Source organism: Gluconobacter sp. P1C6_b, assembly GCF_018811945.1.
GTDB lineage: Bacteria > Pseudomonadota > Alphaproteobacteria > Acetobacterales > Acetobacteraceae > Gluconobacter.
On the sequence record NZ_JACRVU010000002.1, the window covers coordinates 1 to 114,762 of the forward strand.

A 114,762-nucleotide genomic window follows, 5' to 3' on the forward strand; every position below is an offset into this window, starting at 1 on the left:
AGATGTGTATAAGAGACAGCAGGAAAGCCTGCTGGCATGGCATCTCGAAGCTTCTCAAAACACCGTAGAAGGCGGCGAACGTATAAATGGCGCCGGTTGTCAGCAGATGAAACGCGGCCCCAAAGGCCAGGGTCGCAGTGGCCAGGATTTCGCAGACCTGACAGATCAGGACGATGCTGCGCCGGTTGAAGCGGTCCGCGACATGACCGGCGACAAAGGTCAGCGGGACCATGGGCAAGAACTGGGCCAGACCCAGATAGCCCAGAGACGCGACGTCATGTGTCAGCGCATAGATCTGCCACCCGATGGCGATCGTCATGGTAGTCGCTGAAAGCTGTGAGAAAATTCTTCCGACAATCAGGGACGGAAGGCCGGGGAGGGAGCGCAGGGCCGGATCGATCATTGCGGCACTTTAGGCATTTCCGTCGCTCAAGTTTATTGCAAAATTGCGAGACGGAAGGCAGAGGAAGACCATGACAGCCAATCAGACCCCCCAAACCGTTCATTATGCGACCGTCACCTGGGATCAACTCCATCGTGACGCGCGTCTTCTGGCCGCAACTCTCATGCAGAAACATGGTCCTTTCCGTGGAATCGTCGCCATTACCCGTGGTGGCCTGATCCCCGCTGCCATTCTCGGGCGCGAAATGGGCTGCCGCCTGATCGAGAGCGTCTCGGTCATCAGCTATGCCGGAGAAGAAGGCACGCAGCACGAGCCGAAGGTCGTCAAGCCACCTGTTGCCGCAGGTGACGGGGAAGGCTTCCTGATCGTGGACGATCTCGTGGATTCGGGTGTAACGGCCCGTATCGTGCGTGAACTGCTGCCCAAGGCGCTGTTCGCCTGCCTCTACGCCAAGCCCGAAGGCAAGCCCTTCACCGATCATTACGTGACGGAAGTCGCTCAGGACACCTGGGTTCTGTTCCCGTGGGATACGGCGCCGCTTTTCGTGCCTCCGCTCGTAAGAAGTGAAGGCGAATAAAAAACCCCCTTGCCTCGACCGGTCAGACATCCTAGGTTCCGGCCGGTTCGGGGCGTGGCGCAGCCTGGTAGCGCGCTTGTTTTGGGTACAAGAGGCCCCCGGTTCGAGTCCGGGCGCCCCGACCAGTTAATGGCTTCATTGATGCGCCCTTAGCTCAGCTGGATAGAGCAACAGCCTTCTAAGCTGTGGGTCACTGGTTCGAATCCAGTAGGGCGCGCCAGCCATTCCCCAGGCTCAACTGGCACCTGATTTCCTTTAATTTCAGTCTGATGGATTATTATCCTGATAGGCTTTGAGAAGTACCTTCTGTATGGCTGCGTCCGGTGCGCCCAGAAAGTTCTGCTTGAGCGATCTCTCGTCCTTGAGGCTCAGAAGGCCCCAGGCTGCTGAATGATCCTTCGCGAATACGACTTCCAGCTGTTCCGCGGCACAGTCATGGGGACGGCACATATGGCCCAGAATGTAGGGCTTGCCCCCAATACTGAGAGTAATGACGGGTACGGACGTCGCCTGTGCTGTCGTCACCCATGACGGAAGGGTCAGCATGGCCTGATAGGCCTGCCTGAATCCATTTTCGCCCGCCAGTTCAGCCGTTGTTGGCGGTGTCGCCGCCGACACCGTCCGGAGTGTCGCAAGTGCGAGAATGACAGGAAGCAATCTGGTGATCCGCATTGTTCCGACCTTCAGAAAGTGTTCAGGTTTTTGAGTAGAACACCCTGTTTTTCAAGTTTTTTCAGTGCGTCGCCGGGCTCGGGTGCCATGCTCCGGCAGGCTTCTGGCACCACCTCTGTGCGATAGCCGCACTGCACGGCATCCAGCGCAGTGGCCGTCACGCAGTAATCAAGTGCGAGGCCGCAGATCACGATGTGCTCTACGTCCAGCCCCTTCAATAACCCATCCAGCCCGGTCGAGGTTGCACGGTCATTATCGAGAAACCCCGAATAGCTGTCCCGTTCCTGTAACACGCCCTTGCGGATGATATGCGTCACAGGCCCCGGCAGGAGCGTTTGCGGAAAATCAGCACCATGAGTGCCGGCAACGCAGTGAACGGGCCAGGGACCGCCCTGCGTGCTGAAGGAACAGTGCTGGGATGGATGCCAGTCCTGCGTCGCGATGACCGCCCTGAACGGATGTCTGGCAATCGCATTGACGGCTTCAAGGATACTGTCTCCGTCCGGAACGGCCAGAGCGCCGCCGGGCAGGAAATCGTTCTGGATATCGACAAGAATGAGAGCGGAGCGGCTGAGATCGATCATTTCATGATCTAAGCAGGCTCCGTTAGTCGACGGAAGTCAGTTCAGGCGTGTGACCAGCAACTGGTTGATTCGGAAGCCTTCCACATCAACGACTTCGAAGCGAAAGCCTGAAGACTGTACGCTATCTGCCTTGCGGGCCATACGGCGCAGACGGTTCATGACGAAGCCGCCAACCGTGTCGAAATTCTGGGCATCGTCGAACATGGGGATGTCCAGTTCGCGGATGACGTCTCCGATGGGGGCGGCGCCGTCGATCAGCCAGGATTTATCGTCACGCCGGACGATGGCCTGCTCTTCGAACGGGCTGACCAGACCGTCCATCAGCGCACCCATGATGTCCTTGTAGGTGATGAGACCGACAACCAGACCATATTCATTGACGATCAGGGCGAAGCCGGCGGAGTGGGCTTCGAACTGGGCCAGGGTTTCCCACAGGTTCAGCGTGTCGGGCAGGGACAGGACATCCCGTCGCATCTTGAAGATCTGACTGGCTACAGGGGCCAGACCGGTGCTTTTGGGCTGCGGTTCGTCCACGACAGCGACGAGCACGTCTTCGGCACGGATGGAGCCGATGACCTTGTCCAGGCCACCATCGCAGAGCGGATAGCGCGAATAGGGACGTACCCGCACCTTGTCGCGCTGGCTTTCCGGGCTTTCCTGAACGTCGAGGAACACGATTTCATCGCGCGGGGTCATGGCGGACGTCACGGCGCGGTCCTGAAGGCCCAGCACATTCTGGATCATCTGGTGCTCTTCTTCCAGAAGCACGCCGGAGGCTGTTCCTGCCGCCAGAATGGCCCGCAGGTCTTCAGGCGTTACGGGCTCTACGGTGGCCGCGGCCGGGATCTTGAGGAGCTTGAGAAGCCAGTCGGAAATCTTCGAGAAGACCAGAACCGCCGGATAGAGAACCTTGAGGGCGACGGCGGGGAACCAGCCAACCTTGAGCGCAATCCGGTCCGGCGCGTTCATCGCGATCCGCTTGGGGAGCAGATCCGCGAACAGGACGAACAGGCCGGTAATAAGGATGAAGGAACAGGCCGAACCCAGGTTTCTGGCCAGAGAAGACGCCATTCCCAGAGCGCGGAAGCCTTCGGCAATCGGGTCGCTCAGCATGGATTCGCTGATGATGCCGCCCAGGACCCCGACGGCATTGAGGCAGATCTGAAGGACCGTGATGACCTGACCGCTGTTGCGGCGCAGCTTCAGGAACGCAACGGCTCGTGGGTCGCCCGCTTCCGCCCTTGAGCGCAGCCGTACGTCGCGTGCGGCTGCAAAGGAGATTTCGGACAGCGAGATCAGCACGGAGACGCCAATCAGCGCGACCGTGGCGACAAGGCCCAGCAGGAGAAGGACAATCTGGTGCTGGGAGGAAGGGGAGACTGACATGCGGGAGGCGTTATACCCTGAAAAAGTGAGATGTTACCAACTTTCTCACGGTTCCGGTTTTGCAGTTCTGTTACAGCCCAGCCAGCACGCGCCAGCCGCTTTCATCGACGGTCTCGATCCCGAGTTCCGCGGCTTTTTTTGCCTTGGAACCGGCTTTTTCACCCAGCACGACCAGAGAGGTCTTTTTCGATACGCTGTCCGTCACCTGTGCGCCCAGACGCTCGGCAATGGCCTTGGCTTCGGGGCGGCTCATGGTGGTCAGGCTGCCGGTGAAGACAATGACTTTTCCAGAAAGATGCCCTTCCGAGGGTGCTTCTTCGGCAATAATGTCCTTCAGTTCCGCGGCCAGATCATCGAGGGTCTCGATATTATGGCTTTCGGAGAAAAAGGCGGAGAGTTCATCAGCGATCGCATCGCCCACGCCCATGATCGCACCCAGAGCTGCCCGTTCTTCGGAGTCCGGTCGGGCGGCCAGCATGGCAGTGCGCCAGTTTTCGAAGGTCTGGTAATGCCGCGCCAGAAGCTGGGCATTGCGCTCTCCAATCCGCCGGATACCAAGCCCGAAAATCAGCCGGGACAGAGGAATGGTGCGGCGGTCGTCGATGGCGCGGAAGAGGTTGTCCACCGACAGCCGTCCCCAGCCGTCACGCTGGAGCAGGGCTTCTTCGTGCTGGCGCAGGCGGAAAATGTCGCCGGGCCTGCGGATGTAGCCGGCGTCGTAGAACTCACGGATGCTGCGTTCGCCCAGTCCGTCGATGTCGAATGCGTTGCGTGACACCATGTGGATCAGGCGCTCCACGATCTGCGCTTCGCAGGTCAGGCCACCTGTGCAGCGGCGGACGGCTTCACCATGCACACGCTCCGCGAGCGATCCGCAGACGGGGCAGTGGTCGGGATAGACGAAAGGCTCCGAACGGGGCTCCTCGCTGGGGACGGGGCCGAGGATCTGCGGGATCACGTCTCCGGCGCGCTGCAGGCGCACCAGATCACCGACGCGCACGTCCTTGCGGGCGATTTCGTCCTCGTTGTGCAGAGTGGCACGCGAGACGATGACGCCGCCGACATTCACGGGTTCCAGATGCGCGACCGGGGTCAGGGCGCCCGTGCGGCCGACCTGGATCTCGATCTCCCGCAGGCGCGTGATGGCCTGTTCGGCCGGAAACTTCCACGCGATGGCCCAGCGGGGCGCACGGCCGGCAAAGCCGAGACGATCCTGAAGGCTCAGATCGTCCAGTTTGAAGACGATGCCGTCGATGTCATAGTCCAGTTCCGAGCGCTCGCGGGCCAGCCTGTCCACATAGGCCGGGATGTCGCGGGCATGGGCAATCATCTGGGAGAGCGGATTGACCGTGAACCCCCAGCTCCGCAGTTTTTCCAGATAATCCCAGTGTGTCGTCGCAACGGGTGAGGACGTGGCCCCCTGGGCATAGGCGAAGAGGGACAGCGGGCGGCTGCGAGTAATTTCCGCATCCAGCTGACGCAGGGACCCCGCTGCGGCGTTGCGGGGATTGGCGAAAGGCTTTGCTCCGCGTGCGATCTGCTGTTCGTTGAGGGTCAGGAAGCTGCTTTTTGAAAGGAAGACTTCGCCACGGATTTCAATCCGTTCGGGTGCTCCGCCGGGCAGTTCACGCGGAATATCCTTCAGGGTCAGCAGGTTGGCCGTGACGTCTTCGCCTTCGATGCCGTCTCCGCGCGTAGTCCCGCGCACGAAGTGTCCGTGCTCGTAGGTCAGGCTGATGGAGAGCCCGTCGATCTTGGGCTCGGCCACGAACTGGAGTGCCTGAAGACCGTCCTCATCCAGGCCGAGAAAGCGGCCCACACGCGAGACAAAGCCATTGAAGCCTTCCGGATCGAAGACATTGTCGAGCGACAGCATGGGGACGAGATGGCGATATTTGCCGAAAGCGGAATCGGGTGTGGCGCCCACGCGCTCGCTGGCTCCCTCCTGGGAGCGGAGATCCGGATACGTTTCTTCCAGCGCCAGAAGCTCACGACGCGCAGCATCATAGACGGCATCGGAAACTTCCGGCTCGTCGCGTCCGTGATAGGCCTCGTCCCACCGCGCGAGGTCCGCTTCGAGTGCAGCGTGACGCTCGGTGGCAGAAACAGGGGCGGTTGTCATGAAATCTGATGTCCCAGAAGGCTGTCGGCAGCCCCTCGGGCTGCGTCTGTAATGATGTCGCCCGCAAGCATCCGGGCGATTTCCTCGCGTCGGGCGTCGTGGGGCAGGGGTTCGGCCAGAGTCTCCGTCCGGTCATTGCGGATGCGCTTGGCGATCCGCAGGTGGTGGTCGCCGCGGGCCGCGACCTGCGGGCTGTGGGTGACGACCAGAACCTGCACGTCCTGCGCGACCTTGTGCAGGCGGTCCCCGATCGAAGAGGCCGTGGCACCGCCGACGCCGGAATCGACTTCATCGAACACCAACGTCCCGACATCGGAGCGTTCCGCCAGCACCACTTTCAGCGCGAGCATGAGGCGTGACAGCTCACCGCCGGAGGCCACCTTGGCGAGGGGGCCGGGAGACTGGCCTGGGTTGGCGGCGATCAGGAAGGACGCCTGTTCCATGCCCTGACTGTTCCAGTGATCGGGCTCAAGCGGCAGGAGCGAGACGATGAAGCGGGCCCGTTCCAGCTTGACGGGGCGCAGCTCTGCACTGACGGCCTTCTCCAGCTTCTCGGCGGCTTTTTTCCGGGTAGTGGAGAGGGTGCGGGCCGCATCTTCATAGGCAAGGCGCGCTTCGGTCAGGGCCGTTTGCAGACGGGCCAGTTCAGCGTTGCCGGAATCGAGGGCCGCAAGCCGTCTTTTCAGCTCGGCAAGAAAACCGGGAAGTTCTGCAACGGAGACGTTGTGTTTGCGGGCCTCGGCACGGAGGGCGAAAAGCCGCTCTTCCGTTTCCTCCAGCAGGCGGGGATCCCCTTCGGTGTCGGCTGCCAGGCGACTGAGCAGCATTTCGGCTTCGGCCAGGGCTTCTTCAGCTTTTCCGAGCGCGTCGAGTGCGTCCTGGGCCTGTGTCTGGTGGCTGCCGGAAAGCGTTTCCGTCTCCGTGGGGGCGGGCAGAAGTCTGGCAAGGGCGCGGCTGGCCGAGCGCAGGGCAGCGGCGGGCGCGGAAGATCGGCGGTCACGCGGAGTCAGTTCCGAGAGCGCAGCGGCAACGGCTTCGCCGCGACGCTCATCGCGCTGGAGACTGACGCGCGTCGCCGCGAGAGCATCCTCTTCGCCTTCCTGAGGGGCCAGACGCTCCAGATCATCCACTGTCTGACGCAGCCATTCTTCCTCGCGGGCCGCGGCTTCCATGTCGTTACGCGCCGCTTTCAGGGCGCTACGGGCCGCCGCCCACTGCCGGAAGGTCCGGGCCGTTTTTTCCCGCAGGGATGGGGCAATCCCGAACGCGTCCAGCAGATCGAGATGGGTGCTCTGATCGGCGAGGCCCATCTGTTCGTGCTGGCCCTGGATTTCCACGAGATGGGCACCCACACGGCGCAGCAGGCCCACACCGACCGGCTGATCGCAGATATAGGCGCGGGAGCGGGCATCCGGAGTGACAATACGGCGCAGGACCACCGGGTCCGTCGGGTCTTCGCGCACGATGCCGTGCTCGTCGAGCAGGGCAAATACGGGATGGTCGCTGGCGATTTCGAAAATGGCCGAAACACTGGCCTGGGTCGCTCCCGAGCGGACGAGGCCCCCGCTGGCACGCTCTCCGAGGGCCAGTCCCAGACTGTCGAGCAGGATGGACTTGCCCGCTCCGGTCTCGCCGGTCAGGACCGTCAGGCCGGGGGCGAGACCAAGATCGAGCTTTTCGATCAGAACGACGTCACGGATCGAGAGATGTGTCAGCATGACAGCAATGTTGGGAGCATGTCGTCCCGTTTCAAAGGGACGATGTCAGAAGACGCTGTGCCACATGCGGGAGAAGAAACCGCGATGGTCCTGCTGTCCGGGATGGATGACCGGCTTTTTGAGATCGCTCTTGAGCAGGTGGGTTTCCCGAAGATCATTATAGGCATAACGATACCACTGGCTGTCGGGATAGTTATAGCCCAGAACAGCGGCGGTCTGATGCGCCTGATCTTTCAGGCCGAGGGCCAGATAGACCTCCACGAGACGCTCGAGCGCTTCGGCGACATGGTTGGTCGTCTGGTAGTCCTGCACGACGCGCTGGTAGCGGGTCATGGCGGCTTCATAGTTGCGCTGCTGCTGGTACCAGCGGCCGACCAGCATTTCCTTGCCGGCCAGATGGTCGCGGCACAGATCGATTTTCAGCTGGGCGTCGCGGGCGTAGGAGGTCTGCGGAAAGCGGGTGATGACTTCTTCCAGCGCATCCAGAGCTTCAACGGTGCCCTGCTGGTCACGTTCGACGTTTGCGATCTGCTCGTAATAGCAAAGCGCGCGCAGATAGAAGGCGTAAGCCGCGTCCGGGCTGGTCGGGTGCAGCTGCAGATAGCGTTCGAGCTGCTGGACCGAAAGCGCATATTCGCCCTGAAGGTAGTAGGCATACCCTTCCATCAGCTCGGCGTTACCCGTGAAGCCGGAATAGGGGTAGTTCTGCTGCAGCAGTTCGAATTCACCGCCGGCCAGTTCGTAATGGCCCGTGTGAAGGGCATCGATGCCGTAGTTGTACAGGGTCTCGGCATCGGCGGTTTTGGGAATCGCGGGCTTTTCGTGCTGATGCGAGAACATCGAGCAGCCGGAGAGCAGTAGAAATCCGCTGACAGCCGCAGCTCTCAGAATGAAACCACCATTCATGACCGATGCTTCAAAATGACGCTGAGTGCTGCTTGTCATACCTGCTCTTCCCGTGGAAGCCCGTCTTATATCACGGGAATGCGCTGACGAAAGACCTGCCATGCGTCTCAGGCAGCAACGCGCGCGCGCAGGGCCTTGGTGACGGCTCGCGACGAGCTTGTGGGGACGAAACGCCAGTTGGCGGCATCGGAAAAAACCGCCCGCAGAAGCCTGTTGTTGAGCGTATGTCCGGATTTGTGACCAATAAATCCGGCCTGCATCCGGTGTCCGGCGCAATAGAGATCGCCAATCGCATCAAGTAGTTTGTGGCGGGCGAACTCGCGCTCGATTTTCAGGCCTGCGGGATTGAGGATATTTTCTCCATCCACGACGACAGCCGTGTCCAGAGAGCCGCCACGCGCCAGTCCGATACTCTGCAGATACTCGATATCTTTGCGGTTGACGAAGGTACGGCAGAACGCGAGTTCTTCCATGAAGCGACGTTCATCAAGCTGGATGGCGTAACGCTGGTTTCCGATGGCCTGAGCCGGGAAGCTCAGTGAAATGGCCAGGGAGAGTCCGCGCTGGGCGGGGCGTAGTTCGGCGAAGGCGCCGTTCTCGCCTTCGACCCGGACGTTGCGCAGGATCTCGATGACCTGACGGGGGGTGTCCAGCGTTTTACGACCGGCGCAGCGGATCAGGAAGGCAAAGGCATCTGAAGCGCCATCGAGAACGGGCAGTTCGGGGCCACTGACCGCCACGAGGATATTGTCGATCTCGCAGGCGTTGAGGGCCGCCATGAGATGCTCGATCGTGGCAACACGCAGCGAGGGATCCGTGGAGCAGCCGACAACCGTTGAAAGGCGGGTGTCCACGATATGGTCGTAGAGGGCGGGAAAGGAAGGGGAGCCCTCGATGTCCGAACGCTGGAACCTGACGCCGGTATCCGCGGGGGCAGGGGAGAGAACCAGATCGACAGTTACGCCACTGTGCAGGGCGATACCCTGACAGTGAATGGGGCTGGCAAGGGTTGTCTGCAGGTTTTTCGAGTGGCCGCGTTCCAGACGGGAAGGCGTTCCATCGAGGGCGGAGACCGTTTCCGGCTGTCCTGCCTCAACGCCTTTCGCCGTGCTGCCGCCCTGCGTTGGCGTAACCTGCATAAAGCCTCCGAAAAATCTGATTCCGGGGACTAGAAAACAGATACCGGGCGTCAGTTCCAGTCAACGATTGTTGCCGGATATTTCCCCCTCATGGTGTGCATGAGGGGGAAAGAAGATCAGCGGCGCAGGTAGGTCGGAATATCCAGGTTGGAATCGTCAGCATTGCCGGAAGGCTGTTCCTGCTGCTGCGGTGCCTGCTGGGGGTATCCGTCGCGGGTGCTGGGCTCCGTCCGCTGGGTGGGCTGCTGGGGCTGCTGCGCCTGGGGCGGACGGCTGCGGAAGGCTCCTGTGACCATGCCGAACAGGCTGCGCGGTGCTTCGGGCTGCGGCGGCGGGGCATGGCGGGACGGATCGGAGAACAGGCCAGCCCGGGGAGAAGGCTGATGGGTGTTTTCCTGACGGGGCGTCTGGGTTTCAGTGGCCGTAGGCTGGGCCGCCGGGGCTTCCTGCTGCGGCTGCGGGGCTGTGTTCTGCGCCGGCTGCTGGGGATCAATCGCGAAATTCGGGCGCGGCGGGCCACCTGCATAGGTCGAACCAGGCTGGAACGAGGATGCTGCCGCGCGGGCCCCGGCGCTGTCGCGCGGAGCCGTCGTTCCGGCGTTCGTCTGCGGCGCAGCGGCTTGACGGGTTTCCGCGCTCGGAGCCGAAGGATCCTGGCGCGGCTGTGTGTCGATGCCGGTTGCAACGACGGACACGCGGACACGACCGTTCAGCTTTTCGTCGATCAGCGCGCCGAAGATGATGTTGGCATCATCGGCCACTTCCTCACGGATGCGGTCCGCAGCAGCGTTGACTTCGTACAGCGTCAGGTCTTCGCCGCCGGTGATGTTGATGAGAAGGCCACGCGCACCTGCCATGGAGGCGTCTTCCAGCAGCGGGTTGGAAATCGCGCGTTCGGCTGCGAGCACGGCACGGTCTTCCGCATCTTCCTCGCTCGAGGCTTCGCCTGTTCCCATCATGGCCTTGCCCATCTCTTCCATCACGGCCTTGACGTCCGCGAAATCGAGATTGATGAGGCCCGGGGAGACCATGAGGTCCGTAATGCCCCGAACGCCCATGTTCAGGACATTGTCGGCCATCCGGAAGGCTTCGCGGAACGTCGTGTTCTGCGTTGCAGAATTGAACAGGTTCTGGTTCGGGATGACGATCAGCGTATCGACGTGCTTCTGCAGCTCGGCAATACCGTTCTCTGCAGCAGTCGTGCGACGGCGGCCTTCAAAATTGAAGGGCTTGGAAACAACGCCGACCGTCAGGACGCCGCGTTCACGCGCCATGCGCGCGATGACCGGAGCTGCGCCCGTACCCGTGCCGCCGCCCATGCCAGCCGTGATGAAGACCAGATTCGCGCCTTCGAGCTGACGGTCGATTTCCTGGGCCGCTTCTTCAGCGGCTTCGCGACCGATTTCCGGCTTTGCACCTGCACCCAGACCGCGCGTCAGATGCGGGCCAAGCTGGACGCGGCGTTCGGCCTTGGAGTGGGCAAGCTGCTGGGCGTCGGTATTGGCAACGACGAATTCCACGCCCTTGAGTTCAGACGCGATCATGTTGTCGACGGCATTCGTGCCGCCGCCACCAACGCCGATCACGGTAATCCGTGGCGCCAGCTCAACGTGGGAATTGGGAGTAGGAGTAAGGTTCAGCGTCATGATCTGGTCCGGAACTTCATGAAAGCGACAGGTGTGGGCGTTGTGATCTGTAGTAGACTACACATTGTTGCGTATGAAGCCTACGAGACGTTTAACAAGTCCGCGAGGTTTGGGTTCAGGAACAGAAATATCTCCGAAATCCCGATCCGCACCCGCTGCCCAGGCCAGAAGCCCCGCAGCGGTTGAAAATCCTGCCGAAGCCGCGGCTGTCTCGGGCAGGCCGTAAATGTTCTGGGGTTTTCCCATCCGGACAGGCCGGCCAAGAATACGCGTTGCGACGGGCACGATTCCCTCAAGAAGCGATGCGCCACCTGTCAGCACGACCCGACCATTGGCCAGGCGTCCCAGTCCCGCATTGTCGAGCGACTGCCGAACGAGTTCGAGCGTTTCCTCGATCCGGGGCTGGATGACGGAAATGACCTTGGAGCGCTGAAGGCGGACCAACCGGTCGCTGTTCTCGCCGATCAGCGGTACCGAGAGGATTTCCCGCTGGTCGTCCGAGCCCATCTGGGCGGCGCCATACATTGTCTTGAGACGTTCAGCCGTCTCCAGAGACGTTGAGAGCACGCCGGCAATGTCGCGCGTGACATGCAGGCCGCCGACGCGGATTTGGGCAGTGTGGAGCAGTTTGCCTTCGCAGAAAACGGCCAGTGACGTCGTGCCGCCACCCATTTCCACCACGGTCACGCCCAGTTCGCGCTCTTCTGCGGCCAGGACTGAAACGCCGGAGGCAAAGGGACTCGCGACCAGCCCGTCCAGCTTCAGTTCGGCATGCTGCAGGACGGCATCCAGAGTGCGTAATGCGCTGGAATTCATGTCCACGACATGCATCCGGGTGGCCAGTTCTTCGCACTGATGCCCGATCGGATCCGCGATTCCCGGAATGGAATCCACGACATATCCGATGGGGAGCGTATGGATGACTTCGCGGCCTTCCATCCAGGCGCGGGCCTGTCCTTCGGCAATCAGGCGCTGCACGTCACCGGCGGTAACTTCGCGGCCGCCGATGGGGATCTGCGCGTCGACCAGACGGCTCAGCGGCCGGCCGCACGACAGATTGACGACCAGCGAGTCCATACGTCGCTCGGCAGCTTCCTCGGCCTGTCCGACAGTAGCCCGGATCGCGGCTTCGGCCTCGCGGATATCAACGATGGAGCCCGAGCGGATGCCGTGGGAACGGCGCCATCCATGGCCCAGAACCTGAATGGATCCATCCGGTTCGCCTTTGCCGATGAGGCAGGTCATTTTCGTCGTGCCGATGTCCAGCGCACCGAAAATTCCTGGACGCCAACTGACGTTCCGCTGGGTATCCTCGGGAGGAAGCTGCAGGATATCACGCGGGACGCGGTTGACGCTGACGTCACGTTCGCCGCCGACGGGAATGAGGGACCGGCCCCTCAGACCGCCCCGGCGCCGGAATGCCGGAAGATCTGACATGGAGTTGTGGTCGTTCATGGCTGCTTCGTGCTGTCTGCTGGTGGTGTCGGTGAGGAGGGGTCAGGCTTTGCGCCATCCGGGGGCGGCGCTGCCTGAGGCGGCTGATGGACGACCATCCGGTCCGGAAGGCGCAGATCAATCGACTGAACCGGCCGTTCCAGCAGGCGCATGCTCTGCTGATAGCGGGCCAGACGGTTGAATGCCGCGGCTTCCTCGCCTTCAGGCAGCATGACGGTCGTCCCGTCCCTGAGTGTAGCGTTCCAGCGCCGGTTGCCCACGCGGATCAGGGCTGTGACCTGGCTTTTGACCAGCGGTTCCTTGTTCAGTGCATCGATGACACTGGCGGCGGCCGTATTCGCACCTTCTCCCACAACCAGAGGGAGTTGCAGGAACGCCTGGGCATTTTTCCCGGTCATGCCCTGATCGGACACTTCTTCTCCCGCCCGGTTGATGAGCATGAAATGACCCCGGTCCTGCCAGACGGCGATCGGGGTCCGCTCGACGAGCGTGATGATGATCGTGTCGGGCATGTGCCGCTCGACCGTGGCATGGTCAATGAATGGCAGTTCATCCAGTCTCTGACGGGCGGCTTCGACGGAAAATCCAAAGATCGGGTGACCGATGGACGTGCCCAGAGCCTCCTCGATCGAGGCCTCACTTGTCATGCCACGACCGTTGACGATGATGTGGCGGATGGGCAGCGGTTCCATTTCCACCAGACGGGCCCGAAATGGGGCGAAACGCTCTTCGGAGGCGGCGTCATAAAGAAGACGCATGCCCGCCCCGGCAATTCCCATCACAACCAGAAACACGATCGCAGGCCGGACCAGCCGCCGCTGCCGGCGCCAGAACAGCTTTGCCCGCGAGGGGCGGTCTTCCTGGGGCGGTAAAGCCCCGGAATAACGCTCCCGGACAAAATCGTCTCTCTGAAAGGACGGATCCTCCCGCATCAGCGCGTCAGTGCCTCCCGGACCATCCAGTCACACAGTTCCGGATAGGAAATCCCGCGATAGGCGGCCTGTTCCGGAAGCAGGGAGGTCGGCGTCATCCCCGGTTGTGTGTTGACCTCGAGGATGACCAGTGTGTCGGTGTCTTCGTCGTAACGGAAGTCCGTTCGGCTGGCACCTTCACAACCCAGCGTCTGATGGGCGCGCAGGGCGTAATCGAGCGCACGGTCCGTCACCGCCTGCGGCAGCTCCGCAGGGACCACGTGACGCGACCCGCCAGCCTTGTACTTGGCCTCGAAATCATAAAACGCGGCCGTTTCGCTGGGTAGGATGTCCGTGACGGCCAGAGCCCGGTCTCCCATGACGCCTGCGGTCAGTTCGCGTCCTGGAATGAAGCTCTCGACGAGGGCCTCTTTTCCGAAGCGCCAGCTCCGAGCGATTTCGGCGCGACGGTTGTCTCCCGTCCGCACGATCTCGACACCGACTGAGGAACCTTCCGCGACGGGCTTGATGACGTAAGGCGTGGGGAGTGGATCGGTTTCGGCCAGTTCATCGACCGTCACGACACGCCCCTGTGCTACGGGCAGTCCAGCGGCGGCCAGCAGAATACGTGTGGCCCCCTTGTCCATCGCTACGGCCGAGGCGCGGATGCCGGAATGGGTGTAGGGCAGGTCAAGCCATTCCAGAACGCCCTGAATGGCGCCGTCCTCGCCGCGCGGGCCGTGCAGGGCGTTGAAAACGACGTCCGGTTTGGCGGCTTTCAGGCTGGCGATGGTCGTTGCGATATCCGGTCCGACATCGATCGGGGTGACGTCATGTCCCTTTTCGCGCAGCGCCTCGACTGCGGCTTCGCCACTGACGAGACTGACAGGCCGCTCACTGGATATTCCCCCCAACAGGACTGCGACCTTCATACCGTCTGTTCTCCTTCGGATCTGCGTCCGATACGTTTGATTTCCCAATGCAGGTCCACACCGCTCTGTGCCAGCACTTTTTCGCGCACGGTTTCGCCCAGCGTTTCCAGATCCGCACTGCTGGCCTGTCCCAGATTGAGCAGGAAGTTGCAGTGTTTCTCGCTGACCTGCGCATCGCCGATCTGAAGACCACGGCAACCGGCTTCGTCAATGAGTTGCCAGGCCTTGTGACCTTCGGGGTTGCGGAAGGTGGAGCCGCCGGTGCGTGCCCGCACGGGCTGCGAGGCTTCGCGCGAGGCCCGGATGTCCGCAATACGAGTGCGGATGGCGTCTGCGTGGTCCGGTGTGCCGCGCAGGCTGGCGCGGATGACCACGCTGCCTTCGGGAAGCTCAGAATGACGATAGGCAAAGCCGAGGTCATTGTGGGACAGGCGACGGGGCTCGCCTTCAGCCGTCAGGATGTCCGCCCATTCGAGAACGGCGTTGATATCTGATCCGTAAGCGCCCGCATTCATGCGAACGGCGCCACCGATCGATCCCGGAATGCCCGCAAGAAACTCCAGCCCTGCCAGACCGGCAGCGGCGGCATGTTCGGCTACGGTGATGTCGAGCGCGGCCGCGCCCACGATCAGGCTGTGGTCCTGAACGGTGATGTCCGCAAAGCCGCGTGCCAGACGGATGACCGTACCGGCAATGCCGCCATCGCGGATGATGACGTTCGAGCACGCGCCCAGAACCGTAACCGGCATGGTGGTCGGCTTTTCGCGCAGGAAAAGGGCCAGATCGTCCTGGTCTTCGGGGATGAACAGCCAGTCCGCCGGGCCGCCGACCCGGAACCACGCACGCGGACCGAGCGGTGCGTTTGGGGTCAGTCTGCCGCGCAGGCCTTTGACGGGAAAATCGCTGCTGACCGTCATGCCGCGCCTTCGGTTGCGGGCTGGCGGTTCAAGGCTTCGAGCTGGGCGGGAAGGGCCTGGGCCCACTGGGTGATGGTGCCGGCGCCGAGGCAGACGACGTAATCGCCCGGTTTGGCGATGGCGTTGATCATTTCCGGCAGGAGCGCGGGGTCGGGGAGAGGTACGACGGAGCGGTGGCCACGGTCCCGCAGGCCTTCGACGAGCGCATCACGGCCCGCATCTTCGATCGGCGTTTCGCCTGCGGCATAGACGTCGGCCACGATGACCGTATCGGCGTCGTTCATGCAGGTGCAGAACTCGTTGAACAGGACCTTCAGGCGCGAATAGCGGTGCGGCTGCATGACGGCGATGACGTTGCGCGCACCGGCCTGACGGGCAGCCTTGAGAACGGCAGCGATTTCAACGGGGTGATGGCCATAATCGTCGATGATGGAGATGCCGTTATATTCGCCTGTGCGCGTGAAGCGCCGCTTGACGCCCTTGAAGGTCGTCAGGGCGGACGCGATGACGGAATCGCTGATTTCCATTTCAAGCGCGACGGCGATGGCGGCGAGCGAGTTCAGGACGTTGTGGTGTCCGAGCATCGGCAGGCGGAACGGCCCGGCGCGGCGCGAGCGGTTGCGCTGGCGGTTGGTAATCACGACCTCGAATGTCGCGCCGCGCTTGTCCATCACGACCTTTTCGGCGCGCACATCGGCCTGCGGACTGAAACCGTAGGTGATGACGCGATGGTCGGACAGGCGCGGGATCATCTGCTGGACCTGCGGGTGATCCACACACAGGACCGCAAAGCCGTAGAACGGAATGTTCGAGACGAACTGGTCGTAGCCGGCCTGCATGGCCTCTTCCGTGCCCCAGTGATCCAGATGTTCCGGATCCATGTTCGTCACGACAGCGATTACGGCGGGCAGGCGCAGAAAGGAGCCGTCGCTTTCATCGGCCTCGACGACCATCCAGTCGCCCGACCCCATACGCGTGTTGGTACCGTAAGCCTCAATGATGCCGCCATTGATGACGGTCGGGTCCAGACGCGCATGTTCGAGCACGCAGGCCACGAGGCTGGTCGTGGTCGTCTTGCCGTGCGTACCGCCGATGGCGACGGACCAGCGCAGGCGCATCAGCTCGGCCAGCATTTCCGCACGCCGGACGACCGGAATGAGCTTGGCGCGGGCGGCTACGACTTCCGGATTGTCCTTTTTCACGGCCGTCGAGGTCACGACAACCTGCGCGTCGCCCAGATTGGCGGCGTCATGGCCGATATGCACGACAATTCCCGACTGGCGCAGGCGCTGCACATTGGCGCCTTCAGCGATATCGGAACCCTGTACCTTGTAGCCCAGCATGTGCAGGACTTCGGCGATACCGGACATGCCGATGCCGCCGATACCGACGAAGTGAATGGTTCCGATGTTCAGGGGCAGGGCGCGCATGGGGCAGGTACTCTTGGGCAGGAACGAAAAAAAACAGGGATCAGGACCGCAGGGCGGATTCAATCAGATCAGCGACTTTTGCGGCAGCATGAGGGCGCGCGCACAGATGAGCGGCTTTTGCTGCGTTTTCGAGCTTTTCTGGATGGGAAAACAGATCTGTCAGCAGAGCCGTCAGGGCTGCGGGCGTGAAATCGGGCTGTCGGATCATCCAGGCCGCACCGGCATCGACGAGCGCCTGACCATTCGCACCCTGTTCATCGGATGCTGCGATGGGCAGTGGTACCAGAATGGATGGCAGACCGGCCATGGCCAGTTCTGCCACTGAAGAGCCGCCTGCGCGTCCGATCACGAGATGGGCGTTTTTCAGGCAGGCCGGAACATCCGTGAAGAAGGGAGCGGCTTCGACTTCGATCCCCGCATTTTCGTAGAGGGCGCGGACGCGCTCCAGATCATCGGCCTTGATCTGCTGTGTAACTTTCAGGCGTTTGCGGAATTCTTCAGGAAGGGCGACCAGCGCCTGTGGCACGATGTCGGAAAACACGCGCGCGCCCAGGGAGCCACCCCAGACCAGAAGGTTGATCCTGTCTTCGGGCGGGGCATAGACATGACCGAACAGCGCCTCGATGCCTGCGCGGACAGGCATGCCAGTCAGGGTGGTCTGGGCATCTTTCGGAAGACGGGCGACCTTTGCGTAAGATGTTGCGATCAGTGGAGAAAAGCGGGACAGGAAGGCGTTGGCCTGCCCGAGCACGGCATTGCCTTCATGAATGACCATCTGCGGGCGTTTTGCAAAAGGCAGAAGGCGTGACGCGGTCAGAGGCGGGATGGACGGATAGCCGCCGAAGCCAACAACCGCCGCTGCATCCAGTGAACCGAGGACGCGACGTGCTTCCATCATGCCGCGCAGCAGGGCCAGCACGCCACGGACTTTCCCGCTAACGCCTTTGCCAGCCACGCCTGCGCCGTCCAGCACATATTGCGGACGGTCTTTGAACAGACCGGTGTCGCGACGTCCATGCCTGGCGTCCGTCATCAGGACAAGGTCGTGCCCCCGTTCCGAGAGCACGGTTGCGACGGCTTCGGCCGGGAAGAAATGTCCGCCCGTGCCACCGGCGGCGATAACGATGGGGCGGCTCACGGCGCGTTCCTCTCAAACAGTGGTCCCTGGCCGTAAGGCGCAGAAGTTCTCTGACCGATCCTGCTCTGGCCGACGTGATGGCGTGTCAGGGCCAGAACCATACCCATGGTCAGGGCCACCGACATTGCCGAACTGCCGCCATAGGAGATGAAGGGCAGCGTCATGCCCTTTGTCGGGATCAGATGCAATGTCGAACCCATGTTGACGAAAGCCTGGAGACCAAAACCCGTCACCAGACCGGCTGCGGAGACGATGACGAACGGATCGTCCTCATGCATCAGCTTGAGAAGGGTGCGCAGAACGATGATCCCGAACAGCAGGATGATCCCGATGCACAGAATCAGACCGTATTCCTCACCGGCGACCGCAAAGACGAAGTCGGCATGGGCGTCAGGGAGCAGATCTTTTACACGGCCTTCACCGGGACCGCGTCCTAGCAGACCGCCATTTCCAAAAGCGCGGAGAGCGGTATCGATCTGGTAGTGGTCACCGACATCAGGATGCAGGAAGCGCTGCACGCGGGACTGCACATGCGGAAAGACGATGTAGGCGATTGCAAAGGCGCCCGCCATGCCAGCCACGCACAGTCCGACCCAGTAGAGTTTGAGACCGTCCACGAAAAGCTGGGTCATGAAGACCATCGTAATGACCGACAGCATTCCGATATCCGGCTGGGATTTCAGCAGGACCAGAATGAACCCGAAGCACAGGAAGGCAACCAGCATGCCCGGAAACGCGATGTTGCCCCACATCACGACGGAACGGCGCGCGGAGAGCAGCCAGCCGGTTACGACCGCAAAGCAGGGCTTGAGGAACTCGGAAGGCTGAACCGACATCATCGGCAGCGCAATCCAGCGGCGCGCGCCCTTGATTTCCATGCCGTGCACCAGCGTCATGGCCGTGGCGCCGAGCGCTATGATGCCGCCGATGATCGCGAGTTTCTTGATGGCCTGTCGGGACAGATAGGACGTTCCAAGCACGATCGCTCCGGCAAGCGCCAGAAAGATGACCTGCTTGAGAATGAACATGTTGCGCGAGGCACCGATGCGGGATGCCACGGCAGGACTGGCCGCCAGCATCAGGACATACCCCAGGCCGATCAGCAGGCCGACGCAGGCCAGCGTCACACGGTCCAGGTTCCGCCACCAGCGGGCAACTGCAGAAGTATCGACACGGGACAGTCCCGACATGGCGTCAATCCTCCTGTTTCTGCGTGGGGTTGGTGCCCGAATGACCTGATTTCACAATATTATCGCAAATCTGAAGGAAGTGTGAACCTCGATCCTCGAAACTGCGAAATTGATCGAAACTTGCACAGGCGGGTGACAGCAGGACGACGGGAATATTTTCGTTGCGAGCGGCTTCGAACGCTGCCGGAACAGCCTTTTCCAGCGTTCCACACTGCTGGAAGGGTACGCCATGCGTTTCCAGCGTCGCGGCCAGAACGTCCGCATTCTGTCCGATCAGGAAAGCCTGTGCGATGTGACCGAAAAAGGGCGCAAGACTTTCGATGCCACCCGCTTTTGCAACGCCGCCCGCAATCCACATGACTTTGTCATAGGCGGCGAGCGCCTTGGAGACGGCCTCGGCGTTCGTGGCCTTGCTGTCGTTGATGAAAGAGACACCATCGCATTCCGCGACTTTCTGCAGCCGATGCTCCAGACCGGGGAAGGATTTCAGGGCCGTCCGGATTGCTGCGTCATCAAGGCCGAGATGGCGTGCAATGGCCAGGGCCGCGCCGACATTCTGGGCATTGTGCCGTCCGGGCAGGGCCGGGCCGTCGTAAGGTGGCAGGGCGTCCGCGTCCAGTTCCGCAACCTGCACGCCGCGCGAGGCGACCTGTGACGCGATGGAGCGGCACCAGTCATCATCCGTGCCGATCACGGCCAGATCGTCCGGGCCCATATTGTCGAAGACATGCGCCTTGGCGGCGGCATAGCCTGCCATGTCGCCATGCCGGTCCAGATGGTCGGGGGTCAGGTTCAGCAGGCAGGCGGCGTTCGCGTGGAAACGGTCCAGCCGTTCGAGCATGTAGGACGACATTTCGATGACGTAGACGCCGTTATCGGGCAGGAGCGGCAATGCCAGTGATGCCGTACCGAGATTGCCACCCGCTGCGCAGGGGCGTCCGGCCGTTGTAAAAAGATGGGCAATCAGAGCCGTCGTCGTCGATTTTCCGTTCGTTCCTGTGATGGCGACGAACGCGGCCTTTGAGCCGGATTTCCGGACGACGCGATACAGGATCTCGGCGTCGGACAGGATCTGCACGTTCTGCGCACGTGCGAGGTCGGCGACGGGATGCGCCTTGGGCAGGAGATGTGGAATACCGGGGGAGAGGATCAGCGCCGTCATGCCGGACAGGTCGGTTAGTGGGGCGACTGTCAGGTTTGGTTGCGCGGGAAGATCGGCATTGCGGTCATCCCAGGCATGAACTTCTGCACCCATTCCGAGCAGCGCCTGCACAACGGCCGTGCCATTGCGGCCCAGACCGTAGACGGCATAACGCTCGCCTGCGAGGATGTTGGACGGAAAGCCGTTCATCGCAGTTTCAGCGTTGCCAGACCGCACAGGCCCAGCACGATGGAGACGATCCAGAAGCGGATCACGATTTTCGGCTCCTGCCAGCCCTTTTTCTCGAAATGGTGATGCAGCGGCGCCATCAGGAACACGCGCCGGCCCGTCCGTTTGAACCAGAAAATCTGGATCACGACGGACAGGGTTTCGGCCACGAAAACGCCGCCCACGATGCACAGCACGAGTTCATGCTTGGTGGCGACGGCCACGGCTCCAAGAGCGCCGCCGAGAGACAGTGAGCCGGTATCGCCCATGAAGACGGCGGCCGGTGGGGCGTTGAACCACAGGAACCCGAGGCCCGCCCCAATCAGGGCTGCGCAGAAGACTGCGAGTTCGCCAGTGCCGGGGACCGGGTGGAGTTGCAGGTAGTCGGCGAAGACGTGGTTGCCGACCAGATAGGAGATCAGGGCGAAGACCAGTGCGGCGATCACGACAGGGACGATGGCCAGCCCGTCCAGACCGTCCGTGAAGTTCACGGCATTGCCGAAGCCGGTGATGGTGATCATCGCAAAGATAGGGAAGGCATAGCCCAGCGGAAGCAACACATCCTTGACGAACGGAAAGGCCACCATGTTGCGAAGTTCCGGCGGTGTCAGGGACTGGAGCCAGATGCCGGCGATCAGCGACGCCAGAAACTCGCAGCCCAGTCGGGTGCGCTTGGAGACGCCGGTCGTGTTGCGCTTGGAGAGCTTCAGGTAATCGTCCGCAAAGCCCACCGCCCCGAAGGCCGCCGTTGTCAGCATGACGGCCCAGACAAAGCCGTTTGTCAGATCGGCCCAGAGCAGCGTGGCGGAGAACAGCGCAATCAGGATCAGCATGCCGCCCATCGTGGGCGTTCCGGCTTTTTCGAGAATATGCCGCTCGGGGCCGACGGTGCGGATCGGCTGGCCTTCGCGCTGGATGCGCTTGAGTTGCGCGATGAAGGGGTTGCCCAGTGCCAGCGAGATGACGAGCGCCGTCAGGCAAGCGCAGCCCGAACGGAACGTCAGGTAATGGAACAGGTTGAAAAACCCGCCATGGGACGTGTCATGAGCGGCGATGAGATTGAAAAGCATCAGGCAGAAACCGGGCTGGAAGCGTTGTCGAGGACTGAGATCACGTCACGCATCCGGCTGCCGAAGCTGCCTTTCACGAGCAGGAGATCACCGGGGCGAAGGGCTTTGAGCAGAAGAGGCGCCAGAGAGGCGGCATCAGCGGCGTATCCGCCCTGAAGTTCGGAGGGAAGCGCGTCGTAGAGCGCGCGCATATGGGAGCCGCAGCAGAAGGCGATGGCCCTGGCGTTCTGAACGGCGTCTGCGAGCGAACGGTGTTCGGCATCGGCAAATGTGCCGAGTTCGCGGATGTCTCCGAGGGCTGCGATGTGCCGCTGGGCGGGGAGCAGCGCGAGGGTCGCCAGTGCCGCGCGGACGCTGGGCGTGGAGGCGTTATAGCTTTCGTCCAGAAGGCGCACGTCGTTCAGGATCATGCGCATCTGTCCGCGTCCGGCACCCGGCACGAAGTTCTGCAGCGCGCTGGCGGCAACGGTGACGTCTTCGCCAAGGGCTGCAACCGCGCCGAGGGCCAGAGCGGCATTACGGGCGAGATGTTCTCCCGGCGCCGTCAGCGTCACGTTCTGGATGCCGCAGGGCAGATGCAGCGAAAAATGGCTGCCTTCTGACGAGCAGCGCAGATTTTCGATCCGGAGTTGTGCCGTCTCGGAGAAGCCCGAACGCCAAAGGGCACGTCCTTCAGGAAGAGCGGTCAGGAAATGCTCCTGACCGGCTGCGTCGTCGGGGACGATGGCGGTTCCCTTGTCCGCAAGCGCGCCGAACAGGTCGGATTTTTCCCGCGCAATTGCCTCGATGCTGCCCATGTGGCCGAGATGTGCTGTACCGATCGTGGTGATGATGGCCACATCAGGCCGGACCTGAGCGGCGAGGGGAGCAATTTCCCCGACATGATTCATGCCGACCTCGCTGATGCAGAACCTCGCGTCCTGCGGCAGTCGGGCCAGCGTCAGGGGCACGCCCCAGTGATTGTTGTAGGAGGCGACGGCGGCGTGCGTCGGGCCTATGGCGGACAGTGCGACGTTCAGCATGTCCTTGGTCGTCGTCTTGCCGACACTTCCGGTGATGGCGACGACTTTTCCCCGAAAACGCGCGCGCGCATAGCGGCCCAGATCCATCAGTGCAGTCATGGTGTCAGGGACGATCAGAAGGCGCGGGTCGTCCAGTCCGGCTGTGTCATGCACAAGCGCGCAGGCTGCGCCCTTGTCCAGAGCCTGCTGCACGTGGGCGTGACCGTCGCTCGTCTCGCCACGCAGGGCTATGAACAGGTCACCCGCTGTCAGCGTTCGGGTGTCGATCGAGATGCCGGTGACCTGAACGCCAGCGTTCAGCGTTCCGCCTGTCGCGGCCCGAAGGTCCGCACTGTTCCACAGAACGCTCATGCCGCACCTGCCAGTTCACGAATGACGAGACGGTCATCGAAGGGCAGGACTTCCGTGCCGACGATCTGACCCTGCTCATGCCCCTTGCCGGCCACAACCAGGATATCGCCGGGCATCAGAGCCTCTAAACCTGCTGCGATGGCGCTGCGACGATCAGCGATTTCGAGCGCATCCGGGCAGGCCGTGAGGATTTCGGAACGGATGGAGGCAGGCTCTTCCGTGCGGGGATTATCATCGGTCACGATCGCCAGATCTGCCATCTGCGCGGCGACTGCCCCCATGAGGGGGCGCTTGCCGCGGTCACGGTCCCCGCCCGCGCCAAAGACCACGACCAGACGTCCTGCCGTATGGGGACGCAGGCTGGACAAAACGCAGTCGAGCGCATCGGGGGTGTGGGCATAATCGACATAGGCGGCAGCCCCATTGGGCAATGCAACAGCCCGCTCGCACCGTCCGTGAACGCCCGTCAGGCGCGGCAAAAGGGCCACAACCTGTCGGGCGTCGGCTTCATCTTTCCAACACATGGCAGCCGCAAGCATCACGTTGTCGGCCTGAAAGCGGCCGGGCAGAGAAAGGGAAATTTCGGGCAGTTCCTCGCCATACAGGGCGAGACGCAGGATCTGACCTGACGGCGTGGGACGGGCTTCGATCAGTCGCAGCGTGGTGCCATTGCGCCCGACGCTGCGGAGTTTCAGGCTCCGGCGGGCAGCAATGTTCTGAAGAGCGGCGAACGTCTCGCCGTCCATATCTGCATTGACCGCCGCGATGCCTCCCTTGGGAAGCACCTCGTCAAACAGGCGCAGTTTTGCCGCGCGATAGGCTTCCAGCGTCAGATGATAATCGAGATGGTCGCGCGTCAGATTGGAGAAGCCTGCTGCCGTCAGCGTCACACCATCCAGCCGGTGCTGCTCCAGTCCGTGCGATGAGGCTTCGAGGGCAACATGCTCCACGCCGTTGCGGGCCAGCGCAGCCAGGGTCTGGGACAGCGATACGGGGTCCGGCGTCGTCAGGCTGGGTGGAGCCGGGACATCCGTATCGGAAATGAGGCCCAGCGTCCCAAGGCTTGCCGCCCGATTTCCCTGAAGGGTCCAGAGCTGGCGCAGGAAATCGGCCGTGCTGCTTTTACCATTCGTGCCCGTGATCGCTGCGATACAGGCGGGTTGCGGACCGGCAAGCGCGGACGCCATGCAGGCGAGCAGATGCTTGGCATCGGGCCGTACAATCACGGGAACTGCGCTGTCGGGCGCCGCAGTTTCGTGATCCACGATCACGGCTGCGGCTTCCTGCGATACGGCCTGCGGAATGAAGGCGCTTCCGTCCTGCTTCGCGCCGCGCAGGGCGAAGAAGAGCGTCCCCGGGGCGGCCCGGCGGCTGTCGGCGGTCACGGCCAGAATGTCGGGGTCGTCTGTCAGGGACTGCGACGTGCCGCAAAGGGCGAAGAGCTGGGAGAGACGCATCAAATGGTTCAGTGCTGTGTCTTTGAGGGCTGGGTCTTGGCGGCGCGGGCCTGATTGCGCGGATCGCCCGGGTCGTTGCCGGGACCAAGGGCGCGGTATCCGGGAGGCACGGGCGGGTTCATCGGAATGGCCAGAGACGCGTCGATCGCGTCCTTGTTTGCCAGATCCGGGAACTGGTTCAGGATCGGGCCGACACGCGAGATGATCTTCTTGACGGTTGGTGCCGCGTTCCAGGCAGCCGTCGTCCAGCCATGCGTCGCGGCTGTGCCCTGCGGGCTGTCGAGCATCACATAGACGGCGTAATGCGGGTTGTTCATCGGGAACACGCTGGTGAAGGCCGAGACGTTGACGTGCTTCAGGTATCCGCCATGCGCGCCGATCTTTTCTGCCGTGCCGGTCTTGCCGCCGACATAATAGCCCGGCACTTCGGCGGACTTGCCGCTGCCCATCGTGACGTCGAGGCGCAGCAGTTTGCGCAGAAGCGCTGAGGTCTGCTCGGACAGGACGCGCGTGCCCACGGGCGTTTCGGCTCCGATCTCATCGCTGTCCGCACCCGGCCGGTAGGCTACGGGCCGGAGCTGTGCCGCATCGGCGTCGGGCCCCGGCTTGCTGTCGTCCTCGCTATCGCGTGCCACGAGGGTCGGCTTGAGCAGGATACCGCCGTTCACGGTTGCTGCTGTACCGCGCACGATGGCCAGCGGCGGTTCGGCAACACCGTGACCGAACCCGACCGTCATGACCGTGGAAATGCCCCAGTTGCGCGAGGCGGGAACGAGAGGCCGTCCGGCTTCGGGCAGTTCGACCGGAACACGATTGAAAAATCCCATGTTGCGCAGCCAGTCCTGCTGACGCGCCGCACCGACATCAAGCGCGATATGCGCCGCCGCCGGGTTGGACGAATAGGCCAGAACGCCGGGCAGGGAGAGCCAGGGGGCGAAATGGTCGGTCTTCATGTCGCGGATGGTGAAGCGGCCGACCTTGATGGGAATGGTCGAGAAACGGTCCCACAGATGGACGATCCCGAGTTGCAGGCCCATTGCCGCCGTCTGGAGCTTGAAGGTCGAACCCGGTTCGTACATGCCGGTAACGGCCCGGTTGAAACGGGCGTCGTTGGGTGCGTGGCCGAAATCGTTGGCGTCGTAATCAGGCAGGCTGACCATGGCCAGGATCTCACCCGTGCGGACATCCATGACGATCGCGCTGGCACCGATCGCCGAGAACTCGTCCTTCGCAGCCTGAAGCTCGTCATGCGCCACGGTCTGCACGCGTACGTCCAGCGACAGACGCAGCGGTGTGCGGTCGGAGTTCAGGCGCTTGTCGAAATACCGCTCCACACCTGCAATGCCGTGATCGTCGATATCGACGCTGCCCATGATCTGCGCGGCTGTGCGACCCAGCGGATAATGGCGGCGTTCGCCCGCTTCGAAATAGATGCCCGGAATACCCAGATTGTTGATGGCGATTTCCTGAACGGGCGAAATGTCGCGCGCCAGATAGACGAACTGCTTTTTCAGCGACAGCCGGCGGATCGTCTCGTCGCGGTCAAGCTGCGGCAGAACCTTGCGGAGCTTGTCGGCGGCATCCGCCGGATCAATCAGCTCCATCGGGTTGGCATAGACCTGCGCGACAGGCAGCGAGAGCGCCAGAGCCTGACCCGTGCGATCGGTAATGGTCGCGCGTTTGACGGTGGGCAGAACGAAATCGCCCGCCATTTCCCCGCGCGGATCGCTCTTGGGGATTTCCGGAACCTGAGGCGCGATCTGGCGCTTTTCAGGCTCCATCGGCATCAGGACGGTGGCGACGGTCGCCTTGAGTGCCACGGCGCCATAAATCGCGAGAAATCCCATGCCGACGCCGAGCAGGCGTCCGTGCATCTGGTCAAGATTCAGCCTGCGGAACCCCCGCGGCGTCCCGCCCCGCCGGAAACGCCCTGACGGCACATCCGGACGCTCGGGGCGCTGCGAACCGGAAGAAGGTGGCACGTCCTGGGGCATCGTGCGGGGGTGCGTCCTGTTGAAGGGCTCGCCCTAAGCTATCCGAAAATGCTGAACGAGCGGTTAACGATGAAAGAGCTTTCAGTTAGCCAACGGCACCGGCGCGGGCAATGCGTCATTCGCATTTCCCAGAGCGGAAAGTTGTGTGTGATGCGTGCGGGGCGGTTCTTCGGCCAGGCGGGTCGAGGCTGCGCTGTGGCTGACATGCACGGTCTGGGGGTGCCAGGCGGCAACCATCAGCGGGGCAGGATGGCTCTCACGATACTCACGATAGTTGACCAGTCGGACGCTGGGGGCGCTGTCGGCATGGGCGTGAACCGGCGCCGAAACCGTGCGCGGCGCAGCAGACGCGATCTGCATGTCCGTATTGTGGGCATGGGAGACATGCACCGGGATGGCGGCCGGCTTCGGTGTGGCGGCGGGATGCGATGCCATGGCTACAACCACCGGACGCGGAGCCGGGGTCGGCTGGGCGGAGGAAGGAGCATGCACGACAGCCTGCGGAGCGGGCAGGGGCAGGTGAGCGGCTTCGGCAGCGCGGTTCACGACCTCATGCAGTCCCTCGCGCGGATCGGCCGGCTGCGCCTTTGAGCCCGGAGCGGGAAGGCGTGCTTCGAGCGAGGCCATACGGATGAACTGGTCCGGCTCCATCGGATGCAGGGCGGGGACAAAACGGACCGCCAGTGTTTTCAGGCGGTCCGGCTGGTTCAGCAGGGCCCATTCCGTACGCAGCATGGCGGTCTGGCTGCGCACGCGCTGCGTCTCCTGCACGATCTTCGTGATCTTCTGGTCCAGAACCGTGGTCTCGTGCTTCTTGGTATAGAGAAACAGGCCAGATCCTGCGGCAAGGACAGCGCAGGCGACGGTGAAGGGCCGGATCATGAGGGCATTCCTGAGACGGGCATCTTGGAGACGGGATTGCGGACCAGGGCACGCAGACGGGCACTGCGCGCGCGCGGATTTTCCCGGGATTCCTCATCCGTGGCGGAGAGGGGACGGGAATAAAGAAGGGAAAAAGCCGGTGCTTCCTGACGGAGCGGCGCCGGTTCGTAACGGGAAGGATTTCCCGTCCGGCCTGCAAGGACGGCCAGGGCACGTTTCGCCAGACGATCTTCCAGGGAATGGAATGTTACGACGACGAAAATGCCGCTGGGAGCCAGAAGGCGCGGTGCAGCTTCCAGCGCCCGTTCCAGTTCGCCAAGCTCGTCGTTCACGGCAATCCGCAGGCCCTGAAAGCTGCGGGTGGCCGGATCGATATTGGCGCGGTCGCGGGGGACGCAGCAGCGGATGATATGAGCGAGCTGGCCGGTCGTGGTGATCGGGGCCTCGGCACGGGCGGCCACGATGGCGCGCGCGATGCGGCGGGAGAGCTTTTCCTCGCCGTAACGGTACAGGATGTCCGCGAGCTCGGCTTCCTTGCACGTATTGACCAGATCAGCCGCCGACGGGCCATCCGAGCCCATCCGCATGTCCAGAGGGCCGTCGTTACGGAAGGAGAACCCACGCTCGGCCTGATCGATCTGGAAGGACGAAACGCCCAGATCCAGAACGATGCCGTCGAACGGGCCTTCTGCTCCAACCAGAGCTTCCATGTCGCCGAACGTGCCCTGATGCATCCGCAGCCGCCCGTTGGCCTGAATGGCCATGGCGTTTCCGCGCTCGATGGCCGCCGGGTCGCGGTCGATGGCATCGAGCGTGCAGTCGGCTGCATTCAGGATGGCGCGGGCATAGCCGCCGCCCCCGAACGTGCCGTCCAGATAGCGTCCACCAGCTCGCGGGGAAAGTGCTTCGAGAACCTCGTGCAGCATGACCGGAACGTGGCCGGAATGGACCAGGGCGATCGCGTTCATTCCGCTGCTCCCGCTGTGGTGTCGGCGACAGGCGCGCTGGCGGGGCGACGGCTGGTTGCGAGGGTTCTGGCACGGCTGCGGGCGGCCTGACGCCGCTCTGCCGCAGCTTCGGGGTTCCAGATCTGGAATGTGCGGCCAAGCCCCATGAAGGAGACTTCGTCGGTCAGGGCTGCGTGAGTACGCAGGTTTTCGGGAAGAATGATGCGGCCTTCCTTGTCGCTGTCCAGCGGATAGGCGTCCGCATAGAGGCTGGCGGCCAGATCTTCATGATCTTCCGAAAAGGGGTCGTATTCGTCGAGCGGTGTCGCAAGGGATGCGAAAGCGCCGACCGTCCAGCCTTCGATGCAGGGATGGAGATGGGACGGACGCAGGATAACCAGTGGATCTCCCGGCTGGGCCTGTGATTTCAGGGCGGCGCGGAAAGATGCGGGAATGGAGACACGTCCCTTGGCATCGAAACGGTTCTGATGCGTGCCGAGGAACATGCTCATGGATGATGTGCCTCCTTCCTGCGTCAGAACCGGTCATGCGGTTTCTGGTTATTTGGCTTGGTCTTGACTGGGATATCATGGGATTTCATGGGACGTCAAACAGATATCGTCTGAAAACCGCAGAAAACTGCGACATTTTCAAAATCTGAAATGTGACGGAATTTTTTGCTTTTTGTTAGGGATTATCAGGGATAATCGCGCAGGCGGATCTATACCTGCCGTTATTTGTTCTGTTTTTGTTCTTCTTCGTGAAGGAGAACAATTACTGGGGAGAACAGATTTTTCCAAAGGGTGCCAGACGGCCTGTAAGCCGGGTTCTGTCCGCCCGAAGGCGGGACGATCATTCCTCTGGGACCTGCATTGCTGCAGGCCTCACGCAACCAACCCGAACGACGGGGCGAGAAACCCCCGGTCTCCTTGCGGAAACCTGCCGTTCCTATTCGGTCTTGCTCCCGGTAGGGTTTACCATGACCATCGCCGTTGCCGGAGATGCGGTGCGCTCTTGCCACACCGTTTCGCCCTTACCCGCAACATGTTCCCCCGCGAATGAACGCATGGGGCACAGTCCGGCGGGCGGTCTGTTTTCTGTGGCACTGTCCCTGGGGTCGCCCCCGCCGGCAATTAACCGGTACCGTTTTCCCATGGAGCCCGGACTTTCCTCCCTGTATGCGATCCTCATCGCACACACAGCGATCGTCCAGCCGTCTGGCGGCGCAGACACTGCTCCGGGACGCCTGCGGGGTCAAGGGCAGACTTTTGGGCATGATCCCTGCATAATAGTGAAATGCGCCCGACCCTGACATTACGGATCTTCCTGTCCTGGCTGGCCTGGCAGAGCCGCAGACGTGGCGTTACGCCGCGTATGATCGCCCTGGACGAGATCCCACCCATTCCCGCCGCGCCACCCGCCGCGCCAGTCCTGAAGCAGATCCGGCGTGTGACGGGGCACCCGAGTTTTCCTGTGGCTTTGTCCTCACTGGGGATCCGCCGATGGCGTGAGATCCATGTCCCCGGAGCCGATGGCTTCCGCACCGCCCGCCTTTACCGGCCGCGCGGAAAGGTCCGGGGGGTCGTTCTCTTTCTGCATGGTGGCGGATTCGTTCATTGCGATCTGATCTCCCATCACGGGATCTGCTGCCGTCTTGCGGCCGCGTCCGGCGCGATGGTGGTTTCGCTGGATTACCGTCTCGCGCCCGAGCACCGCTTTCCGGCAGGGCTGGAGGACGCCAAAGCCGCGCTCGCCTGGATTTTGCGGAGCGTTGGCGAGGATGTGCCAGTTGCGGTTGCGGGAGATAGTGCAGGGGGCAATATGTCCGCGGCGCTCACGCAATGGGTGCGGGAGAAGGGGCTGCGCCCGCTCAGCGCGCAGCTCCTCTATTACCCGGCCCTGAGCGGGCCGTTTGTTCCGCCTTCGCGTCGGGCCTATGCCGAGGGCTACATGCTGAGTGCGGAACTTCTGTACTGGTATTGCGGCCAGACGCTGCGCAGCCCCGAACAGCTTTTCGATCCGGCATTTTCGCCCCTTCTGGCGGATAATTTCCAGAGCCTTCCGCCGGCGATGATCGTGACTGCGGGTTTTGATCCGCTCAGGGGAGAGGGCGAACTCTATGCCCGGTGTCTCGCTGAGGCGGGTGGGCCGGTTCGGCTGAAGAATTTTCCGCGCATGATTCATGGTTTCCTGAACGGCTATGCGCTGTTCAGGGACGGCCGTCAGGCATTGCGGGAAGGGGGAATGTTCCTGCGCGAAGTCTTTGCACAGAAAAACGGCGGACCCTGCTAGCGGCGTCCGCCTTCTGGGAATGTTTTAAAGAGGAAGGTTGTGGAATGCGCCTGGCGTTCCCGCATCTGTCTCCACGGTCCGCTCCGAGCGGTTGATCTTCAGGCTGAACAGCTTGTCCGCCGAAGGTGTCGTGCCGGGGCAGCCATTGCCGTGCCGCCCCAGGACATCCATCGTCGGCGTATTGTCCGCTGCGTTGCCGTTGACCACGAAAACGAGGCAGTTGCGCGGCAGGTCCGTCAGGTTGTCTCTCACGACCGCCAGGCGGAGATGCTCCACCAGGGCCGTGTTGTCGAACCAGCTCAGCTTGCTGAACGTGATCTTGTCATAGGACATGTCCAGCAGGCCGGTCCGGACCGCGATGAACATCAGCAGAAAGGCCGGGATGACGACCAGCAGTCGCCGCAAAAGGAGCTGTTTGAAGCTGCGGGGCTGCCGGCGCGTGCCCCGGCCCGGTGTGCGGCCCAGGCGGGGCGTTGCGCTTTTATCGTCACTCAAATGCGGTTACTCCGACGCTTCATGCCAGGTGTCGCCATGGCTGGCGAGCAGTTGTGTCGCCAGTTCCGGTCCATAGGAGCCCGCACTGTAGGTCTGCATGGGCGCTTTGTCATTCTTCCAGGCGTCGAGGATGGGCTCGGCCCAGCGCCATGCGGCCTCGACCTCATCGCGGCGGATGAACAGGACCGGATCGCCCCGCACGGCATCGAGAAGAAGCCGCTCATAGGAATCCGGGAAGGGCAGGCCGCCTTCCATGCGGATGGAAGTATCAAGATCCGCCGGCCGCAGGTTGAAGACATCCAGCGCAGGGTTCTTGACGTTCAGGCGCAGGTCCACGCCTTCGTTGGGCTGGATGCGCAGGACCAGCCTGTTGCTGGCCGGGGTGGCGCCAAACATGGTGGTCGCCGCCGGGCGGAAGGTGATGACGATCTCGCTGACCTTCTTGCCGGAACGCTTGGCCGTGCGGATGTAGAACGGCACGTTTTTCCAGCGCGGCGTATCTACCCAGGCGCGGATTGCGGCATAGGTTTCCGTCGTGCTGGGCTTGCCGAGCTCTTCAAGATAGCCCGGAACGTTCTCGCCATCCACTACGCCGGCCGTGTACTGCGCGCGCACAGTCTCGGTGGCGGCTGTGGCATCCGTGATGGGGCGCAGGGCGTTCAGGACGGCCAGCTTGGCGTTGCGGACGGCATCGGCCTCAAGGGAATCGGGGGCTTCCATCGCAACCAGACACAGCACCTGAAGCAGGTGGTTCTGGATCATGTCGCGAAGCGCGCCGGAGGTGTCGTAATAGGCCGCGCGGCTTTCGACGCCCACGGTCTCGACTGCCGTGATCTGCACGCTCTCGATATGCTCGCCCGACCAGGCGGCGTTCATGAGCGGGTTTGCAAAACGCAGGGCGAGAACGTTCTGGACCGTCTCTTTCCCGAGATAATGATCGATCCGGTAGATCTGCTTTTCCGGAAAATACTGGCCGACCCCGTCATTGATGGCGGTGGCGGTGGCCATGTTCGTGCCGATCGGCTTTTCGAGAACGACCCGCGAGGTGGGGGTGATCAGTCCATAGTGGTTCAGGTTCTCGCAGATGCTGCCGTAAAGCTGCGGTGCGGTTGCGAAATAATAGACGCGCACCCGGTCAGGCTGTGCCTTGGCCAGCAGGGACTTCAGGGCGTCCCATTGCGGGCCCTCGCGGCTGCTGTCCAGCGTCACGTAATCGAGACGGGCGAGGAAACGCTCGACCAGTCCGGGGCTCAGGATGTCTGAGGGAAGAAACCGCTCAAGGGCGTCTCGGGCCCGCGCGACATAGGCCTCCCGGTCAAGCTCGGTCCGGGCGGCTCCGATGATGCACGCATCATCCGGAATCTGGCCCATCCGAAGACGGTTGTAGAGCGCGGGCAGCAGCTTGCGCATCGTGAGATCGCCAGTGGCGCCGAAGATGACATAGTCGAAAGGCTCGACCTGCTGGAAATGTTCCATGGAAGACTCTCTGACCTCTCGAACCCGCAGACCGGGAAAAAAGGGTTAGGGTTCAGGCCTTTTCAGGCACCGTCTAGTTCCCTGTCAGAGCCCTTCCTGTCAAGGGATGGGCCCTGCACGACCTCGGGAGAAAATCTTCGTCATCTTCACGCGTTCATGAAACGTGCACATAATTCCGTTGACCGTCCTGCCCTCATCACGATAAGCCGCGCGGCGGATGCTGTGTTCGTGCAGCGCCGGAAAATACAGCCAAGACTTACGCCTCAGGAAGGAAACCGGACATGGATGCAGAAAGCAAAAGCGAAGGCGCTGCCACAGGCGGGATCGCTGCGGACCGTCTGCGCTCCATCATCGAGCGCGTCGAGCGTCTGGAAGAAGAGCGCAAGGCTCTGGCCGGGGACATCAAGGATATTTTTTCCGAAGCCAAGTCCGCCGGATTTGACGTAAAAGTCATCAAGCAGATCATCCGTCTGCGCAAGCAGGAGCCGGCCGAGATCGAGGAGCAGGAGACCCTGCTCGATATCTATCGCCGTGCCCTTGGTATGTAATTGCGGGGCATGTAATTCCGGTCTCCGGATACCCGAACGCGCTACCTTCAGACTGGACCAGGCCTCCTTATGATGTCTGATTTTTCATGGCTGCCGGGCTGGGCCTTCGGGTGCCTGGTCGTGGTGGCCGCCCTGTTTGCGCTGGCGCTGCTCTGCATGCCCTTCGCCGTCTTCGGCACCAAGCCGCGGTTGCAGGAACTGGAGTTCCAGATCGCGGAACTGCGGGCGGAACTCCGGGCGCTCAACATGCGGCTGGCCGTTTCGACACGGCCTGACAGTCTGCCTGCCGGACAGACTGCTGCGGCTGCTGAACCTCGTACGGTTCATTCAGGCCCGACTCTGCCGGCTGAGGATTATCTCATGCCGGCGCGAAGCCTGCGCTCCGATCTGCCGTCCTATGAGGATGGCCCGGGAGTAGGGGATCCTGAAACCCTGCCACGTCGTGGGCCGTCCTCCCAATCCGCTCTGCGGGAGGAGATGTCCGACGTCTCCGAACGTGCCTGGGTCCGGGCTCCATGGGAAAAGGATGTCTCGACGACGGGGCGCCAGCCTCTTGGTCGCAGCATGGACAGGACGCAGGGCAACAGACCGGTCGTCGAGGAAGACGCCTACCGGCCCCGCTCGGAGCCCAAGCTCCGCTGGCCGCCCAGAGACTAGCCAGCGGCGCGCAGACCACCCGTCAGGGAAGATCGAGCGCCAGATCATCCCGATGGATCAGGGCATCACGTCCGCGATATCCCAGAAGCTGTTCCATCTCGCCGGAACGGTGGCCGATCAGCTTCTGGCTCTCTTCGGAATCATAAGCGATCAGACCGCGCCCGATAACGCTTCCCTCAGCATCACGGATGAGCACGAGATCACCCCGCCCGAAACTGCCCTCAAGACCGGTCACTCCGGCAGGTAGGAGAGATGCGCCCTCCTCAAGTGCACGGCGGGCGCCGGCATCGATTGTGAGTGACCCCTTGGGCTGAAGACTTCCGCCGATCCAGCGCTTGCGGGCTGAGCCGGCATCGGTCTGCGCCATGAACCAGGTGCACAGGCCGCCATTCTGCAGTCTGCGGAGCGGATGATGCTCCTGTCCGGCCGCGATCACCATGTTCGCACCCGCACGTGTCGCAATCCGGGCCGCAAGGAGTTTCGTGCGCATTCCGCCAGACGAATAACCCGGTGGCGGCTCGCCCCCCATCGCCATGATCTCGTCCGTCATCTGTTCGACAACAGGAATATGCCGCGCGGACGGATCCTGTCGTGGGTCCGCCGTATAGAGTCCGTCGATGTCGGACAACAGGATCAGACAGTCGGCCCCGGTCATCTGGGCTACACGGGCGCCCAGTCGGTCATTGTCGCCGAAGCGGATCTCGCCAGTTGCAATGGCGTCGTTTTCGTTAATGACCGGAACGCAGCCCAGATCGAGCAGGGTCTGAAGCGTGGCGCGCGCATTGAGGTGCCGCTCACGGTTTTCCGTATCGTCCGGGGTCAGCAGAAGCTGGGCCGCGACCAGATCATGGCCTGCGAGGGCCGCGCTCCAGCCCTGTGCCAGTCCGATCTGGCCGACACTGGCCATGGCCTGTTTTTCGTCCAGCCGCAGGCGGCGGGATGTCAGGCCCAGGCGATGCCGGGCCAGGGAAATTGCGCCCGAGGATACGACGATGACTTCCGCTCCCCGGGAGCGCAGGTCGGCGATATCCGCACAGACGCTCTGCAGCCATTCAAGACGGAGGCTTGCATTTGCGGAGTCAACCAGAAGCGCACTTCCGATCTTGATGACGATCCGGCGGGCCTGCGCCAGACGAGGAGCAGAAGCCGGAGCCGTCATCCCTGCCGGTCCTTTTTGGCAGCGGTCACGCGATCCTGAAGCAGGCGAAGCAGTTCGGGCAGGCCCTCCTGTGTGGCGCCGGAGAGCATCATCACTTCCGCGCCAGAAGCCTTTGCCAGAGCCCGCTTCTTGGCGGAACGCTGGGTTGGCGTCAGGGAATCGCACTTGTTCAGAACGATGATTTCCGGCTTGGCGGCAAGCACGGGATCATAGGCTTCCAGTTCCTTGCGGATCAGACGCCAGTGCTTGACCACCTGGCTTTCAGTGCCGTCAATCAGGTGCAGCAGCGTCGCGCAACGTTCTACATGCCCAAGGAAGCGGTCACCAAGACCAGCACCTTCGCTGGCGCCTTCGATCAGGCCGGGAATATCGGCGATCACGAACTCTTCCGTATTGTTCAGCCGCACCACGCCGAGCTGCGGATGCAGGGTCGTGAACGGATAATCGGCAATCTTGGGGCGGGCCCGGGAGGCGACGGAGAGCAGTGTGGATTTGCCCGCATTGGGCAGCCCCACGAGGCCGATATCAGCAATCAGCTTCAGGCGCAGCCACACCCAGCGCTCTTCGCCCGGCCAGCCCTTGTCGGCCCGGCGTGGCGCACGGTTGGTGCTGCTCTTGAAATGGGTATTGCCAAGGCCGCCATCACCGCCACGGCACAGAAGGACTTCCTTGCCCTCGGCATCGAGATCGGCCAGCAGGGTTTCGCGGTCTTCGTCAAAGATCTGCGTGCCGACCGGGACATTGATGGTGACAGTGGCTGCAGCCGCACCGGTCCGGTTGGAGCCTGCGCCATTGCCGCCCTTGCGGGCCTTGAAATGCTGGGTGTACCGAAAGTCGATCAGGGTATTCAGACCGGGGACGGCACGGAAAAGAATATCACCGCCACGACCGCCATCACCGCCGTCCGGACCGCCGTATTCGATGTATTTCTCGCGCCGGAATGCGATCACGCCGTCACCGCCGTCACCGGAACGTACATAGATCTTGGCCTGGTCGAGAAACTTCATCGTATTGTCCGCAAGAAAAGGTGAGGGGCGCTTTATACGCAAAAAGGCCGGTCCCGAACAGGACCGGCCCCTTTCGCTCGCGCTGGAAAACGCGGGCTGCTTATTCAGCAGCTTCCGGCAGTGCCACGGAAACGTGGACGCGGCCTTCTGCGCGGCGCTGGAACTTCACATGACCGTCCACGAGAGCGAACAGCGTGTGGTCGCGGCCGATACCGACATTGGCGCCAGCCTTCATCTTCGTGCCGCGCTGACGGACGATGATGTTGCCTGCGATGACGCTTTCGCCACCGAATTTCTTCACGCCCAGACGACGACCTGCACTGTCGCGTCCGTTACGGCTCGAACCGCCTGCCTTTTTTTGTGCCATGGCTGTTTATCCTTACCTGGAGTGTCGGGCCGATCAGGCCGCGTTGATCGCGTTGATGCGCAGGACGGTCACCGGCTGACGGTGGCCGTTCTTGCGGCGGCTGTTCTGACGGCGACGCTTCTTGAAGATGATCACCTTCGGCAGACGATCCTGAGCAACCACAGTTGCCGTCACGGTTGCGCCAGCGACCAGCGGTGCGCCAACGGTCAGGGTGCCTTCGCCGCCAACCATCAGGACGTCGGTGAAGGTGATGGTGCTGCCGGCTTCAGCTTCGAGCTTCTCGACCTTGAGGATGCTCTCGGGAGCAACGCGATACTGCTTGCCGCCGGTGCGGATGACTGCGTACATTCTGGAAACTCTCTCTGTTCCGATCTCGTGGCCGCTTCTGCCGGGTTGACCCGATCTGGCGCGACCCAGTCGCTTTTTGTCGTTGGCTCCATGCTGCCCAATAAGAATTGGAACACGGAACAGCCGCGGTCGATACAGATATGAAGGCTTCCAGTCAATCAGAAACGGCGAAAAAACCCTTTCCGGAGCATCTTTCTCTCAGGAACATCCTCTGGCCCTCTTGCAATGTCCGGAAAACCCCGTCATAAGCCCCTCCGTCGATCAGGTTCAGCGCAAAAGCAGAGCCGTACGGAGAGGTGCCAGAGTGGTCGATTGGGGCGGTCTCGAAAACCGTTGTGCCTTCGCGGGTACCGTGGGTTCGAATCCCACCCTCTCCGCCAGATAAATCAAAAATTCCAAGATTTTCAGACGGTTATTTGATTTATCGAAATCCATCCCACCTTGGGTTCCATCTTAAAAAATACGTCATCGCGAAGCGCCCGGACGCGATATACGTCGTCCTATAAATTTCCCGATGCGATCCGCTGACTAAAATCCTGTCTTTCTCCAGAGGCCCAACGGAAGGCACTTATACAGATCCGGATTTTCCGCGGGTCAGTCGCTCATTGCTGGATATTGCCAAGTCCATCCAGCGCGATATGCCGCGTGATATCGGCGCAAAATGGTCCCGTGTTTATTTCGAAAGCCCAAATTTCCCGGACAGAAAAATAGATGAAATCATAGAGAGGCTGACACTACGACAGCCCTATTCAAAGATCGGAAACCCGGACTTTTGGGCACAGACAGATGCCGTCATGGAATTGCTGTTCGCCCGGGCATCCTGCTGGTCTGGCGCGTTGAAACTGGAGGACCTTCTGCCGCAGCTGACATCAGGCCGGATGATCCAGGTTCATGACGAATATCGACAGACAGGTCTGCCCCTCAACGTGATTGCAGAGCACGGTCCCTTTTATAAAAGACCGATCCGGTGAGCTGCGCCGTCTTGCTCGCGCTTTGAGGGATCTTGGCTGGACGCAGCATCGCACGGCGCAGGCCCGGCGCTGAATAGTGCCCCTGATTTTCCACCAAAAGCCCCAATGGCATCACAGGTGAAGCCATCTCGTAAAGCACAACGACTTCTCCGGTGTCTTTCTTTGCGCAGCCGTCCTCTTCTTGGCCATCTCCCTCAGTGCAACCATCGTGCTCTGGCCGCAAGTCCTGAGCCCGGGAGGCACACATGTTTACAGGCCATGGGGCATTTCGTAACAAAAAGCGTCACCACATAAGGTTCTAAAGCGGATGTCGTCGAAGCCAAGCCATCATTCGGTCCTTTCGTACTGGCATTCCGCTCTTCTTGATGACGCCCAGATGAAGATCTCCTTCAGCCGGGATAATCTGGTCGCCCTTGACGAAGATGGCTTTGAAAAAGGTCACCTGCCGCCTGAAAAAAACCAGGCGCTGAGAAAGATGCACCCTGCCTTCCGTGAGCTGACTCCGGACGATTCCATTATCGCGATGGCCGGTATTCGCATTCTTCTCGGACAGGTCAGTCATTCCACCGAGCATTCGAAGCAGCCTGCCCTTTTCTGTATGGCCATGCTCGTCAACGTCAGTCCGGAAGGGGCCATCCAGCCGCTCAAGGATGCCCCACCCTGGATAAACCGGGAGCTTCTCGAACCGTCCGATGGTGAAGTCCTGATTGGTGATTTGGCCACCATGGACAAGTGGCTTCAGCTCAATCCGTTTGAGGGAGGCAGTCTCGGCAAGACCCTGGAATGGGCGGAAAAGCTTTGGAACGCCGTGACCGGGGAAGACGGATTACCCGATGGCTATGAACTCTGGGAGCGCGTGGCTCTTCAGCCTGCAGAGTCCAGCATCGGGATGATTGCGACCCTCCATCAGCGGCGGTTTTACGATGCCGTTCTCGCTGACAGTGCTCTCGTAACACCCCTGCTTGAACGTTATGTCGACGGCGGCCCTGAACCGGCTGTTGTAGATGAGAAGCAGAGATGGGCAGCCGCTGGACAGGTCAGGGGAACGATGACCTCCGCCTATGGAATGTCACCCAGCCAGTCCGAAGCCATGGCGGCGTTCTGCTCGGTGAAGGATGGTGACATCCTTGCTGTCAACGGACCTCCAGGCACGGGCAAGACCACACTTCTGCAGGGTATCATCGCGACGGAGCTGGTGACGCGTGCCCTCGAGGGTGGCGACCCGGCTGTGATCGTCGGGACCTCGACCAATAACCAGGCTGTCACCAACATCATTGATGCCATGAAAAAAGCCATGGCTTCCAAGGATAGCCGGCCATGGGCGAGAAGATGGATTGAAGGTGCCGATGCGCTGGGTCTGTATTTCCCTTCCGGAGAGAAAGGAAAGGAGGCTCTGAAAGCCGGCTACCTTGTCGCGTCTCCAGGAAGAGGCCTGGGCACGATGGAGTGGAAGGGCTTCCCCGAACGGGAACGGGATACGGTCGATGCCTGGGCGTCCCGTGATGCTTGGATCAACGGTTACTACGGTTCTTTCTATCCGGGTGTCACTCCGCCAATCCGTAAGGAGCACCTCTCAGGCCACGGTCCCCAGGGGCCGCGTCATGATATCAGCCTTGTTGAAGATGGCATCGCGAAAATCCGTGCGCGGATGAAGGTCCTTGTCGAAGCAGGGCGGGTCTGTGTGGAAGAGGCCCGAAAGCTACATCAGCTATATGTGTCCTCGGGGTATGGGACATATCCTGAAATCACACAGACCATCGCCCAGCGGGAAGCCCTTCTTCAGGAACGCAGGCCCAGGGAAGAGGCTCTCAAATTCGACCTCAAGGAAAAAGAGGCTGCCGCAGCCGTCCTGCACGCCAGGGTCGATGACGAGAACCGGAAGACCCGGAATCTCCTGAAGCAGTGCGATGATGCCGTGCATACTGCCGAGCAGAAAGTCGAGCAGGTGGGAGCACATGCCGTCGCGCTCATCGCAGCATTGCCAGAGGGGGGTTTCTTTTCGAGCCTGATAAGTGGACGTAGCTGGGCGAATGTTGAGAAGCTTGTCGCCGAGGGGGGGCAGGGAAGTTTCTTTCGGTCGCTCATGCAGGCTCAGGTGAAATCCAAACCCGAATGGATGGATGCCATTAATGAGATGACGGCATCAGCCGAGAGCGCGCTTGCAGCAGCCAGAAAATCCCGGGAAGAGACGCATCAGGCTCGGAATGCCCTGGTCCAGAAGCTGGAACGTGAGGCGGCTGCCGCCGAAATGGTGAGTAAGACGGCCCGTGGCGAGTACGACCACTATGTTGGAGGCTCCTATATTCTGGCTGGTCGCGAACTTGAAAAACTCCTCATCCTCAAGCGCCAGATACTCTGGCAACTTCAGGATGGCTGCGCGGCCATTGAAAAGGTTCTGGCACCGTCCGACTGGGTCGGGATGTTCGACATGCCGGAAGAAAAGCTTCCCTGGCGCCAGAACAACTGGACAGGCAGACTGGATGTCATCGAGGATTTCCTGGACCGGACGATACGCTACGCCCTGTTCCAGTATGCTCTGCGCTACTGGGAGGGGCGGTGGGTTCTTGAAGTGCAGGCTTTGCAGGATGCGCTCGAGAAGAACGACAACAAGGCCTATCCGTTCAAGGTTGGCGGCAGAGCCATGGAGGCCATGTATCGTCGATGGGCGATGCTGACACCACTCTTCATCGTGACCGCAGCCAGCCTTCCGAAGTTCCCCAAATGCACGCTGAAGGAAAAGGGCAAGTTCGTCGAACGCTTCATGACAGGCTTCTTCGACCTGCTCATTGTTGACGAGGCCGGACAGATTGCCCCCTACCAGATGGTGCCGGCCATGGCCTTCTCGAAGAAAGCCGTTGTGGTCGGGGACGTCTTCCAGATTGAGCCGGTTGTCACCAGTTCCTATGCAACGGATACTGGAAACGCCCGAAAGGCCGGTGTCCAGGAATACTTCTGGGATGACGACGGACCGGTTGATCCCCGCGTCGTCACGGCCGCACCGGGAAACAATAACCTCATGGGCTCCGTGATGCGCGTGGTCCAGACAGGCACCAGCCACTCCTCACCGGACAGCCCAGTTCCCGGCATCTTCCTGACCGAGCACCGCCGGTGTCGACGGGACATCATCGAGATCTGCAACGAACTTGTCTATAATGGCCGTCTGAAACCCATGACTGCAGAACCGGACAAGGTGCCACCGCTGCCGCCTCTGGCCTGGGCCAATGTCAACGGGGTATCGGAGCGTCTGGGGCGCAGTCAGCGCAATCCCCGTGAGGCAGAGGCCATCGCGAGGTGGATTGTCAGTAAAGCGGATGAATGGAAGGGCTTCTACGACAAGCCGGTGAACGAGATTGTCGCGGTGATTACTCCCTATGGACCGCAGAGAGACGCCATCCGGCGGGCTCTGCGCAGGTTCAGCAAAGACAATCCTGACAAAAACATCTCGAAAATCAAGGTCGGCACGGTCAATGCCATGCAGGGCGCTGAACGGGATATCATCATCTTCTCGCCGACATGTGACCGCAAGGCGAGCACGGGTTTCCTGGATGGCAAGCGCAGTCTTCTCAACGTCGCCATCTCACGAGCCGTCCATTCGTTCGTCGTCATTGGTACGATGGAAATCTTCGAGCGCAACTCTGCGTCGGCCCTGGGAATTCTGGGAAGGGCTCTGTTCTCCAAGGGCTATGAACTTGGGGATGTGACAGGCAACTGGGCGGCGGACACGTCTCTCATTCTGCGAGGCGAGAGGCTCTCGTCCGTAAACGACCACCACGCGCAACTGGACAAAGCCCTTGCGGACCTGAAAGACGGCGAGGAAATTGTCATTGTCTCCCCCTTTCTGTCCCTGTCCGGCGTAAACGCACCTGAACTCCAGGACAGCATCCGCGAGGCCGTTGGCAGAGGGGCCGTGGTGAACATCGTGACGCGCGCTCCCAACGCTCCCGGTTACTCCAACGGAACATCACCTGCGTGCAGAAAGGCACTGCAGGAAGCGGGAGCAAGGCTGCACGATATCAAGCTTCTGCATTCGAAGACGCTGATGACGCAGAATTTTATTGCCGAGGGGTCATTCAACTGGCTGAGCGTCATGCGCGACAAGCCTGAGGGCGCCAACCTGGATACGTCATGGGTGCTGACCGGGGAGGATGCCCATATAGCTGCCCGAGAAGCCATTGATGAGCTGAACGTTCTTCTGAAAGAGAACAGACCCCCGTCCGAAGTGGGGCATGGAATAATGGCGGCCTTCGCCAGTCAGGGCAAAGGCTGACAGCTCTGCCCGGAGTAAGACCGGCAGTCATGATGCCGTTTTTCGATGATGAAGTTCGGCATCATTCAGGCTTGTGTTCGGCAGGCGCTCGTTCACGAATAAAGGTGGTCGTGGAAAAGAAACTCTGATCGTATCCACAGTTTTCTGCGGCACGTATTTGAAGTCACGTGAGACTGCCAACCATTTCTTGGTAGGGGGAAAACAGAATGTCCGCTATCCGTAATCGAACGTAAAATAACAGACGTTCCTACTCGTCTAAACTGTGTGTCGAACGATATTAATGCCTTCGTCTGGCATGACGGTAAAAGCGATCAATCGGCTTCACTGGTAACCTTTGCGAGTTCCGATATGCGTTGCGCTTTCCAGCGTTGAAGCAGTCGGGAGCGAGGCTCACCTATCTTCTCATCCAGAATTTCTACCGCGTGTATCCGGTCCGTACGGAAATGACGAAAGCCCTGCCTCAGCTCGCACCAGGCGATCAACATGCACGTGGTGTCCGAATAACCGAGAACGACCGGCCATACCGTGCGCTCGGTGAACTCACCCTGTTGATCGCGATAATGCAGGCGCAACTTCGTCCCTGTGCGGATTGCGGCTCGAAGATTCGCCGTATCAGCCATCCGTTGTGATGCATCCAGAGGCAGTTTCGCTGCTGTGCTCGGAGTGTTGATCAGCGGCTGTAAGCGCCCGGGTACGGTCACAGCGACTTTGGCGAGAACGTCCTGTGCTGCACGTGCCAGCATTTTATCACCATGAGCAGCCACCCACTGCGCACCCAGTACGATTGCCTCAAGCTCCACCGGGAGCAGTGCGAGCGGTGGCATGTCATATTCGGACCCCAGAACGTAGCCAACGCCGGCTTCGCCTGAAATGGGTACGCGCTGCCCCATCAGATGCGCGATGTCGCGGTATATCGTACGGACGGAGACCTCCAGTTCGTCGGCCAGCATCCTCGCCGTGACGGGGCGAGACGACCGGCGCAGAATCTGGATGATCTGAAAAAGGCGATCGGTGCTGCGCAAAGGTTTCGCAATCATGCTGACAGGATGCTGTCAGCATGATTGTGCCAGAAGGCGGGGAACACAACCTGCGCAGGAACTTACCGATGAAATTTACCTCCATCCGCCTGATTGCCGCCGACATCACTACGATGGTAGCCTTTTACGAACTGGTGACCGGTCAGTCTGCCGAATGGCTTGCACCCCAGTTTGCCGAAATCGTAACCCTTGGAGCGACACTTGCGATCGGTGGTGCTGAGACGGTAGCGCTGTTCATGGAAGGGAGTGCCGAACCAGGTGCAAATCGCACAGCCCTCCTGGAATTCAAGGTCGATGACGTGGATTCCGAGTTCACGCGTCTGAAAGGGAAGGTGGATGTTGTGATCGCACCCAGGCTGCTGCCCTGGGGTAACCGCACGGCCCAGTTCCGCGATCCCGAGGGCACGATCATCAGCCTGTTCACGCCGGTAACTGAAGCCGCCCGCGCCCGTTTCGGGAGCCGTTGACAAAGCACGGCCCGGCAGATGCGTAACTCTGTGTAGCAGTAAACCACCGGGTACTTGCTGGTGCCGGACTACGGATCGTGTTTGTATCAGGTAACTGACGTCTGCTTGCCGGAAGCCTCAGGGTGAAGAAAGATGTCTGACAAGAAGGCGACTGCCGCCTGTCTGCTCAATTCTTAAAGCTGACAGGTAGCTATGGGGGCTAGGCGGTTGGTTCTGAATGACAATTTTCCGTTCTGGGCAATCTTTTACCGAGCAGGGAGCGGGTCATATTGAAGCAGAAAACGCAACCAGAAGCATCCTATCAGGGAAGACAGGGCAGAGCCGGCGAAAGTGCCCATCTTGTCTGGGGTCATAAGGTAGAGTGTTCTAACAATCCCTTGTTTCTAGGTGTTTTTCTGTGATTCTATTCCTTGTGTCGTGATAAGGGGATGGTTGCATGAAACAGTCTGGTTTCTCTGCGTTCAAACGCGGGCACACCCAGAATGGGCAAGCGCTTGTCGACAACGATTGCCCATGCAGAAGAAACGCGTTGTGGCAGTTATTGCCGCTCTTACCTGTCTCGCTGGTTATGGGAAACTGACGGCCTCTACGCTGGAGAATAAACCCATGCCCCCTGGTGACCAGACGGTCTCCCCGGGCAGCAGTCAGCCCATGCTCGGTGCCGTCATGAATTCAGAAATCGATAAAGTCAGACGCCTTGCCGAACGATATCAGGGACTGGATGAACGTGATACAGGCGACAAGTCAACGCCGATGATAGCGGCTTCAGACACGGATCAATGGCCGGTCGTGGAGATCCTGATCGACCATGGCGCTGATATCTGGGCACATGACAAGTTTGACATTACGACTGCTCAACGTACGGCTCACCAGCCGTATCCTGCGTGGCTCTCCTGAGGATGCAGCCCGACTGCGGGTGATCGAAAAACTCAGGGCACGAGGGTACCCCTTTCCTCCGCCCTCCCGTGCCCAGATCCTGGCCCTCGACAAGGCGGGCAAATGGCCACCGCCAGGAGCGAAACGCTGAGGCAAACAATGCAGCCGTCCCTTACGACAGACGCCCGATTGTCTTCTTCTCAGCCATCTGTCTCGCCGCAACTGTCATGTCCTAGCTATGAGGCCTGACCCTGGCGGCGCGTGTCAGGCCGCAAACAGTACTTATGTCCGAGACGGTTATTGTCTCACTTTCATGCTTACCCTTGAGGCTACCACTGAAACCACTGTGTTATTTCAAATTCGTTGATATCCTTGCCAGGCAGCAATAAGTGGTTTTCCGTCTTCGCTCGGTGTGAGATGAATATGCAGACCCCCGAACTGTTCAAGCGGGACGCAGTCATCTACTTCCATAAAATTGTCACGATGCCGGTGCGTGCGGCCCCGCAACAGGATCTGTCTGGCTCGGGCTTTGGCGTCATCAGCTGAGGCCGCCACAAAAAACGTGAACTCATGCTCTTCTTTCAGGGCACCGGGTTCGTAACCGCCCATGTTGACGAAATACAGACGCAGATCCGATGAAGGCGGTTCCGGATGCAGGGAAATCCGATGGCCATCGGCCCATTCGACAATACCATAAGCATCGATGTGCAGTGACTCCCGAAGGCCGAACCAGCGCATGGCTAGTGCTTCGTAAACGTCTTCCGGATGCACCGCGACCGCAAACTGGACATCATGGACCTCGATATTCGCCCCCGGGGCGGAGCCACCAAGATAAAAAATGAAAAGCTGTTTTTGGTTCTGATCTGTCATCGTGTTTCCATCATATCTTCTCCATCCGCCTGCACCCGATTTTCAGCCTGCATTCCCAAAGTAAGGAACGACACGCCGATTATATTACCCGCTATGAGCAATCCGGACTGATGGGATCAGGTCCCGTCACAGTAACAAAAAATGCCTTTAGAGCTGCGGACGGGGGCCAGCCATAATCTCAGTCATCCATCAGATGACGGGCAACCCCGCTGAGGGTCTTCTGCCTTTCTGCCTGAGAGAACAGTGGTGTACCGATCAGCAGTTCATCAGGTCTGTGCTGCTCCACGAAAGCCGAGATGTTTTGTGCAACATCCTTTTCTGTCCCCACGAACGTGTAACGCAGCGTATTGTCAAGCAGACGTTGTTCCTGACTGTTCCATGACACTCGCCGGGGGGCCGGAAAAGTCGTTGGCCGCCCCTGACGCAGGGCAATGAAGTGCTGCTGCAGGGAGGTGGCGGCCTGCTGCGCTTCAGTATCCGTTTCCCCAATCACTGCGTTGATGCTTAGCATGACATACGGTTTTTGCAGCCGCCCGGAAGGTTCGAAGCGCTCCCGGTAAAGAGCCACGGCCTCTTCCATTAGGTCAGGGGCAAAATGACTGGCGAATGCGAACGGCAGTCCCATGATAGCAGCCAGATGGGCGGAGAACAGGGAAGACCCCAGCAGCCATACCGGCACAGTCAATCCAGCGCCCGGTACAGCAAAGACGATCTGTCCCGGTTGCGCCTTTTCGAAATAATGCAGCAACTCGACAACATCCTGCGGAAAACGCTCGGCGGAGGTTGGATCACGACGCAGTGCGCGCATGGTCGCCTGATCGGAGCCGGGGGCACGTCCAAGTCCGAGATCAATTCGGCCGGGATAGAGGGATTCCAGTGTTCCGAACGCCTCGGCGACAGCGAGCGGGGCATGGTTCGGCAGCATAATTCCCCCTGCGCCCACCCGAATGGTTTTCGTAGCCCCTGCGACATAGCCGATCACGACTGCAGTTGCGGCGGAGGCAATACCCGGCATCGCATGATGTTCGGCCAGCCAGAAACGCCGAAAACCCAGACTTTCTGCATGCCGCGCAAGATCGGCACTGCGATGAAGCGCCTCCGCTGCCGAGGTGCCCTCGGTGATGAATGCAAGATCGAGAACCGAAAGTGGGATCATATGGAAAGCCCTGTCACCAGTTTCTCATAGAGGTGGGGTGGATTGTGGACCGTGCCAGTCAGAAACAGGAAAACCTTCTGAAAGCACCTCTTTGCAAGCCTGACCTCCATAAAATGTGACTTCCAGAAGAGATCAAAGGGACAAAACTCACAATAAATAGTCCTTTCAAAACATTTTAAATGTGATATTTATCATAAAGATAACGGAAACTGATGCTGGAAAGTCGCCTCTCGTACAGGCGGTCCAGCCTTTTATCTTTAGCGGTCAACAAGTTCTTGCGAGGCAATCCGTGGCCAAATCCGACCCCATCGTCCAGCTCCCGGACGGCTTTTATCTCAACCGTACACCGCTGCTTGCTTTCGGCCTGTTGTGCTGTCTGTTCTCACTATGGGGCTGTGCCATGAGCCTCAATGACGTGCTGATCGGCCAGTTCCGCAAAGCCTTCATGCTGTCGGATTTTCAGTCCGCACTTGTGCAGTTCTCTTTTTACATCAGCTATTTCGTGCTGGGCATTCCGGCCGGCATGATCATCAAGCGCTTCAGCTATAAATGGTCGATCCAGCTGGGCCTGCTGCTGTATCTCATTGGCTGCTGCCTGTTTTTCCCTGCCGCCCATTTCGCCACATACCAGATCTTCTTCGTGGCTCTTTTTGTTGTTGCAGCCGGGCTGGTCTTTATTGAAACCGCTGCGGATACGTACTGCACCCTGCTCGGGCCGCCGGGACGTGGAACGCACCGTCTGAACTTTGCCAGCGCCTTTCAGCCAATCGGCGCCATTCTGGGGTCCAGCATGGGAGCCTACCTGATTTTCAGGGACGGCGATCTTTCACGCGAGCAGCTCTCTGGCATGCCAGCCGCGCAGGCCTGGCAGCATCAGCTCGGCATGATCCATGCCACTCTTGAGCCCTATGTCTACATCCTCGGCGTTCTGCTGGTCGTTATGGTCGCCATCGGCCTGACGCGTTATCCAGCCTGTAAAGGCCGCGATCAGCAGCGCAGTCACGAACTCGATACGACCGGCGCTCTCAAACGGCTTTTCGCCAACAGACGCTTCGTCCTCGGGATCCTGACGCAGTTCCTGTATGTCGGCGCACAGGTCGGCGTCTGGAGCTTCATCATCCGCCTGTCCATGCGACTGGGGCACATCAACGAGCGGCAGGCTTCCGTTTACCTGATTGCCTCATTCTGTGCGTTCTTTGTGGGCAAGCTCGTGGCCAATTTCTTCATGCGGCACGCACGCCCGGCGCGGGTTCTGTTCGTTTACAGCCTGCTCTGCATCGTCGCGCTGGGTTATGCCGTCATGGTCCACGATTTTACGGCTGTGTACGCCGCCATTTTCGTCAGTGGACTGCTCGGTCCCTGTTGGCCAACAATTTACGGACTGACCGTCGATGAGCTCGGCCATGACCGCGCTTACGGCGGGTCAATCCTGGTCATGAGTATCAGCGGCGGCGGAATTCTCCCCCTCCTGCAAGGCTATATCTCGGATGCGACCGGCGGAAACATGCAGCTTGCCTACATCGTACCGATGGCATGCTTTATCGTGATTGCCATGTTCGCGGCATACTGCATGAAAACCACGGATGAACCGGCAGAGCAGATCGTCTTTGACGCCACGCTCTAGGCTCAAAACCCATTGATTTGATTGCGGAAATCTGTTTCAGGCCTCTCTGAGGAGGCAGGAGATGAGCGCCCTGTTTTGGCTGACAGACGAGTAAATGGTGCGAGCTGAGGTGATTTCAGCTGCGAGCCGGACGTCCAGCCAGACGCCCGGTATTCTGCACTGGTCGCAGTGTTTTCTTCAGTTCGTCGAGAACCTTCATGGTAGGGCGCGACTGATTTCGGGATTTGAGCATCAGAATTCCGTATGAACTGATCGCGATGTTCACATCGGACGAGACGATCTGGATCTGCCTGTATTTCGCCTGCTGATTGGCCACTGCGGCTGAGAGAATTGTCAGCGCATCCGTTTTTTCCAGATAGGCGAGGGTCATCAGCAGGGAGTCGCTTCCGATGATATCTTTCGGAAGGGACAGCTTCCTGTCCTGAAAGATGCTTTCGAGTTTGCTGCGCGATTTTCCCCCCTTTCGTTGCAGAACCCATGGAAAAGGCGCCATATCCTCCAGTCGGACCGGGGCTGCCTTCCGGAAGAGAGGGTGCTCCTGACGCGCTGCGATGACCATGGGTTCCTCGCCGATCGGGATGTAATGGCACGCCATGCTCCGCGCATCTTCTGGCGCCCGACCGATCATGATGTCGATGTCGCCATTCATCAGGTCATGAAAAAGCCCCACACTCGATCCGGTACGGATTTCGAGCGATATATCCGGGTTATCACGCTGGATGTTGAGGACGGCCGTCGTCAGGAGATCGACCACGGGCCCGTCGATGGCACCGATTGATACTGTGCCCGCCCCACCCGAAAGAAGCGCATTGAACTCGTCTCGTGTGCGGTCAAGTTCATCGAGCAGATTGTTGGCATGCCGGGTCAGCACACTGCCATAGGCATTGATAACGAGACGGCGTCCTTCCCGCTGGAAGAGCGGGATACCAATCACATCTTCGAGATCCCCCAGCAGCCGCGACGCGGCGGGCTGCGCCAGACCGAGACTTTCAGCAGCGCTCTGGAGCGTGTTGTGGCGTGAAAGGGCCTGCAATAGCTGCAGATGCCTGAACTTCAGCCGGATATCGACGAACCATGAGGGAGGTAAAAGCCGCTTCTCTTGCATGGGCTCAGCATAACATCTGGAGCATGAAACATAACATTTTATGCATTAGACCTATCATAAAATATGTGAATTATTCCCCTCAATCACCTCTGCCCTGTGCAGCAGGTGCAGAAAGAACTTTAGCGCTTCAGGCGGGGAACGACGATGCAGGGTAAGGATCAGACAGGTCAGATCGGTGTGATCGGCCTCGGGGCGATGGGTCTTGGTGTTGCGAAATCGTTGTTGCGTGCAGGCTTTCCCGTCGGCGCCTGCGATTTGCGCGCAGAGGCTCTGACCGCGTTTGAAACTGAAGGCGGCAAGGCGTACACGTCGCCTGCTGCCCTCGCAGAGTCCTGTGACATCCTGATCATTCAGGTTGTGAATGCGGAGCAGACAGAGCAGGTTCTCTTCGGCGAAGAGGGGGCAGTGGACACGCTGAAGCCCGGTTCTCTGGTCATTTCCTGCGCGACTGTGGCGCCAGCCTTCATCGAAGGGCTTGAGACGCGTCTGAGGGAGCACGACATCTGGCTGCTTGATGCGCCGATGTCCGGAGGCGCCGCCAAGGCGGCTTCCGGCGAGATGACGCTGATGACCTCCGGCCCCGAAGAAGCCTATGCCCGTGCGGAAACGGTTCTGCCTGCCGTGGCTGGCAAGGTCTATCGGCTTGGAGCCAAAGTGGGTGTCGGCACCCGTGTAAAAATCGTCAACCAGCATCTGGCCGGCATTCATATCGCGGCAGCCGCCGAAGCCATGGCGCTGGGACTGCGGGAAGGTGCCGATCCTGCGACCCTGTTCGAAGTCATCACCAATAGCGCTGGCAATTCCTGGATGTTCGAAAACCGGGTGCCCCATATTCTTGCGGGGGATTACACGCCGCTGTCAGCGGTGGATATCTTCGTCAAGGACCTTGGCCTGGCGCTCGATACCGCCCGTCGGACGAAATTTCCCCTTCCTTTGGCGGCGACGGCCCATCAGATGTTTCTCAACGCCTCTGCCGCAGGCCATGGTCGGGAAGATGACTCGGCTGTCATCAAGATTTTCCCGGGGATTAAGCTTCCGTCTTCCGACAAGGGAGAGGGAGCATGACCAGAGCCGGTGCGCTCATCGGCTGTATCGCCGATGATTTCACGGGCGCGACCGACATTGCCAGCACGCTGGTCCGTGCAGGCATGAAAACGGTGCAGACCATTGGCATTCCAGATGCGGATGATCCGATGATCGCCGATGCCGAAGCCATTGTCGTCGCCCTCAAGTCGCGCACAATTGCCGCCGGGGACGCGGTGGCGCAGTCACTGGCCGCTCTGGATTTCCTGCGGTCTGCCGGCTGCCAACAGATCGTTTTCAAATACTGCTCCACCTTCGATTCCACCGAAAAGGGCAATATCGGTCCTGTTGCGGAGGCGCTGGCCAAGGCGCTCGGACAGGAGGTGACGATTGCCGCGCCCTCTTTTCCGGCCAACGGGCGCACAGTCTATAATGGCCATCTCTTCGTCGGGCATGCGCTGCTCAATGAAAGCGGGATGCAGAACCATCCGCTGACACCGATGAAGGATGCCAACCTCGTACGCGTGCTTCAGGCCCAGTCCACCGGAACTGTCGGGCTGATCGATCTTTCGACGGTCCTCAGGGGGGCGGAGCAGATCAGGGCAGGGATCGAGAAGGCGAAGGCCGGGGGAGCCACCCTTCTTGTTGTCGATGCAATTTCCGAATCTGATCTTACAGTGATCGGACAGGCCTGCCGTGATCATGTCTTGATCACGGGCGGTTCGGGAATTGCCTTGGGACTGCCGGACAATTTCAGGGCAGGCACCGAACTTTCCGGTGCAGACGCCGCCGTTCTGCCTGCTGTCGCTGGACAGGATGTCGTTCTCGCCGGCAGCGGTTCGCTAAGGACGAATCTTCAGGTGGCACGCTGGATTGAAGCGGAGCGGCCTGCTTACCGGATTGATGTCATGAAGCTGGCTGCCGGTGCACCGGTTGTGGAAGAGGCGGTTGCCTTCTTCGACGCTCATGCCGATCAGACCGTTCTCATCTACGCGACCAGCCCGGCCGATGAACTCAGGCAGGTGCAGGCTGCGATAGGAGCCCAGAAGGCGGGGGAAATGGTCGAGCATGCTCTGGGCCGTATCGCACAGTCTTTGAAAAACCGGGGTGTCAGGCGTTTTGTCGTTGCCGGCGGAGAAACCTCAGGCGCCGTTGTTCAGGCGCTGGGTGTCAAGGGGCTGCGTATTGGTGCGCCGATTGCGCCGGGCGTTCCTGCAACCGTCTCAACGGGCAGCGTGCCGCTCGCACTTGCCCTGAAATCAGGCAATTTCGGTGAGGCCGACTTCTTTGAAAAAGCGCTGCTGGCATTGTCGGGAGGTCAGTCATGACGGATGAAAGAGCATACCGTGAGGAAATCTGCGCGATCGGCCGGGATCTGTACGCGCGAGGGCATACGAGCGGAAGCGCGGGAAACATCAGCGCGCGTCTTTCTGACGGATGGCTGATCACGCCAACGGATGTCTGTCTGGGGCGTCTCACACCCGACGGGATCGCCAAGGCCGATTTTGAAGGAAACTGGGTTTCCGGTCCGCGTCCGTCCAAAACGGTGACCCTGCATCGCAGGATCTACGAGCAGAGACCGGATTGCAACGGCATCATCCATACGCATTCCACCCATCTCGTCGCGCTGACGCTGGCGGGGGTGGATACCGAAAATGCCATCCTGCCCCCGATCACACCGTATCAGGTCATGAAGATCGGGCGTGTTCCGCTGATCCCTTATGAACGTCCGGGATCGCCGAAAGCGGCAGCGCGCGTGGCGGAACTGGCTCCCTCGGTCAACGGAGTCATGCTGGATCGTCTCGGACCGGTCGTCTGGGGGAGCAGTGTGACGCGTGCAAGTGATGCGCTTGCCGAACTCGAAGAGACGGCCCGCCTATGGCTGATGACCACACCCCGTCCCGCACCGCTGGATGATGCCGCACTGGCAGAGATCGCGGCCGTGTTCGGGGTGACATGGGACTGATTTGGCCTTTTCGAAAGCAGGAGAAGTCCTGATGACCCCCATGGTTCTTCTGGGCAGCGCCATTGCCGGCATCGTGCTGATGCTGGTGCTGATCATCCGTTTCAAGCTTCATCCGATCCTGACGCTCCTTATCGTCAGCATGTTTGTCGCGCTTTTTGCCGGAATGCCTGCAGCCAGGATCGTTCCTGCGATCGAGGCAGGGATGGGCAAGACACTGGGCCATATCGCCATCATCATCGCCCTCGGGGCGATGATCGGAAAGATCGTGGAGATTTCAGGTGGCGCCCAGGTTCTCGCGCGCGATCTTATCGCACGTTTCGGAGACCGCCGCGTCCCGCTTGCCCTGACGCTTGCAGGCTTCCTGATCGGCATCCCGGTCTTTTTCGAGGTCGGCGTGATTATGGTCATGCCCTTGCTCTACGGCGTGTCGAACGTGACCCGGCGCTCCCTCATGATTTTCGCACTCCCGATGTGTGTGGCCATGCTGACGGTGCATTCGTTCCTGCCGCCGCATCCCGGTCCGGCCGCTGCCGCCGCACAGATCGGCGCAAATATGGGGCGCATTCTGGCATTCGGAGTGCCGATCACCCTTATGGTCTGTGGGGCAGGGGCTCTGATTGCACAGCGCATGACGCGCCGCGAGTTCATATATGCGCCCGACATCCAGGCAGCGGTCAGCGGATCTGAGGACGGAACGTTCAGTGCCCTGCCAGAAGCATCCGCCCATGCACTGCCTTCGGCTGAGCCGCCCGGATTCTGGCTGATTGTCGGGCTGATCCTGCTTCCGATCATCCTCATCATGTTTGGCACCATGCTGTCGATCTTTCTCCCGGCCTCCTCTTCCTACGCCGGAGCTGCCCACCTTGTCGGCTCACCAGTAACTGCGCTGCTGCTCGATACCCTCCTTGCCGGCTACACGCTGGGACTGCGACGGGGATGGAGCTTTGAACAGGTTTCGACGGTCATCGGGTCTGCGGTGCCCGGTGTTGCCCTGGTGATCCTGATCGCGGGTTGTGGAGGGGTGTTCGGGAACATTCTGGTGGAAAGCGGCATCGGCCACGTCATCTCCGACATACTCCGTACGACCGGGCTGCCTGCACTCGCCCTGGCTTTTATCCTGAGCATGATCCTGCGCGCGGTGCAGGGATCGACGACAGTAGCGCTTGTGACGACCGCAGGGATTCTCGGTCCCATGATCTCGGAGATGCATGCCTCCCCCAACCAGCTTGCCCTGCTCGCGCTTGCCATGGGGGGCGGGGGACTGTCGGTTTCCCACGTCAACGACGCAGGGTTCTGGATCTTCACGAAACTGTCCGGGATCGACGTTGCCGATGGCCTGCGCACCTGGACCGTTCTGACAACAACGCTCGGTGTTCTGGGGTTTCTGGCCACCTGCGTCCTGTGGCCTTTCGTCTCGTAATTCATTGCAAGGGAAGTTTCTCGCCATGCCTGCTTTTGCCGCAAACCTGACCATGAACTACCCCGAGATTAAATTCCCCGAGCGTTTCGACGCTGCCGCGCGTGACGGCTTCAGGGGAGTTGAATTCCTGTTCCCTTACGCTTTCGAGAAACAGGATCTGAGCGCGCGGGTGCGGGGAAACAATCTGCATGTCGCGCTGTTCAACGCTCCGCCAGGAGACTGGGATCGAGGGGAGCGTGGACTGGCGGCACTCCCCGGTCGGGAGGAGGAGTTCCGCCGCACGATCGGGACGGCACTGGAATATTCCCAGGCTCTCGGGAACAGCCGCCTGCATGTCATGGCCGGTTTGCGCGATGCCGAAATTCCGCATGAACGGCAGATGGAAACCTATCTGCGGAATATCGAATACGCGGCCTCTCAGGCGCAATCCATCGGACTGACCATTGTTCTGGAAGCCATCAACACGCGCAACATGCCCGGCTATTTCCTGAATTATCAGGAAGAGACGAAAACAGTCTGTGATCTGCTCAGGGCGGATAACGTCAGAATCCAGTTTGACCTTTATCACGCGCAGATCATGCAGGGTGACCTCGCGGTTCGACTGGAAACCCTTTTTGGATCAATCGCTCACATTCAGGCGGCCAGCGTTCCGGACCGGCACGAGCCGGATGAGGGAGAGGTCAATTACCCCTATCTATTCGCTCTGCTGGACCGTCTTGGCTATCGTGGCTGGATTGGATGCGAATACAACCCACGGGCTTCGACGTCCGAAGGCCTGGACTGGTTGCGTCCATGGCGGGGAGCTGCCGCAGTAACGCCCTAGGTCACTTCGGTAGAGCATCCGGTCCAGTGACTTGCGTGTCGCGGTACAGCGCAAGTCACTGAGATGTCCGAACATGATTTCGCTGTCTCAGCCCTGACCGGAATTGAGCAGGCGGCTGTTTCTTTCGCCCCGGAATGGCTTGCTGGCATCGAGGAAGTCCTCGTTCGTCCGCATCGTGTAGGCGATGACGACGAGATAGGTAATGGCGCGGGTCAGTTCGAGGCGCGTTACCAGATCCGTTTCCTGGGCATCGAGAACACGCAGGCGCCTGACCGCCGCTTCCGCAATACGGGCCGCCTTGTCATGCCGCTTCGTGGACTGTTCCACATAATGCAGAACCAGAAGGATCGGGCGTCGCGCGCTTTCGGGCAGGTATTCACGGTCCAGCAGCGTGCGCAGTCGGATGACGTTCAGGCCGAGTGTCAGCGTTGCCAGCGTGCCCAGAATACAGGCTTCGATCAGCGGGGCCGGGGTTGGTCCGGCATGGCGGATCAGCCGGGCGAAGCGATCCGTATTGCGGCCGATCCAGACGCTGATGCGTGGCGTGAAGCCCGGATGGGCCAGACGCTGCAATTCTCCGAGCATGATCCGGCGCAGACGGAAGCGCTCGGCATCGCTGCTGAACGGCAGGACACTTCGGAAAACGATGACACTGACAGCCACAGCCAGAACAGTCGCCATGTTACCATTGTAAAAGGCGATTTCATTCATGACGTGATGGTTCTCAAGCCCCAGCATGGCTGGAAGCAGAAGCCCGTAAGCCGCTGAGCCACCGGCCGTGGCTGGATTGCCCTTCGCCAGGCCACCCAGAAACATTGCTGGGCCCAGAAAAAGCGCCAGCGTCTCGAAGGTCGTGACTTTCGGCATGAGCACGAAAACCAGGATCCATGCCATGAAATAGGCAGCGACGGCACCTTTGAGGAACTCGGTTGTACCAAGAACAGGGTTTTCCTTGGTTGCGAACAGTCCACAGACCAGCGTCGTAATGGCGATGAAACCGAGCCCGTTTGGCCAGGCCGTCACTTCATAGATATAGGCCGTGATCAGAACAGCGCAGGCACCGCGCAGACCGTTATGGACCGCTTCACGGGTGTCGCGATGGGTTTCAAGCTGGAAATGGAAATGATCGCCTTTGATGCGATGCGTACTGGCCTCGTATTCCTTGATGGCCTGTTCCAGATCGCCCAGAAGCTCCCCGAGGGAGACGAACAGGATGCGTTCATCCAGCCTGTCTGCCCGCATTCCCTGACCTTCATCGGTCTGGTCAAAGGGTTCGAGGCCGGGAATGGGTTCAAGGTCGGGCCGGATGTCGCTTTCGCGATGCGGCGCGGCATAAAGACGGCAGATGTCGCGAAAGTGCTGAAGATCCGCGAGCAGGGCAGGGACGGCATTCTGATCCGGCAGGCGCTGCGGGAACTGCTTGAGGAAGGCAAGGATTTCGTCAGCGGTTTTGGTGAACGCCGGATGATTGTGGTTGAGCACCTGAAGGCGCATGGCCATGCCGAAGCCGCGTGACAGAAGGGCAGAAACCGCTGCGAGCGCCGCACGCGCATGATCGCCTTCATGGCCGTGCGGTCCCATTTCGACTTCTGCGAACTCGATCTGGTCATTGATCGTCAGAATCGTCCCGAACTGCCGCCGTGCGGCATTCAGTGCCCCGCGTTCCTCGCCCAGAAGACTGCATAATGTGGTGGTGACGAGGACCAGGGCGGATTCAAGCTTCTGCCGAAGCTGTGCCCGGGCATGTCTTTCCTGGCTCGTCGCGAAAATGAGTCCCATGAAGGCTTCGCACAGCACGCCAAGCACGATGTACGTGCCGCGTGACATCGCGACCATGAAAACATTGTCCGGATTGGACGCCGCGCCCATGCAGATAATCGAACAGGTATATCCTGCAAGAACAAGGGCATAGGAGCGGAAGTTACTGACGAATGTCGCAAATCCGCTGCACAGGCCAATCCACAGGGCGATCATGGGAAAGAACATCCATGGGGCCTGTGGAGCGGCTGCCATGATGGTGATGGCGGCGATAGCGCCACTGATGGTGCCTACGATACGCCATTTTGCTTTCGACTGGCTTTCGCCCCGGCTGGTCTGCGCGACGGCCCAGACGGTCATGGCAGCCCAGGCCGGATCGTCCAGTTCCATCCAGAACGCAATCCCGACTGCCAGACACGCCGCAATGGTGTTGCGCAGGGCAAAGGTGACGGAGGAGGGGCTGGGTGCGTACAGCCACGAGAGAAAGGGACGCGCGCGCGGCCGCAGAGGTGCAGGCCGTGTGGTCGTATTATCCGGAGTCGGTTGTCCCGAGGATATGGTGCTGCCACTCATTGCGTGAGTTTCTTAGCCCTAACAGCATTATCCTGCGAGAGCGGAAATTGCCATTCTGAGATCGGTTACAAATTTTGTATATTCGCGTGTCTTCGACTCCTCATCGGGGAGGCGCAGCAGATAAGACGGGTGTACGGTTACCAGTCCGATACTTCCGTCCGCGAGCGGAATAGGTCTTGAACGTTCACGCGACACTGTCACCTGACGCCCCAGAACAGCGCTCGCACCTGTAACGCCCAGCATCACGGTCACTTTGGGGGCCAGAACCTTGCGCTCTGCTGCCAGCCACGGAGAACAGGCGGTTATTTCTGTCGCGTCCGGTTTCTGGTGAATACGACGGTTTCCCCTTGGCACAAACTTGAAATGTTTGACGGCATTTGTGATCCACGCCTGTGCGCGGTTTCCCCCTGCTTCTTTCAGGGCACGGTCGAACAGTTGCCCCGCCGGTCCCACGAATGGCCGTCCTTGAAGGTCCTCCTGATCTCCCGGCTGTTCGCCGACAAAGATGATTCTGGCCTCCGGATTGCCTTCTCCCGAGACGGTCCGTGTTGCGGGCCCGCAGAGGTCGCACATCCGGCAGTCGATCGCTTTCCCCCGAAGGCTGGCCAGGGAAGGAGAGGAGACAATATCGGCGGCGTCAGGATGCAGGCGCACCGGAGCAATTCCATCCCACCACTCATTGTCGGCACCGGCTGTTGCAAGACTGCGTGCAGCCGCGATGACTTCGGCAGAATCCGCAATATCCCCTCCCAGTCCCGGGCCAAAACGGTATTCCTGACCATTCCAGCAAAGTGTCCGCTCCGGAGCCAGCACGATCCAGGGCGTGGGATGGAGGTCTGCAAGCGCGGTCGCCTGACTGTCGATGAGGGCGGAAGCATGGGAGGTACGGATTATCTGCCAGTCAGGATTGCGGGCGTCCTGCATCTGGCAACGCAGGTCAAGAACACGCTTCCGGCTCTCGACTGCGAGTCTCGTGAGCTGTTCTACAAGTTCATCCGGAACAGACTGGTCATCACGCAGGGTCTGAAGCGTAATATAAAGTAACTGGAACCGCTCGGGTGCCTCGGATACGAAAACAGCAGGGAATAGAGTCGCGAGAGACCGGGGAACGCTGGTTGTCGAAGGGGCGCTGGGAAGAACACGCGTGGCAGAAGGGGCGTAAAGGTCAGCCGGAGTCTTTATGATCCACCGTATAGACTCGGCTGGTACTCTCTCGTGAAGCAGTTTTCGTGACCAGGCGCGCCAGCCGGAAAAATCACTTGTCGTTGAGAGCACAACAGTTTCGCGGTTCATGTCATCATTCCAGTTGTAAGCTGCAAGGCTGAATACTCCGGAAAAGGTGCTTGCTTTTTTGTTTGCGGGTTATTTTGATATGATGATATTCCTGAATCGGCAAAGGCATGTGCCAAATATTTCCATGCCGCATTTACCTGACCCTTTACAGGCGTTATGGAACTGAAAAAAACATTAGAGCAAAGGGGTGAATTATCATGTCCGAAGACATTTCCAGTACAGGTCTCCTGGAACTTACTGCCAAGATCGTTGCTGCCCAGGCATCCCGTGGAACACTTGAAGCAGAAGCACTGCCCGCCCTGATCCGCCAGGTATACGACGCCCTTGCCAAGGCCGGAGTTCCCGAGGAAGAGCCCCAGTCCGAGCGGCCGCAGCCGGCAGTCCCCATCAAACGCTCTGTTTTTCCGGACTACATCATCTGTCTCGAAGACGGCAAGAAACTGAAAATGCTCAAGCGCCACCTTCAGAGCGCTTATGATATGACACCGGAACAGTATCGTGAGCGGTGGGGTCTCCCCTCGGACTACCCGCTGGTCGCCCCCAACTATGCACAGCGCCGCTCCGCCCTGGCGCGCGAGATCGGTCTTGGACGCAAGATCAGTGCCGCAACTGGCGAGGGCAAGAAAGAGAGTGCCCGCGGACGTCGTACCAAGAAGGAAGACTGAGTATCGTCAGGGCAGGCTGGTGGGACTCTTCCAGATGGGAGCGGTATCGCCAGTCGGCTCTCTTGAGACGACAGGGACAGGAGCGGTTTCATTAACGCTGAACTGAATGCCTTTCTGGCGGGGCAGGTCAAACACCGGCAACTGCTGGTCTGGCGGGTCGGGGCTCTTGTTGCGTTTTTCGGCGCCGTGGTCATTTCGATGGCCGGTCACGGCGGTACCGTCAGTGCGAATTCCATTCACCGGCCGCATATCGTCCGGCTGGCCATCAACGGCATCATCAGGAATGACGTCTCCCAGACCGTGCGTGCCCTGAAACAGGCCCGCGACGCGTCGGATGTGACCGGACTTCTGCTCGTGGTGGACAGCCCCGGCGGCGGTGTGACGGGTGGAGAGCGCCTGCACGAAGCCGTCAAGCGCTTTGCCGCCGTCAAGCCCGTCGCCGTTTCCATGGGGGATATGGGCGCCTCTGCCGCCTATATGCTGTCCGTGCCGGCGCAGCATATCGTGGCCTTGCCCTCTACGCTGACGGGTTCGATCGGCGTTCTTTTCCAGCGTCCCGATGTCTCGGCCGGGCTGGGGCGTCTGGGAATTGGCTTGGATGCCATCACGTCCGGCGCCATGAAGGATCAGACCGATCCTACCAGTGCCCTGACGCCCGAAGGCCGGCAGATGCTTCAGGGCCTTGTGAATGACCTGTTCGGCCAGTTTGTTGCGATGGTCGCCGAAGGGCGCCATCTGACTGAGGAAAAGGTTCGCTCCCTGGCGGATGGCCGGGCCTATACGGGTCGCCAGGCGATTGCCCTGGGGCTGGTGGACGAACTTGGCGACGAAGATGCGGCCCGGCTCTGGCTCCGCAGGCAGCTGAAGATCGGCAATGCGTCATATCCCGTGGTGCCGCTGATCCCCGAGCACTCACGGTACTGGTATCAATGGCCCGGTAAAAAGGCGCTTCTGAAGGGCCTGCTGGGTGGAACTTTCTCAAGTGTGATCGATCGCGAAGGCCTTGACGGAGCCGTTGCGATTTTGCAACTCTGATGGCCCGTTTCAGAAGGCGGAGTCAGGTGGAACAGCTGTCATGACCCGATCCGAACTTATCGCCGAACTGGCGGCCGCGTACCCGCATCTTCTTACCCGCGATATCGAACGTATCGTCCATGCGGTCTTTGACGAGATCGGGGCGGCGCTTGCGCGGGGAGACCGGGTCGAACTGCGGGGCTTCGGAGCGTTTCTTCCCCGCGAACGGGCGGCCAGAACCGGACGCAATCCCCGGACCGGCGATGTCGTGCCGGTAGAGGAAAAAAGCGTCCCCTTCTTCAAGGTGGGCAAGGAACTCAGGGAACGCGTCAACCAGCGCCTGTCTGCCCGCAAAAACGGTGACTGAACGGGCTGTGTCCGTGCTGCATCAGGCGTGTCCAAGGAACGCCCTGCGTAAAGCCCGGGGCTGGTTCGAAGGGCCGGTTCTGCAGTATTGTAAGACTATGAAACCTGTCCCGCATTTTCTGGTTGTGTCTGCCTGGGCTGTCAGCCTGTGCCTGACGGGAGGATCTCTTCTGGCTCCCTCAGTCGCTTCGGCTCACGGAGTATTGAAATCTCCAACCAAGACATCGCTGCATCACACGACCAGATCGCGCTCGGCGCAGGCGAGAATCTGTTACCGGATGGCATCCGGCGTCATTGTACTGGAACAGATGCCCAACAGCGCCCGGCATCTTGGACGTGGAAGCGGGTTTGCTCCGATCGGGGAAGCGGTCTTCCGCTCCAGCAACCGGCTTCATGCCTGTCCCGGCGCGCACGGACGCCGGGGATAGGGAGACGGGACCGTCTCCCGGGTCTACCCTACTCGTGTCCCTTGAGGTTGCTGATTTCTGAAAGAAGGAAATCCCGGAACACCGCGATCCGCTTGGATGTCCGCAGTTCTTCCGGATAGACGAAATAGGCTTCCACCAGAGGGACCTGCTGGTTCGGCAGGATCCTGACAAGCTCCGGATAGCCCGTTGCGGCATAAAGGGGCAGGGAGCCGATCCCCGTTCCGGCCGCAATGGCGTTTGCAACCGCAGAAATATTATTGATCGCCAGTCGTCGGCTTCCCTGACGGGCAACACCTTCCTGCCGCAGCAGGTCCAGTAGCCAGTTCACGTTGGGAAGCGGCAGATGCCAGCCCGCAAAGCTTATGATCTGATGATTGGCGAGGTCTTCCAGTGAATGCGGCGTGCCATTGCGCTCAAGATACTCGGCGCTGGCATAGATCGGCATGGGAAAATTCGCGAGATGACGCTGGACGAGATCCGGCTGTGTTGGCGGATGGAGCCTGATCGCAACATCGGCCTCCCGCATTCCCAGATCCAGATCCGCATCCTCGAGCAGAAGCGTGACTTCGATATCGGGATGCAGCTCCAGAAACCGGTTCAGACGCGGAGAAAGCCAGGACAGACCAAAGCCGGTCGTCGTGGTGATCTTGATCTTGCCGGCGGCCCGTTCCTTGCTTTCGCTCAGGAAAGCCTGGGTGAGGGCCAGTTTCGAGAAGACTTCCCGCACCGTACGGTTCAGCACATCGCCCTGCTCCGTCAGGATCAGTCCACGCGCATGCCGATGGAACAGCGGCACGCGCAGGACATCTTCAAGCGCGGAAATCTGGCGCGATACTGCCGACTGACTTAACCCCAGCCGGTCGCCGGCATGGGTGAAGGACCCGGCTTCCGCGACGGCGTGAAAAATCCGCAGCTTGTCCCAGTCCATCTGGTTTTCTCCCCGTTCGCCGATGCGACGGTCTTCGTCCTTCTTGCCCATACGTCCCGGCGTTATCCGTCAAGATATGTCGTTGAACGGACGAAACTGTCTGAACCGCAGGCGAGGGTCAAGTTTTTGTCATGGCAGGTATGCCAGAAAGATATCGTTCCGCTTCCAGCGCCGCCATGCAGCCCGTTCCGGCTGCCGTCACGGCCTGCCGGAAAATCCGGTCCTGAATGTCACCGGCTGCGAACACGCCTTTGACGGACGTGCCCGTGCCGTCGCTTTCCGTCAGGACATATCCGTCGCTGTCACAAGCCACTTCATGCCGGAACGGACCGGCATTGGGCGTATGACCGATGGCCACGAACACACCGTCCACGTCCAGCTTGGAGAGAACGCCCGTCTGCGTGTCCTTCAGAGCCACGCCGCAGACGACTTCCGGCTCACCCGTGCCCAGGATTTCCTCGACGGCCTGGTTCCAGTGAACTTCGACCTTCGGGTTGGAAAACAGGCGCTCCTGCAGGATGCGCTCGGCCCGCAGACTGTCGCGGCGATGGATCAGATGCACCTTGTCCGCGTGATGCGTCAGATACAGCGCTTCCTCGACCGCCGTATTGCCGCCGCCAATCACAGCGACCGTCTTGCCACGATAGAAGAAGCCGTCACAGGTCGCACAGGCCGAAACGCCACCGCGCTGAAGACGCTTTTCCGATTCGAGACCGAGCCATTTGGCCTGGGCCCCGGTGGCGATCACAACCGTGCGGGCCCGGAACTCGTCTCCCGAGTCTCCGACCAGCCGGAAATATCCGTCCGGCCCCGGACCATTCTTCAGATCGGCCTGTACGATCAGGTCATAAATCAGCTGCGTCCCGACGTGCTCGGCCTGCGCGCGCATCTGCTCCATCAGCCAGGGACCCTGCACAGGAGTCGCAAAGCCGGGATAGTTTTCAACATCCGTCGTGATGGTGAGCTGACCGCCGGGCTGCATCCCGGTGACGAGAATCGGCTTGAGGCTCGCGCGGGCCGCGTAGATCGCAGCGGTGTAGCCAGCGGGGCCGGCGCCAACGACCAGCAGATCCGTATGATGGATTTCAGGCATGATGGGTCCTCAATGGGTATCTGGTCCCCATATAAAGACTTCCGACGCATCTGCCATCTTTGCGGATCATGTCACCTGCCATATACGTCAGAGTGAAATGAACGTACCGCCACACCTCGCACCGATTGAACTGGACGCCATCGACCGGCAGATCATTGCCGAACTCCAGGCTGATGGACGCATGACCAACGTGGAACTTGCCCGTCGGACCGGCATTTCCGCGCCGCCCTGCCTGCGACGTGTCCGGCGGCTCGAAGAACTGGGGATCATCAAGGGCTACCACGCGGAAGTGGATGCGGCCCTGTTGGGCTGGTCCCTGAATTTCTATGCCCTGATCGGCCTCGAGAGCCAGAAAGGTAGCGTGCTGGAAGCCTTTGAGGCGCAGGTCGGCGCCTGGCCCGAAACGCGGGAATGCCACATGATCCGTGGCGGTGGCGATTTCCTCGTGCGCCTTGTCGCCCGCGACGCCGCCCACCAGAACGCCCTGACGCGCCTGCTGACCGATAGCCCGCATGTCGTCCGCGTCCAGACCCTTCAGACCATCCATACAAGCCGTGATCTCGCCGGCGTGCCGATCTGACGGCTGACCCCATGACCGCCTCGCGGCTGCTGCCGCTTCCGGCCGAACTGAGCGTCATCGTCCCGTGCTACAACGAGGTCGCCAATGTAGCGCCCATGGTCGCCGCACTGGACAGCGCGCTCGAAGGCCGGAAGTGGGAAGTCATCTTCGTCGATGACAGTTCTCCGGATGGCACGGCAGCCGAGGTCTCCCGGATTGCACGTCTGGACCCGCGGGTCCGGGTACTGTGCCGGGTCGGGCGCCGCGGCCTGTCGTCCGCCGTGATTGAAGGAATCCTTTCATCGAGCGCCCCCTGGATCGCGGTCATGGACGGCGATCTGCAGCACGATGAATCCGTCCTGCGCACCATGCTGGCCGAACTGCAGGCCGGCGCGGATATCGTCGTGGCGAGTCGACATGTCGAAGGCGGAGACAGTGCCGGACTGGCAGGCCACTGGCGGCACATGCTCTCGGATGCGGGCATCAGGGCCGCCCAGGCCATCATGCCGCACCCGCTCAGTGATCCGATGAGCGGCTTTTTCGCCATGCGCCGGAGTCTCTTTGACACATTGCTGCCCCGCCTGTCCGGAACCGGCTTCAAGATCCTGCTCGATCTGGTCATGTCGGCACCCCGGAATGTGCGCATTGTCGAGGTGCCCTTCGTCTTCCGTCCACGACTGGCCGGTGAGAGCAAGCTCGATATCGTGGTCCTGATTCAGTTTGCGACCATGCTGCTCGACAAGTTGACCCGAGGCTGGCTGCCGACGCGCTTCATGGCTTTTGCGCTGGTCGGGCTGATTGGGGTGGCTGTCAATGTGGCCGTCCTGAATCTGGCAGGCGCCTGCGGTCTGAGTTTTTCCTGGGCCCAGCTGGCCGGAACCGCCGTCGCCATCCTGACGAACTTCATGCTCAACAACCGTTTCACCTATCATGACCGTCGTCTGAAAGGGGTGAAGCTCTGGCGCGGGTTGGTCATTTTCATTGCTGTCTGCTCGCTGGGTGCGATCGCCAATATCGGTATTGCCCGCATGATGCTGGACAGCGCCGGTCATGGCCACTGGGACCGTTCCTCCGCTGCCGGAGCCGTCGTAGGCGTTGTCTGGAATTACGCGGTTTCTTCCACGCTCGTCTGGCGCTGACCCCTTGAGTGATATGACGCGCCACATCCGGCTTTTCTGGGCGCTTCTTGCCGTCCTGACCGTCATCCGACTGTATCTGGCGGCCAATGTCCCGCTGACGCCCGACGAGGCTTATTACTGGGTCTGGTCCCGCAATCTTCAGCCGGGCTATCTGGACCATCCCTTCATGGTTGCACTCTGGATCCGTGTCGGGACATGGATCGCGGGAGAAACGCCGCTGGGTGTCCGTCTGCTGGGGCCGCTCTCCGTTCTGCCGGGGAGCTGGGCGCTTTATCACGCTGCCCGTCGCCTGCTGCCGTCCTGCCCATGGCCGGCCTCGGGCCTTAAGGCAGCGTTGCTGCTCAATGCCACGCTCATGCTGGGGCTGGGCGCCGCCACCATGACGCCAGACACCCCGCTGCTGTTCTTCATCACACTGTTTCTCTACGCGCTGAGCCGCGCTATCGACCCGGAGCTGAAGCCGCGCGCAGCTCTTCCATGGTGGATCGGTTCGGCTGTTCTGCTGGGTCTGGCCTTCGACTCAAAATACACAGCCGTCCTGATCGGTGCCGGACTGGGAGGCGTCGTTCTCATGACGGGACGCCTGCGCCGTCAGTCTGGTCCCTGGCTGGCGATTCCGGCCCTGTTCGTGGCGATGTCGCCCGTCATCCTGTGGAATGCGCATCACCACTGGGCCAGCTTCCTCAGGCAGGGGGGCAGGGCAGGAGACTGGCATCCGGCCCGTGCCGTCCAGTTCATGGGCGAGCTGATCGGGGGGCAGATCGGCCTCGCCACGCCGCTCATTTTCGTTCTGTTCGCGGCCGGGCTCTGGGTCTGTCTCAAACGCAACCGCCTTCTGGCATGGCTGGCTCTTGTTCCGATGGCCGTGTTCATCACGCATGCCTTCGGGGACCGGGTCCAGCCAAACTGGCCAGCCGTGATCTATCCGGTTTTTGCCTTGGCTGCTCTTGAAACAGGCTGGCGTATCCGCTGGCCCGTCATCAGCGGGCTGGCCCTGACGCTCATTGTCTGCATTCAGGCCGTTTTTTCGCCGCTGCATCTTGTGCCGCATCGGGATCCTGTGCTGCGCCTGACCGGCGGCTGGGAAACATTTTCCCGCCAGCTTGCCCTGCAGGCCAAAGCGGAAGGGGCAACCGCTCTTGCCGCCGAGGATTACGCTCTCGCCTCAAGACTGGCATTCACGCAGAATATCCTGCCCGTGATCGGGACGGATCCACGCTGGCATCTTTTCCGCCTTCCTTCAGCGGTGAGCGCAAAAGCCGTCATGGTCGAGGAACAGCGGCACGGCGGGGTTCCCGAAAAATCCGCAACACTGTGCCGCGAAGTCCGCGCTCAACCCATCCGCTGCTACACCGTCAGCCCCCCAGGTTTCACGACCGGTACGCAGCTTCCCGAGCGTTCTTAAACCTCTCCTTAAGACCTTGCCCGCCATACTGGACACATTCAGGAGGCGGGATGTCCAACCAGAACGGCAAAGAAGCTCGAAAGATCATCATCAAGCGTTTTGATGTGGTCGAAGGCGGTCATCATGGCGGGGCGTGGAAGATTGCCTATGCCGATTTCGTAACGGCCATGATGGCGTTCTTCCTTGTCATGTGGCTCATCAACGCCACGACGGAAGAGCAGCGCAAGGGTATCGCCAATTTCTTCAATCCGATGGCGGTCTGGAAGGATATGCCGCCACCGGTGGATAATGTTCTGCCCGCGGCTCCGGAGCCGGTCTCTCTGGAGACGAAATCGGTTGCCCTGAAGCCGGGAAAAGACCAGTACGGCAAGGCGCCCCAGGGAGCGGCAGGCTCCCAGAAGGGGAAGGACCAGACCCCGCCGGGTGTGCATACGGCGCAGATCGTCGTTCTGCATGACAGCCAGATCCAGCCCGGCGAGCCCCCCGTTACGCCTTCTGCCCAGAAAGCCGAACAGGAGGCCAGGGATGCCGCGGCCCAGAAGATCCAGGCGCTCATCAGCAATACGCCCGAACTGGCGGATGTCCGTTCCCAGGTCTCGGTCACGGTCGGGGATGACGGGCTGCATGTCCAGATCGCGGATTCCGATCATCAGCCGATGTTTGCCATGGGGCAGTCCTCGCCCAATCCTCATGCCGTCCAGCTGATCAAGGCGATTGTGCCATATCTTGAGAAACTGCACGGCAAGCTCTCCATCGCCGGATACACCGATGCCGCTCCCTATCGCCCCGGCCAGCTGAGCAACTGGAGCCTGTCGAGTGCGCGTGCAGTCGCGGTGCGGGATCTCGTTGTCCAGAGCGGCTTTCCGGATCGGCGACTGAAATCCGTCAGCGGATATGCTGACCGCAATCTTTTTGACCCCACCCAGCCTCTTAACCCCCGGAACCGTCGCATCGTCCTGGTGCTGTCGCCCGATATTTCTCAATAAATTCAAGTCAGTCAGGAAATTTTCGGATGTTCATCATTATCGGTCTGGTCGTTGTTCTGGGCTGTGTTTTCGGATCGTTTGTAGCGTCTGGCGGTGCTATCGGTCCGCTCGTCTCGTCAATGCCATTCGAGCTTCTGACCATTCTGGGAGCCGCGGTTGGAACCTTCCTGATGGCCAACTCCCTTGGAGCCGTCAAACATCTTCCCGCCGGAATCAAGAAGGCCATGAAAGGCTCCCAGTATGGTCGGGCGGATTACGTCGATCTTCTGAGCCTGCTGTTTCACATCGCGAAGCTGGCATCCTCCAAGGGGTTCATGGCGCTGGAATCCCATATCGAGGATCCCCAGGGCAGTACGGTTTTCGGTGCCTTTCCGAAGATCCGGGACAACCCCCATGTCTGTTCGTTCATCTGTGACTATCTGCGCATGGCGGGCATGAATGCCACCGATCCGTACCAGATGGATGAAGTGATGGGGAACGAGCTCAAGAAGAACATGCGCGAGGAAATGCATCTTCCCCATGCGCTTCAGTCCGTCTCCGATGCGCTGCCGGCTCTGGGAATTGTGGCGGCGGTTCTGGGCGTCATCAAGACCATGGCTTCCATTAGCAAGCCGCCGATCGTGCTTGGCGAAATGATTGCGGGCGCGCTGGTGGGAACATTCCTGGGTATTCTTCTGGCGTATGGAATTGTGGCTCCGATCGCGAGCCGGCTGGGGGGCGTGGTTGAGGAAGAGTCGTCCTATCTCGACCTCGTTCGTTCCGTTATCGTTGCACATCTTCAGGGCAATGCGCCGCAGGTCAGCGTCGAGATCGGGCGCAAAAGCATCCCTTCAGACCTGATGCCGAGCTTTCAGGAAGTCGAGGAAGCCGTCAGCGCAGCTGCTGTGGCCTGATCGGCCGGATGTCTTTACGGTGTCGATATTGTCGGTATCGTAAAGGCTTTCCATGTTTCCTGTTCTTGCGAGAGCACTGTGCCTGTCTCTCTCCATCCTGCCTCTGGCAGCCTATGCCGGTTCGCCTTCTCTCCCGTCTCCTGCTGAACTGAGCCAGACGGACGGGGCGAAGGCGCTGGACTGGGTGAGGGCACAGAATGCCCATACAGAGGCGGTCCTCACATCAGACCCCCGCTACAAACCCCTGTATCAGAAAATCCTGACGGCTCAGCAGTCTCCGGTCCGTCTTGCCGTTCCCACGCAGCAGGGCGGGGAAATCTGGAACTTCTGGCAGGACGATGTTCATGTCCGTGGGATCTGGCGCAGTGCTTCGGTCCCGTCCTTCAATTCCGGTCATCCGGAATGGAAAACACGTTTCGATCTCGATGCTTTGGCCCGCACCGAACATGCCAACTGGGTCATGGAGGGTCTTGAGTGTCTTGCGCCGCAGGATCGCTTCTGTCTCATGTCCCTGTCCCAGGCAGGGGAAGATGCGCATGTGGTCCGGGAATACGACACGCAGACAGACAGTTTCGTAAAAGACGGTTTCGCTCTGCCGTCCGGAAAGCAGACTGTCACCTGGGTGGATGCCGATACGCTTCTGGTTTCGCGGGACTGGGGCACGGGCGATGCGGGGCTGACGCGGTCAGGATATCCCTATTCGGTCCGGCTGCTGCGGCGGGGTCAGTCACTGGCTCAGGCTGTTGAGGTCTATCGTGGGCAGATCACGGACATGGATGTCTCGCCGGAAAGGCTGCGTGATGAGAAAGGGCGGCAGCTTTTCCTTATCAGCCGTCACCGGGATTTCTTTCACACGGAAGTCAGCCTTTTCAATCCTGTCACGCATCAGCTGAGCCGGCTGCCGCTTCCGGAGAAATACGACAGCCTCTCCTATCTGGATGGTCAGCTGGTCCTGCATCTGCTTCAGGACTGGGTCTTGCCCGGACGGACATTCCGTGCGGACAGCATTGTGGCCCTGGATCCGGCAAAACCGTCTGAGCCTCGCCTCATCCTGTCGCCGACATCTCGTCAGACCATCGGGGATGGTATGGGGGACGCTGTGGCGGTGACCAGGGATGGTCTGGCGGTTGTGGTGTATGACAACGTCCAGCCTGTCCTGAAGCTTTTCCGCCATAAGGCGAGCGGGGCATGGACCGCGCGTTCCATTGCGCTTCCCAAGAACATGGCGGCGGAAATCGTCTCGTCAGATCCGAAGCTTGCGCAGGCCTATCTTCAGCTTGAAGGATTCATTCAGCCGCCGCAGCTGTGGAGCCTGAATACGACGTCACAGACCGCGCAGCCGCTGTATCGTCAGCCGGACCTGTTCGATACGTCCGGTCTGGTCGTGGAGCAGATGTCGGCGACCAGCACGGACGGCACGGCCATTCCCTATTTCATCGTTCATGCCCGAGACTGGCAGAAGGATGGTGCCCGCCCGACCCTGATGACAGCTTATGGCGGGTTCGGGCTTTCATATCTGCCCGTCTATCATCCGGATCTGGGGATCACGTGGTTTGACCGTGGCGGCGTTTACGTCATGGCCAATATCCGTGGTGGCGGAGAATTCGGCCCGGCGTGGCATGATGTTGCGCGGCGGGAAGGGCGGCAGAAAGCCTATGATGACTTTGCGGCTGTGGCCCGTGATCTCATCGCCAGGCATATCACGTCCCCGAAGCATCTGGGGCTTCGGGGACGCTCCAATGGTGGTCTTCTGGCGGGTGTGGAATTCACCCAGCATCCCGACCTGTGGAATGCGGCGATCATTGGCGTGCCGCTGCTGGACATGATGAATTACGAGCAGATGGCGGCTGGTGCCTCCTGGGCTGCGGAATATGGCAGCATCTCCGAGCCGGGGCCGCGCGCTTTCTGGGAAAGGATGTCGCCCCTGCAGAACCTGAAGGCCGGTGTGTCCTATCCTGAGCCGTTCATCTTCACGTCAACGCGGGATGACCGGGTTGGTCCGATCCATGCGCGCCGGTTTGCGGCCCGACTGGAAAGCCTGAAGCTGCCTTTTCTGTATTATGAAGATGTGGAAGGTGGTCATGCCGGTACGGTCAATGCCGCTGAAATCGCGCATGAGCGGGCTCTTGAGGCGGTCTATCTCAGTCACAAGCTGATGGACGCGCAATAACTCACGTCACGCCCCTGTCCGTTCAAAGGAACGGGCAGGGGGGAGGGCCGAATTTCAGGTACAAAAAAAGCCGCTGTCCCGAAGGACGCGGCTCTTTTTCCGTTCGGAGGACGTGAAGGCTTAGAAGCCTTCGCGCTCCAGACGCTTACGCTCCATCTTGCGGGCGCGACGAACAGCTTCGGCTGCTTCGCGGGCGCGCTTCTCGGAGGGCTTTTCGAAGTGGCGACGCAGCTTCATCTCACGAAACACGCCTTCGCGCTGCATCTTCTTCTTGAGCGCCTTAAGCGCCTGGTCAACATTGTTGTCACGAACGAGAACCTGCACGGTGCCGTCAACTCCTTATGGGCCCGCTCTTCAGCGCCACCCGTGATATGGCATTCCAACTAAGGATGGTGCCCTTAACACATCTTTCGCGGGGAACGCAATTCATTCAGGAACGCTTGAATGGATTATTCCCAACGCGCACTCTGGGGCACCCGGATGCCACTCCCGTTTGAAGGACAGACGTTTTCATGGCCCTGCTCAAGATTGCCCGCATGGGCAACCCCGTTCTGCATCAGGTAGCACAGGCCGTTTCCGACCCGAAAGCCCCGGAAATCCAGTCGCTCATCGCAGATATGCTGGAAACGATGGCCGATGCCCGGGGGGCCGGACTGGCTGCGCCGCAGGTTCATCAGCCCCTGCGGATTTTCGTCTATCACGTTCCCACGAACCGCGTGGCGAATCCCGAAGAGGCATTGCTGCCCCGCGTTCTCATCAATCCCGAAATCACGCCTGTCGGTGATGAAATGATGATCTGCAGCGAGGGCTGCCTGTCGATTCCGGGGCTGCGGGCCGATGTTCCGCGCCATGCGAAGGTCCGGTATTCCGGTCTGGATGAGAATGGTGAGCTGCTCGAAGGTGAGGCGACCGGTTTTCATGCCAATGTCCTGCAACACGAGAACGACCATCTGAACGGCATTCTCTATCCGCAGCGCGTTACCGATTTCGGGCGATTCGGATATGTGGAAGAAATTCTCCGGTGAGTTCCCGTCTTATGGACGTTTCGTCATCTGCCACGGCGCATCTCTATCTGCGCGAAGATCGTATCCGTCAGTCCTACGAAGCCATGATGCTGGCCTGGCGGACCCTGAATGCCGATTGCGAGGCGCTTTTGCGTGAAAAGGGGCTGGGGCCTGCGCATCATCGCATCCTGTTCCTGACGGCCGCCCATCCGGGGATCACGCCCGGCGTTCTGCTGAACAGTCTGGGCATTACCAAGCAGTCTCTGGGGCGTGCTCTGGGAGATCTGCGGGAGCGCAAACTGCTCATTCAGGAAGAAGACCGTCATGACCGCCGCAAACGGCCCCTGCGGTTGACGGCGAGTGGAGAAGCGCTGGAGCGCGAACTCTTTCTCATGATCCGCGAAGTCATGACCCGGGCGTATCGCGAAGCCGGCATGACGGCTGTCGAAGGGTTCAGGCGTGTTCTGGCGTCTCTTCAGGTTCCGGCGGAAAGTCGTGCACGATGAGCGATGAACATATCCTGGTGGTCGATGATGATCCGCGTCTGCTGCGTCTGCTTCAGCGTTACCTGTCGGAAAATGGCTATCGTGTCAGTACGGCGCTCGATGCGCAGACGGCACGGGACGTCCTGCAGCGGATTCAGCCGGATGCTCTTGTCCTCGATGTGACGATGCCGGGCGAGGACGGCCTGTCCCTGACGAACAGTCTGCGCAGGGACGGTCTGTCGCTGCCGATTCTGCTTCTTACGGCGCGTGGTGAACCGGCGGACCGGATTGGCGGGCTGGAAGCGGGGGCAGATGACTATCTGGGCAAGCCCTTCGAGCCGCGTGAACTTCTGCTCCGTCTGCGGGCGCATCTGCGCAGGATGGTTCCGTCCCTGCCGGCTGTGGATGAGGTTCCCGATGTCCTGCGTCTGGGGGAGCTGGAATTTGACGTCAAACGTGGCCTTCTCAGCGGACCGCAGGGAGCGGTCCATCTGACGGGTGGTGAGTCCGCGCTTCTTGGGGTGCTGACCCGTCAGCCCGGGACGGTGCTCTCCCGTGAAGCCATCGCCCGCGCTCTTGAAATGGACGAGATCGGTGAGCGGGCCGTCGATGTGCAGGTCACGCGCCTGCGTCGCCGGATCGAGGCCGATCCCAAGGAGCCGCGTTTCCTTCATACCGTCCGGGGAAAGGGCTATGTTCTCAAGCCGGGACGCTGATGTGAGGGAGCGGGACGATGCCTGGCAGAAGCTGGACCGCCCGCTGAGGCGTATCCTGCCGCGTTCCCTGATGGGACGATCCATGCTGATCGTTCTCATTCCGCTGCTGGTCACGCAGGCCATTGCGCTGGGCCTGTTTTATGGCACCTACCTGAATGTGGTCTCGCGGCGCCTGTCAGATGGTGTGACGGGTGAGGTCTCACTCGTCATTGCCATGATCGAGCACACCTCTTCAGAGGCCGAGCGGACGCTCGTTCTTCAGGACGCGTCGTCCCGGACCCAGCTCGGATTTTCATTTCAGCCTGGTGAAACGCTTTCCCGGTATGGCACCAATCACGTCCTCGGCCCGATGGATGATGATTTCGCGCGTTCCATCCGGCAGAATCTTGGGCGGCCCTATGATGTGGACTGGTCGGAATCTCCGCAGACCGTCCGGGCATCCATCCAGCTTCCGCAGGGTGTGATGGTGGTCATGGTGCCGGTGAAGCGTCTGAATATCGGGCCGATCTGGCTGTTTGTCGTCTGGGCCGTCAGCAGTTCCATCGTACTGTTCCTGATCGCAGGTCTGTTCATGCGCAATCAGGTGCGGGCCATTCGCAGGCTGGGTCATGCGGCCGAACTGTTCGGTATGGGGCGGGACCAGGGACCGATCCGCCCACAGGGCGCTCGGGAAGTCCGTCAGGCCGCTATTGCCTTCAACCGCATGCAGGCGCGCGTCAATCGTTTCGTGGCTCAGAGGACGGCGGTTCTCGCCGGAGTGTCGCATGATCTGCGGACGCCTCTGACCCGGCTGCGTTTAACCGTTGCCATGTTTCCGACCTTTGGTCCGATCCGCGCCGAGACCCTGAAGCCGGATATTGCGGATATGGTTGCGGATATTGAGGACATGGAGCGCCTGATCGGCAGCTATCTGTCATTTGCCCGGGGGGAAGGCGCGGAAGAGCCCGTTCTGACCGATCTGAGAGGCATGCTGGATGATGTCGCGGCAGCCACGGTGAGAGCCGGGGGGCAGGTTCTGGGCGTGGAGGGGCGTGAGGGCGTGGAAGCTACGGTGCGCCCCGATGCTCTGCGGCGTGTGCTGACAAATCTTGCGGAAAATGCCCGCCGTCACGGGGGGGCAATGCGCTTTTCCCTGCGTGAGGGAGAGCGGAACGTTGAAATCACGGTTGAGGATAACGGTCCGGGTCTGTCGGCCAGTCGGCGGGCGGCAATTTCGGAGCTTAATGGCACGACGGCCAGCCAGGACGGGAACAGCGGGCTGGGGCTGACGATCGTGCGGGACATCATTCATGCCCATGGCGGATCGATCCGTCTGGTGGAGAGCCCGCTGGGAGGTCTGGGCGTGGTGCTCAGCCTCCCGAAATAGTCAGGCTCAGGGCAGCGTATTGCCAGCGCCGCCATTCCCGGTGCCCTGACCGCCCATCGGGCCCGTGCTGCCACCGAACTGGCTGCTCATGCCGCTCATCGGGTTGTAGCGGCCGACATTGCCCAGCAGTTCCTGCAGGATGGACGAGCTGGTGCCCGGTGTCGGGGTCTTCGCGCCCACCATGCCGACATACATCGCGTTCTTCTTGTTCAGCGTGTCCATCTTGCGCAGGACGCCGCCGTTATCGAAGTTCAGGACGACGACCTGCTGCTTCTTCACGCTCGGGAAGGTTAGTGGCGTCGGGGACGTGATCATGGACACGTAGATCCATGTGTTGTCGTCGAAGGTCGCGTGGGCGGTCGGCGATCCCAGCAGATCCAGAACATCGGTGCGGGTGCTCGTTCCGGGAACGAGCTGCGCGTAGTCGGTCTTTTCGATCAGGGAGCCGCGCGGCTCGGGAATCGGGGAAAAGAACGAGCATCCGCCGAGCAGCAGCGGGACACATGCCACTCCGGCCTGTGCGAAACGGCGAAGGAGGCGTGTTCTGCTTTGGGGCGTCGGGGAAGATGCGTTATTCATGGATCCGGAAACTATCCTGTGCAAGAGAACCGCTCAAATGAGCGCGTGCCCGAACGGCGCCTGCATGTCAACGATTTCCCCCATATTCCGGGGGGTGGAGTGCCTGAATGTCCCATTCACCCGAATTTTCCCGACGCATCCCCTTCAATCGGCTGGGATCGGGACTGGACGAGACGATCGAGGCCTCGCCCGCCGAGCGCAAGGCTCTCGCCGCCCGGCTCGGAATCCCCGAGATCGAAACTTTGGTCTGCCGGTTCCGCCTGATACCTTCGGAGAACCGGAGCGTTCTGGCGGAAGGGCATCTTTCGGCGAAGGTTACGCAGATCTGTGTCATTACGTCCGAGCCTTTCGAGGACGTGCTGGCCGAGACCTTCTTCCTGAAGTTCATTCCTGCAGCCGACATGTCGGAAGACGAATTCGACATCGATTCCATCGATCTGGATGGACCGGACGAGGTTCCGCATGATGGAAAGGCCGTCGATATCGGTGAGGCGGCGGCCGAACAGCTGGCCCTGATGCTGGACCCGTATCCGCGCAAACCCGGCGCCGGTCTGGAAAATGCAGTTGACGTGGCGCCTGCAGAAGGGGAAGAAGGGGCACATCTGTCTGGCGAGGGGCCGGATGGTCCGCGCCGGCCCAATCCGTTTTCGGCGCTTTCCGTGCTGAAAAACGGGGACAGGAAAGAATAAAAATCCCACGTCTGACTTGCGGGTTGCCCCGGGCTCTGCTAGAGCCGCCCGCCTGAACTCGACGTAATTACGAGACGACGAACAACAGGGCACCGGATGCCGCGGGGAGCGGAGCAGGGGTGCCGACACTGAAGCAGAAAGAGGCATAAAAGCCATGGCCGTCCCTAAAAGAAAGACTACGCCGTCCCGTCGTGGCATGCGTCGCAGCCACCAAGCCCTGGGTGTCGAGGCTCATGCAGAGTGCTCGAACTGTGGCGAGATGAAGCGTCCGCACCACGTTTGCAGCCACTGTGGCCATTATGACGGCCGCGAAGTGGTCGCTGCTGGAAACAGCGGCAAGGGCCTGAAGACCGCCGTCCGCGCCTGATCCCTACCTGCGGGTCCGTGGCTTTCAGAGAGCGCGGCCCGCATCTGTGATGCTGTCCGGGAAACTGTCTCAATGACCAAAGCGCCTGTCACGCCCGAACGTGACATCGCGGCCTCCGGGCCTTACGCCCTCGCCGTCGATGCAATGGGTGGTGACAGGGCCCCGGATATCGTCCTTGCCGGACTCGATCTGGCCGCCGACCGGCACCCAAAGGCCCGTATTCTCCTGATCGGGGATGAGGCCCTTCTCAGACCGGCTCTGGCAAAATATCCAAAAGCTGCCCGTCTGTGTGATATCCGCCATGCTGCGGCAAGTATTTCCATGGACATGAAACCGACTGCCGCGCTCCGTGTGCGGGGTTCGTCCATGCGCATGGCCATGGAAGCCGTCGCCGCCGGAGAAGCCTGCGGTGTCGTGTCGGCTGGCAACAGCGGCGCCATGCTTGCGCTGGCCAAGATCATCGTCAAAGCCCTGCCAGGCATTTCCCGTCCGGCCATGATTGCTGTCGAGCCTTCTGCGCGCGGTGATATCGTGATGCTGGATCTCGGGGCGAACATCGCCTGCGATGCCCGTAACCTGGTCGAATTTGCGATCATGGGTGAAGCCTTTGCACAGGCGGCCCTTGGTCTTCCGTCTCCTACGATTGGTCTTCTCAATGTCGGCTCGGAAGAACTGAAGGGCGATGACCGTCTACGTCAGGCGTCTGAACGGTTGCGGGCCAGCCCGCTGGCTCCCCAGTTCCACGGCTTTGTGGAAGGTCATGACATCACGGCCGGGACGACCGATGTGGTGGTGACGGATGGTTTTACGGGGAATGTTGCCCTGAAAACCGGTGAAGGCGCGCTCAAGCTCGCCTTCAGTCTCCTGCGGCGCGTCTTCGAGACCAATCTTCTGACCCGTCTGGGGTATCTTCTGGTCAAGCCGGGTCTGGAGCGGATGCGGGAATGGATCGATCCGCGTCGCTATAACGGCGCCCTGTTTGTCGGCCTGAACGGTATTGTCGTGAAGTCGCATGGTGGTGCCGATGGTGAGAGCTTTGCCGCGGCCGTCGATGTTGCCATGGATGCTGTCACGCACCATCTGAACGACAAGATCCGTGCCCGCCTGGAGCAGCTGGGAATGGGGGCTCCTGAGCCTGTCGCTCCCGTCGCTGCCAAGGCCGCCCCTGAACCTGTGAGCTGAAAAACATGTCCGATCCCATTCGTGTCCGCCTGACGGGTGTCGGGGGCTATCTTCCGCGTGACGTCGTAACCAACGACGACCTTGCCCGGAAATTCGGTATCGAGACTTCGGACGAATGGATCAGAACCCGGACCGGCATCGGCCAGAGGCATATCGCCTCCGGTGAAGAGACGACGTCCAGCATGGCGGCCGAGGCGGCGCGTCAGGCGCTGGAATATGCTGGCGTGGATGCGTCGCAAGTCGATGCCGTTCTGGTCGCCACGGCAACGCCGGATCAGGTCTTTCCGGCCGTGGCCGTGCAGGTGCAGGCGCGTCTTGGCATGACTGCAGGGTTTGGCTTTGACATCAGTGCGGCCTGCTCGGGGTTTGTCTATGCCCTCGCGACGGCAACGGCCCTGATGCAGTCCGGACAGGCCAAAAAGGTCCTGGTGATCGGCAGCGAAGTCTTCTCGCGTCTGCTGGACTGGACTGACCGCGCCACCTGCGTCCTGTTTGGCGATGGTGCGGGTGCGGTTCTTCTGGAAACCGGGGCCGGGGAAGACGAGGGCGTTCTGTCCACGCATCTGCATTCGGACGGCCGCACCGGCGATATTCTGTATGTGGACGGTGCGGCGGGCTGTCCGTCCACATCGCAGCATCTGCGGATGCAGGGGCGCGAGGTTTTCCGTCATGCCGTCGTCAAGCTTTCGCAGGCTGTCGATGAGGCCCTCGAGGCCAACGGTCTGACCGGGCAGGATATCCAGTGGATGGTCCCCCATCAGGCGAATCTGCGCATCATTGACGGGATGGCCAAGAAGCTGGCGCTTCCGGCGGACCGGGTGGTCGTGACCGTGGATCGTCATGCCAACACGTCTGCGGCGTCGATTCCGCTTGCTCTTAACGAAGCCGTTCGGGACGGACGGGTCAGGAAGGGCGACCTGGTGCTGATGGAAGCGCTGGGTGGCGGTCTGACCTGGGGATCCGCCCTCATCCGGATGTAAGCCTGTGCCCTGACAACGGGCAGGTTAATGATTGATTCCTTTGACTGTTCTGAACGTCATGATACGCAAGTGACATGAGCACAGTCACGCGCGCGAATCTTGTCGAGCATCTCTATAGTCGTGTCGGTCTTTCCCGGCATGACTCCTCCATGATTCTTGAAAGCCTGCTGGGTGTGATCTCAGATCGCCTTGAAGCAGGCGAATCCGTGAAACTGAGCGGATTCGGAACATTCTCTGTCCGTCAGAAGGGCGAGCGTATCGGCCGCAATCCCAAGACGGGTGTGGAAGTTCCCATCCTGCCGCGGGCCGTGCTGGTGTTCAGACCTTCCCAACTGCTGAGGGACCGCATGAACGGTTCCGAGAATGGCGCAGCGGACGAGGCTTCCTCCCATGACAGATAATTCCACATCCCAGGCCGTCATGGTGTCGCCGAACGATGATTTTGCTTCCGCTCCAGAGAAGGTCAGGAAGGCGCCTGAGGCGTACCGCACCATCAGCGAAGTCGCCGAAGAGCTGCATATTCCCCAGCACCGTCTGCGGTCCTGGGAAACCATCTATCCGGGCGTAAAGCCTTTCCGCGGGGAAAGTGGTCGCCGCTATTACAGTCCCGAGCATATCGAGACGCTACGGCTGATTTCGGATCTGCTTTATGTGCAGGGCTACAAGGGGCAGGGGGTTCTGCGGGTTCTGAGAGAGCGCCGTGCCGAGAAGGCGCGTGCGGCCCAGAAGGCTGTTCCGGAGACTGCGCCTGAAACGGTTCCGGAGGTTTCGGCAGTATCTGCGGAAGCGGTTCATGTTCCGCTCGTCATGGTTGAGGCGACTGAAGAAAATCCTGCACCTGTTGTGGACGCAACGCCGGTGACCGAACCTGTTGAGAATGAAGACAGGCCGGTGACGCTGACAGAAGCGAGCGTCGATGACATCGTTTTTCCGGAAGTTCCCGCTGCGGCCCATGAGGTCGTTGTGACTGAAACGGTTGACAGCACGGCGGAAAATGAGAGCCCCGAAGCCGAAGCCGAAGCCGAAGCCGAAGCCGAAGCCGAAGCCGAAGCCGAAGCCGAAGCCGAAGCCGAAGCCGAAGCCGAAGCCGAAGCGCCCGATTCTGCTCTGCTCGTGACCCTGCGTGATGAAAACGAACTTCTTTTCAATACGCTGGAAAAGACCGAGGCTGAAAACAGCCTGCTGCGTTCGGAACTGCGCGAAATTCTCGAAGAGCTTCGCAATTTGCGAAATCTTCTGCCCGTCTAGTCATAATGCCCCATTGCGGTGACGGCGGGACACTGCTAAACCACCGCCACCGCAGGACGACGGGCAGTAGCGCAGCCTGGTAGCGCACCAGTCTGGGGGACTGGGGGTCGTGGGTTCGAATCCCGCCTGCCCGACCAGTCCTGCGGTAATTTCCCTTTCTTTAAGATCCTTTGTCTTCTGCATAGACGCCCTTGCGTGGATTGACTTCCGTCCAGAGCGTCCACAGCAGATGCAGCGCGGCCATGATGGCCGGTCCAAGGAACAGGCCCAGCAGACCCCAGGTCTCGGCCCCTCCCAGAATTCCCAGCAGGACCCACAGGAACGGCATTTTCGTGCTGCCCCCGATCAGGGCAGGGCGGATGAAGTGGTCTGCGATGAAGATCACGACCGACCCGATGGCCAAGACGACGATCGCACCGATCATGCTGCTCTTTGCCAGCAGCAGCAGGGCCACCAGTCCGACGGTCGGCCAGGCCAGGAACGGGATCATTGCGGCCACGGCCGTCACCATCGCAAACAGCAGGGGCTGGGGCGCACCCGTTGCCATGTAGACGATGCCCATGATCGCCCCTTCGCCCAGACCCACCAGAACAAGTCCTGCCAGCGTGCCGTGCACGGACGAGATCATCTGCTTGGCCAGGCTCTCACCCTGTTCGCCGAACAGGCGCTGCGATCCGAGCAGGCATTTACGGATGACACTGTCTCCATCCTTGAGCAGGAAGAACAGCGTCAGAAGCGAGAATGCGAACAGCGTGCCGCGGCGTGCAAGCTGTGATCCGACCTGTTTGGTCATCTGCATGCCATGCCCCACATCCACCGAATGAAGCAGATGGGACAGGCGCTGCGGACTCGTCATGTGGTTCTGCCACCAGTTGGTAGCCTGAGCGGACAGGAACGGCAGATGCGGGACCCATTCCGGCATCGGGATGCCGTTGTTCCGCACGTCATCAATCCATTCCAGCGCACTTCGCGCCTCATCCGCGACCTTCACGCCGACCAGCGAGACGGGCACCAGGAAGATCAGCGCCACCGCCAGCGTGAAGACCATCGGCAGCCAGTCGCTGCGGCCGAAGCGCAGTTCGGCCCTGCGGTAAAGGGGCCAGATCGAAATGGCGAACACGCAGCCCCACAGCAGCGCAGGCAGGAAGCCCTTGAGCGTGTACAGGCCGATTGCCACGAAGAAAAGCGCCAGAAAGCCCCGCGCGCGCCGCTGGATCGTTCCGGTCGAGGCGGAGGCTTCGACCGTGATGGTGTCGGGAGAAGGAGGCGGAGAAAAATCGGTCATGAGAATTCCGGAATGAAAATATGTCTGAACTGTCGTCCTGTGCAGAGAGACCTGCTCTGACGAGAGAAGTCCGGATGACGAAAGATGCAGGAACCTGAGTAACACTGTTCCGCATCATGGAACTATTCCACGGGCACGTTTTCGAATGAAGAGCAGCCGGACTGGATGGCCAGTCCAACGGCCTGCTGACTGAAACGTTTCTGATACGCCTGACGAATGGCTTTCAGGTAAGGCTGCAGGTTGCGATCCGAAGACGGAGCCACGATCCAGACGATTCGCGATGCTTCGCGGATGATCCGGTGGCCTGCTGCATCATACCACTGTCCCTGCGCGTCAATCACGGTGAAACCTGCGGGAAAGCGCGGCGTGATTTCGCTGTCCACGAAATTCTGCCAGTCATCGCCATCGATGATGCTGCCATCGGGGCGTGTCAGGCCAAACATCAGCCTGATCTGCACGCCGTCGCGGGTCTGGATTTCGCGGCACAGATTGGGGGTGACGCTGACGGGCACGATACATCCGCCGAGCAGCGGGGCTGTCAGGGTCAGCAGAAGCAGCGTTTTCTTCACGCAGTCCGACCCGTCAGGGCATTTCGCAGGATCGCGGCTTCAGCGGGAGCGAACAGGTCGCGGCGAATGAACAGGTCGATCAGGACAAGATTGACGTTGAACTTGAACGCATCGGTGTCCCGCACCAGCGCGACGACTTCCTGAATTGGCAGAAGGTGAAAGCTCTCCACCTCGCCATCCTCCGCTATTGGCGTGAAATCCTGCGGAAGGAGCAGGTCATAGCAGTGCAGCACGTCGCGTCGCAGCCCTTCGGGGCGCTCAAGTGCGTATTCGATCCGGCTGACGGCGCGGGCGGTTGCCGCCAGTTCCGCCGGGATTCCCGCTTCTTCCTGCGCTTCCTTGATGACCGTTGTCTGCGGATCGAGGCCTGCGCTCATGCCGCCTGCGACCAGATGGTCCAGCTTTCCCGGATCCAGACGCTTGCTCATGCTGCGGCGGGCCACCCACAGGAAAAGTCCGTCCTCACGTTCGACCAGTCCGTTCAGATGTACGCCCTCGGCGGCCAGGCCCAGAACCGGTATGGCGCCGCGATCCACCTGGCCCAGAACGACGCCGCTGTCGTTGCGGACATCGAAGGCTTCCTCATGGGACGTGTAGAGCCCCATGTCGCACAGGGTCCGGGAGAGCGGCAGAAGCTCCGTGCCGGCGTTTACTCCGAAACCCTGGTCCTTCTGAAGGCGGAGTGTTTGAAGCGTCTGTGCGGTTGTGGGGCTGGCCCAGCCGATCTGTTCTGTTCCGCAGAAAAATGGAAGGCGGCCACCTGGCAGGACTGCGCTGTTGCAGGCTGCAATATGCCGAAGAAAGGCTTCGAGGGCAGGGGGGAAGGATTTGTCAGACACAGCCCGATATGTCGCATGCAGACAGGCATTTGCAAAGCGTCGCCTGCACTTCCCATAGTCTGCCGATGCTCAAGAAAACCGATTCGACATCTGAAGCACTCTCTCTGCGGGTGCTGTGGCCCATGATCCGGCCCGAAAAACTCTGGCCCGACGCAACCCGCATCGGTTTTGCACTCATCATTCTTCTGGTGGAAAGCGGCACGGCTGTCGCCACACCCTGGCTCTTCAGCCGCATGGTCAGCAGTCTGTCACGTCCCGAGACCCTGCTGGCTGTTCCGGTCTGGCTGATTGCCCAGTATGCGGTCATCCGGATCATTTCGGGGCTGGCGACCCCGCTGCGGGAGCTTCTGGTCAAGCCTGTCGAAACGGACCTGCAGCGCCGGGTGGCTGTTCTTGGTCTGCGCCACCTGCATGATCTGAGTGTGCGTTTCCATCTGGACCGCCAGACCGGTTCCCTGACGCGTACGCTTGATCGGGGGGCGGATGCGGTCGGAACGCTGCTGTCTCTGGCGCTGTTCAATGTGTTGCCTAACGTCATCGAACTCATCATGACGCTGACCGTCATTCTGAAGATCTTCGACTGGCGTTACGTCGGGCTGCTTCTGCTGGCGCTCGGGCTGTATTCTTCTGTGTCTTATGTCTTTACCCGCCTGCGAATGACGGCGAGACGGGCCCGAAACCGTGCCAGCAACGAGGCCCAGCACCAGCTTGTGGACAGTATCCTGAACTTCGAGACGGTTCGGAGTTTCGCCAACGAACCGCATGAAATTGCCCGTTACGATGCGGCTCGAAAGGACCTCCGGCAGGCTGAAATCAGCCTGCAGCGTTATGTCAGTCTTTCCCAGATCAGCCGCGGCATTCTGATCGCGGTCACGACGACGACCCTGCTGGCCATGGCGGCTCATGATATCGTGGCGCACCGGCTGGCGGTTGCGCAGTTCGTGTTGATCGGCAGTTATCTGAGCGGGTTGTATTCGTCGGTGGGCGCCCTGAACTATGTGAGCGCAGGCTGGCGCAACGCGCGGGTTGATCTGGAGAACTATCTCGAACTGCTTGCCGTGCGTTCCGAGATCACCCATGCCGTCCAGCCGGTCCGTCTGCCGGGAAAGCTGTCGGAAGCGGGGGCGGCGTCAGTCGCGTTCCGGCATGTTTCCTTTGGCTATAGTCCTGCGCGACAGATCCTGCATGACGTTTCCATCAATATTCCCGCAGGGACGTCTCTGGCGATTGTCGGGCATACCGGGTCAGGCAAATCCACCCTGGGGCGTCTGCTGACCCGGGCCTATGACCCGACTGAAGGTTCGGTCTGCATTGACGGTCATGATCTGCGCGATATTGCGCCGACTGACATCCAGAACATCATCGGTACGGTTCCGCAGGATACGGTGCTTTTCAATTCCAGCATCGGCGAAAACATTGCTTATGGGGATCTGTCAGCGTCTCGTGAGGAGATCGAGAAGGCGGCCCGGAGTGCGCAGATCGATACTTTCATCCGTGAACTTCCCGATGGGTATGACACTGTTGTCGGGGAGCGTGGGCTCAAGCTTTCCGGTGGGGAGAAGCAGCGTGTGGCCATTGCGCGCGTCATCCTCAAAGACCCGCGCATCCTCCTGCTGGACGAGGCTACGAGTGCGCTTGATACCCGCACCGAAGTCGCCATCCAGAAGGAGCTGGCCGTCCTGTCGCAGGCGCGCACGACGGTCATTGTGGCGCATCGTCTTTCCACGGTTCAGGACGCCGATCGCATCGTGGTGCTTGACGCGGGGCGCGTGGTGGAGCAGGGAAGCCACACGGAACTGCTGTCCGCAGGTGGCCATTATGCCGCAATGTGGGCCGCACAGGCCGGTGAAAACGTCGCTGGACAGCTCTCGGGGGTTGACGAAGCCCCCAAGCATACGTCATAAGCCGCGCCTGATTTACGGAACACGCCGGACCTCGCTGTCCTGCGTCATCCAGCATCGAGGAAAGTACCACCATGTCTCGCCGTTGCCAGATCACGGGCAAGGGCGTGCTGACGGGCAACAACGTCAGCCACGCCAATAACAAGTCCCGCCGTCGTTTTCTCCCGAACCTGCAGGAGACCACGCTGATCTCCGATATTCTCGGTGCTTCGGTGCGCATGCGCCTGTCCACCAATGGTATCCGCACGGTCGAGCACAACGGTGGGCTGGATTCGTTCCTGCTGGGTACGCCGAACCGCAAGCTTCCGACGGAAGCCCAGGTCATCAAGCGCCGTATCCTGCGCGTTCAGGAACGCAAGGCTGCCCAGACCGCCTGAGAAATCTTTGCCGGACTTTGTTTGGTAACAAGATTGCTCTTGAAAACCATGGCGGTCTGCGTCATTCAGCCGCCACTGGGATAAATCAGGTTCGGTCCTTTTACAGGGCCGCAGCGGAGGTGTTTCGGTTCAGGCTGAAACACCTTTCATTGTATTTTGGAGGTTCTCCGTGTCCGAAAGCGTTCAGGAAGCCAAGTCGGCTCTCTCGAAGATTCGCAACATCGGTATTACCGCGCATATCGATGCCGGTAAGACCACGACGACCGAGCGTATCCTGTATTACACGGGTGTCTCTCACAAGATCGGTGAGGTCCACGAAGGCAACACCACCACCGACTACATGGCGCAGGAGCGTGAGCGTGGCATCACGATCACCTCAGCAGCCGTGACGTGTGAGTGGAACGACCACCGTATCAACATCATCGACACCCCGGGCCACATCGACTTCAACATCGAAGTCAACCGTTCGCTCCGCGTGCTCGATGGCGCGATCTTCGTGATCGAAGGCGTGGCTGGTGTGCAGCCGCAGTCCGAAACGAACTGGCGCCTCGCTGACCGTTACAACGTTCCGCGCATCATCTTCATCAACAAGCTCGACCGTACCGGTGCGGACTTCTACTATGCCTTCAGCACGCTGAAGGAGAAGCTCGACATCGTCGCAGTGCCGCTGCAGCTCCCGATCGGCGCCGAAGAAAACTTCGTCGGTGTGGTCGATCTGGTCGAGATGCGCGCCATCGTGTGGGAAGGCGGCGAACTCGGCGCCAAGTTCCACTACGAAGAGATCCCCGATGATCTGAAGGAAAAGGCTGCCGAAGCCCGCCAGACGCTGCTCGACACGGCTCTCGCCATGGACGACGCTGCCATGGAAGAGTACTTCGAGAAGGGTGACGTGGACGTCGCAACCCTGAAGAAGTGCATCAAGAAGGGTGCGATCTCCGGCGAATTCCGTCCTGTCATGTGCGGTACGGCCTTCAAGAACAAGGGCGTGCAGCCCCTGCTCGACGCTGTCATCGACTACCTGCCGGCTCCTGACGAAGTCGAAGGCATCCGCATCGCTCCGCCGGAAGGCGAAGAGGTTGACGAGGACTTCCTGCCGATCGTTCCGGTCGATCCGGACGGCAAGTTCGCTGGCCTCGCGTTCAAAATCATCTCCGACAAGTACGGCACGCTGACCTTCGTCCGCGTCTATCGTGGCGTCCTGAACTCCGGTGACACCATCCTGAACACGACGAAGGGTCACAAGGAACGCGTTGGCCGCATGTTCCAGATGCACGCCGACAAGCGTCAGGAAGTGAAGTCCGTCGGTGCCGGTGACATCGCCGCATTCGTGGGCCTCAAGGACACCGTCACGGGTGACACGCTTGCCGATGCTGCCGATCCGGTGGTTCTGGAGCGCATGCAGTTCCCGATCCCGGTCATCGACATCTCCGTCGAGCCGAAGACCAAGGACGCTGTCGAGAAGATGACGCTGGCCCTGCAGAAGCTGACGGCTGAAGATCCGTCCCTGCACCTCAAAACCGATCAGGAAACGGGTCAGACCATCCTGTCCGGCATGGGCGAGCTTCACCTGGACATCATCGTTGACCGTCTGCGTCGTGAATACGGCGTTGATGCCAACATCGGTGCACCGCAGGTGGCCTATCGTGAGACGATCACGAAGCCGCATGTCGAGACCTATACCCACAAGAAGCAGTCTGGTGGTTCGGGTCAGTTCGCTGAAGTCAAGATCGAGTTCGCTCCTTCCGAGAAGCCGGACGAGATCATCTTCGAGAACAAGGTCGTCGGTGGTACGGTTCCCAAGGAATACATCCCGGCTGTCGAAAAGGGTATCCGCATGCAGAGCACCACGGGTGTTCTCGCCGGCTTCCCGACCGTGGACTTCAAGTTCACGCTGCTCGACGGTAAGTATCATGACGTTGACTCGTCGGCTCTGGCCTTCGAAATCGCCGCCAAGGCCTGCTTCCGTGAAGGCATGAAGAACGCCGGTCCGGTGATCCTCGAGCCGATCATGGACGTGGAAATCACCACGCCGAACGATCATGTCGGTGACGTCGTGGGCGATCTCAACCGTCGCCGCGGCATCATTCAGAATCAGGAAACCGCTGGTTCGACCGTCATGATCCGTGCACAGGTGCCGCTGAAGGAAATGTTCGGCTACATCTCGCACCTGCGTTCTGCAACGAAGGGTCGTGCATCCTTCACGATGCAGTTCCATCATTACGATCCGGTGCCGCGTAACGTGGCTGAAGAAATCATCGCGAAGTCCGCCTGATTTCTTCACTCCGGTGATGCATCAGACCCCGCCAGAGCAATCTGGCGGGGTTTTTTGTGTTCTTCTTTCAAGGAAAGAGCCGATGTCCCAGCCTGAACCCCGGAGATCCTTCATTGCCATTCTGCCGGTGAACGATCTCGCGCAGGCAGAGCAGTTTTTCGCGCTCCTCGGCTTCTCGTCTCGTGACGGGAGCTTGGCCGAATACAGGCTTTTGGAAACGGCGGAAGGCGAGGAACTCCATCTGACGCAGGCTGTTCCCGGCTGGCCTGCCCGTAAAAGCTGAGCACAAAAAAGGCGGCGAAAGGTTGCCCCTTCGCCGCCTTGTCCGGTCCCGTCAGAGATCAGTGCAGATTGTCTGTCCGACGGATGAAGGCTGCGACGTTGTCATGAAGCTGCTGCAGGGTCGCCGGGTCCACATAGACCATGTGGCCTGACGTGTACTGCGCATATTCGATGTTCTTTTGCAGGCTGTTCGGCATCGGCAGATGCTTCATCTCGTACACGCCTTCAAAGTAAGGCGTTGCGAGATCGTAGTAGCCGGCATTGAGCATGACATGCAGGTTCGGATTGGTCTTCATCGCCATGGCCAGATCCGTCATGACGTTCGGCTCGCCCTTGGGCTGGTAGCCGTGGCCGGGCTGGCGGTGGTGGCTGTCCCAGTGGCCCTGGCTGTTATAGAGGCGATAATCCTCGTCCGTGCCGTATTTGAGCGTGTTGCGGACGTAGTCGTTGAAGACCGTGACATAGGCCGAGCTGATGGCGCTGGACTGCGGATCGTAATCTACTTCCTGGCTCATCGGATCGATCGTCGGGCTTGAATAGCGGGTATCCAGACGGCCCGTCGCCATGCCGGTCTTCGCCTGAAGCTGTTGATCGAATTCGCCGCCATTGACGCGCAGATCCGCCCGCAGGATGTAGTCGACCGGCAGGCCGGTGTAGTCATGCAGCTTCGCGGCAATCGCCTGACGCTGGTCTTCTGGCAGATCCGCACCCTGACGCAGGGCCAGCGTGTAGTCGGTCATCGCGAAATGCTCGACCTCATGCAGGAAGGCCTTCAGGTCCGGATGTTCGGCTGGCAGGCAGTGATGATACCAGGCCGTGGCGGCATAGGTGGGCAGGGCCAGCACATACGGATCGTCCATGCCGGCATTGAACTGCGGGCTGTCATCGCTGTTGTCGTAGTTCAGGATCTGCGACAGCAGAATCACGCCGTTGAAGTCGATGTTCTCGTCCTGCTCAAGGTCGTTGATGACCACGGCCGAGCGCATCGTGCCATAGCTCTCGCCGAACAGGTATTTGGGCGAGTTGTAGCGGTGATACTTGGCCAGGAACTTCGAGATGAAGTGGGTGAAGGCTTCACCGTCCCCATCGACGCCAAGGAACTCCTTGTCAGCGTCCTTGCCGGCAATCCGCGAGAAACCCGTGCCTGGCGCGTCGATGAAGACGACGTCCGAGACGTCCAGCAGGGACTGCGGGTTGTTGATGAGCGCATACGGAGCGGCCGGCAGATGGGTGTCACCGGGCGTGTTCACGCGGCGCGGGCCGAAGGTGCCCATGTGTACCCAGACAGAGGCCGAACCCGGGCCGCCGTTATAGAGAAAGGTGATCGGGCGCTTTTCGGCGGGAACACCTTCCTTGAAATAGGCGGTGTAGAACATGGAGGCGACGGGCGCGTTCTTGCTGTCGTCATCCTTGCCGCCATCAAGCTTGGTGCCACGCTTGGCCAGGATATCGCCGGAATCGTTGTAGTCGGCGCCATGAACCAGAATGGTGCCTGCAACTGCCCGGTAGGGGATGGTCGCGCCATTGACCGTTACGGTTCCGTTCGTCACGCTGTCAGCATTGGGCGCCGGTGTGGCAGGACCTGCCGCCAGAGCAGGCACAGCCATCATGGCTGCACCCAGAAGAAGGGCCTTGCGAAGCATGCAGAGGAACTTTCCGTTGGATGTTATGACGCGAGCTTTCTAACCGCAGGCGGCCGCCCTGGACAAGAGTTGCGGCCGCGGATCATTCCTCAGCCGAAAGCCCGGTTGGCGTGCATGATCGCCACGCCGATCTCACGCAGCAGCGCAAAGCAGCGTGACAGCGGCGCGAAGATTTCCTCATGCTCCCGCGCGAAACCGGCGGCTTCAGCGGCGTCACCCGGCTCCCCGAAGTCGAGATTGGCAACGCTGGGAGCGGTGACCGGGAACAGATCTTCCAGCAGATGCAGCGCGCGCGGCACATCCAGGCAAAGGATCAGGTTCGTGATCGCTTCGCGTGTCAGGCTGTTGCGCGGCCCGAAATAGGGGATACGGGTTGAAAGCGCCCACAGCCGGTCGATGAGGGCGAAACGGATGGCATGAAGCAGCTTTTCGCGGGCGTCCATGCGGGGCGCATCCGGCCAGGCTGCACGCAGGGCGATGTGATCCGCCTGGATGCGCCGGAACATGGCCGGGCCACTGGCCCAGAAGCGCAGCAGTTCCAGACCGTGCGAAATGCACAGCAGGCTCTGACGTTCTTCATCACTCCGGGCTTTCGCTGCACGGTCCAGCCAGGTTCCGGGATCGAGCTGGTGGATCGTCGTGCGCAGCACGTCCAGATCCGAGTGGGCCAGGGCCTGACGGGCGAAATCCATGGCTTCGCGGAAGCGCGAGGATTCCGTGGCGAACTGCTCGAACGTTTCGGGATGGCGCTGCGCCGCATTGCCAAGGCCATGCAGCACATTCGCCCACCAGCCCAACTGCTGGAGAATGGCGTTGTTGGGAATGGCGCGGAGCTGTCCCGGATGCGTGATGCGTGTGACTGTCGCCGCGTCTGACTGACGCGCGGAAGGGCGGGACCCCGTCTTGTCGATCAGGGCCGGACCGAATGCGCTCAGCAGTGCCGCATAGCCCGGATCGTCGACCAGTGCGCCCATGTCAAGCGCGATGGTGGAGAAGAAATCCGATGCGAAGTCAGGCCGCGTATAAACCGGATCTTTCGTGTCCAGCGGGATATCGGCCACATGTTCTGCCAGCGTGGCGATGGTGGAGGCCGCAAGGGCCTTCGTGCCGAACAGCGTGTAGCCGTCTCCGCCCTGGAATGCGGTTTCGACCCGGCAGCCGATCCCGGCCTCACGCATGGCAAGGCGTGTGCGGGCAGGGGAAAAATAATCCAGACGCTGGCGCAGGCTGAACGGATGCGCGCCCCGTCCGATGCTTTCGCCATGCGTGTCGAACAGCGTCAGGGACACGTCCTCAAGGTCGTGCTCTGCCAGCAGGGAAAGGGTTCGCATCCGCAGGCGTTCGACCAGATTGGTGGCGGCGAGCTGTCCGACATAACGACCCGAATCGGAATATCCGAACTGAAGCGACAGGCGGCCGTTCGCCCGCAGGTAATCGCGCCAGTGGCTGGAGCGGAAAGCCTCTTCCAGAATGGTCTCGCCGTTTTCAAGCGCGCTTTCCGTCTCGAACAGCGGCGAGATTTCGATCTGGTGGTCCTTGATCCCGAACAGGCGTGCCAGCCAGAGCGTTGCGAGCAGCGTATAGCCGCTTTCGGTCTCGGCAATGAGAAAGCGGATGGGCGAGCCGGAATCGATGTGCTTGAGGATCTGCGCCATCGTCATCATCAGCCGGGCGGCTGATGCGGGCTCTACCAGCAGGGCTCCGAAATCCACGGCGCGGGGTTTCAGGTCCGAAAGGGCCTCATCGATCCTGGCCAGCAGAACGCGCCGACGCGAGGGCAGGGCGGGATCATCGGTCAGGCCAAGGCGGGTGCGGGCCACGTTGTAGATCTGTGCGGCATTCAGCCTGGTATGGATCCGGGCGATCCCGAGACCGTGGTTCATGAAACCGGCACGGATGGTCCGCAGGTGCAGTCTGGCTTCATCATCCAGCCCGACCGCCGCGTCCTGGAACAGTGGCAGAAGCTCGGAGGCGTCGAGGAGTGCCTTGTCCCGGCAGGCAATCAGCGTTTGGGCAAAATCCTTGATGATTTCCGGAGCCGCGTCCTTGCCGGTCGGGCAGGCGGCGTGCTGCGTCTTTACGGCCTCGATCGCCCGGCGGGCGCGCATGGCCAGCGCACTGTCCTGCAGGCCCAGCCGCTCCAGACCGTCCGTGAGGCGATGAAGCTGGGAAGATTTCAGCTCAAGCCGGATCCGCAGCGTGTCCCACCAGCCGATGTCGTTGCGTCCATCGGTATCGAACCCGACCCAGCTTGCAAGGATGACGGGCGAGGGATCGACCTGACCGGCCTCGCCGGACCAGCGCTGGGACATTTCCTGCAGCAGTGCTTCGGTCAGATCGTCGAGCGCATCGCGTCCCCGCAGGATGGCTGCCAGAGCCAGCGCCTGTTCCTGCGCCAGTGTCGGAGGGGCCGGACGGCGATGCGTCTTCAGGCACGGGACCGGCAGCTCCGGGTTTTCGGCACGCTGCGTCAGGATGTCATAGACGTCGTCCGCCAGTGCGAAGGTCGGATGGGCGGTAAAGACGGCGGCAATCTGCGGCACCGTCAGGGAGACGGCATCCGGGGCCTGATCGACAAGGCGCTTCGCCACGGCTTCGAGGCGGTCCTGTGGAACGGCGGTGTCGAGCCCGACATAGGATCGCAGATGCGCGGCCCGTTCCACGAAATGCTCGTCACGCAGGGCGCGGACGACATTCTCGATCTCGTCCAGCTGCGTCCTGCTCTCGCTCCGGTCGTCGTCCGACAGGCCCTGTCCAATGGATGCAATCAGGTCTGCAAGGCCATCGCGCTCATGGAGAAGCCGTAACGTCATTGCGTCAATACGGTCATGGAGGGACGGATCGAGCCGGGAGGCGCAGTCAGACATCGGGAGCAGTCTCGCTTCTGCGGAAAAATGGGACGAAGGCGGGGCGCAATACTTTTCATGCCCTGTCATCAAGCGCAACCTTGCTCTGGACGCGACAGCACGGCAGGATGATGCTATCGGTGCGCTCATGCACGCGGACACGACCTCACCCGTTTCCCGGAAATCCAGCCCCACAGGTTTCTCGCCCAGGTTCATGGCCGGCGGCCTGCTCGTCGGCATGGGTATTCTCGCTGCGGGAACGACACTTGCGGCCGCCCGTCATATCGGGGACGGTAGTCTTGCCTTCAGCCTGCTGCGCGCAGGCTCGCGGGCAGGCGTGGTTGGTGGTCTTGCCGACTGGTTCGCGGTTACGGCCCTGTTCCGCCATCCGCTGGGGCTGCCTATTCCCCACACGGCCATTCTGCCGCGGCAGAAAGAACGTCTCGGGCAGGCGCTGGGACGCTTCATTTCCGGTCAGTTCTTCACTGAGGATGATGTCCGCCGCGCCCTGTCGAAAATCGACCTCTCCGGCCTGATTGCCGACATGCTGAACGATCCGGCGAACCGCCAGACGCTCGTTACCAGCATGCGTTCTGCCATTCCGCTGATGTTTGATCGGATGGAAGACGGACGCGCCAAGACCGCCATTTCGCGCGCGCTTCCGGTTCTGCTGAATGGTGAGGAAATGGCTCCCCTCGTTTCGCGTGGCATGCGGGCCATGGTGGATAGCGAGATGCATCAGGAGGTCCTGTCCTTTCTGCTGGAGCGCATCAAGACGACCGTGACCTCACGTGAGTCCGATCTGCGTCATTTCGTGGAAGAGCGCGTGCGCGAGCAGGGGGGGCGTTTTCTGGGCTGGGCCATTGGGGGATCCGTCGCCAGCCGCGTCCTTATGGCTCTGCACGCCGAATTTGAGCGGGTCGATCCGATGGACTCGGAACTGCGGCACGGGTTCACCACCTGGGTCCGGGGCGAGATCGACCGCATCGAAAACGATCCTGCCCGTCGCAAGGACATGGCGGATACGATTACGTCCGTCCTGACCCATACCAGTCTCAAGGGATGGAGTTCGGAGCTGTGGGACCGTCTGCGGCGCATGGTCGAGGAAGACAGCGGGCGCGAGGACGGCTGGAGCGCCACTGTCATCGATGCGGCTATTGTTCAGCTTGCAAGTGCCCTGCGTTCCAATGAATCCCTGCGGCTGAAGGTCAATCAGGCTGTCGAAAGTACCGTCCAGCGGATCCTGCCCGGCCTGCGTGAAAAGCTTTCGGGGTTTATCGCGGCCGTCATGGCCGGCTGGGATGGAAACGATCTGGCGGCCCGGCTGGAGTCGCGGGTAGGCCGCGATCTGGCCTATATCCGCATAAATGGCACTGTTGTCGGTTTTCTTGCCGGAGCGGCGCTCGACGGCGTTTCCCGACTGTTTTTTGGTGTGTAACATTCCATGTCCGGAGACCGGGGGGATACAGAAGTCTTGACCTTTGCGCGGGATTGGGTCATTTGGAACAAATCAGGACTTAGCAAGTCTTGAATTAGAACAAGATGTGAGTGTGCAAGCGATGCTGAGGCTGTCCAAACTGGCCGATTACGCCACTGTCCTTCTGGTCCATCTCGGTCGTCACGAAGGACTGGCAACAGCAGCAGCCCTTGCGGTGGAAACCGGCGTCCCCGAACCGACCGTCGCCAAGCTTCTCAAGGGGCTGGCCTCCAGTGGCTTGGTCCTGTCCCATCGTGGCGCCCGAGGCGGATACCGTCTTTCCAGCGCACTTGAAACCGTGACAGTCGCAACCGTTATTGCTGCTGTGGATGGTCCGATCGCCATCACGGCCTGCTGTGACGGACGCGAGTGCGAGCACAGTTCGCTGTGCGGCCTGTCCGGACAGTGGGATGTCGTGAATGACGCCATTCTCAGAACGCTCAACAGCATCACACTGGCAGATATGGGCCGTCACGCGGAGCGCCTGCCAAGGCGCAGCCCCGCGTCTGCACCTGTCGCCCCCGCCGGAGCGGAGACTTCTTCCGTGACCGACGCGGTCAGTTAAGGACAACACACCATGCCAGCCGTGACGGAAACCCGCGAGACAGTCGAAAAGCTCGCGAAATCCAGCTACGAATGGGGTTTCGAGACCGATATCGAGATGGATATCGCGCCCAAGGGCCTCAATGAGGAGACGGTGCGCCTGATCTCCGAGCGCAAGGGTGAGCCGCAGTGGATGCTGGACTGGCGCCTGAAGGCCTTTCGCGCGTGGCTGGAAATGGAAGAGCCGACCTGGGCCCATATCCATCATCCGCCGATCGACTATCAGGACGCGCATTATTTCGCGCAGCCCAAGAAGAAGCCTGGCCCCAAGAGCCTCGACGAAGTCGATCCCGAGTTGCTCAAGACGTACGCCAAGCTGGGTATTCCCCTGCATGAGCAGGCTTTGCTTGCTGGGGTCGAAGGTGCGGAGGAGCGTCTGCCTGTTGCTGTGGATGCCGTTTTTGACAGCGTGTCCGTTGCGACGACCTTCCGCAAGACGCTTGCCGAAGCCGGGGTGATCTTCTGCCCGATCTCCGACGCGATCCGTGAGCACCCCGAACTGGTCCAGAAATATCTGGGCACGGTGGTTCCGGTAGCAGACAATTTCTTTGCGGCCCTGAACTCCGCCGTCTTCACGGACGGCTCGTTCGTCTACATTCCCGAGGGTGTCCGTTGCCCGATGGAGCTGTCCACCTATTTCCGCATCAATGCGCGCAATACGGGACAGTTCGAGCGTACGCTCATCATCGCGGAAGACCGTGCCACCGTCTCCTATCTGGAAGGCTGCACGGCGCCGCAGCGTGACGAAAACCAGCTTCATGCGGCCGTGGTCGAGCTTGTCGCGATGGAAGATGCCTCGATCAAGTATTCCACCGTCCAGAACTGGTATCCGGGTGATGATGAAGGCCGTGGCGGCATCTATAATTTCGTCACCAAGCGTGGCATCTGCCGTGGCGCGCGCTCCAAGATTTCATGGACGCAGGTCGAGACCGGGTCTGCCATTACCTGGAAGTATCCGTCCTGTGTGCTCGCCGGTGAGGGATCGGTTGGCGAGTTCTATTCGGTTGCAGTGACCAATAATCACCAGCAGGCCGATACGGGCACGAAGATGATCCATCTGGCGCCGAACACGCGCTCGACGATCATTGCCAAGACCATTTCCGCCGGGCATTCCGACAGCACCTATCGCGGTCTGGTCCGCATGCAGCCTAAGGCGCGTAACGCACGCAATTTCACGCAGTGCGACAGCCTTCTGATCGGCGATCAGTGCGGCGCGCATACGGTGCCCTATATCGAAAGCCGCAACATGACGGCGCGCGTGGAGCATGAAGCGACCACGTCAAAAATCTCCGAAGACCAGCTTTTCTACTGCCGTTCGCGCGGCCTGTCGGAAGAAGATGCAGTCGGTCTGATCGTCAATGGTTTCTGCCGCGAGGTGCTCAAGGAGCTCCCGATGGAATTCGCGGTCGAGGCGCAGAAGCTTCTGCAGATCAGCCTCGAAGGAAGTGTGGGTTAATATGAGCGATTTTCTGAAAATTCAGGGGCTTCAGGCCCGCATCGACGCCGACGGCACGCCCAAGGATATCCTCAAGGGCCTCGATCTCGAAGTGCCCAAGGGCGAAATCCATGCCATCATGGGGCCGAACGGTTCGGGTAAATCCACGCTGTCCTACGTGCTGGCCGGTCGTGACGACTACGAAGTTACGGGTGGGTCCGCCACTTTCAAGGGGCAGGACCTGCTGGCGCTCGAACCTGAAGAACGCGCCGCGCTTGGCCTGTTCCTGGCGTTCCAGTCGCCGGTCGAACTGCCGGGTGTGAACAACGCGAACTTCCTGCGCACGGCCGTGAATGCCGTTCGCCGAGCGCGTGGTGAAGCCGAACTGGATGCCGTGGCTTTCCTCAAGGCTGTCCGTGCCGAGACCAAGCACCTGTCCATGTCCGACGACATGCTCAAGCGTGCGGTCAATGTCGGTTTCTCGGGCGGCGAGAAGAAACGCAACGAAGTACTCCAGATGCGTCTGCTCCAGCCATCCTTCGCCATCCTTGACGAGACGGATAGTGGTCTGGACATCGACGCCCTGCGCATCGTGGCCGAAGGCGTGAATTCCCTGCGCAGCCCGGATTTCTCCGCGCTGGTCATCACCCATCACCAGCGCCTGCTCGATTACATCGTGCCGGACCGTGTGCATGTCATGGCGCATGGTCGCATCATCCACAGCGGCGGTCCCGATATCGCCAAGACGCTTGAGAAGCAGGGTTATACCCAGTTCCTCGAGGCGGCAGCGTGAGCGGAGCGCCAACCGTGACGCAGAACGCCGCTCCGGCTCTGGAGGCGTTCGTTGCGCGTGCCGCCGGGCACGGCGCGGCTCTGGCCGAAACGGGGTTGCCGACGCGCCGCGTCGAAGCCTGGCGTTATACGCCGCTGCGTTCGATCGCGGATACGGCGTGGCAGAAGCCTGCACCCCTGACGGCCGAAACCACCACTGCGCTGCTGGACCGTCTGGTTCTGCCAGAAACGGGTGCCCGCGTGGTCTATGGCAATGGCCAGTTTATGGACGCATTGTCGGCTCTTCCGGAAGTAGTGCGGCAGGCTTCGGAAAATGTCTCCCCACTTAAGGGACTGTTTTCCGCGACGCTGAATACGGCGCTTGGCGAAAGAGGCCTCGACGTCCGTGTTCCCGCGGGAACGGATGCCGGTCTGCTGACGCTCGTCAGCCTGTCCGACGGGCAGGACGTTTCGACGCATCTCCAGCACCGCATCGTACTGGAAGACGGTGCCTCCCTGACACTGTACGATATCAGCACAGGTGAAGGGCGTTATATCGCCAATCCGCGCTTTGACATCGTTGTGGGCAAGGGAGCAACCCTGCGTCACGTCAAGGTACAGCGTGAAAGCCTGACCGGCACGCATCTCGCCATTGTCTCGGCCGATGTGGCGGAGAAGGGCGAATATGACAGCTTCACCCTGAACCAGGGCAGCGGTCTCGCGCGTCATGAAGCTGTTGTGACACTGGGCGCACCTCACGCCATGGCGCATGTGAATGGCGTGCAGATCGTCGATGGCCAGCGTCTGAACGACCTGACCTCCATGATCCATCATGCCGCCCCTGATGGCAGCTCGCGCCAGACTGTCAAGACGGTGCTGTCCGACGCTGGACAGGGTGTTTTCCAGGGCAAGATCCTTGTTGATCGCGTGGCCCAGAAAACTGACGGCTATCAGATGAATCAGGCGCTGCTGCTGTCCGAAAAGGCGCAGATCAACAGCAAGCCCGAGCTGGAAATCTATGCCGACGACGTCAAGTGCAGCCACGGCGCCACTGTTGGCGCGCTTGATGACGAGCAGCTCTTCTATCTGCGCTCCCGCGGGATTGCGGAAGCAGATGCGCGGGACATGCTCGTGCGCGCTTTCCTGATTGATGCGCTGGATCTGGTTTCCGATGAAGGTCTGCGTGATCTGCTGCTGCGGAGCATGACGTCATGACCCTCGCTGACAGCCGTACCGGGCTGGATATGCCGGAAATCCGCGCTCATTTCCCGATCCTGAACGAAACCGTTCATGGTCGGCCTCTGGTCTTTCTCGACAGCGCGGCCTCGTCCCAGAAGCCGGATGTTGTGATCGAGGCCATGCGGGATGCGGCGTATCACCAGTATGCCAATATCCATCGTGGTCTGCACTGGATGAGCGAGCGCACGACGGAAGCCTATGAGCGCGCCCGTCATGACGTGGCCCGTCTTCTGAATGCGCCTGATTATCGGGAAATTGTCTTCACCCGTAACAGCACCGAGGCCATCAACCTCGTGGCGCACAGTTTCGGCAGCATGCTGAAGCCGGGGCAGGCAGTCCTGATTTCAGAGCTTGAGCACCACGCCAATATTGTTCCATGGCTTATGCTGCGGGACCGTACCGGCATTGAACTACGTGTCGCTCCCATCAATGATGCCGGCGATATCGATCTGGACGCTTACGAAGCGCTTCTTTCGGATGGCAAAGTGGCGCTTGTTGCCGTCACGCACATGTCCAATGTGCTGGGAACGATCACGCCGGCCCGGAAGCTGACGGAAATCGCCCACGCTTACGGCGCGCGCATTCTGCTGGACGGGTCTCAGTCCGTTGTGCATCGCAAAATCGATGTTCAGGATCTTGGGGCGGATTTCTTCACATTCACCGGTCACAAGCTCTATGGCCCCACGGGGATCGGTGCGCTCTGGGGGAAGATGGAACTGCTGGACATCATGCCGCCATTCATGGGTGGCGGTGACATGATCCAGAACGTTTCGTTCGAGCGTGCCACCTGGGCGCATGTTCCGCACAAGTTCGAGGCCGGTACGCCCGCCATTCTGGAGACGATCGGTCTGGGGGCGGCTGTCCGCTTTGTGGAAGAGATCGGCTATGACGCCATTTCACGTCATGAAGCCGAGCTGACCGCTTATGCGCTGGAAAAGATGCGCGGGATCAACAGTCTGCGCATTCTGGGCGAGCCGGAAGAGCGCGGGGGGGTAATCTCCTTCGTCATGGACGGTGCGCATCCGCATGATCTGGCAACGCTGCTCGATCAGCTTGGAATCGCCATCCGTGCAGGGCAGCATTGTGCCGAACCTCTGGTGCGTCGTCTTGGCGTTCATGCCACTGCACGCGCCAGCTTTGGCATCTACACCACGACTGAAGAGATCGATGCGCTGATCCAAGGCCTTGAACGGGCCCGGATGATGCTCACATGAGTGAAGCCATGACCGATATCACCCCCAGTGAAGACACAGCCACCGCTCCTGCGCCGGGAACAGCGCCCGATCAGGAAGCGGTGATTGCGGCGATTGCGACGGTGTATGACCCGGAGATCCCGGTCAACATCTATGAACTCGGCCTGATCTACGCGATCGATCTGCATGATGATGGCCGCGTGCATATCGAGATGACGCTGACGGCGCCCAATTGTCCCAGTGCGCAGGAACTGCCGGAGATGGTGCGCGATGCTGTTTCCCATGTTCCGGGTGTTACCCAGGCTACGGTGGAAATCGTCTGGGATCCGCCGTGGGATATGAGCCGCATGAGCGACGATGCCCGTCTTGCCCTTAACATGTTCTGATCCGGAAAGAACCATCATGTCCGACGTCGCAACGCGCCGCCCGCTGCCTGCCCTGATGACCCTGTCCGATCAGGCGGCCAAGCGCCTGAAAGCTCTTTACGTAGGTTCCCATCAGGGCCAGCTCCTGCGTATCAGCGTAGGAACGCGTGGGTGCTCGGGACTGTCTTACGAAATGAACTTCGTGACGGCCCCGGAGCCAACTGATGAGCGGGTCGAGGATCAGGGCGTGACCCTGCTGGTGGATCGCAAGGCGACCCTGTTCCTGACCGGCACTGTCATGGATTACGAGGTCAAGGACCTCGAATCCGGGTTCACGTTCAGGAATCCGAACGAGAAAGGTCGCTGCGGCTGCGGCGAGAGTTTTCACGTCTGATCCGCTTCACGTCACGGGACAGCACGACTACAGCCTCGACTTCCGTGGACCACAGGAACTGGTCCACGATCGTCAGGCCGATGACCGAAAAACCTGCGTTCCACAGAGCCTTGCCGTCTTTTTCAAGCGCGGCCGGATTGCAGCTTACATAAACGAGGTCCGGAACGGCTGATTTGGCCAGAGGCATGGTCTGCGCCCCTGCGCCAGCATAAGGCGGATCGAGAACCACGGCCCGAGTCGATTTCAGATCGTGCGGCAGAAGCGGCTGGCGCCCTAGGTCCCGATGAAATCCATCCACGCGGCGTCCGCCGGAGGCAGCCTTCAGGCAGTTCGCGGCCGCCAGATTGCCTTCATAGGCCATGACCCGGCCCTTTTCGGACATCGGAAAGGTCAGGGTGCCACATCCGGCAAACAGTTCAACTGTCACGTCCTTTTTGTTGAGTGACGGCAACCCGTCTACGACAGCGATGACAATGGCCTTCTCGGCGTCAGTGGTCGCCTGAAGAAAGGCAGAAGGGGGCGGGGAGACGATCACACCACCAAAATCTTCCCGGACCGGGCCGGACTGGGCCACAGTCTCGATGCCCAGATCTTTCGGATCCTGCCAGGAGATCCGCGACAGATCATGGTCGCGGGCAAAGGCTGCAAGCTTGATGCGATCGGCACTCGTCAGGGGAGCGGGGGTCTGAAGCGTCAGGTCCGGTCCGCTATCGAGCAGGTTGACCATCAGGCTCCCGCGGCCCGTCAGCGCACCCAGACTTCCAAGAACCTCACGCAGAGGGGCGAGAAGTCCGAAAATCGCAGGATGCAGGACGTGACATTCCGTCATGTCCACGGGATCGCCATTGCGACGATGTAGTCCGATGATCACGCCGCCCGGGACGCGCTGGACAGCAAAATCCATGCGGCGCCGGGTTTTCGGCGTTGTCTGGAACATCCGCGCAGGCGGCAGATCCGTAAAACCTGCTGCCGTGAGGGCCTGTGTGACGCGCTGCGCTTTCCAGTCCAGCAGGGCTGGCAGGGAGAGGTGCTGCAATGCACAGCCGCCGCATTCGCCAAACAGGTCGCAGGGCGGAGTTACGCGGTCGGGTGATGCGTGAACGATGTCAATCAGTTCGGGATGAGCGGGAGCAAGGCGGACCCGGACGTCTTCCCCGGGCAGAGTGCCCGGGATGAAAACGGTCTGGTCATCAAGATGCGCAACGCCGTCGCCTGCCGCACCCAGTCCTTCAATCCGGAGTTCTGCAACTCCGGTCAAGGTATCATTCATTACCGTAATGGCGTCCATCATGCTGAACAGGAGCAGCAGGATCGGTGCTACCGGAAACCGTGACTTTCCTGCGGCGCGGAACCAGCATGAAAGCGGGTGTATCACCACCAAAGCCAGTCTTTGGCCCATCGTTTTCGAAAGCGGGGGCCAGTTCAACCGAACGGTGGCTGACTGGGGCCTCGATTACTGCGACAGAAGCGACGGCAGTAGGAGCAACCTGCTGAACGGTCTCGTTCTCGTCACGATCGCCACGATTGCGCTTACGACCGCCACGACGGCGCTTGCGGAGCCGCTGTTCTCCTTCTTCCGCCACGTCCTGAGGTGCAGGAGTCTCGGCCTCGGCCGGACGGCGTTCACCGTCTTCGGGCGCCCAGTCAACGGTCGTGATGCCTTCAAGAACCGGACGGGCAATTACCTTGCCTGTCAGTGTCTCGATGGCTTCCAGCAATCTGCGATCGCGCGGGGTCGCCAGGCTGAATGCATGGCCTTCGTTACCCGCACGACCGGTCCGTCCGATGCGATGCACATAATCTTCCGCGTTGAACGGCAGATCATAGTTGAAGACATGCGACAGGCCGCCGATATCGATGCCGCGTGCTGCCACATCCGAGCACACCAGGAACTTCAGGTCGCCAGAGCGGAAACGCTCCAGCGTTGAGAAGCGCAGGGACTGGGCCAGATCTCCGTGAAGATGGCCGGCTTCGATACCATGCTTGGTCAGATACTGCTGGATCATGTCCACATCGCGCTTGCGATTGCAGAACACGATGGCGCTCTGGACGTTCTCACGGCGCAGCAGTTTCTTGAGCGTGCGACGCTTCTCGTCCTCCGGCACGATAACCAGGGCTTCCTCGATCGTCGTGGCTACGGAAGACTGACGCGACACCGTGATTTCCACCGGATGTCGGAGGAAAGCATCGGCCAGACGTCGGATTTCCGGTGCCATCGTGGCGGAGAAAAACAGGGTCTGGCGATGGGCGGGCAGCAGTGCCACGATTTTTTCGATATCGGGGATGAAGCCCATGTCCAGCATGCGGTCGGCTTCGTCGATGACGAGTGTGCTGGTCTGCGTAAGCAGCAGGCCGCCACGTCCGAACAGATCAAGCAGACGGCCCGGAGTCGCGATCAGCACATCCACGCCGCGGTTCAGCACATCGCGCTGTTCGGCCATGCTCTCGCCGCCGATCAGCAGCGCGTGGGTCAGACGTAGATACTTGCCGTAGAGCTTGAAGTTCTCGGCAACCTGCAGTGCCAGCTCACGCGTGGGCTCCAGGATCAGCGAGCGCGGCATCCGGGCCCGGGCGCGTGAGCCAGCCAGCTTCTGGAGCATCGGCAGGGTGAAGGATGCCGTCTTTCCGGTTCCGGTCTGGGCGACACCCAGAACGTCATGGCCCTTCAGGACTTCGGGAATGGCTTGGGCCTGAATGGGAGTGGGGTGTTCATAACCCAGCTCCTCAATGGCTCGCATGATCGGCTCGCCCAGCCCTAGATCGGCAAAGCGCGGCCTGTCGGAAACGTCTTCGGCAACCACGACGGTCTCAACGACTGCAGGTGCCTCAATAGTTTCCTCAACGACAGCCGATGTTGCAGCCGCCGCTTTGGTGCGGCGACGACGCGCAGGCTTTTCGCCCTTCGTGGACTCGGCCTGAACGGCAGGGGTTTCTTCAGCAGCGGGTTCAGGAGCTTCCACGACGGGGGTGGAGGCCTTGCGACGGGGCTGACGCGCCTTTTTTTCGACGGGCGCTTCTACCGGGGTCTCTGCGACGGCGACATCCACCTTGCGGGGACGGCCACGACGACGCGGCGCGGCAGGAGCTTCCACGGTTTCTTCCGTTACGACTTCGGCGGCGGCCTGTTCCACAACCGGCGTCTTGCGCGGACGACCTCGGCGTTTGGGGGCTGCTTCAGCCTCTTCCGTCACGGCCTCTGGTGCTTTTGTGGAGCGACGACGACGCGTGGCAGGTGCGGCTGCAGCCGCCTTAGCAAGTTCGGTCACGGCTTCCGGCTCTGTAACAGCCTTCTTTCGGCGTCCTGTCGTTTTCGGAGCAGGAGCTGCGCTTTTAGTCGCGGACTCGGCAGCAGGCGTGGCCGCCTTGCGGGTCCGGCGTGCTGGTGTCTTCACGTCCGCCGTCTTTTCCGTCGCCGTCGCCGCAGTCTTCGTGCGGCGCGTACGGGGTGCCTTGGCAGCAGGAGTTTCCGTTACCGGAGACGTTTCGCCTTCATCGGCAACAGTCGGGGAAGTTGCGGCTGCGGCAGTACGCGAAGCAGAGGGGCGTCCGCGTCTGGGCGTTGCAGTCGTACGGGGCTTGGAAGGACCGGAGGTCGTTTTCGCGCTCAAATGACTCTCGAGACTCTCTTTGACGGCGCACACCCGAATGGATGAGGGCCGGAGTTGAGGGCGGGGCAATTGCCCGCAGCTATAACTGGTGCGTTATCGATAAATGGCAGGAATGGCAAGCGATACGGCCCTTCAGGCGCCGTATCGCGTACGATTTCAGATGCCGCGTGCCATTGCTGCGACAAGAATGGTCAGGACACCCAGTCCCGCCATCATCGCGGTGCGGCTGCGCAGGGTGTCGAACAGCCCGGGCTGGGGACGCATGGCGCGTCGGGCCCGGCGGAAGGGGCCCTGGACAGTCAGGATGAAAATAACCGCCATGGCGAGGCCCAGAAGCTGCATTGCATTGACCGGCCAGGGCACGGCTGCAAATCCGCCTTCATGGAAAATCAGGGCCCAGCCGCTCAGTAGCGAGAACGGGATGACCTGATAGAGGCCGCGGAAGAAACGCGTGTATCCCTGAAGCAGGACGGAGTTACGCGGTCCCGGATCCAGCAGTCCGACCGTGGAGCGGACGACGAGCGTCGAATAGATCGAGCCGCCGACCCAGTAGGTCATGCACAGCAGATGGATTGCGAGCACGAGGCTCCAGATGATCGACCCTGTCATTGATCCTCGTCATGGTTGAAAATGGAAAAAAGGGGGAAGAACATTCCCGAAGCATTTCCCTGAATACCCGACGCAAGCCCCTCAGCGCCAGAGGGAAGCGGAATTGAGGGACCCCGGAAGAGGCAACGCAATAGCCGGTCATGCTTTGCTGTCATGAGTCCAGCAGGAGAACGCCCCGAAATGCCCAGCCCTGAAATATCCAGCCCCGTGTCGCGCCATCCTTTCGCATTGCTGTTGCCCGAGGAGAGCGACCGCATGGATCGTGCGGCTGCTGCCATCCTTCCATCCACGCGTCTGATGGAAAATGCCGGATGGGCCGTGGCGCGCGTCATCCGTAACCGTTTTTCGCCGTGCCGTGTCACGGTTGCCTGTGGGCCGGGAAACAACGGCGGCGACGGCTATGTCGTGGCCTGCAATCTCGCGCGCTGGGGATGGTCGGTGCGCGTTGCCGCGCTCGCCGCTCCCAAACCCGGGACGCCCGCTGCTGAAATGGCGGCCTGCTGGACCGGTCCCATCGTGCCGTTCACGGCTGAGGAACTGGCCGGAGCCGATCTGGTTGTGGATGCCGTTTTCGGTTCGGGCCTGAAGCGTCCTGTTGCGGATGATGTGGCGGCTGTTCTTGCGGCCGCCCGGGAGGTCGTTGCCATCGACATGCCGAGCGGTGTGGCCGGAGCGTCGGGTGAAATCCTTGGCAAGGCCCGAGCCTGTGCGCTTACGGTCACCTTTGTTCGTCCGCGTCCCGGGCATGTCCTGCAACCCGGTTCTGATCTGTGTGGCGAAGTGATCTGCGCCGATATCGACATGCCTGACGGGGCATGGGACGGCATTACACCGGTTGTGCAGCATAACGAGCCTGGCCTGTGGAGCCTGCCGGTTTCGGGGGACGGGGACTATAAATATCGCCGTGGTGTCGTCAGTCTGTGCGCTGGGGCTGAAATGCCTGGTGCGACCCGGCTCTCGGCTCGCGGGGCACGCCGCAGCGGGGCCGGTCTTGTGCGGATCTCGGCGGGCGAGGGGGCTCCGGCCTACCGACTCGGTGATCCCGGTCTGATCGTGGACGATGCGCCGCTTTCCGAATTGCTGGACGATGCGCGTCGCAAGGTCTGGATCTGCGGTCCCGGCCTCACTGAAGACGAAGTTGCTGCGACCCTTCCGCAGCTTCTCAAGGCTGACCGCATTGTGCTGGCGGATGCTGGTGCACTGACATGGGGGGCGCAGGATCTGTCCCGTCTGAAAGGGGTCGCGGCTGTCACGCCCCATATCGGAGAGTTCCGCAAACTCTTCGGGCCGGTCGAGGGTAGTCGGCTCGATGCCGCGCGGGCTGCGGCAAAGCGTATTGAGGCCGTTGTCGTCATGAAGGGCCCCGATACCATCATTGCTGCCCCGGATGGTCGGGTCGCCATTAATACGCATGCGTCTTCCGCTCTGGCTACGGCGGGTTCGGGGGATACCCTCACGGGTGTGATCGCAGCCCTGCTTGCTGCTGGAATGGACGTCTGGGAAGGCTGCTGCGCAGGTGTCTGGCTGCATGGGGAAGCCGGAATCGAGGCCGGGAAAGCCCATGGCGGCTGGCCCCTGGCCGAGGATCTGGATCTGCCTCTGGGGCCGGCACGGGCGACCGCCACGCGTCTGGCGCGGGAGGCGAGAGACAAAAAGGCGACCGGCTCCCTGTTGTGAAGTCGCGTTTCATGCGCTAAAGGCCGCGCTTCCGAGGTTCGGTAACACGAGCCTGGAGGCCGAGCGCTGCGGGCGTGGTGAAATTGGTAGACACGCCAGATTTAGGTTCTGGTGGCGCAAGTCGTGGGGGTTCAAGTCCCTCCGCCCGCACCAAGCCCGGCTTCCCGAGAAAGAGATTTGACCAACCTACCGACCGAGAGGATCGCCTGGCTCATGCAGGTTACGCCCACGCTCAACGAAGGACTTAAGCGCGCCTTCACCGTCGTTGTCCCGTCTGCCGACCTGCAGGCCCGCCGCGATGCACGACTCGCCGAAGTCGCCAAGACGATCAAGCTTCCGGGCTTCCGTCCGGGCAAGGTGCCGGCCTCCCTCGTCAAGCAGCGCTATGGCGAGTCCGTGAATGCCGAACTTCTTGAGGAAGCCGTCAACGACGCGACCGCCAAGCTGTTCGAAGAGCAGAAGATCCGTCCGGCCATGCAGCCGAAGGTCGAGGTGGTTTCCGCGATCGAAGACGGCAAGGATCTTGAATTCAAGGTTGAGACCGAAGTTCTCCCGGAAATCGAGGTTCCCGATCTGTCCGGCCTGAAGCTGACGCGCCTTGGTGCCAAGGTCAGCGAAGAGACTGTCGACAAGGCCCTGAACGATGTGGCCCGTCGCAGCCGCAAGTTCGAGACGATCGAAGAAGACCGTCCGGCCGCCAAGGGGGATGTCCTGTGCGTCGATTTCGTGGGCAAGCTGGACGGCACGCCGTTCGACGGTGGCACGGCTGACGATGTGAACGTCGAGATCGGCGGCGAAGGCTTCATTCCCGGCTTCGCCGAGCAGATGGAAGGCATGAAGGCTGGCGAAGAGCGCGTCATCAACGTGACGTTCCCGGCCGACTACCAGGCTGAAGAGCTGGCCGGCAAGGCCGTGACCTTCGACGTCAAGGCGAAGTCCCTGAAGAAGGCCGTCGATCCGGCCATCGACGACGAGCTTGCCAAGACGATCGGTTTCGAGAACCTCGAGCAGATCCGCAAGATCATCACCGAGCAGGCTGAGGGCGAGTACCAGCAGCTTTCGCGTCTGCGCATCAAGCGCGACCTTCTGGACGCTCTGTCCGAGAAGACGGACTTCGAAGCTCCCTCCAGCATGGTTGACGCCGAGTTCAACCAGATCTGGGCCCGTGTCGAGGAAGACCGCAAGGCTGGTCGTCTTGACGAGGAAGATGCCGGCAAGGACGAAGAGACCCTCAAGGCTGACTACCGTCGCATTGCAGAGCGTCGCGTGAAGCTGGGTCTGCTGCTGGCTGAAATCGGCCGCAAGCAGGAAATCCAGGTTTCCCGCGAGGAACTCCTCGGTGCGATGCAGCAGGAAGCCCAGCGTTATCCGGGTCAGGAACAGATGGTCTTCGAGTTCTTCTCCAAGAACCCGCAGGCTGTCGAAGGGCTCCGTGGCCCGATCCTGGAAAACAAGGTCGTCGATTACCTGATCGAACTGGCCGACGTCACCGACAAGGAAGTGACGCCGGAAGAACTGGCCGAAATCCCGCCCGCCGAACTCTGATCTTTCGGCGCGGGAACCAGCGGGCACTCTTCGGGGTGCCCGTTTTTTCCTGCCTGCTCCCTTTGACGGAACGACATGTCGGGTCCATGTTAGGAAGCAGAAGAAAGCCCATCGGGCATTGAGGAACAGACAGCATGACCATTCGGGATCGTGATCCCCTCGAGGTGTTCAGCAACTCTCTGGTGCCGATGGTGGTCGAGCAGACTGCCCGCGGAGAGCGCTCTTTCGACATCTTTTCGCGTCTCCTTCAGGAGCGCATCATCTTCCTGACCGGACCCGTCTACGATCAGGTTTCGTCCCTGATCTGCGCGCAGCTCCTTTATCTGGAGAGCGTGAATCCCACCAAGGAAATCTCGTTCTACATCAATAGCCCGGGCGGCGTCGTATCCGCCGGTCTCGCGATCTATGACACCATGCAGTATATCCGCTGCCCCGTCAGCACCGTCTGCATCGGTCAGGCTGCGTCCATGGGATCCCTGCTTCTGGCAGGTGGCGAGAAGGGGCACCGTTACGCCCTTCCGAATGCCCGCGTGATGGTTCACCAGCCTTCCGGCGGTGCGCAGGGTCAGGCTTCGGACATTGAGATCCAGGCTCGTGAAATCCTTATCATCCGTCAGCGGCTGAACGAGATCTATCGCGAACATACCGGCCAGACTCTGGAGCAGATCGAGCAGAAGCTCGAGCGTGACAGCTACCTCTCGGCCAATGAGGCCCGCGAATTCGGCCTGATCGACAAGGTCGTCGAACGCAATCCGCATGAGACCACGCCCGACCCGAGTTGAGACATTTCCGGACCTGAGGAGCCTGATGCTCCTTCCGGAACAGAAAAGCGGCATTCCGATATGCCGCTTTTCGTGTCTTGGGGCATTTGGGCTCCGGGGTTGCCGAAGGCTCTGACCTCGGCCTAAAGTTAAAGTTCTTTCGCATGTCTGCTGCGTGAATGTGGTCAGGTCGTGCGCAAGGGAAAGGGAACAGCAATGAGCAACAAATCCGGCGATTCCAAGAACACCCTGTATTGCTCGTTCTGTGGGAAATCCCAGCACGAAGTCCGCAAACTGATTGCTGGTCCCACGGTCTTCATCTGTGATGAATGCGTCGAGCTCTGCATGGATATCATCCGTGAAGAGCACAAGACCCATCTCGTGAAGTCCCGCGACGGTGTTCCGACCCCCAAGGAAATCTGCAAGGTTCTTGACGATTACGTGATCGGTCAGTTCGAGGCCAAGCGTGCGCTCTCCGTGGCGGTTCACAACCACTACAAGCGTCTCGCCCATGCCGCAAAGAGCAGCGACATCGAGATTGCGAAGTCCAACATCCTGCTGATCGGTCCGACGGGTTCGGGCAAGACACTCCTTGCCCAGACGCTGGCCCGTATTCTGGACGTGCCCTTCACGATGGCTGATGCCACGACCCTGACCGAAGCCGGTTATGTTGGCGAGGATGTGGAGAACATCATCCTCAAGCTGCTCCAGTCCGCCGACTACAATGTCGACCGGGCCCAGCGCGGCATCGTCTATATCGACGAGATCGACAAGATTTCCCGCAAGTCCGACAATCCCTCCATCACGCGGGATGTCTCGGGCGAGGGCGTGCAGCAGGCCCTGCTGAAGCTCATGGAAGGCACCGTGGCCTCCGTGCCGCCGCAGGGTGGCCGCAAGCATCCGCAGCAGGAATTCCTGCAGGTCGACACGACCAACATGCTCTTCATCTGCGGTGGCGCCTTTGCCGGTCTGGACAAGATCATTTCGGCGCGTGGCAAGGGATCGGGCATCGGCTTCGGCGCGGATGTCCGTTCCGATGATGAGCGTCGCCTCGGCGCGATCCTTCAGAGCGTGGAGCCGGAAGATCTGCTGAAGTTCGGTCTTATCCCCGAATTCATCGGTCGTCTGCCGGTCATCGCGGCGCTTAACGATCTGGATGAGTCAGCCCTGATCCAGATCCTCAGCAAGCCCAAGAACGCGCTGATCAAGCAGTATGGCCGCCTTTTCGAAATGGAAGGCGTCAAGCTGACCTTCACGGAAGACGCCCTGGCTGCCATTGCCAAGCGTGCGATCGAACGAAAGACCGGCGCGCGTGGTCTGCGGTCGATCCTGGAAAACATCCTGCTTGGCACGATGTTCGACCTTCCTGGTCTTGAAGGCGTCGAAGAGGTCGTCATCAATCGGGAAGTGGCGGAAAGCAAGGCCCAGCCAGTCTATGTCTACGGGAAGGGCAAGTCCGAACCCGCCGAGCAGTCTGCGTAAAAATGGTTCCGGCTCTTGTGCTGGCCCCATCGGCTTTCGACATAACTGACTGAGGTTGTCCGAATTCATGCCGCTCACGCATGAAAGAAATGCGATACCGGCGCTGGATGGCAGGCCGGTGTCGCAAGATCGTCCCTCTGGAGATCAAGTGAATGACTGACGATACCAAGCCGAAAACCCGCCGCCGCACAAAGAAGACAGACGATGTGGCCGTTTCCGAAAAAGCTGCTGCGGCTCCGAAGAAGGTAACGCGCAAGCCACGTGCTGCAGCGCGCAAGGCGGAGCCCGAAGCTGCGGCCCCTGTTGTGCAGCCGCCCGTACGTCATGACGTGATGGCGGTTTTGCCGCTTCGGAACATTGTCGTGTTCCCCCACATGATCGTGCCGCTGTTTGTCGGGCGCGAGAAGTCGGTGAAGGCACTGGAAACCGTAACACGCGAGAGCAAGCAGATTCTGCTTGTGGCGCAGAAGGATGTCTCGCTGGACGATCCGTCCGTCGATGATATCTATCGCTACGGTACGGTTTCGACGATCCTTCAGCTTCTGAAGCTGCCTGACGGGACCGTAAAGGTTCTGGTCGAAGGGACGCGGCGTGTGCACATCACGCGTCTGTTCGATGTAGACGGGCATTTCGAGGCTGAAATCGAGGAAATCCCCGAGGAGCCTGTTGATGCCGCTCCGGGAAGTGAAATCGAGGCCCTGAGCCGTTCAACGGTTTCGCAGTTTGAGCAGTATATCAAGCTTAACAAGAAGATCCCGCCTGAAGTCATGGTCTCGATCAACCAGATCGAGGGTATTTCCAAGCTGGCCGATACGATTGCGAGCCATCTGAATCTCAAGATTTCCGAAAAGCAGGAAATTCTGGAGACGGCTTCGGCTGCGCGTCGTCTGGAACAGGTTTTCGCGCATATCGAGACGGAAATCGGCGTCCTCCAGGTCGAAAAGCGCATCCGCAACCGCGTCAAGCGGCAGATGGAGAAGACCCAGCGCGAGTATTATCTGAACGAGCAGCTCAAGGCGATCCAGAAGGAGCTCGGCGAAGGCGAAGACGGCAAGGACGAGAACTCCGAGCTTGAAGAGAAGATCAACAAGACCCGTCTGAGCCGTGAGGCCAAGGAAAAGGCCCATGCCGAGCTGAAGAAGCTGCGTGGCATGAGCCCGATGTCGGCCGAGAGCACGGTTGTGCGCAACTATCTCGACTGGCTGCTGGGGATTCCCTGGAAGAAGCGCTCCAAGATCACGCGGGAGTTCCAGCACGCCGAGGATGTTCTCGAAGCAGAGCATTACGGTCTGGAGAAGGTCAAGGAGCGGATCCTCGAGTATCTGGCTGTGCAGACGCGCTCGCAGAAGCTCAAGGGACCGATCCTGTGCCTCGTAGGGCCGCCGGGTGTGGGCAAGACCTCTCTGGCGCGTTCGATCGCCAAGGCGACGGGGCGGAACTACATCCGCATGTCGCTGGGTGGCGTGCGCGATGAATCCGAGATCCGCGGCCATCGCCGGACCTATATCGGCTCCATGCCGGGCAAGATCATCCAGGGCATGAAGAAAGCGCGGACATCCAACCCGCTGTTCCTGCTCGACGAGATCGACAAGCTGGGTGCCGACTGGCGCGGCGATCCGTCGTCTGCGCTTCTCGAAGTGCTGGACCCGGAGCAGAACTCCACGTTTGCCGATCATTATCTGGAAGTGGATTACGATCTTTCGGATGTAATGTTCGTCACGACGGCGAACAGTCTGAACATGCCCCAGCCGCTGCTGGACCGTATGGAGATCATCAACCTGTCCGGCTATACGGAAGACGAGAAGGTGCAGATCGCGCGCCGTCATCTTCTGGGCAAGCAGGCCGAGGCTCATAACCTGAAGCCGGATGAGTGGACGGTCACGGATGATACGATCCGCGAACTGATCCGTTCCTATACTCGCGAGGCCGGCGTCCGGAACCTTGAGCGTGAACTGGCCAAGCTCGCGCGCAAGACGGTCAAGGAAATCATCACGACCGGCGTCAAGCATGTCGAGATCACGCCCGAAAACCTCGAGAAGTATGCGGGTGTCCGTCGCTACCGTCATGGCGAGACCGAGACGGAGGATATGGTCGGCGTGGTGACAGGACTTGCCTGGACTTCGGTCGGCGGCGAGATCCTGACGATCGAGAGCGTGATGGTTCCGGGCAAGGGGCAGGTCAAGCAGACCGGCAAACTCGGCGAAGTCATGCAGGAGAGCATCTCGGCCGCGTTGTCTTATGTCCGCTCGCGGGCGCAGGACTTCGGGATTCGGCCGCCGCTGTTCGAGAAGCGGGATATCCATATCCATCTTCCCGAAGGTGCGACGCCCAAGGATGGTCCGTCCGCCGGTATCGCGCTTGCCACGTCTCTGGTGAGCATCATGACCCAGATCCCCATCCGCAAGGATGTGGCCATGACGGGTGAGATCACCCTGCGTGGCCGCGTTCTGGAGATCGGGGGGCTCAAGGAGAAGCTGCTGGCGGCTCTGCGGGCTGGCATCAAGACGGTCCTGATCCCCAAGGACAACGAGAAGGATCTCGCGGAGGTGCCGGACAATGTCCGTCACGCGCTCAAGATCATTCCCGTCAGTCATGTGGATGAGGTGCTCAAGATCGCTCTGACTCGTATGCCGGAAGCCATCGAATGGGATGAAAATGTCGACCCGATGGGTGAAATAACGGTGGATAAGACGGCTCCGCAGGCACTTCCACACTGACACTGACACGCTTCTGCGATTCTAGCAGTTGACGCGGGCAAAATCCGCTTCATAGTGCGGCCGCAGATCGAACAAGGCGCCTGAGCCAGAAGGGACTCACCAGAGCCCGGCTCAGGCGCTCTAACACCAGAAAGGCACATCATGGAGAAGCCCCTCAACAAGCAGGAACTGATCGCCGCCGTTGCAGACGCTGCCGATCTTCCGAAGGCCAAGGCCAGCGAAGTTGTCGATGCGGTGTTCAGCACGATCGAGGCGACGCTTGCCAAGAAGCAGGAAGTCCGTCTCGTCGGTTTCGGCAGCTTCGTGACTGCCACGCGCAAGGCCGCCAAGGGCCGTAACCCGCGCACGGGCGAAGAGATCGACATTCCGGCATCCACCTCTGTCCGTTTCAAGCCGGGCAAGGGTCTGAAGGACGCCGTGAGCTGAGAAAGCTCACAAAACGGTTTCGGGTGGCTTTACCGCCATCCGGAACCGTGTATATAGACCGCACACACAGTCTGAGGGCGATTAGCTCAGCGGTAGAGCGTCTCGTTTACACCGAGAGGGTCGGCGGTTCAATCCCGTCATCGCCCACCATAAAGAACATCATGCAGCCATGAGCTGGCGTTTCGAATATCATGAAACGCTCGGGTCCACTTCCGATCTGTGCAAAGCCAGAGCCGAAGCCGGTGAACCCGAACATCTTGCCGTTCAGGCTTTTTCCCAGACATCAGGGCGCGGCACGCGCGGACGGACATGGACTGACCCGGGTGGCAATCTTGCCATTTCGCTGCTGTTTCGTCCGGCTGATCCCGCGGCTTTCATCGCGGCCCTTCCGTTTGTTGTCGCCGTAGCCCTTTTCGAGACGGCAACGCATTTCTGTCCGGCTGTGACGGGGCCGTCCCGTTTCATGCTCAAATGGCCTAACGATCTTCTGATGCACGGTCGAAAGATGGCGGGCGTGCTGATCGAGACGGGTGGTCCACAGGGCAGTCCCTGGGTCGTTGTGGGAATCGGGGCCAATCTGCGGCAGGCGCCCGAGATTCCTGGTCGTCGTCTGGCGGCGCTCGCCGAAGCGACTGATCCGCCGTCTGCTGAAGCTTTCGGAAAGGTCCTGGTGGCACAGATCGAACGCTGGACCACCATCCGGGATCGGGAGGGGTTCACGCCGGTTCGGGCCGCGTGGCTGGCGCGGGCGCATCCGGTTGGCACCCCGCTTGCGGTTCAGCGTTGTGAAACCTATATTACAGGTTCGTTTTCAGGGCTCGATGCGCAGGGACGCCTGCTGCTTGCCTTGCCCCACGGTGAAACCATTCCGGTTGTAACCGGCGATATCCTGCTGGACTGAAGGACCGGACCGCAACGTGCTTCTCGTCATTGATGCTGGAAACACCAACATCGTGTTTGCTGTACACGATGGAGAGTCGTGGCTGGGGCAATGGCGTATTTCGACGAATGAAGCACGGACGGCGGATGAATATGCAGCCTGGCTTCTGACACTCTTCGATCGGGTGAGTGTGAATGCCAGGGCCATCACGCGGGCCATTATCGGGACGGTTGTGCCCGTAGCGCTTTATGAACTGCGCCGTTTCTGCCGTGAATGGCTGGATGTCGTGCCTCTGGTCGCCAATGCAAGGCTGGACTGGGGTATCGACGTTCTTGTCGACAATCCGCATGAACTTGGCGCGGACCGTCGCCTGAACGGTCTGGCGGGACGTGAGCTTTTTGGCGCACCGCTGATCGTGGTCGATTTCGGGACCGCGACGACCTTTGATGTCGTGAACAGTGCGGGAGAGTTCTGTGGTGGCGCGATTGCTCCGGGTGTGAACCTGTCGATCGATGCGCTGCACCGGGCAGCAGCGCGTCTGCCGCGCATGAGCATCGGCCGCCCTACGGCGGCGATTGGCCGCAATACGAGCGTGGCGATGCGTTCGGGCCTGTTCTGGGGTTATGTCGGTCTTGTTGAGGGACTGATCCACCGAATTTCCGATGAAATGGACGCAAAGCCGACTGTGATCGCAACAGGCGGTCTGGCTCCGCTGTTCTCTGAGGGAACGCCGCTTTTTGATGTGCTGGCGCCCGATCTGACGCTGGATGGCCTGCGCCTTCTGGCGGACCGCAATACGGGTCCGCCGCTTTCCTATTCCCCCGAACGCTCTCAGGGCATCGGGCAATGAATATCACTCTGATTATGCATCATATCTGCAAGGAACAATCATGACAGAAAAACAGGACGGTCTGTCCTTCCTGCCCTTGGGCGGGACGGGCGAGATCGGCATGAATTTCAACCTCTACTGCCTGACGAAGAACGGTCACGACACCTGGCTTGCCATCGACTGCGGCATCGGCTTCTCGGGTAACGATACGCCTGAAGCCGAAGTGCTCATGCCGGATCCGACCTTCATCGCCGATCGTGCGCGGGATCTGTGCGGTCTGGTGATTACGCATGCGCATGAAGATCATCTGGGAGCGGTAGCGCATCTGTGGCCGTATCTGCGCTGCCCGGTCTACGCCACGCCGTTTGCCGCCGCCGTGCTGCGCCGCAAGCTGCAGGAAGCGCATCTGAACAATCAGGTGAAGATCCATGTCATCCGTCCGGGCTCGCGCTTTGACGTGGGGCCGTTCGATCTGCAGTTCGTATCCGTGACGCATTCCGTCGCCGAGGCGCAGGCCGTGGCTCTGCGGACGCCGCATGGTCTGATCGTCCATACCGGTGACTGGAAGCTCGACGAGAACCCGCTGGTCGGTCCGGTGACGGATCTGGAGACGTTCGGCAAGCTCGGTGACGAAGGCGTGCTCGCCATGGTTGGCGACAGCACGAACGTGCTCAAGCCGGGAAAATCCGAGTCCGAAGCCGATGTGCGCAAGGGCCTGACGGAGCTGATCGCGGGGCTGGAAGGCCGGATTGCCGTGACGTGTTTTGCCAGCAACGTGGCGCGTGTCGAGAGTATTGCGAAGGCCGCACAGGCTTCCGGTCGTGTGGTCATGATTGTCGGCCGTTCGCTGCGCAATCTTGAGACGGCGGCGCGTGAGTGCGGCTACTTCCAGGATCTGCCGCCGTTCCTGACCGAGCAGGACGCCAGAGATGTGGATGACGACAATCTGCTGATGATCATCACCGGCAGCCAGGGTGAACCGCGCTCGGCCCTGTCGCGCATTGCGTCCGATACGCATCCGAACATCGCCCTGGGTGAAGGCGATACGGTGATCTACAGCTCGCGGATGATCCCGGGCAACGAACAGGCCGTCATGGCCGTGCAGGACAACCTGTCGCGTCGTGGTGTAACGGTTCTGACGGACAAGGACGCGAAGGTCCACACCTCCGGTCATGCGACCAGTGAAGACATTCGCACGCTGTACCGGATCGTCCGTCCGAAATACAGCATCCCGACCCATGGTGAATGGCGTCATCTGACGGCGCATGCCGCGCTGGCTCATGAGATGGGTTCGGAACCGATCCTGCTGGAAGATGGCGATATCCTGAACCTGTCTCCGGGTGAGGTGAAGGTCGTGGATACGGCGCCGACGGGCCGTCTGGCACTGGATGGCGGTCGTCTGCTGCCGATGACGGGAGGCGTTCTCGCGGCGCGTCGCAAGATGCTGTTCAACGGTATCGTGCTGGCGAGCTTTGCCGTTGATGACGAAGGCTATGTCATCGGCGATCCGAAGATCAGTGCGCCGGGTCTGCTGGAATCTGATGATCCGGAAAGCGTGCGGATTCAGGAAGAATTCGCCGATGCCATCGACCAGATCCCCGACGAGCTGCGTCAGGATGATGCGGCCTTCCGGGATGCGGCCAAGACGGCCCTGCGCCGTGCTCTGGGGCGCAAGCTCCAGAAGCGTCCGCTTGTTGATGTCCATCTGCTACGCGTCTGAGAGAAATACACATGCGTTTGACGAAAGCCTTCCAGCCGACGCTGAAGGAAGTTCCGGCCGAGGCGCAGATTGCGTCTCACCGTCTGATGCTGCGGGCTGGCCTTGTGCGCCAGACCGCTTCGGGCATCTATGCCTGGCTGCCGGCCGGGCTGCGGGTTCTGCGCAATATCGAGCAGATCATCCGTGAAGAGCAGGATGCCATCGGGGCGCAGGAAGTCCTGATGCCGACGCTGCAGTCGGCCGAACTGTGGCGCCGGTCGGGCCGCTATGACGCCTATGGTCCGGAAATGCTCCGGATCCAGGACCGTCATGGCCGTGACCTGCTCTACGGGCCGACGAACGAGGAAATGATTACGGACATCTTCGGATCGTCCGTGAAGTCCTACAAGGAACTTCCCAAGGCGCTCTATCACATCCAGTGGAAATTCCGTGACGAGGTTCGTCCGCGTTTCGGCGTGATGCGCGGACGTGAGTTCCTGATGAAGGACGCTTACTCCTTCGACGCGTCTTACGAAGGAGCCGTTGCCAGCTATCGCCGGATGATGCTGTCCTATCTGCGCATTTTCCAGCGTCTGGGTGTGCGGGCTGTGCCGATGGTGGCTGATACCGGTCCGATCGGCGGGGACCTGAGCCATGAGTTCCTAGTGCTGGCCCCGACGGGGGAGAGCGCCGTGTTCTTCGATGCAGCGCTTGAAGAGCAGGACTGGCTGAGCCGTCCGGTGGACTGTGACGATGTTGAGAGTCTGGCCACGTTCTTCTCGACTGTGACCGATCACTATGCGGCAACGGATGAGAAGCACGACGAGGCCGAGTGGGCCAAGGTTCCGGCCGAGCGCAAGCGGGAAGGCCGTGGCATCGAGGTTGGCCATATCTTCTATTTCGGGACAAAGTACACGGCGTCCATGGGGATCGAAGTGAGCGGTCCGGACGGTGCGCCGTTCCATCCGCACATGGGGTCT

Annotated in this window: 104 protein-coding genes, 6 tRNA genes and 1 other RNA gene (1 of these 111 only partly in view); 62 read left to right on the top strand and 49 right to left on the bottom strand. The window is 60.7% G+C overall.

Annotation, left to right across the window (positions count from 1 at the left end; genetic code table 11):
• A partial coding sequence (locus KP701_RS01770; RefSeq protein WP_215745466.1) for an MFS transporter occupies window positions 1-403 on the bottom strand: 403 nt, incomplete at its 3' end.
• Window positions 404-473: 70 nt separating this feature from the next.
• Here KP701_RS01770 and gpt point away from each other — a divergent pair.
• The 3 genes from gpt (at window position 474) to KP701_RS01785 (ending at window position 1,200) form a co-directional block, all read left to right on the top strand.
• Window positions 474-980, top strand: a complete 507-nt coding sequence (gene gpt / locus KP701_RS01775) for a xanthine phosphoribosyltransferase (protein WP_215745467.1) — start codon at window positions 474-476, stop codon at window positions 978-980.
• 48 nt (window positions 981-1,028) lie between these two features.
• A tRNA-Pro gene (locus KP701_RS01780) sits at window positions 1,029-1,105 on the top strand.
• An 18-nt stretch (window positions 1,106-1,123) separates the two neighbouring features.
• Window positions 1,124-1,200 (top strand) — tRNA-Arg (locus tag KP701_RS01785).
• 41 nt (window positions 1,201-1,241) lie between these two features.
• Here KP701_RS01785 and KP701_RS01790 read toward each other — a convergent pair.
• From KP701_RS01790 to rnpB, 24 genes are all read right to left on the bottom strand, one after another.
• Window positions 1,242-1,652, bottom strand: a complete 411-nt coding sequence (locus KP701_RS01790; RefSeq protein WP_215745468.1) for an Ivy family c-type lysozyme inhibitor — start codon at window positions 1,650-1,652, stop codon at window positions 1,242-1,244.
• Between the two features lie 11 nt (window positions 1,653-1,663).
• Window positions 1,664-2,236 carry a nicotinamidase gene (locus KP701_RS01795; RefSeq protein ID WP_215745469.1) on the bottom strand — a complete coding sequence of 191 codons (573 nt, stop codon included), beginning with the start codon at window positions 2,234-2,236 and terminating at the stop codon, window positions 1,664-1,666.
• Window positions 2,237-2,272: 36 nt separating this feature from the next.
• Window positions 2,273-3,622, bottom strand: a complete 1,350-nt coding sequence (locus tag KP701_RS01800) for a hemolysin family protein (protein WP_215745470.1) — start codon at window positions 3,620-3,622, stop codon at window positions 2,273-2,275.
• A gap of 70 nt (window positions 3,623-3,692) precedes the next feature.
• Window positions 3,693-5,744: an NAD-dependent DNA ligase LigA gene (gene ligA / locus KP701_RS01805; RefSeq protein WP_215745471.1), complete on the bottom strand. Its 2,052-nt coding sequence runs from the start codon at window positions 5,742-5,744 to the stop codon at window positions 3,693-3,695.
• Window positions 5,741-7,462: a DNA repair protein RecN gene (gene recN / locus KP701_RS01810; RefSeq protein ID WP_215745472.1), complete on the bottom strand. Its 1,722-nt coding sequence runs from the start codon at window positions 7,460-7,462 to the stop codon at window positions 5,741-5,743. Before recN ends, ligA begins: the two co-directional genes overlap by 4 nt.
• A 45-nt stretch (window positions 7,463-7,507) precedes the next feature.
• Window positions 7,508-8,368: an outer membrane protein assembly factor BamD gene (locus KP701_RS01815; RefSeq protein ID WP_371818878.1), complete on the bottom strand. Its 861-nt coding sequence runs from the start codon at window positions 8,366-8,368 to the stop codon at window positions 7,508-7,510.
• A 107-nt stretch (window positions 8,369-8,475) separates the two neighbouring features.
• Window positions 8,476-9,507 (bottom strand): UDP-3-O-acyl-N-acetylglucosamine deacetylase, encoded by a 1,032-nt coding sequence (gene lpxC / locus KP701_RS01820; protein WP_215745474.1) that lies wholly within the window; start codon window positions 9,505-9,507, stop codon window positions 8,476-8,478.
• Between the two features lie 116 nt (window positions 9,508-9,623).
• Window positions 9,624-11,153, bottom strand: coding sequence for a cell division protein FtsZ (ftsZ, locus tag KP701_RS01825; protein ID WP_215745475.1), 1,530 nt, complete (start codon window positions 11,151-11,153; stop codon window positions 9,624-9,626).
• 57 nt (window positions 11,154-11,210) lie between these two features.
• Window positions 11,211-12,608, bottom strand: a complete 1,398-nt coding sequence (gene ftsA / locus KP701_RS01830; protein ID WP_215745476.1) for a cell division protein FtsA — start codon at window positions 12,606-12,608, stop codon at window positions 11,211-11,213.
• A complete protein-coding gene (locus tag KP701_RS01835; protein ID WP_215745477.1) occupies window positions 12,605-13,540 on the bottom strand; it encodes a cell division protein FtsQ/DivIB in 936 nt (311 codons plus the stop codon). Before KP701_RS01835 ends, ftsA begins: the two co-directional genes overlap by 4 nt.
• Entirely contained in the window at window positions 13,540-14,451 is a 912-nt protein-coding gene (locus tag KP701_RS01840) for a D-alanine--D-alanine ligase (RefSeq protein ID WP_215745478.1), read from the bottom strand. The genes KP701_RS01835 and KP701_RS01840 overlap by 1 nt, the downstream gene beginning before the upstream one ends.
• Entirely contained in the window at window positions 14,448-15,368 is a 921-nt protein-coding gene (gene murB, locus KP701_RS01845) for a UDP-N-acetylmuramate dehydrogenase (protein WP_215745479.1), read from the bottom strand. The genes KP701_RS01840 and murB overlap by 4 nt, the downstream gene beginning before the upstream one ends.
• Window positions 15,365-16,798, bottom strand: a complete 1,434-nt coding sequence (murC, locus tag KP701_RS01850; RefSeq protein ID WP_215745480.1) for a UDP-N-acetylmuramate--L-alanine ligase — start codon at window positions 16,796-16,798, stop codon at window positions 15,365-15,367. Before murC ends, murB begins: the two co-directional genes overlap by 4 nt.
• 40 nt (window positions 16,799-16,838) lie before the next feature.
• A complete protein-coding gene (murG, locus tag KP701_RS01855; RefSeq protein ID WP_215745481.1) occupies window positions 16,839-17,936 on the bottom strand; it encodes an undecaprenyldiphospho-muramoylpentapeptide beta-N-acetylglucosaminyltransferase in 1,098 nt (365 codons plus the stop codon).
• Complete coding sequence (locus tag KP701_RS01860) at window positions 17,933-19,126, bottom strand: FtsW/RodA/SpoVE family cell cycle protein (RefSeq protein WP_215745482.1); 1,194 nt, start codon at window positions 19,124-19,126, stop codon at window positions 17,933-17,935. Before KP701_RS01860 ends, murG begins: the two co-directional genes overlap by 4 nt.
• Window positions 19,127-19,130: 4 nt before the next feature.
• Window positions 19,131-20,477, bottom strand: coding sequence for a UDP-N-acetylmuramoyl-L-alanine--D-glutamate ligase (gene murD / locus KP701_RS01865; protein WP_215745483.1), 1,347 nt, complete (start codon window positions 20,475-20,477; stop codon window positions 19,131-19,133).
• Window positions 20,474-21,565 (bottom strand): phospho-N-acetylmuramoyl-pentapeptide-transferase, encoded by a 1,092-nt coding sequence (gene mraY, locus KP701_RS01870; RefSeq protein WP_011251751.1) that lies wholly within the window; start codon window positions 21,563-21,565, stop codon window positions 20,474-20,476. Before mraY ends, murD begins: the two co-directional genes overlap by 4 nt.
• On the bottom strand, window positions 21,565-22,938 hold the full coding sequence (gene murF / locus KP701_RS01875) for a UDP-N-acetylmuramoyl-tripeptide--D-alanyl-D-alanine ligase (RefSeq protein WP_215745484.1): 1,374 nt from the start codon (window positions 22,936-22,938) through the stop codon (window positions 21,565-21,567). Before murF ends, mraY begins: the two co-directional genes overlap by 1 nt.
• Window positions 22,935-24,395 (bottom strand): UDP-N-acetylmuramoyl-L-alanyl-D-glutamate--2,6-diaminopimelate ligase, encoded by a 1,461-nt coding sequence (locus KP701_RS01880; protein WP_215745485.1) that lies wholly within the window; start codon window positions 24,393-24,395, stop codon window positions 22,935-22,937. Before KP701_RS01880 ends, murF begins: the two co-directional genes overlap by 4 nt.
• An 8-nt stretch (window positions 24,396-24,403) precedes the next feature.
• Entirely contained in the window at window positions 24,404-26,389 is a 1,986-nt protein-coding gene (locus KP701_RS01885; protein ID WP_215745486.1) for a penicillin-binding protein 2, read from the bottom strand.
• Between the two features lie 81 nt (window positions 26,390-26,470).
• A complete protein-coding gene (locus KP701_RS01890) occupies window positions 26,471-27,271 on the bottom strand; it encodes a hypothetical protein (protein ID WP_215745487.1) in 801 nt (266 codons plus the stop codon).
• Window positions 27,268-28,239 (bottom strand): 16S rRNA (cytosine(1402)-N(4))-methyltransferase RsmH, encoded by a 972-nt coding sequence (gene rsmH / locus KP701_RS01895; protein WP_215745488.1) that lies wholly within the window; start codon window positions 28,237-28,239, stop codon window positions 27,268-27,270. Before rsmH ends, KP701_RS01890 begins: the two co-directional genes overlap by 4 nt.
• Complete coding sequence (gene mraZ, locus KP701_RS01900) at window positions 28,236-28,730, bottom strand: division/cell wall cluster transcriptional repressor MraZ (protein WP_215745489.1); 495 nt, start codon at window positions 28,728-28,730, stop codon at window positions 28,236-28,238. Before mraZ ends, rsmH begins: the two co-directional genes overlap by 4 nt.
• A gap of 290 nt (window positions 28,731-29,020) precedes the next feature.
• Window positions 29,021-29,439: RNase P RNA component class A (gene rnpB, locus KP701_RS01905), an RNA gene on the bottom strand.
• A gap of 75 nt (window positions 29,440-29,514) precedes the next feature.
• On the opposite strand from rnpB, the gene KP701_RS01910 reads away from it, so the two are divergent.
• Window positions 29,515-30,510 (top strand): alpha/beta hydrolase, encoded by a 996-nt coding sequence (locus KP701_RS01910; RefSeq protein WP_215745490.1) that lies wholly within the window; start codon window positions 29,515-29,517, stop codon window positions 30,508-30,510.
• Between the two features lie 24 nt (window positions 30,511-30,534).
• Here KP701_RS01910 and KP701_RS01915 read toward each other — a convergent pair whose 3' ends face one another.
• Window positions 30,535-31,005, bottom strand: a complete 471-nt coding sequence (locus KP701_RS01915) for a hypothetical protein (protein ID WP_215745491.1) — start codon at window positions 31,003-31,005, stop codon at window positions 30,535-30,537.
• 6 nt (window positions 31,006-31,011) lie between these two features.
• Window positions 31,012-32,481 carry a glucose-6-phosphate dehydrogenase gene (zwf, locus tag KP701_RS01920; protein WP_215745492.1) on the bottom strand — a complete coding sequence of 490 codons (1,470 nt, stop codon included), beginning with the start codon at window positions 32,479-32,481 and terminating at the stop codon, window positions 31,012-31,014.
• A gap of 281 nt (window positions 32,482-32,762) precedes the next feature.
• On the opposite strand from zwf, the gene KP701_RS01925 reads away from it, so the two are divergent.
• Complete coding sequence (locus KP701_RS01925; RefSeq protein ID WP_011251740.1) at window positions 32,763-33,029, top strand: DUF2312 domain-containing protein; 267 nt, start codon at window positions 32,763-32,765, stop codon at window positions 33,027-33,029.
• A 69-nt stretch (window positions 33,030-33,098) separates the two neighbouring features.
• Window positions 33,099-33,686, top strand: a complete 588-nt coding sequence (locus KP701_RS01930) for a hypothetical protein (protein ID WP_215745493.1) — start codon at window positions 33,099-33,101, stop codon at window positions 33,684-33,686.
• A 22-nt stretch (window positions 33,687-33,708) separates the two neighbouring features.
• On the opposite strand, the gene proB is transcribed toward KP701_RS01930, so the two are convergent.
• From proB to rplU, 4 genes are all read right to left on the bottom strand, one after another.
• Window positions 33,709-34,845, bottom strand: a complete 1,137-nt coding sequence (gene proB / locus KP701_RS01935; RefSeq protein WP_215745494.1) for a glutamate 5-kinase — start codon at window positions 34,843-34,845, stop codon at window positions 33,709-33,711.
• Window positions 34,842-35,852 carry a GTPase ObgE gene (obgE, locus tag KP701_RS01940; protein WP_215745495.1) on the bottom strand — a complete coding sequence of 337 codons (1,011 nt, stop codon included), beginning with the start codon at window positions 35,850-35,852 and terminating at the stop codon, window positions 34,842-34,844. The genes proB and obgE overlap by 4 nt, the downstream gene beginning before the upstream one ends.
• Before the next feature lie 100 nt (window positions 35,853-35,952).
• Window positions 35,953-36,219, bottom strand: coding sequence for a 50S ribosomal protein L27 (gene rpmA / locus KP701_RS01945; RefSeq protein WP_008851550.1), 267 nt, complete (start codon window positions 36,217-36,219; stop codon window positions 35,953-35,955).
• 33 nt (window positions 36,220-36,252) lie between these two features.
• Window positions 36,253-36,567: a 50S ribosomal protein L21 gene (rplU, locus tag KP701_RS01950; RefSeq protein ID WP_011251736.1), complete on the bottom strand. Its 315-nt coding sequence runs from the start codon at window positions 36,565-36,567 to the stop codon at window positions 36,253-36,255.
• A gap of 290 nt (window positions 36,568-36,857) precedes the next feature.
• Here rplU and KP701_RS01955 point away from each other — a divergent pair.
• The 3 genes from KP701_RS01955 to KP701_RS01965 all read left to right on the top strand — a co-directional run bounded on the left by KP701_RS01955 (window position 36,858) and on the right by KP701_RS01965 (window position 41,805).
• A tRNA-Ser gene (locus tag KP701_RS01955) sits at window positions 36,858-36,947 on the top strand.
• A gap of 225 nt (window positions 36,948-37,172) precedes the next feature.
• Window positions 37,173-37,538, top strand: a complete 366-nt coding sequence (locus KP701_RS01960; protein ID WP_252345340.1) for a hypothetical protein — start codon at window positions 37,173-37,175, stop codon at window positions 37,536-37,538.
• Window positions 37,539-37,845: 307 nt separating this feature from the next.
• Window positions 37,846-41,805: an AAA domain-containing protein gene (locus KP701_RS01965; protein WP_215745496.1), complete on the top strand. Its 3,960-nt coding sequence runs from the start codon at window positions 37,846-37,848 to the stop codon at window positions 41,803-41,805.
• Between the two features lie 311 nt (window positions 41,806-42,116).
• Here KP701_RS01965 and KP701_RS01970 read toward each other — a convergent pair whose 3' ends face one another.
• The gene (locus tag KP701_RS01970) at window positions 42,117-42,842 is read right to left on the bottom strand and encodes a YafY family protein (protein WP_215745497.1); all 726 of its coding nucleotides are present in this window, start codon (window positions 42,840-42,842) and stop codon (window positions 42,117-42,119) included.
• Between the two features lie 68 nt (window positions 42,843-42,910).
• On the opposite strand from KP701_RS01970, the gene KP701_RS01975 reads away from it, so the two are divergent.
• Together KP701_RS01975 and KP701_RS01980 are read left to right on the top strand one after the other, a co-directional pair.
• Window positions 42,911-43,309 (top strand): VOC family protein, encoded by a 399-nt coding sequence (locus KP701_RS01975; protein WP_215745498.1) that lies wholly within the window; start codon window positions 42,911-42,913, stop codon window positions 43,307-43,309.
• Window positions 43,310-43,822: 513 nt separating this feature from the next.
• Window positions 43,823-44,206 (top strand): ankyrin repeat domain-containing protein, encoded by a 384-nt coding sequence (locus KP701_RS01980; protein WP_215745499.1) that lies wholly within the window; start codon window positions 43,823-43,825, stop codon window positions 44,204-44,206.
• A 333-nt stretch (window positions 44,207-44,539) separates the two neighbouring features.
• On the opposite strand, the gene KP701_RS01985 is transcribed toward KP701_RS01980, so the two are convergent.
• Window positions 44,540-45,055 carry a DUF1543 domain-containing protein gene (locus KP701_RS01985; protein ID WP_215745500.1) on the bottom strand — a complete coding sequence of 172 codons (516 nt, stop codon included), beginning with the start codon at window positions 45,053-45,055 and terminating at the stop codon, window positions 44,540-44,542.
• A 178-nt stretch (window positions 45,056-45,233) separates the two neighbouring features.
• Window positions 45,234-46,211 (bottom strand): LLM class flavin-dependent oxidoreductase, encoded by a 978-nt coding sequence (locus KP701_RS01990; RefSeq protein ID WP_215745501.1) that lies wholly within the window; start codon window positions 46,209-46,211, stop codon window positions 45,234-45,236.
• Window positions 46,212-46,500: 289 nt separating this feature from the next.
• Between KP701_RS01990 and fucP the strand changes: the two genes are divergently transcribed.
• Complete coding sequence (gene fucP, locus KP701_RS01995; RefSeq protein WP_215745502.1) at window positions 46,501-47,835, top strand: L-fucose:H+ symporter permease; 1,335 nt, start codon at window positions 46,501-46,503, stop codon at window positions 47,833-47,835.
• A gap of 115 nt (window positions 47,836-47,950) precedes the next feature.
• Here the strand turns inward: fucP and KP701_RS02000 are convergent, their stop codons facing one another.
• Window positions 47,951-48,940 (bottom strand): LysR substrate-binding domain-containing protein, encoded by a 990-nt coding sequence (locus KP701_RS02000; RefSeq protein WP_215745503.1) that lies wholly within the window; start codon window positions 48,938-48,940, stop codon window positions 47,951-47,953.
• A gap of 144 nt (window positions 48,941-49,084) precedes the next feature.
• On the opposite strand from KP701_RS02000, the gene ltnD reads away from it, so the two are divergent.
• From ltnD to otnI, 5 genes are read left to right on the top strand one after another with little or no spacing between them, the layout of a single operon-like run.
• Window positions 49,085-50,005 (top strand): L-threonate dehydrogenase, encoded by a 921-nt coding sequence (gene ltnD, locus KP701_RS02005; RefSeq protein ID WP_215745504.1) that lies wholly within the window; start codon window positions 49,085-49,087, stop codon window positions 50,003-50,005.
• Window positions 50,002-51,291, top strand: a complete 1,290-nt coding sequence (gene otnK, locus KP701_RS02010; protein WP_215745505.1) for a 3-oxo-tetronate kinase — start codon at window positions 50,002-50,004, stop codon at window positions 51,289-51,291. Before ltnD ends, otnK begins: the two co-directional genes overlap by 4 nt.
• Window positions 51,288-51,929, top strand: coding sequence for an aldolase (locus KP701_RS02015; RefSeq protein ID WP_215745506.1), 642 nt, complete (start codon window positions 51,288-51,290; stop codon window positions 51,927-51,929). The genes otnK and KP701_RS02015 overlap by 4 nt, the downstream gene beginning before the upstream one ends.
• A gap of 31 nt (window positions 51,930-51,960) precedes the next feature.
• On the top strand, window positions 51,961-53,349 hold the full coding sequence (locus KP701_RS02020; RefSeq protein WP_252345341.1) for a gluconate:H+ symporter: 1,389 nt from the start codon (window positions 51,961-51,963) through the stop codon (window positions 53,347-53,349).
• A gap of 25 nt (window positions 53,350-53,374) precedes the next feature.
• Window positions 53,375-54,172 carry a 2-oxo-tetronate isomerase gene (gene otnI, locus KP701_RS02025; RefSeq protein ID WP_215745508.1) on the top strand — a complete coding sequence of 266 codons (798 nt, stop codon included), beginning with the start codon at window positions 53,375-53,377 and terminating at the stop codon, window positions 54,170-54,172.
• Between the two features lie 87 nt (window positions 54,173-54,259).
• Here otnI and KP701_RS02030 read toward each other — a convergent pair whose 3' ends face one another.
• Together KP701_RS02030 and KP701_RS02035 are read right to left on the bottom strand one after the other, a co-directional pair.
• On the bottom strand, window positions 54,260-56,503 hold the full coding sequence (locus KP701_RS02030; protein ID WP_215745509.1) for an FUSC family protein: 2,244 nt from the start codon (window positions 56,501-56,503) through the stop codon (window positions 54,260-54,262).
• Window positions 56,504-56,530: 27 nt separating this feature from the next.
• A complete protein-coding gene (locus KP701_RS02035; protein WP_252345342.1) occupies window positions 56,531-57,427 on the bottom strand; it encodes a UdgX family uracil-DNA binding protein in 897 nt (298 codons plus the stop codon).
• A 566-nt stretch (window positions 57,428-57,993) separates the two neighbouring features.
• On the opposite strand from KP701_RS02035, the gene KP701_RS02040 reads away from it, so the two are divergent.
• The 4 genes from KP701_RS02040 (at window position 57,994) to KP701_RS02055 (ending at window position 60,269) form a co-directional block, all read left to right on the top strand.
• On the top strand, window positions 57,994-58,461 hold the full coding sequence (locus KP701_RS02040; RefSeq protein ID WP_215745511.1) for a MucR family transcriptional regulator: 468 nt from the start codon (window positions 57,994-57,996) through the stop codon (window positions 58,459-58,461).
• Between the two features lie 198 nt (window positions 58,462-58,659).
• Window positions 58,660-59,496, top strand: a complete 837-nt coding sequence (gene sppA, locus KP701_RS02045) for a signal peptide peptidase SppA (RefSeq protein WP_215745512.1) — start codon at window positions 58,660-58,662, stop codon at window positions 59,494-59,496.
• Between the two features lie 40 nt (window positions 59,497-59,536).
• Window positions 59,537-59,842: an integration host factor subunit beta gene (locus tag KP701_RS02050; protein WP_215745513.1), complete on the top strand. Its 306-nt coding sequence runs from the start codon at window positions 59,537-59,539 to the stop codon at window positions 59,840-59,842.
• A 277-nt stretch (window positions 59,843-60,119) separates the two neighbouring features.
• Window positions 60,120-60,269 (top strand): hypothetical protein, encoded by a 150-nt coding sequence (locus tag KP701_RS02055; RefSeq protein ID WP_215745514.1) that lies wholly within the window; start codon window positions 60,120-60,122, stop codon window positions 60,267-60,269.
• Window positions 60,270-60,297: 28 nt separating this feature from the next.
• Here the strand turns inward: KP701_RS02055 and KP701_RS02060 are convergent, their stop codons facing one another.
• Window positions 60,298-61,197 (bottom strand): LysR family transcriptional regulator, encoded by a 900-nt coding sequence (locus KP701_RS02060; protein WP_215745667.1) that lies wholly within the window; start codon window positions 61,195-61,197, stop codon window positions 60,298-60,300.
• Window positions 61,198-61,315: 118 nt separating this feature from the next.
• Entirely contained in the window at window positions 61,316-62,290 is a 975-nt protein-coding gene (gene trxB, locus KP701_RS02065; RefSeq protein ID WP_215745515.1) for a thioredoxin-disulfide reductase, read from the bottom strand.
• Window positions 62,291-62,387: 97 nt separating this feature from the next.
• Here trxB and KP701_RS02070 point away from each other — a divergent pair, with 97 nt between their 5' ends.
• Genes KP701_RS02070 through KP701_RS02095 form a run of 6 tightly spaced genes read left to right on the top strand, consistent with a single transcriptional unit; the run spans window position 62,388 to window position 69,442 of the window.
• Window positions 62,388-62,870, top strand: coding sequence for an Lrp/AsnC family transcriptional regulator (locus KP701_RS02070; protein ID WP_215745516.1), 483 nt, complete (start codon window positions 62,388-62,390; stop codon window positions 62,868-62,870).
• An 11-nt stretch (window positions 62,871-62,881) separates the two neighbouring features.
• Window positions 62,882-63,988 carry a glycosyltransferase family 2 protein gene (locus tag KP701_RS02075; RefSeq protein ID WP_215745517.1) on the top strand — a complete coding sequence of 369 codons (1,107 nt, stop codon included), beginning with the start codon at window positions 62,882-62,884 and terminating at the stop codon, window positions 63,986-63,988.
• Between the two features lie 13 nt (window positions 63,989-64,001).
• Complete coding sequence (locus KP701_RS02080) at window positions 64,002-65,393, top strand: glycosyltransferase family 39 protein (RefSeq protein ID WP_215745668.1); 1,392 nt, start codon at window positions 64,002-64,004, stop codon at window positions 65,391-65,393.
• Between the two features lie 50 nt (window positions 65,394-65,443).
• On the top strand, window positions 65,444-66,379 hold the full coding sequence (locus KP701_RS02085) for a flagellar motor protein MotB (protein ID WP_215745518.1): 936 nt from the start codon (window positions 65,444-65,446) through the stop codon (window positions 66,377-66,379).
• Window positions 66,380-66,405: 26 nt separating this feature from the next.
• Window positions 66,406-67,272, top strand: a complete 867-nt coding sequence (gene motA, locus KP701_RS02090; protein WP_011251724.1) for a flagellar motor stator protein MotA — start codon at window positions 66,406-66,408, stop codon at window positions 67,270-67,272.
• 52 nt (window positions 67,273-67,324) lie between these two features.
• Window positions 67,325-69,442 carry a prolyl oligopeptidase family protein gene (locus tag KP701_RS02095; RefSeq protein WP_215745519.1) on the top strand — a complete coding sequence of 706 codons (2,118 nt, stop codon included), beginning with the start codon at window positions 67,325-67,327 and terminating at the stop codon, window positions 69,440-69,442.
• A 120-nt stretch (window positions 69,443-69,562) separates the two neighbouring features.
• On the opposite strand, the gene rpsU is transcribed toward KP701_RS02095, so the two are convergent.
• Complete coding sequence (rpsU, locus tag KP701_RS02100) at window positions 69,563-69,766, bottom strand: 30S ribosomal protein S21 (protein ID WP_011251722.1); 204 nt, start codon at window positions 69,764-69,766, stop codon at window positions 69,563-69,565.
• Between the two features lie 188 nt (window positions 69,767-69,954).
• On the opposite strand from rpsU, the gene def reads away from it, so the two are divergent.
• The 4 genes from def to KP701_RS02120 are packed head-to-tail and all read left to right on the top strand — an operon-like array spanning window position 69,955 to window position 73,013.
• Entirely contained in the window at window positions 69,955-70,467 is a 513-nt protein-coding gene (gene def, locus KP701_RS02105; RefSeq protein WP_215745520.1) for a peptide deformylase, read from the top strand.
• Between the two features lie 11 nt (window positions 70,468-70,478).
• Window positions 70,479-70,952, top strand: coding sequence for a MarR family winged helix-turn-helix transcriptional regulator (locus KP701_RS02110; protein WP_252345352.1), 474 nt, complete (start codon window positions 70,479-70,481; stop codon window positions 70,950-70,952).
• Window positions 70,949-71,647 carry a response regulator gene (locus KP701_RS02115; protein ID WP_062449639.1) on the top strand — a complete coding sequence of 233 codons (699 nt, stop codon included), beginning with the start codon at window positions 70,949-70,951 and terminating at the stop codon, window positions 71,645-71,647. Before KP701_RS02110 ends, KP701_RS02115 begins: the two co-directional genes overlap by 4 nt.
• Entirely contained in the window at window positions 71,625-73,013 is a 1,389-nt protein-coding gene (locus tag KP701_RS02120; RefSeq protein WP_215745522.1) for an ATP-binding protein, read from the top strand. The genes KP701_RS02115 and KP701_RS02120 overlap by 23 nt, the downstream gene beginning before the upstream one ends.
• Before the next feature lie 6 nt (window positions 73,014-73,019).
• Here KP701_RS02120 and KP701_RS02125 read toward each other — a convergent pair whose 3' ends face one another.
• A complete protein-coding gene (locus KP701_RS02125; RefSeq protein ID WP_041110521.1) occupies window positions 73,020-73,592 on the bottom strand; it encodes an outer membrane protein assembly factor BamE in 573 nt (190 codons plus the stop codon).
• A 107-nt stretch (window positions 73,593-73,699) separates the two neighbouring features.
• Here KP701_RS02125 and KP701_RS02130 point away from each other — a divergent pair, with 107 nt between their 5' ends.
• From KP701_RS02130 to KP701_RS02160, 7 genes are all read left to right on the top strand, one after another.
• Window positions 73,700-74,281 carry a DUF177 domain-containing protein gene (locus KP701_RS02130; RefSeq protein WP_215745523.1) on the top strand — a complete coding sequence of 194 codons (582 nt, stop codon included), beginning with the start codon at window positions 73,700-73,702 and terminating at the stop codon, window positions 74,279-74,281.
• Between the two features lie 154 nt (window positions 74,282-74,435).
• Window positions 74,436-74,648: a 50S ribosomal protein L32 gene (gene rpmF / locus KP701_RS02135; protein WP_011251715.1), complete on the top strand. Its 213-nt coding sequence runs from the start codon at window positions 74,436-74,438 to the stop codon at window positions 74,646-74,648.
• A 72-nt stretch (window positions 74,649-74,720) separates the two neighbouring features.
• Window positions 74,721-75,830, top strand: coding sequence for a phosphate acyltransferase PlsX (gene plsX, locus KP701_RS02140; protein WP_215745524.1), 1,110 nt, complete (start codon window positions 74,721-74,723; stop codon window positions 75,828-75,830).
• 5 nt (window positions 75,831-75,835) lie between these two features.
• Window positions 75,836-76,810 carry a beta-ketoacyl-ACP synthase III gene (locus tag KP701_RS02145; RefSeq protein ID WP_215745525.1) on the top strand — a complete coding sequence of 325 codons (975 nt, stop codon included), beginning with the start codon at window positions 75,836-75,838 and terminating at the stop codon, window positions 76,808-76,810.
• Between the two features lie 74 nt (window positions 76,811-76,884).
• A complete protein-coding gene (locus tag KP701_RS02150; protein WP_215745526.1) occupies window positions 76,885-77,211 on the top strand; it encodes an integration host factor subunit alpha in 327 nt (108 codons plus the stop codon).
• Window positions 77,201-78,058, top strand: coding sequence for a MerR family transcriptional regulator (locus KP701_RS02155; RefSeq protein WP_252345343.1), 858 nt, complete (start codon window positions 77,201-77,203; stop codon window positions 78,056-78,058). Before KP701_RS02150 ends, KP701_RS02155 begins: the two co-directional genes overlap by 11 nt.
• Before the next feature lie 60 nt (window positions 78,059-78,118).
• Window positions 78,119-78,195, top strand: a tRNA-Pro gene (locus tag KP701_RS02160).
• A 23-nt stretch (window positions 78,196-78,218) separates the two neighbouring features.
• Here the strand turns inward: KP701_RS02160 and KP701_RS02165 are convergent.
• The 3 genes from KP701_RS02165 to KP701_RS02175 all read right to left on the bottom strand — a co-directional run bounded on the left by KP701_RS02165 (window position 78,219) and on the right by KP701_RS02175 (window position 80,751).
• On the bottom strand, window positions 78,219-79,343 hold the full coding sequence (locus KP701_RS02165) for an AI-2E family transporter (RefSeq protein WP_215745528.1): 1,125 nt from the start codon (window positions 79,341-79,343) through the stop codon (window positions 78,219-78,221).
• Between the two features lie 122 nt (window positions 79,344-79,465).
• On the bottom strand, window positions 79,466-79,912 hold the full coding sequence (locus tag KP701_RS02170) for a DUF3574 domain-containing protein (protein ID WP_215745529.1): 447 nt from the start codon (window positions 79,910-79,912) through the stop codon (window positions 79,466-79,468).
• The gene (locus KP701_RS02175; RefSeq protein ID WP_371818870.1) at window positions 79,909-80,751 is read right to left on the bottom strand and encodes an NUDIX domain-containing protein; all 843 of its coding nucleotides are present in this window, start codon (window positions 80,749-80,751) and stop codon (window positions 79,909-79,911) included. The genes KP701_RS02170 and KP701_RS02175 overlap by 4 nt, the downstream gene beginning before the upstream one ends.
• Before the next feature lie 122 nt (window positions 80,752-80,873).
• Between KP701_RS02175 and KP701_RS02180 the strand changes: the two genes are divergently transcribed.
• From KP701_RS02180 to KP701_RS02195, 4 genes are all read left to right on the top strand, one after another.
• The gene (locus KP701_RS02180; protein ID WP_252345344.1) at window positions 80,874-82,655 is read left to right on the top strand and encodes an ABC transporter ATP-binding protein/permease; all 1,782 of its coding nucleotides are present in this window, start codon (window positions 80,874-80,876) and stop codon (window positions 82,653-82,655) included.
• 71 nt (window positions 82,656-82,726) lie between these two features.
• Complete coding sequence (gene rpmB, locus KP701_RS02185) at window positions 82,727-83,029, top strand: 50S ribosomal protein L28 (RefSeq protein ID WP_041110511.1); 303 nt, start codon at window positions 82,727-82,729, stop codon at window positions 83,027-83,029.
• A 169-nt stretch (window positions 83,030-83,198) separates the two neighbouring features.
• The gene (gene fusA / locus KP701_RS02190; RefSeq protein WP_215745531.1) at window positions 83,199-85,301 is read left to right on the top strand and encodes an elongation factor G; all 2,103 of its coding nucleotides are present in this window, start codon (window positions 83,199-83,201) and stop codon (window positions 85,299-85,301) included.
• An 82-nt stretch (window positions 85,302-85,383) separates the two neighbouring features.
• Window positions 85,384-85,584, top strand: a complete 201-nt coding sequence (locus KP701_RS02195) for a hypothetical protein (RefSeq protein ID WP_215745532.1) — start codon at window positions 85,384-85,386, stop codon at window positions 85,582-85,584.
• 58 nt (window positions 85,585-85,642) lie between these two features.
• On the opposite strand, the gene KP701_RS02200 is transcribed toward KP701_RS02195, so the two are convergent.
• Window positions 85,643-87,226: a S10 family peptidase gene (locus KP701_RS02200; protein ID WP_041110507.1), complete on the bottom strand. Its 1,584-nt coding sequence runs from the start codon at window positions 87,224-87,226 to the stop codon at window positions 85,643-85,645.
• Between the two features lie 89 nt (window positions 87,227-87,315).
• The gene (locus KP701_RS02205) at window positions 87,316-90,093 is read right to left on the bottom strand and encodes a phosphoenolpyruvate carboxylase (protein ID WP_215745533.1); all 2,778 of its coding nucleotides are present in this window, start codon (window positions 90,091-90,093) and stop codon (window positions 87,316-87,318) included.
• A gap of 193 nt (window positions 90,094-90,286) precedes the next feature.
• On the opposite strand from KP701_RS02205, the gene KP701_RS02210 reads away from it, so the two are divergent.
• From KP701_RS02210 to KP701_RS02245, 8 genes are all read left to right on the top strand, one after another.
• Complete coding sequence (locus KP701_RS02210) at window positions 90,287-91,510, top strand: DUF445 domain-containing protein (RefSeq protein WP_225197903.1); 1,224 nt, start codon at window positions 90,287-90,289, stop codon at window positions 91,508-91,510.
• 121 nt (window positions 91,511-91,631) lie between these two features.
• A complete protein-coding gene (locus tag KP701_RS02215) occupies window positions 91,632-92,114 on the top strand; it encodes an SUF system Fe-S cluster assembly regulator (protein WP_215745535.1) in 483 nt (160 codons plus the stop codon).
• A gap of 12 nt (window positions 92,115-92,126) precedes the next feature.
• A complete protein-coding gene (gene sufB, locus KP701_RS02220; protein WP_011251697.1) occupies window positions 92,127-93,608 on the top strand; it encodes a Fe-S cluster assembly protein SufB in 1,482 nt (493 codons plus the stop codon).
• 1 nt (window position 93,609) lies between these two features.
• The gene (sufC, locus tag KP701_RS02225) at window positions 93,610-94,380 is read left to right on the top strand and encodes a Fe-S cluster assembly ATPase SufC (protein ID WP_062510140.1); all 771 of its coding nucleotides are present in this window, start codon (window positions 93,610-93,612) and stop codon (window positions 94,378-94,380) included.
• Window positions 94,381-94,394: 14 nt separating this feature from the next.
• A complete protein-coding gene (gene sufD / locus KP701_RS02230; protein ID WP_215745536.1) occupies window positions 94,395-95,573 on the top strand; it encodes a Fe-S cluster assembly protein SufD in 1,179 nt (392 codons plus the stop codon).
• Entirely contained in the window at window positions 95,570-96,811 is a 1,242-nt protein-coding gene (locus KP701_RS02235; RefSeq protein ID WP_305798392.1) for a cysteine desulfurase, read from the top strand. Before sufD ends, KP701_RS02235 begins: the two co-directional genes overlap by 4 nt.
• Window positions 96,808-97,176 carry an SUF system Fe-S cluster assembly protein gene (locus KP701_RS02240; protein ID WP_215745537.1) on the top strand — a complete coding sequence of 123 codons (369 nt, stop codon included), beginning with the start codon at window positions 96,808-96,810 and terminating at the stop codon, window positions 97,174-97,176. The genes KP701_RS02235 and KP701_RS02240 overlap by 4 nt, the downstream gene beginning before the upstream one ends.
• Before the next feature lie 16 nt (window positions 97,177-97,192).
• Window positions 97,193-97,549, top strand: coding sequence for an iron-sulfur cluster assembly accessory protein (locus tag KP701_RS02245; RefSeq protein WP_215745538.1), 357 nt, complete (start codon window positions 97,193-97,195; stop codon window positions 97,547-97,549).
• Here the strand turns inward: KP701_RS02245 and KP701_RS02250 are convergent.
• From KP701_RS02250 to KP701_RS02260, 3 genes are all read right to left on the bottom strand, one after another.
• Window positions 97,494-98,837, bottom strand: coding sequence for a class I SAM-dependent RNA methyltransferase (locus KP701_RS02250; protein WP_215745671.1), 1,344 nt, complete (start codon window positions 98,835-98,837; stop codon window positions 97,494-97,496). The two genes, KP701_RS02245 and KP701_RS02250, sit on opposite strands and share 56 nt — an antisense overlap.
• On the bottom strand, window positions 98,812-100,941 hold the full coding sequence (locus KP701_RS02255; RefSeq protein ID WP_371818879.1) for a DEAD/DEAH box helicase: 2,130 nt from the start codon (window positions 100,939-100,941) through the stop codon (window positions 98,812-98,814). Before KP701_RS02255 ends, KP701_RS02250 begins: the two co-directional genes overlap by 26 nt.
• A gap of 372 nt (window positions 100,942-101,313) precedes the next feature.
• Window positions 101,314-101,766, bottom strand: coding sequence for a hypothetical protein (locus KP701_RS02260; protein WP_215745540.1), 453 nt, complete (start codon window positions 101,764-101,766; stop codon window positions 101,314-101,316).
• 180 nt (window positions 101,767-101,946) lie between these two features.
• Here KP701_RS02260 and KP701_RS02265 point away from each other — a divergent pair, with 180 nt between their 5' ends.
• From KP701_RS02265 to proS, 12 genes are all read left to right on the top strand, one after another.
• A complete protein-coding gene (locus KP701_RS02265) occupies window positions 101,947-103,443 on the top strand; it encodes an NAD(P)H-hydrate dehydratase (RefSeq protein WP_215745541.1) in 1,497 nt (498 codons plus the stop codon).
• A 68-nt stretch (window positions 103,444-103,511) separates the two neighbouring features.
• A tRNA-Leu gene (locus tag KP701_RS02270) sits at window positions 103,512-103,596 on the top strand.
• Window positions 103,597-103,656: 60 nt separating this feature from the next.
• The gene (gene tig / locus KP701_RS02275; RefSeq protein WP_215745542.1) at window positions 103,657-104,988 is read left to right on the top strand and encodes a trigger factor; all 1,332 of its coding nucleotides are present in this window, start codon (window positions 103,657-103,659) and stop codon (window positions 104,986-104,988) included.
• 134 nt (window positions 104,989-105,122) lie between these two features.
• Window positions 105,123-105,770 (top strand): ATP-dependent Clp protease proteolytic subunit, encoded by a 648-nt coding sequence (locus KP701_RS02280; RefSeq protein WP_011251687.1) that lies wholly within the window; start codon window positions 105,123-105,125, stop codon window positions 105,768-105,770.
• Window positions 105,771-105,965: 195 nt separating this feature from the next.
• Window positions 105,966-107,231 (top strand): ATP-dependent Clp protease ATP-binding subunit ClpX, encoded by a 1,266-nt coding sequence (gene clpX / locus KP701_RS02285; protein WP_215745543.1) that lies wholly within the window; start codon window positions 105,966-105,968, stop codon window positions 107,229-107,231.
• 152 nt (window positions 107,232-107,383) lie between these two features.
• A complete protein-coding gene (gene lon / locus KP701_RS02290; RefSeq protein WP_215745544.1) occupies window positions 107,384-109,948 on the top strand; it encodes an endopeptidase La in 2,565 nt (854 codons plus the stop codon).
• A 141-nt stretch (window positions 109,949-110,089) separates the two neighbouring features.
• Complete coding sequence (locus tag KP701_RS02295) at window positions 110,090-110,374, top strand: HU family DNA-binding protein (RefSeq protein ID WP_011251684.1); 285 nt, start codon at window positions 110,090-110,092, stop codon at window positions 110,372-110,374.
• A gap of 75 nt (window positions 110,375-110,449) precedes the next feature.
• Window positions 110,450-110,524 (top strand) — tRNA-Val (locus KP701_RS02300).
• Between the two features lie 19 nt (window positions 110,525-110,543).
• Window positions 110,544-111,275, top strand: coding sequence for a biotin--[acetyl-CoA-carboxylase] ligase (locus KP701_RS02305; protein ID WP_215745545.1), 732 nt, complete (start codon window positions 110,544-110,546; stop codon window positions 111,273-111,275).
• A 16-nt stretch (window positions 111,276-111,291) separates the two neighbouring features.
• Window positions 111,292-112,104: a type III pantothenate kinase gene (locus tag KP701_RS02310; RefSeq protein WP_215745546.1), complete on the top strand. Its 813-nt coding sequence runs from the start codon at window positions 111,292-111,294 to the stop codon at window positions 112,102-112,104.
• Window positions 112,105-112,144: 40 nt separating this feature from the next.
• Window positions 112,145-113,803 (top strand): ribonuclease J, encoded by a 1,659-nt coding sequence (locus tag KP701_RS02315; protein ID WP_215745547.1) that lies wholly within the window; start codon window positions 112,145-112,147, stop codon window positions 113,801-113,803.
• Window positions 113,804-113,814: 11 nt separating this feature from the next.
• Window positions 113,815-114,762, top strand: the 5' portion of a protein-coding gene (proS, locus tag KP701_RS02320; RefSeq protein WP_215745548.1) for a proline--tRNA ligase. The gene runs 369 nt beyond the window's last position; only the first 948 of its 1,317 coding nucleotides appear in the window; the start codon lies at window positions 113,815-113,817; the stop codon falls past the right edge of the window.

Bases quoted from the DNA above. Each gene is read 5' to 3' on its own strand.
- gpt (WP_215745467.1), top strand. From the start codon at position 474: ATGACAGCCAATCAGACCCCCCAAACCGTTCATTATGCGACCGTCACC.
- KP701_RS01790 (WP_215745468.1), bottom strand. From the start codon at position 1,652: ATGCGGATCACCAGATTGCTTCCTGTCATTCTCGCACTTGCGACACTC.
- KP701_RS01795 (WP_215745469.1), bottom strand. From the start codon at position 2,236: ATGATCGATCTCAGCCGCTCCGCTCTCATTCTTGTCGATATCCAGAAC.
- KP701_RS01800 (WP_215745470.1), bottom strand. From the start codon at position 3,622: ATGTCAGTCTCCCCTTCCTCCCAGCACCAGATTGTCCTTCTCCTGCTG.
- ligA (WP_215745471.1), bottom strand. From the start codon at position 5,744: ATGACAACCGCCCCTGTTTCTGCCACCGAGCGTCACGCTGCACTCGAA.
- recN (WP_215745472.1), bottom strand. From the start codon at position 7,462: ATGCTGACACATCTCTCGATCCGTGACGTCGTTCTGATCGAAAAGCTC.
- KP701_RS01815 (WP_371818878.1), bottom strand. From the start codon at position 8,368: ATGAATGGTGGTTTCATTCTGAGAGCTGCGGCTGTCAGCGGATTTCTA.
- lpxC (WP_215745474.1), bottom strand. From the start codon at position 9,507: ATGCAGGTTACGCCAACGCAGGGCGGCAGCACGGCGAAAGGCGTTGAG.
- ftsZ (WP_215745475.1), bottom strand. From the start codon at position 11,153: ATGACGCTGAACCTTACTCCTACTCCCAATTCCCACGTTGAGCTGGCG.
- ftsA (WP_215745476.1), bottom strand. From the start codon at position 12,608: ATGAACGACCACAACTCCATGTCAGATCTTCCGGCATTCCGGCGCCGG.
- KP701_RS01835 (WP_215745477.1), bottom strand. From the start codon at position 13,540: ATGCGGGAGGATCCGTCCTTTCAGAGAGACGATTTTGTCCGGGAGCGT.
- KP701_RS01840 (WP_215745478.1), bottom strand. From the start codon at position 14,451: ATGAAGGTCGCAGTCCTGTTGGGGGGAATATCCAGTGAGCGGCCTGTC.
- murB (WP_215745479.1), bottom strand. From the start codon at position 15,368: ATGACGGTCAGCAGCGATTTTCCCGTCAAAGGCCTGCGCGGCAGACTG.
- murC (WP_215745480.1), bottom strand. From the start codon at position 16,798: ATGCGCGCCCTGCCCCTGAACATCGGAACCATTCACTTCGTCGGTATC.
- KP701_RS01860 (WP_215745482.1), bottom strand. From the start codon at position 19,126: ATGTCGGGACTGTCCCGTGTCGATACTTCTGCAGTTGCCCGCTGGTGG.
- murD (WP_215745483.1), bottom strand. From the start codon at position 20,477: ATGAACGGCTTTCCGTCCAACATCCTCGCAGGCGAGCGTTATGCCGTC.
- mraY (WP_011251751.1), bottom strand. From the start codon at position 21,565: ATGCTTTTCAATCTCATCGCCGCTCATGACACGTCCCATGGCGGGTTT.
- murF (WP_215745484.1), bottom strand. From the start codon at position 22,938: ATGAGCGTTCTGTGGAACAGTGCGGACCTTCGGGCCGCGACAGGCGGA.
- KP701_RS01880 (WP_215745485.1), bottom strand. From the start codon at position 24,395: ATGCGTCTCTCCCAGCTCTTCGCCCTTTGCGGCACGTCGCAGTCCCTG.
- KP701_RS01885 (WP_215745486.1), bottom strand. From the start codon at position 26,389: ATGCCCCAGGACGTGCCACCTTCTTCCGGTTCGCAGCGCCCCGAGCGT.
- KP701_RS01890 (WP_215745487.1), bottom strand. From the start codon at position 27,271: ATGATCCGGCCCTTCACCGTCGCCTGCGCTGTCCTTGCCGCAGGATCT.
- rsmH (WP_215745488.1), bottom strand. From the start codon at position 28,239: ATGAACGCGATCGCCCTGGTCCATTCCGGCCACGTTCCGGTCATGCTG.
- mraZ (WP_215745489.1), bottom strand. From the start codon at position 28,730: ATGAGCATGTTCCTCGGCACGCATCAGAACCGTTTCGATGCCAAGGGA.
- KP701_RS01910 (WP_215745490.1), top strand. From the start codon at position 29,515: ATGCGCCCGACCCTGACATTACGGATCTTCCTGTCCTGGCTGGCCTGG.
- zwf (WP_215745492.1), bottom strand. From the start codon at position 32,481: ATGGAACATTTCCAGCAGGTCGAGCCTTTCGACTATGTCATCTTCGGC.
- KP701_RS01925 (WP_011251740.1), top strand. From the start codon at position 32,763: ATGGATGCAGAAAGCAAAAGCGAAGGCGCTGCCACAGGCGGGATCGCT.
- KP701_RS01930 (WP_215745493.1), top strand. From the start codon at position 33,099: ATGATGTCTGATTTTTCATGGCTGCCGGGCTGGGCCTTCGGGTGCCTG.
- proB (WP_215745494.1), bottom strand. From the start codon at position 34,845: ATGACGGCTCCGGCTTCTGCTCCTCGTCTGGCGCAGGCCCGCCGGATC.
- obgE (WP_215745495.1), bottom strand. From the start codon at position 35,852: ATGAAGTTTCTCGACCAGGCCAAGATCTATGTACGTTCCGGTGACGGC.
- rpmA (WP_008851550.1), bottom strand. From the start codon at position 36,219: ATGGCACAAAAAAAGGCAGGCGGTTCGAGCCGTAACGGACGCGACAGT.
- rplU (WP_011251736.1), bottom strand. From the start codon at position 36,567: ATGTACGCAGTCATCCGCACCGGCGGCAAGCAGTATCGCGTTGCTCCC.
- KP701_RS01965 (WP_215745496.1), top strand. From the start codon at position 37,846: ATGTCGTCGAAGCCAAGCCATCATTCGGTCCTTTCGTACTGGCATTCC.
- KP701_RS01970 (WP_215745497.1), bottom strand. From the start codon at position 42,842: ATGATTGCGAAACCTTTGCGCAGCACCGATCGCCTTTTTCAGATCATC.
- KP701_RS01975 (WP_215745498.1), top strand. From the start codon at position 42,911: ATGAAATTTACCTCCATCCGCCTGATTGCCGCCGACATCACTACGATG.
- KP701_RS01980 (WP_215745499.1), top strand. From the start codon at position 43,823: ATGCAGAAGAAACGCGTTGTGGCAGTTATTGCCGCTCTTACCTGTCTC.
- KP701_RS01985 (WP_215745500.1), bottom strand. From the start codon at position 45,055: ATGACAGATCAGAACCAAAAACAGCTTTTCATTTTTTATCTTGGTGGC.
- KP701_RS01990 (WP_215745501.1), bottom strand. From the start codon at position 46,211: ATGATCCCACTTTCGGTTCTCGATCTTGCATTCATCACCGAGGGCACC.
- KP701_RS02000 (WP_215745503.1), bottom strand. From the start codon at position 48,940: ATGCAAGAGAAGCGGCTTTTACCTCCCTCATGGTTCGTCGATATCCGG.
- ltnD (WP_215745504.1), top strand. From the start codon at position 49,085: ATGCAGGGTAAGGATCAGACAGGTCAGATCGGTGTGATCGGCCTCGGG.
- otnK (WP_215745505.1), top strand. From the start codon at position 50,002: ATGACCAGAGCCGGTGCGCTCATCGGCTGTATCGCCGATGATTTCACG.
- KP701_RS02015 (WP_215745506.1), top strand. From the start codon at position 51,288: ATGACGGATGAAAGAGCATACCGTGAGGAAATCTGCGCGATCGGCCGG.
- KP701_RS02020 (WP_252345341.1), top strand. From the start codon at position 51,961: ATGACCCCCATGGTTCTTCTGGGCAGCGCCATTGCCGGCATCGTGCTG.
- otnI (WP_215745508.1), top strand. From the start codon at position 53,375: ATGCCTGCTTTTGCCGCAAACCTGACCATGAACTACCCCGAGATTAAA.
- KP701_RS02030 (WP_215745509.1), bottom strand. From the start codon at position 56,503: ATGAGTGGCAGCACCATATCCTCGGGACAACCGACTCCGGATAATACG.
- KP701_RS02035 (WP_252345342.1), bottom strand. From the start codon at position 57,427: ATGCAGGACGCCCGCAATCCTGACTGGCAGATAATCCGTACCTCCCAT.
- KP701_RS02040 (WP_215745511.1), top strand. From the start codon at position 57,994: ATGTCCGAAGACATTTCCAGTACAGGTCTCCTGGAACTTACTGCCAAG.
- sppA (WP_215745512.1), top strand. From the start codon at position 58,660: ATGGCCGGTCACGGCGGTACCGTCAGTGCGAATTCCATTCACCGGCCG.
- KP701_RS02050 (WP_215745513.1), top strand. From the start codon at position 59,537: ATGACCCGATCCGAACTTATCGCCGAACTGGCGGCCGCGTACCCGCAT.
- KP701_RS02055 (WP_215745514.1), top strand. From the start codon at position 60,120: ATGGCATCCGGCGTCATTGTACTGGAACAGATGCCCAACAGCGCCCGG.
- KP701_RS02060 (WP_215745667.1), bottom strand. From the start codon at position 61,197: ATGGACTGGGACAAGCTGCGGATTTTTCACGCCGTCGCGGAAGCCGGG.
- trxB (WP_215745515.1), bottom strand. From the start codon at position 62,290: ATGCCTGAAATCCATCATACGGATCTGCTGGTCGTTGGCGCCGGCCCC.
- KP701_RS02070 (WP_215745516.1), top strand. From the start codon at position 62,388: ATGAACGTACCGCCACACCTCGCACCGATTGAACTGGACGCCATCGAC.
- KP701_RS02075 (WP_215745517.1), top strand. From the start codon at position 62,882: ATGACCGCCTCGCGGCTGCTGCCGCTTCCGGCCGAACTGAGCGTCATC.
- KP701_RS02080 (WP_215745668.1), top strand. From the start codon at position 64,002: ATGACGCGCCACATCCGGCTTTTCTGGGCGCTTCTTGCCGTCCTGACC.
- KP701_RS02085 (WP_215745518.1), top strand. From the start codon at position 65,444: ATGTCCAACCAGAACGGCAAAGAAGCTCGAAAGATCATCATCAAGCGT.
- motA (WP_011251724.1), top strand. From the start codon at position 66,406: ATGTTCATCATTATCGGTCTGGTCGTTGTTCTGGGCTGTGTTTTCGGA.
- KP701_RS02095 (WP_215745519.1), top strand. From the start codon at position 67,325: ATGTTTCCTGTTCTTGCGAGAGCACTGTGCCTGTCTCTCTCCATCCTG.
- def (WP_215745520.1), top strand. From the start codon at position 69,955: ATGGCCCTGCTCAAGATTGCCCGCATGGGCAACCCCGTTCTGCATCAG.
- KP701_RS02110 (WP_252345352.1), top strand. From the start codon at position 70,479: ATGGACGTTTCGTCATCTGCCACGGCGCATCTCTATCTGCGCGAAGAT.
- KP701_RS02115 (WP_062449639.1), top strand. From the start codon at position 70,949: ATGAGCGATGAACATATCCTGGTGGTCGATGATGATCCGCGTCTGCTG.
- KP701_RS02120 (WP_215745522.1), top strand. From the start codon at position 71,625: ATGTTCTCAAGCCGGGACGCTGATGTGAGGGAGCGGGACGATGCCTGG.
- KP701_RS02125 (WP_041110521.1), bottom strand. From the start codon at position 73,592: ATGAATAACGCATCTTCCCCGACGCCCCAAAGCAGAACACGCCTCCTT.
- KP701_RS02130 (WP_215745523.1), top strand. From the start codon at position 73,700: ATGTCCCATTCACCCGAATTTTCCCGACGCATCCCCTTCAATCGGCTG.
- rpmF (WP_011251715.1), top strand. From the start codon at position 74,436: ATGGCCGTCCCTAAAAGAAAGACTACGCCGTCCCGTCGTGGCATGCGT.
- plsX (WP_215745524.1), top strand. From the start codon at position 74,721: ATGACCAAAGCGCCTGTCACGCCCGAACGTGACATCGCGGCCTCCGGG.
- KP701_RS02145 (WP_215745525.1), top strand. From the start codon at position 75,836: ATGTCCGATCCCATTCGTGTCCGCCTGACGGGTGTCGGGGGCTATCTT.
- KP701_RS02150 (WP_215745526.1), top strand. From the start codon at position 76,885: ATGAGCACAGTCACGCGCGCGAATCTTGTCGAGCATCTCTATAGTCGT.
- KP701_RS02155 (WP_252345343.1), top strand. From the start codon at position 77,201: ATGACAGATAATTCCACATCCCAGGCCGTCATGGTGTCGCCGAACGAT.
- KP701_RS02165 (WP_215745528.1), bottom strand. From the start codon at position 79,343: ATGACCGATTTTTCTCCGCCTCCTTCTCCCGACACCATCACGGTCGAA.
- KP701_RS02180 (WP_252345344.1), top strand. From the start codon at position 80,874: ATGATCCGGCCCGAAAAACTCTGGCCCGACGCAACCCGCATCGGTTTT.
- rpmB (WP_041110511.1), top strand. From the start codon at position 82,727: ATGTCTCGCCGTTGCCAGATCACGGGCAAGGGCGTGCTGACGGGCAAC.
- KP701_RS02195 (WP_215745532.1), top strand. From the start codon at position 85,384: ATGTCCCAGCCTGAACCCCGGAGATCCTTCATTGCCATTCTGCCGGTG.
- KP701_RS02200 (WP_041110507.1), bottom strand. From the start codon at position 87,226: ATGCTTCGCAAGGCCCTTCTTCTGGGTGCAGCCATGATGGCTGTGCCT.
- KP701_RS02205 (WP_215745533.1), bottom strand. From the start codon at position 90,093: ATGTCTGACTGCGCCTCCCGGCTCGATCCGTCCCTCCATGACCGTATT.
- KP701_RS02210 (WP_225197903.1), top strand. From the start codon at position 90,287: ATGGCCGGCGGCCTGCTCGTCGGCATGGGTATTCTCGCTGCGGGAACG.
- KP701_RS02215 (WP_215745535.1), top strand. From the start codon at position 91,632: ATGCTGAGGCTGTCCAAACTGGCCGATTACGCCACTGTCCTTCTGGTC.
- sufB (WP_011251697.1), top strand. From the start codon at position 92,127: ATGCCAGCCGTGACGGAAACCCGCGAGACAGTCGAAAAGCTCGCGAAA.
- sufC (WP_062510140.1), top strand. From the start codon at position 93,610: ATGAGCGATTTTCTGAAAATTCAGGGGCTTCAGGCCCGCATCGACGCC.
- KP701_RS02235 (WP_305798392.1), top strand. From the start codon at position 95,570: ATGACCCTCGCTGACAGCCGTACCGGGCTGGATATGCCGGAAATCCGC.
- KP701_RS02240 (WP_215745537.1), top strand. From the start codon at position 96,808: ATGAGTGAAGCCATGACCGATATCACCCCCAGTGAAGACACAGCCACC.
- KP701_RS02245 (WP_215745538.1), top strand. From the start codon at position 97,193: ATGTCCGACGTCGCAACGCGCCGCCCGCTGCCTGCCCTGATGACCCTG.
- KP701_RS02250 (WP_215745671.1), bottom strand. From the start codon at position 98,837: ATGGACGCCATTACGGTAATGAATGATACCTTGACCGGAGTTGCAGAA.
- KP701_RS02260 (WP_215745540.1), bottom strand. From the start codon at position 101,766: ATGACAGGGTCGATCATCTGGAGCCTCGTGCTCGCAATCCATCTGCTG.
- KP701_RS02265 (WP_215745541.1), top strand. From the start codon at position 101,947: ATGCCCAGCCCTGAAATATCCAGCCCCGTGTCGCGCCATCCTTTCGCA.
- tig (WP_215745542.1), top strand. From the start codon at position 103,657: ATGCAGGTTACGCCCACGCTCAACGAAGGACTTAAGCGCGCCTTCACC.
- KP701_RS02280 (WP_011251687.1), top strand. From the start codon at position 105,123: ATGACCATTCGGGATCGTGATCCCCTCGAGGTGTTCAGCAACTCTCTG.
- clpX (WP_215745543.1), top strand. From the start codon at position 105,966: ATGAGCAACAAATCCGGCGATTCCAAGAACACCCTGTATTGCTCGTTC.
- lon (WP_215745544.1), top strand. From the start codon at position 107,384: ATGACTGACGATACCAAGCCGAAAACCCGCCGCCGCACAAAGAAGACA.
- KP701_RS02295 (WP_011251684.1), top strand. From the start codon at position 110,090: ATGGAGAAGCCCCTCAACAAGCAGGAACTGATCGCCGCCGTTGCAGAC.
- KP701_RS02305 (WP_215745545.1), top strand. From the start codon at position 110,544: ATGAGCTGGCGTTTCGAATATCATGAAACGCTCGGGTCCACTTCCGAT.
- KP701_RS02315 (WP_215745547.1), top strand. From the start codon at position 112,145: ATGACAGAAAAACAGGACGGTCTGTCCTTCCTGCCCTTGGGCGGGACG.